Origin of the sequence: Streptomyces bungoensis (genome assembly GCF_001514215.1) — a bacterium.
Taxonomy (GTDB): domain Bacteria; phylum Actinomycetota; class Actinomycetes; order Streptomycetales; family Streptomycetaceae; genus Streptomyces; species Streptomyces bungoensis.
The window spans coordinates 171,433-253,163 of record NZ_KQ948862.1; the positions used below are offsets into that span (position 1 = coordinate 171,433).

At 72.6% G+C, this 81,731-nt stretch carries 74 protein-coding genes and 3 pseudogenes; 43 read left to right on the forward strand and 34 right to left on the reverse strand.

Annotated elements, in window-relative coordinates:
- Nucleotides 1–34 precede the first annotated feature (34 nt).
- From AQJ66_RS23420 to AQJ66_RS23435, 4 genes are all read left to right on the forward strand, one after another.
- A complete protein-coding gene (locus tag AQJ66_RS23420; RefSeq protein ID WP_061925739.1) occupies nt 35–316 on the forward strand; it encodes an acylphosphatase in 282 nt (93 codons plus the stop codon).
- Nucleotides 317–699: 383 nt separating this feature from the next.
- Entirely contained in the window at nt 700–903 is a 204-nt protein-coding gene (locus AQJ66_RS23425; protein WP_061925742.1) for a hypothetical protein, read from the forward strand.
- 260 nt (nt 904–1,163) lie between these two features.
- On the forward strand, nt 1,164–4,742 hold the full coding sequence (smc, locus tag AQJ66_RS23430) for a chromosome segregation protein SMC (protein WP_061925745.1): 3,579 nt from the start codon (nt 1,164–1,166) through the stop codon (nt 4,740–4,742).
- A 203-nt stretch (nt 4,743–4,945) separates the two neighbouring features.
- Nucleotides 4,946–6,364 carry a sugar porter family MFS transporter gene (locus AQJ66_RS23435; protein ID WP_061925747.1) on the forward strand — a complete coding sequence of 473 codons (1,419 nt, stop codon included), beginning with the start codon at nt 4,946–4,948 and terminating at the stop codon, nt 6,362–6,364.
- Nucleotides 6,365–6,850: 486 nt separating this feature from the next.
- Here the strand turns inward: AQJ66_RS23435 and AQJ66_RS23440 are convergent, their stop codons facing one another.
- On the reverse strand, nt 6,851–8,302 hold the full coding sequence (locus tag AQJ66_RS23440; RefSeq protein WP_061925750.1) for a cytosine permease: 1,452 nt from the start codon (nt 8,300–8,302) through the stop codon (nt 6,851–6,853).
- Nucleotides 8,303–8,474: 172 nt separating this feature from the next.
- Between AQJ66_RS23440 and ftsY the strand changes: the two genes are divergently transcribed.
- Complete coding sequence (gene ftsY / locus AQJ66_RS23445; RefSeq protein ID WP_061925753.1) at nt 8,475–9,677, forward strand: signal recognition particle-docking protein FtsY; 1,203 nt, start codon at nt 8,475–8,477, stop codon at nt 9,675–9,677.
- 165 nt (nt 9,678–9,842) lie between these two features.
- Here the strand turns inward: ftsY and AQJ66_RS23450 are convergent, their stop codons facing one another.
- Complete coding sequence (locus AQJ66_RS23450; RefSeq protein ID WP_061925756.1) at nt 9,843–10,502, reverse strand: bifunctional DNA primase/polymerase; 660 nt, start codon at nt 10,500–10,502, stop codon at nt 9,843–9,845.
- Between the two features lie 456 nt (nt 10,503–10,958).
- Here AQJ66_RS23450 and nsdA point away from each other — a divergent pair, with 456 nt between their 5' ends.
- From nsdA to ffh, 5 genes are all read left to right on the forward strand, one after another.
- The gene (nsdA, locus tag AQJ66_RS23455) at nt 10,959–12,437 is read left to right on the forward strand and encodes a transcriptional repressor NsdA (RefSeq protein ID WP_061925759.1); all 1,479 of its coding nucleotides are present in this window, start codon (nt 10,959–10,961) and stop codon (nt 12,435–12,437) included.
- A 343-nt stretch (nt 12,438–12,780) separates the two neighbouring features.
- The gene (locus AQJ66_RS23460) at nt 12,781–14,130 is read left to right on the forward strand and encodes an ammonium transporter (RefSeq protein WP_061925763.1); all 1,350 of its coding nucleotides are present in this window, start codon (nt 12,781–12,783) and stop codon (nt 14,128–14,130) included.
- The gene (locus AQJ66_RS23465) at nt 14,127–14,465 is read left to right on the forward strand and encodes a P-II family nitrogen regulator (protein WP_039656487.1); all 339 of its coding nucleotides are present in this window, start codon (nt 14,127–14,129) and stop codon (nt 14,463–14,465) included. The genes AQJ66_RS23460 and AQJ66_RS23465 overlap by 4 nt, the downstream gene beginning before the upstream one ends.
- Before the next feature lie 25 nt (nt 14,466–14,490).
- A complete protein-coding gene (locus tag AQJ66_RS23470) occupies nt 14,491–16,941 on the forward strand; it encodes a [protein-PII] uridylyltransferase (RefSeq protein WP_061925766.1) in 2,451 nt (816 codons plus the stop codon).
- Between the two features lie 121 nt (nt 16,942–17,062).
- The gene (gene ffh, locus AQJ66_RS23475) at nt 17,063–18,619 is read left to right on the forward strand and encodes a signal recognition particle protein (RefSeq protein WP_061925769.1); all 1,557 of its coding nucleotides are present in this window, start codon (nt 17,063–17,065) and stop codon (nt 18,617–18,619) included.
- Nucleotides 18,620–18,701: 82 nt separating this feature from the next.
- Here the strand turns inward: ffh and AQJ66_RS23480 are convergent, their stop codons facing one another.
- Nucleotides 18,702–19,589, reverse strand: coding sequence for an SAM-dependent methyltransferase (locus tag AQJ66_RS23480; protein ID WP_107119025.1), 888 nt, complete (start codon nt 19,587–19,589; stop codon nt 18,702–18,704).
- A 521-nt stretch (nt 19,590–20,110) separates the two neighbouring features.
- Between AQJ66_RS23480 and AQJ66_RS23485 the strand changes: the two genes are divergently transcribed.
- The 17 genes and pseudogenes from AQJ66_RS23485 (at nt 20,111) to AQJ66_RS23565 (ending at nt 33,116) form a co-directional block, all read left to right on the forward strand.
- Nucleotides 20,111–20,707 (forward strand): hypothetical protein, encoded by a 597-nt coding sequence (locus AQJ66_RS23485; RefSeq protein WP_061925775.1) that lies wholly within the window; start codon nt 20,111–20,113, stop codon nt 20,705–20,707.
- 303 nt (nt 20,708–21,010) lie between these two features.
- Nucleotides 21,011–21,430, forward strand: coding sequence for a 30S ribosomal protein S16 (gene rpsP, locus AQJ66_RS23490; protein ID WP_061925778.1), 420 nt, complete (start codon nt 21,011–21,013; stop codon nt 21,428–21,430).
- 5 nt (nt 21,431–21,435) lie between these two features.
- The gene (locus tag AQJ66_RS23495) at nt 21,436–21,675 is read left to right on the forward strand and encodes an RNA-binding protein (RefSeq protein WP_005479813.1); all 240 of its coding nucleotides are present in this window, start codon (nt 21,436–21,438) and stop codon (nt 21,673–21,675) included.
- Nucleotides 21,676–21,759: 84 nt separating this feature from the next.
- A complete protein-coding gene (gene rimM / locus AQJ66_RS23500) occupies nt 21,760–22,302 on the forward strand; it encodes a ribosome maturation factor RimM (RefSeq protein WP_061925780.1) in 543 nt (180 codons plus the stop codon).
- Complete coding sequence (gene trmD, locus AQJ66_RS23505; RefSeq protein WP_061925783.1) at nt 22,302–23,135, forward strand: tRNA (guanosine(37)-N1)-methyltransferase TrmD; 834 nt, start codon at nt 22,302–22,304, stop codon at nt 23,133–23,135. The genes rimM and trmD overlap by 1 nt, the downstream gene beginning before the upstream one ends.
- Nucleotides 23,136–23,270: 135 nt before the next feature.
- Nucleotides 23,271–23,621 (forward strand): 50S ribosomal protein L19, encoded by a 351-nt coding sequence (rplS, locus tag AQJ66_RS23510; RefSeq protein WP_061925786.1) that lies wholly within the window; start codon nt 23,271–23,273, stop codon nt 23,619–23,621.
- A gap of 45 nt (nt 23,622–23,666) precedes the next feature.
- A complete protein-coding gene (lepB, locus tag AQJ66_RS23515) occupies nt 23,667–24,362 on the forward strand; it encodes a signal peptidase I (RefSeq protein WP_061925789.1) in 696 nt (231 codons plus the stop codon).
- A pseudogene (gene lepB / locus AQJ66_RS37520) lies at nt 24,355–25,434 on the forward strand (signal peptidase I); the annotation flags it as partial. The gene lepB (AQJ66_RS23515) and the pseudogene lepB (AQJ66_RS37520), both read left to right, overlap by 8 nt.
- Complete coding sequence (gene lepB / locus AQJ66_RS23525) at nt 25,334–26,338, forward strand: signal peptidase I (RefSeq protein WP_061925795.1); 1,005 nt, start codon at nt 25,334–25,336, stop codon at nt 26,336–26,338. The pseudogene lepB (AQJ66_RS37520) and the gene lepB (AQJ66_RS23525), both read left to right, overlap by 101 nt.
- Before the next feature lie 69 nt (nt 26,339–26,407).
- Nucleotides 26,408–27,187 carry a signal peptidase I gene (gene lepB / locus AQJ66_RS23530; RefSeq protein WP_061925798.1) on the forward strand — a complete coding sequence of 260 codons (780 nt, stop codon included), beginning with the start codon at nt 26,408–26,410 and terminating at the stop codon, nt 27,185–27,187.
- A complete protein-coding gene (locus AQJ66_RS23535) occupies nt 27,177–27,698 on the forward strand; it encodes an NUDIX hydrolase (protein WP_061925801.1) in 522 nt (173 codons plus the stop codon). The genes lepB (AQJ66_RS23530) and AQJ66_RS23535 overlap by 11 nt, the downstream gene beginning before the upstream one ends.
- A 56-nt stretch (nt 27,699–27,754) precedes the next feature.
- Nucleotides 27,755–28,063 carry a DUF2469 domain-containing protein gene (locus AQJ66_RS23540; RefSeq protein WP_003965949.1) on the forward strand — a complete coding sequence of 103 codons (309 nt, stop codon included), beginning with the start codon at nt 27,755–27,757 and terminating at the stop codon, nt 28,061–28,063.
- 58 nt (nt 28,064–28,121) lie between these two features.
- Nucleotides 28,122–28,517 (forward strand): YraN family protein, encoded by a 396-nt coding sequence (locus AQJ66_RS23545; RefSeq protein WP_107119026.1) that lies wholly within the window; start codon nt 28,122–28,124, stop codon nt 28,515–28,517.
- Nucleotide 28,518: 1 nt separating this feature from the next.
- The gene (locus AQJ66_RS23550) at nt 28,519–30,144 is read left to right on the forward strand and encodes a YifB family Mg chelatase-like AAA ATPase (RefSeq protein ID WP_061925806.1); all 1,626 of its coding nucleotides are present in this window, start codon (nt 28,519–28,521) and stop codon (nt 30,142–30,144) included.
- On the forward strand, nt 30,141–31,289 hold the full coding sequence (gene dprA / locus AQJ66_RS23555; protein WP_061925809.1) for a DNA-processing protein DprA: 1,149 nt from the start codon (nt 30,141–30,143) through the stop codon (nt 31,287–31,289). Before AQJ66_RS23550 ends, dprA begins: the two co-directional genes overlap by 4 nt.
- Nucleotides 31,290–31,650: 361 nt before the next feature.
- The gene (gene whiG, locus AQJ66_RS23560; RefSeq protein ID WP_061925812.1) at nt 31,651–32,493 is read left to right on the forward strand and encodes an RNA polymerase sigma factor WhiG; all 843 of its coding nucleotides are present in this window, start codon (nt 31,651–31,653) and stop codon (nt 32,491–32,493) included.
- Nucleotides 32,494–32,558: 65 nt separating this feature from the next.
- Nucleotides 32,559–33,116, forward strand: a complete 558-nt coding sequence (locus tag AQJ66_RS23565; RefSeq protein ID WP_061925815.1) for a TetR/AcrR family transcriptional regulator — start codon at nt 32,559–32,561, stop codon at nt 33,114–33,116.
- A gap of 40 nt (nt 33,117–33,156) precedes the next feature.
- Here the strand turns inward: AQJ66_RS23565 and AQJ66_RS23570 are convergent, their stop codons facing one another.
- Complete coding sequence (locus AQJ66_RS23570; RefSeq protein ID WP_244162900.1) at nt 33,157–33,777, reverse strand: peptidoglycan DD-metalloendopeptidase family protein; 621 nt, start codon at nt 33,775–33,777, stop codon at nt 33,157–33,159.
- Nucleotides 33,778–34,051: 274 nt separating this feature from the next.
- Here AQJ66_RS23570 and rpsB point away from each other — a divergent pair, with 274 nt between their 5' ends.
- The 5 genes from rpsB (at nt 34,052) to AQJ66_RS23595 (ending at nt 38,824) form a co-directional block, all read left to right on the forward strand.
- Nucleotides 34,052–34,981 (forward strand): 30S ribosomal protein S2, encoded by a 930-nt coding sequence (gene rpsB, locus AQJ66_RS23575; RefSeq protein WP_061925817.1) that lies wholly within the window; start codon nt 34,052–34,054, stop codon nt 34,979–34,981.
- A gap of 174 nt (nt 34,982–35,155) precedes the next feature.
- The gene (gene tsf, locus AQJ66_RS23580) at nt 35,156–35,992 is read left to right on the forward strand and encodes a translation elongation factor Ts (RefSeq protein ID WP_061925820.1); all 837 of its coding nucleotides are present in this window, start codon (nt 35,156–35,158) and stop codon (nt 35,990–35,992) included.
- Between the two features lie 204 nt (nt 35,993–36,196).
- The gene (gene pyrH, locus AQJ66_RS23585) at nt 36,197–36,955 is read left to right on the forward strand and encodes a UMP kinase (protein WP_061925823.1); all 759 of its coding nucleotides are present in this window, start codon (nt 36,197–36,199) and stop codon (nt 36,953–36,955) included.
- A 175-nt stretch (nt 36,956–37,130) separates the two neighbouring features.
- On the forward strand, nt 37,131–37,688 hold the full coding sequence (frr, locus tag AQJ66_RS23590; RefSeq protein WP_014675285.1) for a ribosome recycling factor: 558 nt from the start codon (nt 37,131–37,133) through the stop codon (nt 37,686–37,688).
- Nucleotides 37,688–38,824 (forward strand): phosphatidate cytidylyltransferase, encoded by a 1,137-nt coding sequence (locus AQJ66_RS23595; protein ID WP_079060372.1) that lies wholly within the window; start codon nt 37,688–37,690, stop codon nt 38,822–38,824. Before frr ends, AQJ66_RS23595 begins: the two co-directional genes overlap by 1 nt.
- 82 nt (nt 38,825–38,906) lie before the next feature.
- Here AQJ66_RS23595 and AQJ66_RS23600 read toward each other — a convergent pair whose 3' ends face one another.
- Both AQJ66_RS23600 and AQJ66_RS38940 read right to left on the reverse strand, forming a co-directional pair.
- Nucleotides 38,907–40,100: a PP2C family protein-serine/threonine phosphatase gene (locus AQJ66_RS23600; protein ID WP_244162901.1), complete on the reverse strand. Its 1,194-nt coding sequence runs from the start codon at nt 40,098–40,100 to the stop codon at nt 38,907–38,909.
- Between the two features lie 233 nt (nt 40,101–40,333).
- Nucleotides 40,334–40,471 carry a hypothetical protein gene (locus AQJ66_RS38940; RefSeq protein WP_159052605.1) on the reverse strand — a complete coding sequence of 46 codons (138 nt, stop codon included), beginning with the start codon at nt 40,469–40,471 and terminating at the stop codon, nt 40,334–40,336.
- Between the two features lie 186 nt (nt 40,472–40,657).
- Between AQJ66_RS38940 and rlmN the strand changes: the two genes are divergently transcribed.
- From rlmN to AQJ66_RS23625, 5 genes are all read left to right on the forward strand, one after another.
- Nucleotides 40,658–41,764 carry a dual-specificity RNA methyltransferase RlmN gene (rlmN, locus tag AQJ66_RS23605; RefSeq protein ID WP_061925829.1) on the forward strand — a complete coding sequence of 369 codons (1,107 nt, stop codon included), beginning with the start codon at nt 40,658–40,660 and terminating at the stop codon, nt 41,762–41,764.
- Nucleotides 41,765–41,975: 211 nt separating this feature from the next.
- Complete coding sequence (locus tag AQJ66_RS23610) at nt 41,976–43,058, forward strand: thiamine ABC transporter substrate-binding protein (RefSeq protein ID WP_061925832.1); 1,083 nt, start codon at nt 41,976–41,978, stop codon at nt 43,056–43,058.
- 41 nt (nt 43,059–43,099) lie between these two features.
- Nucleotides 43,100–44,737, forward strand: a complete 1,638-nt coding sequence (locus AQJ66_RS23615; protein ID WP_061925835.1) for an ABC transporter permease — start codon at nt 43,100–43,102, stop codon at nt 44,735–44,737.
- The gene (locus AQJ66_RS23620) at nt 44,737–45,759 is read left to right on the forward strand and encodes an ABC transporter ATP-binding protein (RefSeq protein WP_061925838.1); all 1,023 of its coding nucleotides are present in this window, start codon (nt 44,737–44,739) and stop codon (nt 45,757–45,759) included. The genes AQJ66_RS23615 and AQJ66_RS23620 overlap by 1 nt, the downstream gene beginning before the upstream one ends.
- Nucleotides 45,760–45,782: 23 nt before the next feature.
- Complete coding sequence (locus AQJ66_RS23625) at nt 45,783–46,580, forward strand: maleylpyruvate isomerase family mycothiol-dependent enzyme (RefSeq protein ID WP_061925841.1); 798 nt, start codon at nt 45,783–45,785, stop codon at nt 46,578–46,580.
- 74 nt (nt 46,581–46,654) lie between these two features.
- On the opposite strand, the gene AQJ66_RS23630 is transcribed toward AQJ66_RS23625, so the two are convergent.
- The 8 genes and pseudogenes from AQJ66_RS23630 to AQJ66_RS23665 all read right to left on the reverse strand — a co-directional run bounded on the left by AQJ66_RS23630 (nt 46,655) and on the right by AQJ66_RS23665 (nt 54,013).
- Nucleotides 46,655–47,350, reverse strand: coding sequence for an LAETG motif-containing sortase-dependent surface protein (locus AQJ66_RS23630; protein ID WP_244162902.1), 696 nt, complete (start codon nt 47,348–47,350; stop codon nt 46,655–46,657).
- Nucleotides 47,351–47,510: 160 nt separating this feature from the next.
- Nucleotides 47,511–48,635 carry an LOG family protein gene (locus tag AQJ66_RS23635; RefSeq protein ID WP_061925847.1) on the reverse strand — a complete coding sequence of 375 codons (1,125 nt, stop codon included), beginning with the start codon at nt 48,633–48,635 and terminating at the stop codon, nt 47,511–47,513.
- Nucleotides 48,636–48,672: 37 nt separating this feature from the next.
- Nucleotides 48,673–49,080 carry a VOC family protein gene (locus AQJ66_RS23640; RefSeq protein ID WP_061925850.1) on the reverse strand — a complete coding sequence of 136 codons (408 nt, stop codon included), beginning with the start codon at nt 49,078–49,080 and terminating at the stop codon, nt 48,673–48,675.
- A gap of 118 nt (nt 49,081–49,198) precedes the next feature.
- A pseudogene (locus tag AQJ66_RS23645) lies at nt 49,199–49,900 on the reverse strand (hypothetical protein); the annotation flags it as partial.
- Nucleotides 49,901–50,668: 768 nt separating this feature from the next.
- Nucleotides 50,669–51,208 (reverse strand): annotated as a pseudogene (locus AQJ66_RS23650) (hypothetical protein); the annotation flags it as partial.
- Entirely contained in the window at nt 51,190–51,930 is a 741-nt protein-coding gene (locus AQJ66_RS23655; RefSeq protein WP_061925853.1) for an ABC transporter ATP-binding protein, read from the reverse strand. The gene AQJ66_RS23655 and the pseudogene AQJ66_RS23650, both read right to left, overlap by 19 nt.
- Before the next feature lie 194 nt (nt 51,931–52,124).
- Nucleotides 52,125–53,489, reverse strand: coding sequence for an aspartate aminotransferase family protein (locus tag AQJ66_RS23660; protein WP_061925856.1), 1,365 nt, complete (start codon nt 53,487–53,489; stop codon nt 52,125–52,127).
- 2 nt (nt 53,490–53,491) lie between these two features.
- Nucleotides 53,492–54,013, reverse strand: a complete 522-nt coding sequence (locus tag AQJ66_RS23665; protein WP_061925858.1) for an Lrp/AsnC family transcriptional regulator — start codon at nt 54,011–54,013, stop codon at nt 53,492–53,494.
- Between the two features lie 205 nt (nt 54,014–54,218).
- Between AQJ66_RS23665 and AQJ66_RS23670 the strand changes: the two genes are divergently transcribed.
- Nucleotides 54,219–55,655, forward strand: a complete 1,437-nt coding sequence (locus AQJ66_RS23670) for a gamma-aminobutyraldehyde dehydrogenase (protein ID WP_061925860.1) — start codon at nt 54,219–54,221, stop codon at nt 55,653–55,655.
- Nucleotides 55,656–55,721: 66 nt separating this feature from the next.
- Here AQJ66_RS23670 and AQJ66_RS38945 read toward each other — a convergent pair whose 3' ends face one another.
- The 5 genes from AQJ66_RS38945 to AQJ66_RS23695 all read right to left on the reverse strand — a co-directional run bounded on the left by AQJ66_RS38945 (nt 55,722) and on the right by AQJ66_RS23695 (nt 60,977).
- Nucleotides 55,722–56,729 carry a hypothetical protein gene (locus AQJ66_RS38945; protein ID WP_061925863.1) on the reverse strand — a complete coding sequence of 336 codons (1,008 nt, stop codon included), beginning with the start codon at nt 56,727–56,729 and terminating at the stop codon, nt 55,722–55,724.
- A 102-nt stretch (nt 56,730–56,831) separates the two neighbouring features.
- Nucleotides 56,832–57,701: a carbohydrate ABC transporter permease gene (locus AQJ66_RS23680; RefSeq protein ID WP_061925866.1), complete on the reverse strand. Its 870-nt coding sequence runs from the start codon at nt 57,699–57,701 to the stop codon at nt 56,832–56,834.
- Nucleotides 57,698–58,660, reverse strand: coding sequence for a carbohydrate ABC transporter permease (locus AQJ66_RS23685; protein WP_061925871.1), 963 nt, complete (start codon nt 58,658–58,660; stop codon nt 57,698–57,700). The genes AQJ66_RS23680 and AQJ66_RS23685 overlap by 4 nt, the downstream gene beginning before the upstream one ends.
- Nucleotides 58,654–59,991: an ABC transporter substrate-binding protein gene (locus tag AQJ66_RS23690; RefSeq protein ID WP_061925873.1), complete on the reverse strand. Its 1,338-nt coding sequence runs from the start codon at nt 59,989–59,991 to the stop codon at nt 58,654–58,656. The genes AQJ66_RS23685 and AQJ66_RS23690 overlap by 7 nt, the downstream gene beginning before the upstream one ends.
- On the reverse strand, nt 59,988–60,977 hold the full coding sequence (locus AQJ66_RS23695) for a GNAT family N-acetyltransferase (RefSeq protein ID WP_061925875.1): 990 nt from the start codon (nt 60,975–60,977) through the stop codon (nt 59,988–59,990). The genes AQJ66_RS23690 and AQJ66_RS23695 overlap by 4 nt, the downstream gene beginning before the upstream one ends.
- Before the next feature lie 156 nt (nt 60,978–61,133).
- Here AQJ66_RS23695 and AQJ66_RS23700 point away from each other — a divergent pair, with 156 nt between their 5' ends.
- Both AQJ66_RS23700 and AQJ66_RS23705 read left to right on the forward strand, forming a co-directional pair.
- Nucleotides 61,134–61,703 (forward strand): mycothiol transferase, encoded by a 570-nt coding sequence (locus AQJ66_RS23700; RefSeq protein ID WP_061925878.1) that lies wholly within the window; start codon nt 61,134–61,136, stop codon nt 61,701–61,703.
- 158 nt (nt 61,704–61,861) lie between these two features.
- Nucleotides 61,862–62,287: a DUF6003 family protein gene (locus AQJ66_RS23705; protein ID WP_061925880.1), complete on the forward strand. Its 426-nt coding sequence runs from the start codon at nt 61,862–61,864 to the stop codon at nt 62,285–62,287.
- Between the two features lie 24 nt (nt 62,288–62,311).
- Here AQJ66_RS23705 and AQJ66_RS23710 read toward each other — a convergent pair whose 3' ends face one another.
- Both AQJ66_RS23710 and AQJ66_RS23715 read right to left on the reverse strand, forming a co-directional pair.
- On the reverse strand, nt 62,312–62,704 hold the full coding sequence (locus AQJ66_RS23710) for a DUF2267 domain-containing protein (RefSeq protein WP_061925884.1): 393 nt from the start codon (nt 62,702–62,704) through the stop codon (nt 62,312–62,314).
- Nucleotides 62,705–62,736: 32 nt separating this feature from the next.
- Nucleotides 62,737–63,237: a hemerythrin domain-containing protein gene (locus tag AQJ66_RS23715; protein WP_061925887.1), complete on the reverse strand. Its 501-nt coding sequence runs from the start codon at nt 63,235–63,237 to the stop codon at nt 62,737–62,739.
- 181 nt (nt 63,238–63,418) lie between these two features.
- Between AQJ66_RS23715 and AQJ66_RS23720 the strand changes: the two genes are divergently transcribed.
- Nucleotides 63,419–63,931, forward strand: a complete 513-nt coding sequence (locus AQJ66_RS23720; protein WP_061925891.1) for a hypothetical protein — start codon at nt 63,419–63,421, stop codon at nt 63,929–63,931.
- Here AQJ66_RS23720 and AQJ66_RS23725 read toward each other — a convergent pair.
- The 9 genes from AQJ66_RS23725 to AQJ66_RS39730 all read right to left on the reverse strand — a co-directional run bounded on the left by AQJ66_RS23725 (nt 63,921) and on the right by AQJ66_RS39730 (nt 73,720).
- A complete protein-coding gene (locus tag AQJ66_RS23725; RefSeq protein WP_061925894.1) occupies nt 63,921–65,066 on the reverse strand; it encodes a serine hydrolase domain-containing protein in 1,146 nt (381 codons plus the stop codon). The genes AQJ66_RS23720 and AQJ66_RS23725 overlap by 11 nt on opposite strands.
- Nucleotides 65,067–65,264: 198 nt before the next feature.
- Nucleotides 65,265–66,833 carry an NADase-type glycan-binding domain-containing protein gene (locus tag AQJ66_RS23730; protein WP_061925897.1) on the reverse strand — a complete coding sequence of 523 codons (1,569 nt, stop codon included), beginning with the start codon at nt 66,831–66,833 and terminating at the stop codon, nt 65,265–65,267.
- A complete protein-coding gene (locus AQJ66_RS23735) occupies nt 66,830–67,405 on the reverse strand; it encodes a phage tail protein (protein ID WP_061925899.1) in 576 nt (191 codons plus the stop codon). The genes AQJ66_RS23730 and AQJ66_RS23735 overlap by 4 nt, the downstream gene beginning before the upstream one ends.
- Complete coding sequence (locus tag AQJ66_RS23740) at nt 67,405–69,366, reverse strand: putative baseplate assembly protein (protein WP_061925902.1); 1,962 nt, start codon at nt 69,364–69,366, stop codon at nt 67,405–67,407. Before AQJ66_RS23740 ends, AQJ66_RS23735 begins: the two co-directional genes overlap by 1 nt.
- Nucleotides 69,366–69,800: a GPW/gp25 family protein gene (locus AQJ66_RS23745; protein ID WP_061925905.1), complete on the reverse strand. Its 435-nt coding sequence runs from the start codon at nt 69,798–69,800 to the stop codon at nt 69,366–69,368. The genes AQJ66_RS23740 and AQJ66_RS23745 overlap by 1 nt, the downstream gene beginning before the upstream one ends.
- Nucleotides 69,801–69,831: 31 nt before the next feature.
- Complete coding sequence (locus AQJ66_RS23750; protein ID WP_061925907.1) at nt 69,832–71,739, reverse strand: VgrG-related protein; 1,908 nt, start codon at nt 71,737–71,739, stop codon at nt 69,832–69,834.
- Nucleotides 71,739–72,464: a CIS tube protein gene (locus tag AQJ66_RS23755; protein ID WP_061925910.1), complete on the reverse strand. Its 726-nt coding sequence runs from the start codon at nt 72,462–72,464 to the stop codon at nt 71,739–71,741. The genes AQJ66_RS23750 and AQJ66_RS23755 overlap by 1 nt, the downstream gene beginning before the upstream one ends.
- A 16-nt stretch (nt 72,465–72,480) precedes the next feature.
- Nucleotides 72,481–72,903, reverse strand: coding sequence for a phage tail protein (locus tag AQJ66_RS23760; protein WP_061925913.1), 423 nt, complete (start codon nt 72,901–72,903; stop codon nt 72,481–72,483).
- A gap of 88 nt (nt 72,904–72,991) precedes the next feature.
- The gene (locus AQJ66_RS39730; RefSeq protein WP_061925916.1) at nt 72,992–73,720 is read right to left on the reverse strand and encodes a hypothetical protein; all 729 of its coding nucleotides are present in this window, start codon (nt 73,718–73,720) and stop codon (nt 72,992–72,994) included.
- A 2,323-nt stretch (nt 73,721–76,043) separates the two neighbouring features.
- Here AQJ66_RS39730 and AQJ66_RS38955 point away from each other — a divergent pair.
- Complete coding sequence (locus AQJ66_RS38955; RefSeq protein ID WP_061925919.1) at nt 76,044–76,895, forward strand: hypothetical protein; 852 nt, start codon at nt 76,044–76,046, stop codon at nt 76,893–76,895.
- Here AQJ66_RS38955 and AQJ66_RS39465 read toward each other — a convergent pair.
- From AQJ66_RS39465 to AQJ66_RS23785, 4 genes are all read right to left on the reverse strand, one after another.
- The gene (locus AQJ66_RS39465; RefSeq protein ID WP_167359181.1) at nt 76,844–77,002 is read right to left on the reverse strand and encodes a DUF6760 family protein; all 159 of its coding nucleotides are present in this window, start codon (nt 77,000–77,002) and stop codon (nt 76,844–76,846) included. The genes AQJ66_RS38955 and AQJ66_RS39465 overlap by 52 nt on opposite strands.
- Nucleotides 76,999–77,508: a hypothetical protein gene (locus tag AQJ66_RS23775; protein WP_061925923.1), complete on the reverse strand. Its 510-nt coding sequence runs from the start codon at nt 77,506–77,508 to the stop codon at nt 76,999–77,001. The genes AQJ66_RS39465 and AQJ66_RS23775 overlap by 4 nt, the downstream gene beginning before the upstream one ends.
- Nucleotides 77,508–77,951, reverse strand: coding sequence for a phage tail protein (locus AQJ66_RS23780; RefSeq protein ID WP_061925927.1), 444 nt, complete (start codon nt 77,949–77,951; stop codon nt 77,508–77,510). The genes AQJ66_RS23775 and AQJ66_RS23780 overlap by 1 nt, the downstream gene beginning before the upstream one ends.
- Before the next feature lie 64 nt (nt 77,952–78,015).
- The gene (locus AQJ66_RS23785; protein WP_061925930.1) at nt 78,016–79,626 is read right to left on the reverse strand and encodes a phage tail sheath family protein; all 1,611 of its coding nucleotides are present in this window, start codon (nt 79,624–79,626) and stop codon (nt 78,016–78,018) included.
- A gap of 350 nt (nt 79,627–79,976) precedes the next feature.
- Between AQJ66_RS23785 and AQJ66_RS36720 the strand changes: the two genes are divergently transcribed.
- The gene (locus tag AQJ66_RS36720) at nt 79,977–81,599 is read left to right on the forward strand and encodes an eCIS core domain-containing protein (protein ID WP_063804072.1); all 1,623 of its coding nucleotides are present in this window, start codon (nt 79,977–79,979) and stop codon (nt 81,597–81,599) included.
- The last annotated feature ends 132 nt before the right edge of the window (nt 81,600–81,731 follow it).

Sequence of the window (81,731 nt, forward strand, 5' to 3'; positions counted from 1 at the left end):
GTTCTGAGCGACATCGGCCGGTTAGGTTGCACCCATGAACGAGGATGTGCGACTGCTCGCCTGGGTGCGGGGACGGGTCCAGGGCGTGGGTTTCCGCTGGTTCACGCGGGCCAAGGCGCTGGAGATCGGCGGTCTGAGTGGTTTTGCTCTCAATTTGGGCGACGGCCGGGTCCAGGTGGTCGCGGAGGGGGCGCGCGAGGGCTGCGAGGGACTGCTCGCCTGGCTGCAGGACGGCGACACGCCCGGACATGTAGCCGGAGTCACCGAGATCTGGGACACACCTCGCGGCGGCTACGACGGCTTCGCCATCCGCTGAGTCGTTTCTCCGGAAGGGCCGCCCGGCGTCGGGCGAAAGCCGCCCCCGAGGCCCGCCCCGGGCGGAAACCGGCAGGTGGTTGCCAAGAAGAGCCCGGCATGGCAGGCTCCGCTGGTACAGCTGATCGCCACGCCCTGAGGGCCCCGCAGGAGACGCAGCACCGCCGCCCGCCGGCCGTGCGCCCCGGGTTCGCCCCCCAATACAGGGCGTGATCGTGTTGACCGTCAAACTTTTTGGTGAGACGCTGAAAGCCCCGCGCACCTTGGCTGTTTGGCATGACGAGAACGGCAGAGCAACACTCGAGTGTGCCAAGCACCCCGGGTGCGAATCCCTCACGACCCACACCGCATCGGTCGGTCACTCATTGTGGAGGACCATCCATCATGGCAAAGGCGCTTCTCGGTTACGTCGGCGGCTCCGACCCTCGACTCCTCGCCGAGATGCGACGGTTGCAGCAGCGCGTTCAGGACCTGGAGTCCGAGCTCGTACGGATCCAGGCGGAGAACGAAGCGCTGGCGGCCGCCGCCTCTCAGGACAGGATCATGGAGAGCATCGACGCACACCAGGCGGAGCCTGCGCTCACCTGATCGCTGCACCGCTCCACGACAGCAGTCGCAGTGGTAGGGCTGCCCGTATCAACCGCTCACGTTGATCAAACGGCCGCGACCCGGCCGTCAGAGTTGCAAGGGACGCTCCGGCGTCCCTTCTTTCTTTCCCCCGCTTTTCTTCCCCCGCGCATCCTTTCAGACTCTTCAACGTTTGAGATGCCCTGGATGTTCATCGGTGAAACCGTGGGGTTGCGAGTGTTCGTGGAGTGAGATAGCGGCGAAAGGTAAAGTCCAGCGGCGTGCACCTCAAGGCCCTGACCCTTCGCGGGTTCAAGTCGTTCGCCTCGGCGACCACACTCCGGTTCGAACCCGGGATCACGTGTGTCGTCGGACCGAACGGCTCGGGCAAGTCCAACGTCGTGGACGCCCTCAGCTGGGTCATGGGCGAGCAGGGCGCCAAGTCGCTGCGCGGCGGCAAGATGGAGGACGTCATCTTCGCCGGCACCACCGGCCGCCCGCCGCTGGGCCGCGCCGAGGTGTCCCTCACCATCGACAACTCCGACGGTGCGCTGCCCATCGAGTACGCCGAGGTCACCATCACGCGGATCATGTTCCGCAACGGCGGCAGCGAGTACCAGATCAACGGCGACACGTGTCGCCTGCTGGACATCCAGGAACTGCTGTCCGACTCCGGCATCGGCCGAGAGATGCACGTCATCGTCGGCCAGGGGCAGCTCGACTCCGTCCTGCACGCCGACCCGACGGGCCGCCGCGCCTTCATCGAGGAGGCCGCGGGCGTCCTCAAGCACCGCAGGCGCAAGGAGAAGGCGCTCAGGAAGCTGGACGCGATGCAGGCCAATCTCGCGCGCGTGCAGGACCTGACGGACGAGCTGCGCCGCCAGCTGAAACCCCTGGGCCGCCAGGCGGCCGTAGCCCGCCGGGCCGCCGTCATCCAGGCGGACCTGAGGGACGCGCGGCTGAGGCTGCTCGCCGACGACCTCGTACGCCTGCGCGAGGCGCTGAAGTCCGAGATCGCCGACGAGGCGGCCCTGAAGGAGCGCAAGGAGGCCGCCGAGCAGGAGCTGAGGAAGGCGCTCCAGCGGGAGGCCCTGCTGGAGGACGAGGTGCGGCGGCTCGCGCCGCGCCTGCAGCGCGCCCAGCAGACCTGGTACGACCTGTCCCGGCTGGCCGAACGGGTGCGCGGCACCGTCTCGCTGGCCGACGCGCGCGTGAAGAGCGCCACCTCGGCGCCGATCGAGGAACGGCGCGGCCGTGACCCCGAGGACATGGAGCGCGAGGCCGCCCGGGTCCGCGAGCAGGAGGCCGAGCTGGAGGCGGCCCTGGAGGCCGCCCAGCGCGCCCTCGACGACACGGTCGCGCACCGGGCCGAACTGGAGCGCGAACTGGCCGTCGAGGAGCGCCGGCTGAAGGACGTCGCCCGCGCCATCGCCGACCGCCGTGAGGGCCTGGCCCGCCTGTCCGGGCAGGTCAACGCGGCCCGCTCGCGCGCCGCCTCCGCCCAGGCCGAGATCGACCGGCTGGCCGCCGCCCGCGACGAGGCCCGCCAGCGTGCCGTCCAGGCCCAGGAGGAGTACGAGGCGCTGAAGGCCGAGGTCGACGGCCTCGACGCGGACGACGCCGACCTCGCCGAACAGCACGAGGCGGCGAAACGGCGGCTCGCCGGCGCCGAGTCCGCGCTGGGCGCGGCCCGGGAGGCCCGGACCACCGCCGAACGCCGGCGCGCCGCCACCCAGGCCCGCCACGAGGCCCTGGCCCTGGGCCTGAGGCGCAAGGACGGCACCGGCGTCCTCCTCGACGCCCGCGACCGCCTCACCGGCATCCTCGGCCCGGCCGCGGAACTGCTCACCGTGGCCCCCGGCCACGAGACCGCCCTGGCCGCGGCCTTCGGCGCGGCGGCGGACGCCGTCGCCGTGACCACCCCGGCCGCGGCGGCCGAGGCGATCCGGCTGCTGCGCAAACAGGACGCTGGCCGCGCGGCCCTCCTCCTGACGGGAACGCGGGACGCCCCCGGCGCGTGCCCCGGGGACGACACCCCTGAGCTCACCGGCCCTGGCCTCGCCCGCCACGCCGCCGACCTGGTCACCGGCCCCGCCGAGCTCATGACCGCCGTGCGGCGGCTGCTCCGCGGGATCGTCGTCGTCGGGTCCCTGGAGGACGCCGAGGACGTCGTCCGCGACCATCCCCGACTGACCGCCGTGACCGCCGAGGGCGATCTGCTCGGGGCGCACTTCGCGCACGGCGGGTCGGCCGGGGCGCCGAGTCTTCTGGAGGTGCAGGCCTCCGTGGACGAGGCCGCCGCCGAGCTGGAGGAACTGGGCGTGCGGTGTGCGGAACTGGCCGAGGCCCAGCAGGAGGCGGACGAGCACCGGGTGCGGGCGGCCGCGCTGGTGGAGGAGCTGGGGGAGCGGCGCCGGGCCGCCGATCGGGAGAAGTCGGCCGTGGCCCAGCAGCTCGGGCGGCTGGCCGGGCAGGCGCGCGGCGCGGCGGGGGAGGCCGAGCGGTCCGACGCGGCGGCGGCACGCGCGCAGGAGGCGCTGGAGAAGGCCGTCCAGGAGGCCGAGGAGCTGGCCGAGCGGCTCGCGGTCGCCGAGGAGATGCCGGGGGAGGAGGAGCCGGACACCTCCGTGCGCGACCGGCTCGCCGCCGACGGCGCCAACGCCCGGCAGACCGAGATGGAGGCCCGGCTGCAGGTCCGTACGCACGAGGAGCGCGTCAAGGGACTCGCCGGCCGGGCCGACTCCCTCGACCGGGCAGCCCGCGCGGAGCGCGAGGCACGCGCGCGTGCCGAGCGGCGGCGGGCCCGGCTGCGCCACGAGGCCGCCGTCGCCGAGGCCGTCGCCTCCGGTGCCCGGCAGCTGCTCGCGCACGTCGAGGTGTCCCTCGGCCGGGCCGAGCGGGAGCGGGTCGCCGCCGAGGCCGGCAAGACCGCCCGGGAGCAGGAGCTGGCCGCCGCCCGCACCGCCGGACGCGAACTCAAGGCCGAGCTGGACAAGCTGACTGATTACGTTCACCGAGGCGAGGTACTAGGAGCAGAGAAACGGCTGCGTATCGAGCAGCTGGAGGCGAAGGCCCTGGAGGAACTGGGTGTCGAACCGGCAGGACTGGTGGCGGAGTACGGGCCGCACCAGCCCGTGCCTCCCTCGCCCCCCGCCGAGGGCGAGGTGCTGCCCGAGGATCCGGAGCACCCGCGCAACCAGCCACGGCCCTTCGCGCGGGCCGAGCAGGAAAAGCGGCTCAAGGCCGCCGAGCGGGCGTACCAGCAGCTGGGCAAGGTCAACCCGCTGGCCCTGGAGGAGTTCGCGGCGCTGGAGGAGCGGCACAAGTTCCTCAGCGAGCAGCTGGAGGACCTGAAGAAGACCCGAGCCGACCTGCTTCAGGTGGTGAAGGAGGTGGACGAGCGGGTCGAGCAGGTCTTCACGGAGGCCTACCGCGACACGGCCCGCGAGTTCGAGGGGGTCTTCAGCCGCCTCTTCCCGGGCGGCGAGGGGCGCCTGGTGCTGACCGACCCCGACAACATGCTCACCACGGGCGTGGACGTCGAGGCGCGGCCGCCGGGCAAGAAGGTCAAGCGGCTCTCCCTGCTCTCCGGCGGCGAGCGGTCGCTGACCGCCGTGGCCCTGCTGGTGTCGATCTTCAAGGCCCGGCCGAGTCCGTTCTACGTGATGGACGAGGTCGAGGCGGCGCTGGACGACACCAACCTCCAGCGGCTGATCCGGATCATGCAGGAGCTGCAGGAGAGCTCGCAGCTGATCGTGATCACGCACCAGAAGCGCACGATGGAGGTCGCCGACGCGCTGTACGGCGTCTCCATGCAGGGTGACGGTGTGTCCAAGGTCATCTCCCAGCGGCTTCGTTAGCCCGCGTCAAGATCACCTGACTCCGTGTTCACAACTTGAACACGAGTGGCTTGGGCCTATCTCAAAACTCACAGCAGTCGAGGTATTGACTTCGATACTTGAAGGCATAGTCTCTGCAACGTTGCTTTTACCTTCAGGTCTCACCTGGAAGGGTTCATCCCCCCCCCACCCCGGCAGCGTTGCCGTGGCCCGAGGAGTTTCTCGTGACCAGCACTACGCAGGCACCTCAGTCAGGAGCCAGGACGGCTCACCCCGAGCATCTCGGGCACGTCATCTTCATCGCGGCCGCGGCCGCCATGGGCGGCTTCCTCTTCGGCTACGACAGCTCCGTCATCAACGGCGCCGTCGAGGCCATCCGCGGTCGCTACGACGTAGGCTCCGCCGCCCTGGCCCAGGTCATCGCCATCGCCCTGATCGGCTGCGCCATCGGCGCCGCGACGGCCGGCCGCATAGCCGACCGCATCGGCCGCATCCGGTGCATGCAGATCGCCGCGGTCCTCTTCACGGTGAGCGCCGTGGGCTCCGCGCTGCCCTTCGCGCTGTGGGACCTCGCCCTCTGGCGCGTCGTCGGCGGCTTCGCCATCGGCATGGCCTCGGTCATCGGCCCGGCCTACATCGCCGAGGTCGCCCCGCCGGCCTACCGCGGCCGCCTCGGCTCCTTCCAGCAGGCCGCGATCGTCGTCGGCATCGCCATCTCCCAGCTGGTCAACTGGGGCCTGCTCAACGCCGCCGGCGGCGACCAGCGCGGCAAGCTGATGGGCCTGGAGGCCTGGCAGGTCATGCTCGGTGTGATGGTCGTCCCGGCCGTCCTGTACGGCCTGCTCTCCTTCGCGATCCCCGAGTCCCCGCGCTTCCTGATCTCCGTCGGCAAGCACGACCGCGCCCGCCAGATCCTCGCCGAGGTCGAAGGCGACCACGCCGGCCTGGACGGCCGCGTCCGCGAGATCGAGACCGCGATGAAGCGCGAGGAGAAGTCCAGCTTCCGCGACCTGCTCGGCGGCGGCTTCTTCTTCAAGCCGATCGTCTGGATCGGCATCGGCCTGTCGGTGTTCCAGCAGTTCGTCGGCATCAACGTCGCGTTCTACTACTCCTCGACGCTGTGGCAGTCGGTCGGCGTCGACCCGACGGACTCGTTCTTCTACTCCTTCACGACGTCGATCATCAACATCGTCGGCACCGTCATCGCGATGATCTTCGTGGACCGCGTCGGCCGCAAGCCGCTCGCGCTCATCGGCTCCGTCGGCATGGCCGTCGGCCTCGCGCTGGAGGCCTGGGCGTTCTCCTACGACCTCGTCGGCGGCAAGCTCCCCGCCACGCAGGGCTGGGTCGCCCTGATCGCCGCCCACGTGTTCGTCCTCTTCTTCGCCCTGTCGTGGGGTGTGGTCGTCTGGGTCATGCTCGGCGAGATGTTCCCGAACAAGATCCGTGCCGCCGCCCTGGGCGTCGCCGCGGCCGCGCAGTGGATCGCCAACTGGGCCATCACCGCGAGCTTCCCGTCGCTGGCCGACTGGAACCTCTCCGCCACGTACATCATCTACACGGTCTTCGCCGCGCTCTCGATCCCGTTCGTCCTGAAGTTCGTCAAGGAGACGAAGGGCAAGTCGCTGGAGGAGATGGGCTGACCCCACCGGTCGCCGCCCCCGGTCCCGAGGAGACGGGCCAAGTCCCCGCTGCCCCTCTCCTCGTACCCGCCGCCGCCCCCGCCCGGCCACTGCCCGGGCCGGGGGCGGCGGTCTGTCTTCTGCCCCCCTTTGAGTCCCCGAGGGCCGGCAGCACTCGCTGTGCGAGCAGCCTGAAGCTTCGCCACCCTTACTCCACCGGCATGCGGATGCGGGACGGGGCTGCCCGGGCGCGTCCCCGGCGCCGTGCACCGCTCCGGCGTGAGGAGGCGGTACCCGGATGCCGCGCTCGCCGGCGTACCCGGCCCTCTACAGGGCGGCCCGGTGGCGGGCGGAGAGCCCGGCGGGTCCGGCGCCGGGCGTGAGGAGGCTGACGCCGTACGTCCCTGACGGACAGCCGACGTCCCCCTCCGACGCGCACGCGAGGCGACGCGACGGAGAGGGACGTCGGCTGAGGGGGAGCCGGATGGTCATGGGCACGAGCGCGGTTCAGACGCCCACGACGGCGGGTTCCTCGACGCGCTCACGGGCCGGCCGCTCACGGACCACCGCCGGCTTGGGCAGCACCGCGTACAGCGCGCCCGAGATCAGAACCGTCGCCACCCAGCCGAGGCCGTACTCCCCGACCACGTTGTTCTTCGCCAGCGGCCCCGTGAACCAGTCCGACGTGGTGAACATCAGCCCCGAGACCAGGCCCGCGGCCCACGCGGCGACGGCGGCGGGGGAGAAGCCGCCCCGGTACCAGTAGGCGCTGGTGCGGGTGGTGTCGGTCATCGCCTCGCCGTCGTACTCCGTCCTGCGCAGCATGTCCGCGCCGAACACGCCGACCCAGGCGGAGAAGGCGACCGCCAGCAGGGAGAGGAAGGCGATGAAGGAGCCCATGAAGCTCGTCGCCACCAGCATCAGCACCCCGCCGAGCGCCAGCGAGATCACGGCGTTCACCGAGACCGCCCAGTGCCGCGGCACCCGGAAGCCGAGGGTCTGCGCGGTGAAGCCCGCCGAGTACATGGACATCGCGTTGATCAGCAGCATGCCGATCAGTGCGATGAACAGGTACGGCACCGCGATCCACGTCGGCAGGATCTCGCCCAGGAAGGACACCGGGTCGGTCGCCGAGGCCAGGTCCGGCGTGGAGACCGCCATCACCGCGCCCATCAGGACCATCGGCAGGACGACGACACCGGCGCCGCCCACCGCCGTGCCCACGATCGCCCTGGAGGACGCCGTGCGGGGCAGGTAGCGGGTGAAGTCCGGCGCGGACGGGATCCAGCTGACGCCGCCCGCCGCGATCATGCCGATCCCGGTGATCACCGAGGCCGTCGAGCCGGCGCCGTGGTGCGCCACCCGCGACCAGTCGGTGTTCGCCACCAGGTAGCCCAGGACCAGCACCGAGAACAGACCGAAGAGACAGGTCGCGTACGTGTTGCACCGCTGCACGGCGTTGATGCCGAGCCCGGAGATCGCGAAGGTCGCCACGACGAACACCAGCAGCGTCGCCAGGTCCAGCACGCCGCCGGCCTTCAGGCCGAACACGATGTCCAGGATGGTGAGCATCGCGTAGGCGCCGGTCACCGCGTTGATCGTCTCCCAGCCCCAGCGCGCGACCCAGATCAGCGAACCGGGCAGCAGGTTGCCGCGCTGGCCGAACACCGCCCGCGACAGCGCCATGCCGGGCGCCCCGCCGCGCTTGCCCGCGATGCCGACCAGCCCGACCAGGCCGTACGACACGGCCGGCGCGGCCACCGCGACGACGAGCGCCTGCCAGATGTTCAGGTGGTACGCCACGACCAGGCTCGCGCCCATGGTCAGCAGCAGCACGCTGATGTTGGCGCCGACCCAGGTCGGGAACAGCTGCCGGGTCCTCGCGGTCCGCTCGTGTTCCGGGACCTGCTCGATGCCGCGGGTCTCGAGGGCGCCTTCGGTCTCGACGGTTTCGCTCATGAATAAGGGAGGCCAGACGTGGGGGGAGGGGAACGTTCGGGACTCTACGCGCGTGGATGGAGCCCCCCACCATCGTACTTTGGTCCGAGTCCTGATGATAAGTGGCCTTTGTCTCTCAGAGGAAGCCACAAACCGGCTCACGCGCTGCCCCATGGCCGATACTGGTCGGGTTATGGAAACCGTCATCCTTGCTGTAGTCATCGCCGTGGTCGTGCTCGCGGCGCTCGGCGGGCTGCTGGTGGGCACCACACGGCGCAGGAAGCCGCTGCCCCCGCCGCCCCCCAAGGCGCCCGACATCACCGCGCCCCCGGCCGAGCCGCACGTCGGCGAAGAGGCCGAGACGCCGCGCGACGAACCGCGCCGGACGATCGAGGAGGTGGATCTCCCGGGCGGCCCCGCGGTCGTCATCGAGGAGCCCCCCGTGGTCGAGGCTCCCGCGATCGAGATCCCGGAGCCCACCGCAGGCCGGCTGGTCCGGCTGCGCGCCCGCCTGTCCCGTTCCCAGAACGCCCTCGGCCAGGGCCTGCTCACGCTGCTGTCGCGCGAGCACCTGGACGAGGAGACGTGGGAGGAGGTCGAGGACACCCTGCTCACCGCCGACGTCGGTGTGCTGCCCACCCAGGAGCTGGTCGAGCGGCTGCGGGAGCGGGTGAAGGTGCTCGGCACCCGCACGCCCCAGGAGCTGCGCGGCCTGCTGCGCGAGGAACTGCTCAAGCTCATCGGCACCGACGTCGACCGCACGGTGAAAACCGAGCCCGCGGACCGCAAGCCGGGCATCGTGATGGTCGTCGGCGTCAACGGCACCGGCAAGACCACCACCACCGGCAAGCTCGCCCGGGTGCTGGTCGCCGACGGCCGCACCGTCGTCCTCGGCGCCGCCGACACCTTCCGTGCCGCCGCCGCCGACCAGCTGCAGACCTGGGGCGAGCGGGTCGGCGCCTACACCGTGCGCGGTCCGGAGGCCGGCGACCCCGCCTCCGTTGCCTTCGACGCGGTCAAGGAAGGCAAGGAGATGGGGGTCGACGTCGTCCTCATCGACACCGCCGGCCGGCTGCACACCAAGACCGGCCTCATGGACGAGCTCGGCAAGGTCAAGCGCGTGGTGGAGAAGCACGCGCCGCTGGACGAGGTGCTGCTCGTCCTCGACGCCACCACCGGCCAGAACGGCCTGGTGCAGGCGCGGGTCTTCGCCGAGGTCGTGGACATCAGCGGTATCGTGCTGACCAAGCTGGACGGCACGGCCAAGGGCGGCATCGTGATCGCGGTCCAGCGCGAGCTGGGCGTGCCGGTCAAGCTGGTCGGGCTCGGCGAGGGCGCGGACGACCTGGCGCCGTTCGAGCCGGAGGCGTTCGTGGACGCCCTGATCGGCGAGTGACGAACGGCCGCCGGCCCTGGTACGAGGTGAGAAGCGCCCGCTCCGGACACACCGGGGCCGGGCGCCTCGCTTTGTCCGGACGGCGTCACACTCCCCCGCGCGAGCGCGGGGGAGTGTGGGCGAGGCGCCGCGGAGCAGACGGGAAGGGCCGGACGGGGCAGGTCCTTAAGCCCGTGCCCCCGACCGGTGCGCCACGAACGCCAGCGTGCCCAGCAGCAGCCGGGCCGCCGGCGGCCTCGCCGAGTCCAGGGCCGGCGGGCGCAGCCAGCGCACCGGGCCGAGGCCGCCCCGGTCGGAGGGCGGGGCGGTGATGAACGTGCCCGAGCCGAGACCGCGCAGGTCCAGCGCGGACGGGTCGTCCCAGCCCGTCCGGTACAGCAGCCGGGGCAGGTCGGCGGCGGCGCCCGGGGCGACGAAGAACTGCGCGCGGCCGTCCGGGGTCGCGGCGACCGGGCCGAGGGGCAGGCCCATGCGCTCCAGCCGGACCAGGGCCCGGCGCCCGGCGGCCTCGGCGACCTCGATCACGTCGAACGCCCGGCCCACGGGCAGCATCACGGACGCGCCCGGGAACCGGGCCCAGGCCCGGGTCACCTCGTCGAGCGTGGCCCCGGCCGGCACCCGCGGCGCGAAACCGAGCGGGTGCGCGCCCGGCGCCGGGCAGTCGGCGCGCCCGCAGGAGCACGCTCCCGCGGCGGCCCGGGCACCCGGCACCACGTCCCAGCCCCACAGCCCGGTGAACTCGGCGACGGTGGTGCAGTCGGACGACCGGCCGCGCCGACGCGTGCCGGAGCGGATCTCGCGAATGCCGCCGATCGTGAAGCCCATGCCCCCTCCAACGGGTCCTGCGCGCCGGTGGTTACGCCGCGGAACGAAGCGGAAGCGGAACGTGACGCTACGACTCCGGTTCCCCGTCTCCCGTGGGATCAGGGCGGCGCCTTGCAGCGCCACGGGTGGTACACGGGCTGTCGTGCGCCCCTTCGCGCCTCACTCCGCCTACTTCCGGCTGTCCTATGTCAAGTGAATCGCGTAGGTGCCACCGGGAGTTCATTCGAAGGGGTGGCGAATGGTGGCGTTTACGGGATAGCCGTGGCTGGACGGGTGATCGTAGGACTACTGTGAGTGTGCGAGCACTGAGGGCACATGCAGCTGTGAGTATGCCGGGGGCAAGTCGTCAGCTCGTTCGAAGGGTGAGAACCGGCGGACGGGAAGCCCTATTTACCGGCATTCTGATAGGGCTTGGCGCACTCGGCGACAAGTGGTCTCAGGGATGGGGGCGTTCCAGTGGGCGGCAACGGCGGTAGTGGGACGAACGCTGACAAGCGCCCCAACGAGCTGCTCGGATCGTGGTTCGTGCGCAGCGGCTGGTCGAAGGGCGAGCTGGCCCGCCAGGTCAACCGCAGAGCACGCCAGCTGGGCGCCAACCACATCTCCACCGACACCTCCCGTGTCCGCCGCTGGCTGGACGGGGAGAACCCGCGCGAGCCGATCCCGCGGATCCTCTCCGAGCTGTTCTCCGAGCGCTTCGGCTGCGTCGTGTCCGTCGAGGACCTCGGACTGCGCGCCGCCCGCCAGTCACCCTCCGCGTCCGGTGTCGACCTGCCCTGGACGGGCCCGCAGACGGTGGCTCTGCTCAGCGAGTTCTCGCGCAGCGACCTGATGCTGGCGCGGCGCGGCTTCCTCGGAACCTCGCTGGCCCTGTCCGCGGGCCCGTCCCTCATCGAGCCCATGCAGCGCTGGCTCGTGCCCACCCCGGCCTCCCCGGTCCCCGCCGAGCCCGGGCCCGTCCTCGACGCGCGCAGGCCCGGCCGGCTCTCCAAGCCCGAGATGGACCTCCTGGAGTCCACCACCCGGATGTTCCGCCAGTGGGACGCCCAGTGCGGCGGCGGCCTGCGCCGCAAGGCGGTCGTCGGCCAGCTGCACGAGGTCACCGACCTGCTCCAGGAACCCCAGCCCGAGGCCACCACCCGGAAGCTCTTCAAGGTCGCCGCCGAGCTCGCCGAGCTCGCCGGCTGGATGTCGTACGACGTCGGACTCCAGCCCACCGCGCAGAAGTACTTCGTCCTCGCCCTGCACGCGGCCAAGGAGGCCGGCGACAAGCCGCTCGGCTCCTATGTCCTGTCCAGCATGAGCCGCCAGATGATCCACCTCGGCCGGCCCGACGACGCGCTGGAGCTGATCCACCTCGCGCAGTACGGCAGCCGGGACTGCGCCGGCCCCCGTGTCCAGTCCATGCTGTATGCGATGGAGGCCCGCGCCTACGCCAACATGGGCCAGCCCGGCCGGTGCAAGCGGGCGGTGCGGATGGCCGAGGACACCTTCGCCGAGGCCGACGAGTGGGACGAGCCGGATCCCGACTGGATCCGCTTCTTCTCCGAGGCCGAGCTGTTCGCGGAGAACTCCCACTCCTACCGCGACCTGGCCTACGTGGCCGGCCGCAGCCCCACCTACGCCTCCCTGGCCCAGCCGCTGATGGAGCGGGCCGTGGACCTGTTCGCGGACGACCACGAGCACCAGCGGTCGTACGCGCTGAACCTCGTCGGCATGGCCACCGTGCACCTGCTGCGGCGCGAGCCCGAGTGCAGCGCGGACTACGCCTTCCAGGCCATGGGCATCGCCAAGAAGGTGCGCTCCGAGCGGGTGAACACCCGCATCCGCAAGACGGTCGCCACGGCCGTCCGCGACTTCGGCGAGCTGTCCGCCGTCGTCGACCTCTCCGAGCAGCTCGCCGTCGACCTGCCCGAGACCGCCGAGGCGGTCTGACCACCGAGGCGCCCCACACCCCGGCCGCGGCCGGCCCTCCAGAACAGCCCGACTCGGCTCCCCCGTGCCAGGTCACCGGAGAGGCCCGCCGCGGCCGGTTTCCGTTCCCGCGCCGATCCCTCCGAGAAGGTTGCGCCACGATAACGATCGGCGTGCCCGGTATCAGGCAGTTCATGGACGCGTAACACGCCAGTCGCCTTCGTCACCCCGGCGAAACAACGAGGGGCTTCCACCGAAACCGCGCTGCGCCAGTCTCATGGCGCATAACCGGCCCACCCCTCACCCGACCGGACCGCACAGGCACCGCCCGCACGGGGCCGTACCAACCGACGAGGAGACGCCGATGGCACCAGCCATCATGCTTGCCGCGGAGGCACCCAAGCTGTCCTCCGCGAACACAGGCTTCATGCTCATCTGTTCCGCCCTGGTGCTGCTCATGACCCCGGGTCTCGCCTTCTTCTACGGGGGCATGGTCCGGGTCAAGAGCACCCTCAACATGCTGATGATGAGCTTCATCAGCATGGGGATCATCACCATCCTCTGGGTCCTCTACGGCTTCTCCCTCGCCTTCGGCACCGGCTCCGGCCTGCTGGGCTGGAACAAGGACTGGCTCGGCCTCAGCAACATCGGCCTGACGGAGCTCTGGGACGGCTACAACATCCCGATCTTCGTCTTCATGGTCTTCCAGATGATGTTCGCGATCATCACCCCGGCCCTGATAAGCGGCGCCCTCGCGGACCGCGTCAAGTTCTCGGCCTGGTCGCTGTTCGTCGTCCTGTGGGCCACGATCGTCTACGTCCCGGTCGCCCACTGGGTCTGGGGCGCCGACGGCTGGGCCTACAAGCTCGGCGTGATCGACTTCGCCGGCGGCACGGCGGTCCACATCAACGCCGGTGCCGGCGCCCTCGGCGTCATCCTGGTCATCGGCAAGCGCGTCGGCTTCAAGAAGGACCCGATGCGCCCGCACAGCCTCCCGCTGGTCATGCTCGGTGCCGGTCTGCTGTGGTTCGGCTGGTTCGGCTTCAACGCCGGCTCCTGGCTCGGCAACGACGACGGCGTCGGCGCGCTGATGTTCGTCAACACCCAGGTCGCCACCGCCGCCGCCATGCTGGCCTGGCTCGCCTACGAGAAGATCCGCCACGGCGCGTTCACCACGCTGGGCGCCGCCTCCGGCGCGGTCGCCGGTCTCGTCGCCATCACCCCCTCCGGCGGCGCGGTCTCCCCGCTCGGCGCGATCGCCGTGGGCGCCATCGCCGGTGTCGCCTGCGCCGCGGCCGTCGGCCTGAAGTTCCGGTTCGGCTACGACGACTCGCTCGACGTCGTCGGCGTCCACATGGTCGGCGGCATCATCGGCTCCCTGCTGATCGGCTTCTTCGCCACCGGCAAGGGCCAGTCCGCCGCCACCGGCGTCTTCTACGGCGACCACACGTGGACCCAGCTGTGGAAGCAGTGCGCCGGTGTCGGCGCCGTCCTCGCCTACTCCCTGGTCGTCTCCGCGGTCCTCGCCTTCCTGCTGGACAAGACCATGGGCATGCGGGTCACCGAGGACGAGGAGGTCTCCGGCATCGACCAGGCCGAGCACGCCGAGAGCGCCTACGACTTCAGCGGTACCGGTGGCGGTGTCATCGGCTCCGCCGCTCCCGCCCCCGGCCCGGCCCTGGCCGCCACGCACTCCAAGAAGGTGGACGCATGAAGCTCATCACCGCCGTCGTGAAGCCGCACCGGCTGGACGAGATCAAGGAGGCCCTGCAGGCCTTCGGCGTCCACGGGCTGACGGTCACCGAGGCGAGCGGATACGGTCGTCAGCGGGGCCACACCGAGGTCTACCGCGGTGCCGAGTACACCGTCGACCTGGTCCCCAAGATCCGTATCGAGGTGCTCGCCGAGGACGACGACGCCGAGCAGCTGATCGAGGTCGTCGTCAAGGCGGCACGCACCGGCAAGATCGGCGACGGCAAGGTCTGGTCCCTGCCCGTCGAGACGGCCGTACGGGTCCGCACCGGCGAGCGCGGCCCCGACGCGCTCTGACCGGACCGAGGACAGGAGTCGCCGGGTGACGGGAACGAACGTGCAGAACGAAGCGGAACACTCGGGACCCAGCGGCTACGCGGCGGCCCGGCTGCGCCTCCTCACCGAGGGGGCGCGGTCCGGGCCGCCGCGCCGTGCCGCCCTCGCCGAGCTGACCGACGACTGGCTCGCCGGACTGTTCACGGCCGCGGCCGGCGAGGTGAAGGGCGCCTCGCTCGTCGCCGTCGGCGGCTACGGCCGCCGGGAGCTGTCCCCCCGCAGCGACCTCGACCTCCTGCTGCTGCACGACGGCGGCGACCCCGGAGCGGTCGCCGCCCTCGCCGACCGCATCTGGTACCCCGTGTGGGACCTCGGCCTGGCCCTCGACCACTCCGTGCGCACCCCGGCCGAGGCCCGCAAGACGGCCGGGGAGGACGTGAAGGTCCAGCTCGGCCTGCTCGACGCCCGCCACCTCGCCGGCGACCAGAGCCTGACCGCCGCCCTGCGCACGACCGTCCTGACCGACTGGCGCAACCAGGCACCCAGGCGCCTTCCCGAACTCCAGGAGCTGTGCGCCGAACGCGCCGCGCGCCAGGGCGAGCTGCAGTACCTGCTGGAACCCGACCTGAAGGAGGCCCGCGGCGGCCTCCGGGACGCCACCGCCCTGCGCGCCGTCGCCGCGTCCTGGCTGGCCGACGCCCCGCGCGAGGGCCTCGAGGACGCGCGCCGCCGCCTGCTCGACGTCCGGGACGCCCTCCACCTGGCCACCGGCCGGGCCACCGACCGGCTCGCCCTGCAGGAGCAGGACCAGGTGGCCGCCGAGCTGGGGCTGCTGGACGCCGACACCCTGCTGCGCCAAGTGTACGAAGCGGCCCGGGTCATCTCCTACGCCAGCGACGTCACCTGGCGCGAAGTGGGCCGCGTGCTGCGCTCGCGCGCCGTCCGTCCCCGTCTGCGCGCCATGCTGGGCGGCGGCAAACCCGGCGCCGAGCGCTCCCCGCTGGCCGAGGGCGTCGTGGAGCAGGACGGCGAGGTGGTGCTCGCCCGCGCCGCACGCCCCGAACGCGACCCCGTGCTCCCGCTCCGCGCGGCGGCCGCCGCCGCCCAGGCCGGCCTCCCGCTCTCCCTGCACGCCGTGCGCCGCATGGCGGCCACCGCCCGCCCGCTGTCCGTGCCCTGGCCCGCCGAGGCGCGCGAGCAACTGGTCACCCTCCTCGGCTCCGGCCGACCCACCGTCGACGTCTGGGAGGCCCTGGAGGCGGAAGGCCTGATCAGCCGCTTCCTGCCGGACTGGGAGCGGGTCCGCTGCCGCCCGCAGCGCAACGCCGTCCACCTCTGGACGGTCGACCGGCACCTGATCGAGACGGTGGTCCGCGCCTCCGAGTACACCCGCCGCGTCAGCCGCCCCGACCTGCTCCTCGTCGCCGCGCTGCTGCACGACATCGGCAAGGGATGGCCCGGCGACCACTCGGTGGCCGGCGAGATCATCGCCCGGGACGTGGCCACCCGCATCGGCTTCGACCGCGCCGACGTGACCGTGGTGTCCACCCTCGTACGGCACCACCTGCTGCTCATCGAGACGGCCACCCGGCGCGACCTGGAGGATCCCGCCACGGTCCGCTCGGTCGCCGAGGCGGTCGGCACCCCGGGCACCCTGGAACTGCTGCACGCCCTGACCGAGGCCGACGCGCTGGCCACCGGCCCGGCGGCCTGGTCCTCCTGGCGCGGCTCCCTCGTCGCCGACCTGGTACGGCGCGTGGCCGCCGTCCTCGCCGGCGACGCCCCCGCGGAACCCGAACCGGACGCGCCCACCGCCGCACAGGAACGCCTCGCCATCGAGGCCTTCCGCACCGGCAGCCCGGTCCTCGCGCTGCGCGCCCAGACCGAACCGGCCGCCGACGAGGACCCCGCCCGGGAGCCCGAGCCGCTCGGCGTCGAACTGCTCATCGCCGTACCCGACCAGCCGGGCGTGCTGCCCGCCGTCGCCGGCGTCCTCGCCGTGCACCGGCTGACCGTCCGCACCGCCGGACTGCGGGCCCTGCGCCTGCCCGACGACGTCGACGAGGGCTCGGTGCTCCTGCTGAACTGGCGCGTCGCCGCCGAGTACGGCGCCCTGCCCCAGGCCACCCGGCTGCGCGCCGACCTCGTCCGCGCCCTGGACGGCTCCCTGGACATCGCCGGCCGGCTCGCCGAACGCGACGCGGCCTACCCCCGCCGCCGCGGCCGCGTCGCCCCGCCGGCCCGGGTGACGGTGGCATCGGCGGCCTCCCGCCACGCCACGGTGATCGAGGTGCGCGCCCAGGACGCGCCCGGACTGCTGTACCGGATCGGGATGGCCCTGGAGAAGGCGGGCGTACGGGTGCGGAGCATGCACGTCAGCACGCTGGGCTCGAACGCGGTCGACGCCTTCTACGTCACCACGGGCACGGGGGCGCCGCTGCCGGAACCGGACGCGGCGTCGGTGGCACGGACGCTGGAGGAGACGCTGCGGGCGTGACGCCGCGGTCGCGCGTGCGCCCCCGTCCACCGCGTCCAGTGGGCGGGGGCGAATTGCTCGCCGGGCCGGATACCCTGGAGGGCAGCCCAAAACGACTCCGACTCCGAGGACCGACGCCACCGTGTTCGATACCCTCTCCGACCGCCTCAGCGCGACGTTCAAAAATCTCCGCGGCAAGGGCAGGTTGTCCGAGGCGGACATCGACGCCACGGCACGCGAGATCCGCATCGCGCTCCTCGAAGCCGACGTGGCCCTTCCTGTCGTCCGCACGTTCATCAAGAACGTCAAGGAGCGCGCGCTGGGGGCCGAGGTCTCCAAGGCCCTCAACCCCGCCCAGCAGGTCCTCAAGATCGTCAACGACGAGCTGGTGACCATCCTCGGCGGCGAGACCCGGCGCCTCAGGTTCGCCAAGCAGCCGCCGACCGTCATCATGCTGGCGGGTCTCCAGGGTGCCGGTAAGACCACCCTCGCGGGCAAGCTCGGCAAGTGGCTCAAGGACCAGGGCCACTCGCCGCTGCTCGTCGCCTGCGACCTGCAGCGCCCGAACGCCGTCAACCAGCTGAGCGTCGTCGCCGAGCGCGCCGGCGTCGCCGTGTACGCGCCGGAGCCCGGCAACGGCGTCGGCGACCCGGTGAAGGTCGCCCAGGACTCCATCGAGCACGCGCGGACCAAGGTCCACGACATCGTGATCGTGGACACCGCCGGCCGCCTCGGCATCGACGCCGAGATGATGCAGCAGGCCGCGGACATCCGGGACGCGGTCTCCCCGGACGAGATCCTGTTCGTCGTCGACGCGATGATCGGCCAGGACGCGGTCAACACCGCGGAGGCCTTCCGCGACGGCGTCGGCTTCGACGGCGTGGTGCTCTCCAAGCTCGACGGCGACGCCCGCGGTGGTGCGGCCCTGTCGATCCGGCAGATCACCGGCAAGCCGATCATGTTCGCCTCGAACGGCGAGAAGCTCGACGACTTCGACGCCTTCCACCCGGACCGGATGGCCTCCCGCATCCTCGACATGGGTGACCTGCTCACCCTGATCGAGCAGGCGGAGAAGACCTTCAGCCAGGAAGAGGCCGCCAAGATGGCCTCGAAGCTGGCGTCCAAGAAGGGCCAGGACTTCACCCTGGACGACTTCCTGGCCCAGATGGAGCAGGTCAGGAAGATGGGCTCCATCTCCAAGCTGCTCGGCATGCTTCCGGGCATGGGCCAGATCAAGGACCAGATCCAGAACATCGACGAGCGCGACGTCGACCGCACCGCGGCGATCATCAAGTCGATGACCCCGGGCGAGCGCCAGGACCCGACGATCATCAACGGCTCCCGCCGCGCCCGTATCGCCAAGGGCTCCGGCGTCGACGTCAGCGCGGTGAAGAACCTGGTCGAGCGGTTCTTCGAGGCCCGCAAGATGATGTCCCGGATGGCCCAGGGCGGCGGCATGCCGGGCATGCCGGGGATCCCGGGCATGGGCGGCGGCCCCGGCCGGCAGAAGAAGCAGCAGAAGAAGGCCAAGGGCAAGCAGCGCTCCGGCAACCCGATGAAGCGCAGGCAGCAGGAGCTGGAGGAGGCCCAGCGGCGCGAGGCGGCGGCTCAGGGCCAGGGCGCGGCCGCCTTCGGGCTGCCCCAGCAGGGCGGCCAGGAGTTCGAACTGCCCGACGAGTTCAAGAAGTTCATGGGCTGAGTCCCCGCGGATCCCCCTCGTGCGCGTGCCGGGGGCCGGTCGTCCTCGCGACCGGCCCCCGGCACACGCATGTCGGCCGCCCCTAGGGGACGCGGGCGATCAGGTAGCGGAAGACGTTCGGCATCCAGACGGTCCCGTCCGGGCGCCGGTAGGGGTGCAGGGCCTCCGTCAGCTCCTTGGCCACCTGCTTGCCGTCGGTGGCCGCGACGGCCCCGTCGAACAGGCCCGTCGACAGCAGGCCCCGCACGGCGCTGTCCAGGTCGGCGTAGCCGAACGGGCACGACACCCGGCCGGAGCCGTCGGGTTTCAGCCCCGCCCGCTGGGTGACCTCCTCCAGGTCGTCGCGCGCGGCCTGCCGGCAGCCGCCCGCGCCGCGTAAGGGATCGGCCAGTTTCGTCGCCACCCGCAGCACGGAGGAGGTGGCGCAGCGCTCCGGCGGCCCCCAGCCGGCCAGCACCACGGCCGTTCCCCGCGCGGTCAGCGGCAGCGCCTGGGCCAGCAGGTCGCCGAGTCCCTCGGAGTCGCCCGCCAGGCAGCCGATCGGCTCGAACACGGTCACCAGGGTGTACGCGGGTGTCCGCGCTCCCGCCGCCTCCGCGGGCGAGCCGTCCACGAGTTCCGCGCCCGCACGCAGGCCGGTGCCCGCACGCGCGCGCGTGCCGCGTGCCCCGGGCGGTGTGTCCGGCAGCAGGCGCTCGCGCGCGAGGTCGAGCCGTTCGCTGCAGGAGTCGACACCGGTGACCGCGGCCCCTCTGGAGGCCGCCATGAGCAGGGCGAGCCCGGAACCGCACCGCAGGCCCAGCAGCCGCGTGCCGGGGCCCACTTCCAATCGCTCGTAGACGGTCTCGTAGAGCGGTACCAGCATCCGCTCCTGGATCTCGGACCAGTCACGCGCGCGTGCGCACAGGTTCACACGGGGTGGTACGGACGCCGCGTGAGACAGGTGTTCCCGCACGAGCGTTGGTGTCATAGGTAAGCGCCCCAATCCGCCGGCCGTTCGCCAGTGCCCATCGCGTGGTCCCCGTGGCGTGCGTGCGCACGCTCCACGTATGCCAGGTAACTCCCGGCTCGCGATGCCGTCCAGGGGTCCAGGGGCCCGGCTTGGGGCCGGGGGGCGAGTGTGGCGAGATTTCACACCCCGGCAATCCGCCCGACCGTACGGTGGCCGCTCCCGGTCGGCCGGGGCGGTGACGGGCGGCGGAGCAGCGCGCGGTAACGTCACGACCGTCACGGACGCTGAACACGACGGAGCCTCCGTCCCAGAGCGACCGAAACGCGTCTTGCGCATCCGCCGGCCACCGCGGCCGCGGGTCCCGCGCGACGGGACGTACGTCAGACTACGCACCGGCTTGGTATGAGCTGCGAGGCTTCTCCGCAGATCAGCGCACCCGCCCTCGTCAGGACGCATCAGTGGCAACTGACGGGTACGTGCAAATTATTTGGGATGCCCCGGAATAGGAACACAGCGGCACCCACGCTCGTTGTCATTACGTGAGCACGACACAGACACCACCTGTTCTCGCCGCAGAGCTGGCGCAGGCGTGGGCCGACATCCAGCGGTACCACCCCGAGCTGCCCGACCTTGCCGCGCCGGAATCACTGATCGGGGAGTCGTCGTCCGCGTGCGGGCACGAACTCTCCTTCGAGCGGCTGCTCCACGAGGCAGTCCACGGCATCGCCGCCGCCCGCGGCGTCCGCGACACCTCCCGCGCCGGCCGCTACCACAACCGCCGCTTCCTCGCCATCGCCGAGGAGCTGGGCCTGGACCACCCCGAGGAGCCGCATCCCAGCAGCGGCTTCTCGCTGGTCACGCTCAACCCCGAGGCGAAGCGGCGCTACCGCCCGACCATCGAACGGCTGCAGCGCGCGCTGAAGGCGCACACGGCGGCCACCTCGTCCGACACCTCCCGCACCTTCCGCGGCCCGGCCGCCCGGCACGGCTCGTCCGGCGGCGGGGTCCGGGTGAAGGCGGTCTGCGACTGCGGCCGCAACGTCCGGGTGGTCCCCTCCGTCCTGGCCCAGGCACCGATCGTCTGCGGCGGCTGCGGCAAGCCGTTCCGCATCCCGGAGGTCGCGGGAGCGGCGTAGGCGCGAGGCGCGGAACACCGGCATCTCGTGGGTGCCGGTCCGCGGGCGCGGACGGCAACTTCACACAGCGCACCCGACGTGCGGTCACCTCCACGCCGGGTGCCGCTGCCCCCTGCCCGGCGCCGGAGCCGTACCGGCGGCCGAGAGCGACCCGCCCGTGTGGCACAATGGCTAGCTGTACTCGACAGCCGCACAGGACCCCTCTCTCCTCCGGCTGACGCGTCCGTCGGGCACTCGGGTACCGCAACCCCACGCGGCAGCTCGCCGTGCCCAACCACGTCAATTCCAGGAGAACCAACTCCCGTGGCAGTCAAGATCAAGCTGAAGCGTCTGGGCAAGATCCGTTCGCCTCACTACCGCATCGTCGTCGCCGACTCCCGTACCCGCCGTGACGGCCGGGCCATCGAGGAGATCGGCAAGTACCACCCGACGTACAACCCGTCGGTCATCGAGGTGGACGCCGAGCGTGTGGCGTACTGGCTGGGTGTCGGCGCGCAGCCGACCGAGCCCGTCCTCGCCATCCTGAAGAAGACCGGCGACTGGCAGAAGTTCAAGGGCGAGCCCGCCCCGGCTCCGCTGCTCGTCGCCGAGCCGAAGGCCACGCGTCCGTCGTTCGAGGCTCTCGGCGGTGACGACGAGGGCAAGGGTGAGGCGATCACCCAGAAGAAGAAGGCTGAGAAGAAGGACGAGGCCGCTGCCGAGTCCGAGTCGACCGAGGCCTGAGCAGCATGCTCGAAGAGGCGCTTGAGCACCTCGTGAAGGGCATCGTCGACAACCCTGACGATGTGCAGGTCGCCTCGCGCGACCTGCGCCGCGGGCGCGTGCTCGAGGTCCGGGTCCACCCCGACGACCTCGGCAAGGTGATCGGCCGCAACGGCCGCACCGCGCGCGCTCTGCGTACCGTCGTGGGCGCCATCGGCGGCCGCGGTGTCCGCGTCGACCTCGTCGACGTGGACCACGTCCGCTGACGCTTCATCGCAACCGGCTCGGGCCGGGGAGGGCCCTCACGGGCCGTCCCCGGCCCGCAGTCGTCTGACAGGAGACCAAGCACAGTGCAGCTCGTAGTCGCACGGATCGGCCGCGCCCACGGCATTAAGGGCGAGGTCACCGTGGAGGTACGCACCGACGAACCGGAGCTCAGGCTCGGGCCCGGCGCCGTACTCGCCACCGATCCCGCCGGCGTGGGACCGCTCACCATCGAGACGGGCCGCGTGCACAGCGGCCGCCTGCTCCTGCGCTTCGAGGGCGTCAAGGACCGCAACGCCGCCGAGGCCCTCCGCAACACCCTCCTGATCGCCGAGATCGACCCGGAGGAACTTCCCGAGGGTGAGGACGAGTACTACGACCACCAGCTCATGGACCTCGACGTGGTCACCGAGGACGGCACCGAGGTCGGCCGCATCACCGAGATCTCGCACCTGCCCTCCCAGGACCTGTTCATCGTCGAGCGCCCGGACGGCAGCGAGGTGATGGTCCCGTTCGTCGAGGAGATCGTCGTCGAGATCGACCTGGAGGAGCAGAAGGCCGTCATCGCGCCCCCGCCCGGCCTGATCGACGACCGCGCCGAGATCGCCTCCTCGCGGGACGAGTCGTGATGCGCCTCGACGTCGTCACGATCTTCCCCGAGTACCTGGAACCGCTGAACGTCTCGCTCGTCGGCAAGGCACGCGCGCGAGGACAGCTCGACGTGCGGGTGCACGATCTGCGGGCGTGGACCTACGACCGTCACCACACGGTCGACGACACCCCGTACGGCGGCGGCCCCGGCATGGTCATGAAGACCGAGCCCTGGGGCGACGCGCTGGACACGGTCCTCGCCGACGGCTACGAGAACGGCGCCCAGGCTCCCGCGCTCGTCGTCCCCACGCCCAGCGGCCGCCCCTTCACCCAGGAGCTGGCCGTCGAGCTGTCCGAGCGGCCCTGGCTGGTCTTCACGCCGGCCCGCTACGAGGGCATCGACCGGCGCGTCATGGACGAGTACGCCACCCGGATGCCGGTGTACGAGGTGTCCATCGGCGACTACGTGCTCGCCGGCGGCGAGGCGGCCGTCCTGGTGATCACGGAGGCCGTGGCCCGGCTGCTGCCCGGCGTCCTCGGCAACGCCGAGTCCCACCGGGACGACTCCTTCGCGCCCGGCGCCATGGCCAACCTCCTGGAGGGCCCCGTCTACACCAAGCCGCCCCTGTGGCGCGGCCGGGACATCCCGGACGTGCTGCTCAGCGGCCACCACGGCAGGATCGCCCGCTGGCGGCGCGACGAGGCGCTCAGGCGGACCACGGCCAACCGGCCCGACCTCGTCGAGCGCTGCGACCCCAAGGCCTTCGACAAGAAGGACCGCGAGATGCTCTCCATCCTGGGCTGGGAGCCGGACCCGGCGGGGGAGCCGTACGGCCGATTTTGGCGGCGGGCCGACGGCATGGAAGAATAGGCCGCTGCTGTGCGCCCGTCCGGCGTGCGCCCCTGCCACAGGGGGACACGACGCCCGCCGGGACACGCACGGCCGACCTCCCGTACACCTAGTTGCCGTTGATGACCTGTGGCATCAGCGAGGAAAGCAGACGAAATGTCTCACCTGCTCGACACCGTCGACTCCGCGTCGCTGCGCAGCGACATCCCGGCCTTCCGTCCGGGTGACACCGTCAACGTCCACGTGCGCGTCATCGAGGGCAACCGCTCCCGTGTGCAGCAGTTCAAGGGCGTCGTGATCCGCCGCCAGGGCTCCGGTGTCCGCGAGACCTTCACGGTCCGCAAGGTCTCGTTCTCCGTCGGCGTCGAGCGCACCTTCCCGGTGCACACCCCGATCGTCGAGAAGATCGAGCTGGTCACCCGTGGTGACGTGCGCCGCGCCAAGCTGTACTACCTCCGTGAGCTGCGCGGCAAGGCCGCCAAGATCAAGGAGAAGCGCGAGAGCTGAGCGCTTTCCCGGGTTCATGGGAGGGCCGGATAGCATCTGGCTCCGATGGACACCGAAGCACAGCCGACGGAACGCGACCGCTCCTCCCTCCCCGGTTCCCCGGGGACGGAGGGCCGGTCGCGTTTCGCGTTGGTGTCACGGCTCACCCCGTGGCTGCCCGGCGGCCGGATCACCCTCACCGTCCTCGTCTGCCTGGTGTTTTTGCTGCTCCTCAACGCTTTCGTGGTGCAACCGTTCCAGATTCCGAGCGGATCCATGGAGCAGGGATTGAGGATCGGCGACCGCGTCCTCGTAAATAAGTTGGCGTACCGTTTCGGAGCCCGGCCGCGCCGCGGCGACGTGGTTGTCTTCGACGGCACCGGGTATTTCGGCAACGGCGACTACGTCAAGCGCGTGGTGGGGGTGGGCGGCGACCACGTGGTCTGCTGCGGCAAGGAGGGGAGGCTCGAGGTGAACGGCCGGCCGGTCGACGAGACGGCGTTCCTCCGTCCCGGGGACGCCCCGTCCAGCGTCCCGTTCGACGTCGTCGTGCCCGCGGGCCGCCTGTTCCTCCTCGGTGACCACCGCAGCCGCTCCAGCGACTCCCGCGACCACCTCGGCTCGCCCGGCGGCGGCATGGTCCCCGTCGCCGACGTCATCGGCCGCGCCGACTGGATCGCCTGGCCGTACGCCCACTGGCGGCACCTGACCCGGCCGTCCGCCTACGCGCGCGTGCCCGCCGCGGGAGGCGCGCATGGGTAACCGGGGCAAGCCGCGTGGGGTCACCGGCACGGCCGCCGACGACCTCCTGCCCACCGGCACTCGCCGCACCTCCACGCCGGGTGGCGGCCGCTCGCGCGCGGAGCGGCGCAAACTCCAGCGCAAGGTGAAGCGCAAGCGCAGGCGTTCAGCCGTTCGGGAGATCCCCCTTCTGGTCGGTGTCGCCGTCCTCATAGCGCTGGTCCTGAAGACGTTCCTCGTCCAGGCCTTCGTCATCCCGTCCGGCTCCATGGAGCAGACGATCCGGATCGGCGACCGCGTCCTGGTCGACAAGTTCACCCCGTGGTTCGGCTCCGAGCCGCACCGCGGCGACGTCGTCGTCTTCCACGATCCCGGCGGCTGGCTGGCCGACGAACAGACCCCCAAGGCGAACGACCCCGTCGTCGTCAAACAGGTCAAGGAAGGCCTCACCTTCATCGGCCTGCTGCCCTCGGCCAACGAGAAGGACCTGATCAAGCGGGTCATCGGGGTCGGCGGCGACCACGTCAAGTGCTGCGACGCGCAGGGCCGCGTCACCGTCAACGGCGTCCCGCTGACCGAGGGCGACTACCTGTACCCGGGGAACGAGCCGTCGACCACCCCGTTCGACATCACCGTGCCCAAGGGCCGGCTGTGGGTGATGGGCGACCACCGGGGCAACTCCGCGGACTCCCGCGCCCACCAGAACACCCCGTACGGCGGAACGGTCTCCGTGGATTCGGTGGTCGGCCGGGCCATGGCCATCGGCTGGCCCGTCGGTCACTGGACCAGCCTCGACGAACCTAAAACCTTCGCAAGCGTTGCCGACTCCGTGTCGGGGTCGACCGCGTCCCCCCGGCTGTCGCATAGGGTTGCCTCCGACGATCCGAACGGAATGACTCAGCTCCCGACCCCTGCGGAACTCCCGCTCGTTATGGGAGTGGTGGGCCTGCACCGTGTAAGGGGCAGGCGGCGGCAGAGAGTAAGGAGTTGGCGTGGGGGATGTGGCGGTTGGCGCACGGTCGGGACACGACGGCGAGGAGCACCGCGGGCACCCCGTGGAGGCGAACGCCGCCGCTCAGGACGGCGCCATGAACCCGGAGAACCCGGACTTCCCCGCGGCCGGCGACGGTACGCCGGGACAGCGGCCGGGGATCGGCGAGGACGCGGACGGGGCCGGGCGCCCGCCGAAGAAGCCGCGCTCCTTCTGGAAGGAGCTGCCGATCCTGGTCGTCATCGCGCTGGTCCTGGCGCTGCTGATCAAGACGTTCCTGGTCCAGGCGTTCTCGATCCCGTCGGACTCGATGCAGAACACCCTCCAGCGGGGTGACCGCGTCCTGGTCGACAAGCTCACCCCGTGGTTCGGCTCCGAGCCCGAGCGCGGTGAGGTCGTGGTCTTCCACGACCCGGACAACTGGCTGGCGGGTGAGCCGACGCCCACCCCGAACCCGGTGCAGAAGGTCCTCAGCTGGATCGGCCTGATGCCGTCCGCCGAGGAGAAGGACCTGATCAAGCGGGTGATCGGGGTCGGCGGCGACACGATCCAGTGCAGGGGCACCGGCCCGCTGACGGTCAACGGCAAGGCGCTCGACGAGCCGTACGTCTACCCCGGCAACACCCCGTGCAGCCAGGACGACCAGGGCGGCACGTTCAAGGTGAAGGTGCCCAAGGGCTTCATCTGGGTGATGGGCGACCACCGCCAGAACTCCCGCGACTCGCGCTACAACCAGTCCGACCGGAACCACGGCATGGTGCCCGTCGACAAGGTCGTCGGCCGCGCCATCGTCAAGGCCTGGCCGGTCAACCGCTGGGGCACGCTGCCCATCCCGGACACCTTCGGCCAGGGCCTGGACCAGCAGTCCTCCGCTGCCTCGTCCCTGCCGGTGGCACCGCAGGGCGTCGCGGTGGCGGCCGTCCTCCCGGTCGCCCTCTGGCGGCGCCGGCGGGCCGCGAAGACCGAGCGGCCCGGCACCCGGACCGGATCCACGGCCACTTCTTGACCAACCCTGACCAACCCGGTCCGGCCACGGGCTGGGCCGGACCCGTACCGCCGGGTAGGGTGCGGGTCCATGGGCGAGAGCACGACGCGTACGGCCCCGCAGCGCGCGGGCACGGGCACGGCAGCGGCAGGCGGCAGCCGGGCAGGTCAGCGGTTGTCCGGGCTGGCCGTGGCGCTGGGTCTGGTGCTGTTCCTCGGAGGGTTCGTCTGGGGAGCGGTGCTCTACATGCCGTACACCGTGCCCACCAGTTCGATGTCCCCGACGATCGGCGTCGGTGACCGGGTGCTGGCCGAGCGCGTGCACGGCGCCGACATCCGCCGCGGTGACGTCGTCGTCTTCCGGGACAAGAGCTGGGTCACCAACGCCAACGTGGTCAAGCGGGTCGTCGCGGTCGGCGGCGACACCGTCTCCTGCTGCACCGACGGCAAGCTGACCGTCAACGGCAAGCGGATCGACGAGCCGTACCTGCCCAAGGGCTCCCCGGCCGAGATCACGAAGATCCCGACGGTGACCGTCCCCAAGGGCAGGCTGTTCCTCCTCGGTGACGAACGGCAGGGCTCGCTGGACTCCACCGCGCACCTGACCGACGCCGCCCGGGGCACCGTCTCCCGGGACGCCGTCTCCGCCCGCGTCGACGCCGTGGTCTGGCCCATGAAGGGGGCGCTCGAGCGGCCCACCGGGTTCGAGGCCCTCGGCCCGCTGTCCCAGCCGGGCCCGCTGCGGATCATCGAGCCGGCGATCGCCGCCGGCGCCGTCCTGGTCCTCGCGGGCGGCGCCTACGGACCTGTCGCGGGCCTCCTGGGCCGTTCCCGCCGCCGCGCCCGGCCGGAGACCGCCGGTGCCCGCTGAGGCCGCGACGGGCGGGGACCCCGGCGCGGACGGCCTGCGCAAGGTGGCCCGGGTCGTCCTGCTCGACCCGAGGGACCGCATCCTCCTGCTGCACGGCCACGAGCCGGACGACCCGTCCGACGACTGGTGGTTCACCCCCGGGGGCGGTGTGGAGGGCGCCGAGACGCGCGAGGAGGCCGCGCTCAGGGAACTCGCCGAGGAGACCGGCATCATCGAGGTCGACCTCGGCCCGGTGCTGTGGCGCCGCCGGTGCTCCTTCCCCTTCGCGGGCCGCCGCTGGGACCAGGACGAGTGGTACTACCTGGCCCGTACGACCCGGACGGCGACCGCCGCGCTGGGCCTGACCGAGCTGGAGCGGCGCAGTGTCGCCGGAGCGCGCTGGTGGACGTGTCAGGAACTGACCCGGTCACATGAGACGGTGTATCCGACCAGGCTCGCCGGGCTGCTGCGCACGCTGCTCGACGAGGGTCCCCCGGCCAGGCCCGTGACCCTCGACACCGAAATCGTCTGAGGGACCGTCGGACTGGCGCACAATGGGGGGATCGCACGGCTGAAGGGGAACATGCCATGAGCGCCGAGGACCTCGAGAAGTACGAGACCGAGATGGAGCTGAAGCTCTACCGGGAGTACCGAGACGTCGTCGGTCTGTTCAAATACGTGATCGAGACCGAGCGGCGTTTCTACCTCACCAACGACTACGAGATGCAGGTGCACTCGGTCCAGGGAGAGGTGTTCTTCGAGGTGTCGATGGCAGACGCCTGGGTGTGGGACATGTACCGGCCGGCCCGCTTCGTGAAGCAGGTCCGCGTGCTCACGTTCAAGGACGTGAACATCGAGGAGCTGAACAAGAGCGATCTGGAGCTCCCGGGCGGGTGACGGGGTTTTCCACAACCGCTGAGTCGTCCACCAAGATCAACAACTGTCGGGTGGATGCGTGACCGTTGGCGCCGGAGGTGGTGCCGACATGAGCAGGGCACGCAACGGACTCGGCAGGTACGGCGAGGACCTGGCCGCGCGGCGGCTGACCGACGCCGGGATGACCGTCCTGGAGCGCAACTGGCGCTGGGGGCGGTCCGGCGAGATCGACATCGTGGCCCGGGACGGGAGCACGCTGGTCGTCTGCGAGGTCAAGACCCGCAGGGACGGCGCCTACCAGCACCCGATGGCCGCGCTCACCCCGAGGAAGACCCGGCGTCTGCTGGACCTCGCCGAACGCTGGATCCAGACCCACGGGGGAGCACCGCCCGGAGGCGTCCGCATCGACCTGGTCGGCGTCCTGCTGCCCCGCCGGGGCGGCCCCCGCGTCGAGCACGCGCGGGGGGTGGCCTGACATGGGATTCGCCCGTACGTGCTCCGTCGCCCTGGTCGGCGTCGAGGGCGTCGTCGTCGAGGTCCAGGCCGACCTGGAACCCGGAGTGGCGGCCTTCACCCTGGTGGGCCTGCCCGACAAGAGCCTGACCGAGAGCCGCGACCGGGTCAGGGCCGCGGTGGTCAACTCGGGTGCCGAGTGGCCGCAGAAGAAGCTCACCGTGGGGCTCAGCCCCGCGTCCGTGCCCAAGGCCGGCTCGGGGTTCGACCTGGCCGTCGCCTGCGCCGTCCTCGGCGCCGCGGAGCGCATCGACCCCAGGGTCCTGGCCGACATCGTGATGATCGGGGAACTCGGCCTGGACGGCAGGGTGCGGCCGGTGCGGGGCATCCTCCCCGCGGTGCTGGCCGCCGCCGACGCCGGCTACGAACAGGTCGTCGTGCCGGAGTGCGCCGCCGCCGAGGCCACCCTGGTCCCCGGCGTGTCCGTGCTCGGCGTGCGCAGCCTGCGCCAGCTGATCGCCGTCCTGGCCGACGAGCCCGTCCCCGACGAGGAGCCGGACGACCGGGGACGCCCCGACCCCCTCCTGGCCGGCCTGCGGGTGCCCGGCGCGGGCGCGGCCACCGGCATGCACAGCGTCGGCGCCGCGCAGCACGACCACGGCCACGACCTGGCCGACGTCGTGGGCCAGATCCCGGCGCGCACGGCCGTGCAGGTGGCCGCCGCCGGAGGGCACCACCTGTTCCTCGAGGGCCCGCCCGGCGCGGGCAAGACCATGCTGGCGGAGCGGCTGCCCGCCGTGCTGCCCCGGCTGACCCGGCAGGAGTCGCTGGAGGTCACCGCGGTCCACTCGGTGGCCGGGCTGCTGCCCCCGGGCAAGCCGCTCATCGACGCCGCGCCCTACTGCGCCCCGCACCACTCGGCCACCATGCAGTCGCTCGTCGGCGGCGGCCCCGGCGTGGCGAGGCCCGGCGCCGTCTCCCTCGCCCACCGGGGCGTGCTCTTCCTGGACGAGGCCCCCGAGTTCCACGGCCAGACCCTGGACGCCCTGCGGCAGCCCCTGGAGTCCGGGCACGTGGTGATCGCGCGCAGCGCCGGAGTGGTCCGGTTCCCGGCCAGGTTCCTCATGGTCCTGGCGGCCAACCCCTGCCCCTGCGGACGCTTCTCCCAGCGCGACGCCCTGTGCGACTGCCCGCCCTCGGCGATCCGCCGCTACCAGGCCCGGCTGTCCGGCCCCCTGCTGGACCGGGTCGACCTGCGGGTCGAGGTCGAGCCCGTCACTCGGGCCCAGCTGACCGAACCCGGTGCCCGCGGCGAGTCCACCGCGGCCGTCGCCGACCGGGTCCGGGCGGCCCGGGAGCGGTCGGCGGCCCGGCTCGCCGGCACACCCTGGCGCACCAACAGCGAGGTGCCGGGCCGGGAGCTGCGCAGCCGCTTCCACGCGGCCGCCGGCGCGATGGACGAGGCCGAGCGCAGCCTGGAGCGGGGCGTGCTGACGGCCCGGGGAATCGACCGGGTGCTGCGGGTGGCGTGGACGGTCGCGGACCTCGTCGGCCACGACCGGCCGGGCGCCGCCGACGTCGCGCTCGCGCTGCACCTGCGCACCGGTGTCCCGCGCGGGGTGCCCCTGGCGCTCGGGACCCCGGCGTGAGCGCGGGCGGTGAGCTGACGGCCCGGGTGTTCCTCGCCCGGGTCGTCGAACCCGGGGACGAGACAGCGGGGCGGTGGCTGCGGGAGTTCGGGGTGGCGGAGGTGGTGCGGCGGCTGCGGGACGGCGGGGCGCCGCTGCCCGGGGTGAGCGGGACGCGCTGGGGCGGGCTGGTGGCCCGGGCGCGGCAGGCGGAGCCCGAGCGGGATCTCGAGGCCGCTCGGGCCGCGGGGATGCGGTTCGTCTGCCCCGGGGACGCGGAGTGGCCCGCGCAGCTCGACGACCTCGGCGACGCCCGGCCCACGGGGCTGTGGGTGCGCGGGCGGGCCGGCCTGCGCCTGTGGGCGCTCAGGTCCGTCGCCGTGGTGGGGGCCCGCGCCTGCACCGAGTACGGCACCCATGTGGCGGCCGCGCTCGCCTCGGGGCTGGCCGAGCGGGGCTGGGTCGTCGTCTCCGGCGGCGCCTACGGCATCGACGGGGCCGCCCACCGAGGCGCCCTCGCCGCCGGCGGAGCCACCGTCGCCGTCCTGGCCTGCGGTGTCGACCGGCCCTACCCCCGCGGCCACACCGCGCTGATCAACCGCATCGCCGAACAGGGACTGGTGATCGGCGAGCTGCCACCCGGCGACCACCCGACCCCGAGCCGGTTCATCCTGCGCAACCGGGTGATCGCGGCGCTCACCCGGGGCACCGTCGTCGTGGAGGCCGCCTGCCGCAGCGGCTCGCTGGTCACCGCGCGGGCGGCCCAGCGGCTCGGCAGGTTCACGATGGGCGTGCCCGGCCCCGTCACCAGCGGGCTCTCCGCAGGCGTCCACGAACTGCTGCGCGAGGAGGCCGTCCTCGTCACCGATGCCGCCGACGTCGTCGAACTCGTGGGCGACATGGGTGAACTCGCCCCGCCCCGGCGTGGCCCCGTTCTGCCGCGCGACCTGCTGGAACCCGCCGCGCGGGCCGTCCTCGCCGCCCTGCCCGGCGACCGCGCGGCCCCCGCCGCGGAGATCGCCCGCGGGGCGCGCACCACGCCGGACGACGCGATCGCGAGGCTGTACGAACTGCGGGCACTTGGTTACGTCGAACGACACGGCGATGGCTGGAAGTTGACACGCCATGCCGTGATCTCGGCCCGGCGCGGTCGGAGTCCATGCTGACCGAGCGTGTTCGCCCGTCCGGGGGAACCCCTACGCCCTTTGGGTTTCCCGGAGTTGAGGTCGGCGGCCGGTCACTCTGAGCGAACGGCCGAGGGTGGTGGCACGGCCGGTGGGACGGCTCCGCGCACGAGTGGAGCCTCGCTGTTCGCACACCGCGACTCCTCAGTCACGCTACGCTCACGAAAGTCCGGCGCAGACCGCGCGAACTCGACATCAGACCGACTACTCGCCCGGGTACCCCACTTCCCCCACGAAACCCGCCCACCCCACCCCGCCCCGTCCCACCCTCGTCCACGTCCCCGCTCCACGGCACATCACGGCACATCACGGCACTTCACAGCAGAACGGCACAAGGCGACGAATGCCCCAGCACACCTCCGGGTCCGACCGGGCGGCGCTCCCCCCAGCCGCCCGCGACGGTGGCAGCGCGCGGCCGCCCGCTCCCTCGACGCTCGACGAGCTGTGGCGGTCGTACAAGGCGACGGGGGACGAGCGGCTGCGGGAACAGCTGATCCTGCACTACTCGCCGCTCGTCAAGTACGTGGCGGGCCGGGTGAGCGTCGGCCTGCCGCCCAACGTGGAGCAGGCGGACTTCGTCTCCTCGGGCGTCTTCGGGCTGATCGACGCGATCGAGAAGTTCGACATCGACCGGGAGATCAAGTTCGAGACGTACGCGATCACCCGGATCCGCGGCGCGATGATCGACGAGTTGCGGGCGCTGGACTGGATCCCCCGGTCCGTGCGGCAGAAGGCGCGCAACGTGGAACGGGCCTACGCCACCCTGGAGGCGCGGCTGCGGCGGACCCCGTCGGAAGGGGAGGTCGCCGCCGAGATGGGCATCGCGGTCGACGAACTGCACGCCGTCTTCAGCCAGTTGTCCCTGGCCAACGTCGTGGCGCTGGAGGAGCTGCTGCACGTCGGCGGCGAGGACGGCGACGGGCTCAGCTTCATGGACACCATCGAGGACACCGCCGCCGACAACCCGGTGGAGGTGGCCGAGGACCGCGAGCTGAGGCGGTTCCTGGCGCGGGCGATCAACACGCTGCCCGAGCGGGAGAAGACCGTGGTCACGCTGTACTACTACGAGGGGCTCACCCTCGCCGAGATCGGCCACGTGCTCGGGGTCACCGAGAGCCGGGTCAGCCAGATCCACACCAAGTCGGTGCTGCAGCTGCGGGCGAAGCTGGCGAGCTTCGGACGCTGAGTCGCTCCCGTTCACGGGGGCCCCTCCGTAGAGTGGTCGACGTGCCAAGGATTCGAGCGGCCTCCGTGGCCGAGCACCGGTCGATGCAGCGAGCCGCCCTGCTGGACGCGGCGCGGTCCCTGCTGTCCGAGGGTGGGACGGAGGCGCTGACCTTCCCCGCGCTGGCCGAGCGCACGGGACTCGCGCGGTCCTCCGTCTACGAGTACTTCCGGTCGCGGGCCGCGGTGGTCGAGGAGCTGTGCGAGGTCGACTTCCCCGTGTGGGCGGCGGAGGTCGCCGCGGCGATGGAGCGGGCGCCGTCGGCCGAGGGAAAGGTCGAGGCGTACGTGCGGCAGCAGCTCTCGCTGGCCGGGGACCGGCGGCACCGGGCCGTGGTGGCGATCTCGGCGAGCGAGCTGGACGCCGGGGCGCGGGAGAAGATCCGGGCCGCGCACGGCGGACTGGTCACGCTGGTCGTCGAGGCGCTGGGGGAGCTGGGGCACGGGCAGCCCCGGCTGGCGGCCATGCTGCTGCAGGGAGTCGTGGACGCGGCGGTACGGCGGATCGAGCTGGGCGCGGCCGAGGACCCCGCGGTGGTCACCGACGCGGCCGTCGCCATGGCGCTGCGCGGCGTCCGGGGCTGAGCCGGGGCGCGGCGCTGAGCCGGGGCATTGGCCGCCCCGGTTACCCGGGCAGCGGGACACCCAGGACCGGCAGCAGCCGCGAGGGGCCCCTGCGCAGGAGCCACGGCGGCAGCAGGGACAGCGGGTCGAGATAGGTCTCGCCCCGCAGCAGGCCCCAGTGCACGCACGCCGCCGCCGGCCCGCAGTGCGAGCCCCTCGGCTCCACCACCCCCACCACCGCACCCGCGGCGACCGCGTCCCCCTTCCGTACCGACGGGCTCACCGGCTCGTACGTGGTCCGCAGATCCGTCCCCGCCAGTGCCACCGACACCACGCCGCGCCCCGCGACCCGGCCGGCGAAGACCACGCGGCCGGCCGCGACCGCGCGGACCGGGGAGCCGGGCGGAGCGGCCAGGTCGACCCCCCGGTGCCCGGGCCCGTACACCGTCGCCGGGGGCTCCCAGCCGCGCAGGACCGGAGGCCGGACGCCCACCGGCCAGGTGCGGCCGACGGCCGGAACCGGCGCCTCGCGGGGCACCGGGGGACCGGGCGCCGGCGTGCCCGCCCGGGCCGGCGGTCCCGGCACCGGCGCGCCCGCCCGGGCCGCAGGAGCCGGCGCGGCCAGGCCCAGTGCCGGCAGACACGCCGCCCACACCGCCGTACATCGCATCGCTCGTCGCATGCGCAGCAGGCTCCCGGATTCTCGCGATCATGGCCGGGACCTGTGGACGACCGGCCGGTTGTGGACAGCGGCGTCACCCGCTGCCCCGTCGGTCCCGTACACTTCTTCTGGCGATCCGGGTCACCGGGTCGACTTCGCACGCCCAGGCACGGCACCCGGAACGGGTTCGTGCCAAGCGCCTCTCGGTCCTTCGTGGCACGGCGCACCACGGGCGTCAGGCGCGGCCGCCGTCCGGCGGGCGCGGCACAACCGAGAAACTCAAGGAGATACGGCCATGGCCGTCGTCACGATGCGGGAGCTGCTGGAGAGCGGCGTCCACTTCGGTCACCAGACCCGTCGCTGGAACCCGAAGATGAAGCGCTTCATCTTCACCGAGCGCAACGGCATCTACATCATCGACCTGCTCCAGTCGCTGTCGTACATCGACCGCGCCTACGAGTTCGTCAAGGAGACCGTCGCCCACGGCGGCACGGTCATGTTCGTCGGCACCAAGAAGCAGGCGCAGGAGGCCATCGCCGAGCAGGCCACCCGCGTCGGCATGCCCTACGTCAACCAGCGCTGGCTGGGCGGCATGCTCACCAACTTCTCGACCGTCTACAAGCGCCTGCAGCGCCTGAAGGAGCTCGAGCAGATCGACTTCGAGGACGTGGCCGCCTCCGGCCTCACCAAGAAGGAGCTGCTGGTCCTCTCCCGCGAGAAGGCCAAGCTGGAGAAGACCCTCGGCGGTATCCGCGAGATGCAGAAGGTGCCCAGCGCCGTCTGGATCGTGGACACCAAGAAGGAGCACATCGCGGTCGGCGAGGCCCGGAAGCTCAACATCCCGGTCGTCGCGATCCTCGACACCAACTGCGACCCCGACGAGGTCGACTACAAGATCCCGGGCAACGACGACGCGATCCGCTCCGTCACCCTGCTCACCCGCGTGATCGCCGACGCCGTCGCCGAGGGCCTCATCTCCCGCTCCCGTGTCGCCACGGGTGACAAGGGCGAGAAGGCCGCGGGCGAGCCGCTCGCCGAGTGGGAGCGCGACCTGCTCGAGGGCGAGAAGAAGGCGGACGAGGCCGCTCCGGCCGCCGAGGCCGCTCCGGCCGCCGAGGCTGCTCCGGCCGCCGAGGCCGAGAAGCCGGCCGAGGCCCCCGCCGCCGAGGCCGCCGAGGCTCCCGCCGCCGAGGCCGCCCCGGCCGCCGAGGGCGAGCAGGCCTGACGTCAGCGTTGACGGTGGGGGCGGCACGGAATCCACAGCGCCTCCGGCGAGGGTGAGTCCGCCCCCACCGTTCACCCGTCGGTCGGCACGCCGTCCGCGATCCACGGCCGCACGTGGACCCGGACCGTGCTGATCTCCGATCTTTCGAAGACTTCGAGAAAGACTCACAGACTCATGGCGAACTACACCGCCGCCGACGTCAAGAAGCTCCGTGAGCTCACGGGCGCCGGCATGATGGACTGCAAGAAGGCCCTGGACGAGGCCGAGGGCAACGTCGACAAGGCCGTCGAGGCGCTGCGCATCAAGGGCCAGAAGGGCGTCGCCAAGCGTGAGGGCCGCTCCGCCGAGAACGGCGCCGTGGTCTCCATCATCGCCGACGACAACTCCTCCGGCGTCCTCGTCGAGCTGAAGTGCGAGACGGACTTCGTCGCCAAGGGCGACAAGTTCCAGGCCGTGGCCAAGGCCATCGCCGAGCACGTCGCCAAGTCCTCCCCGGCCGACATCGAGGCCCTGCTCGCCTCCGAGATCGAGGCCGGCAAGACCGTCCAGGCGTTCGTGGACGAGGCCAACGCCAACCTCGGTGAGAAGATCGTCCTGGACCGCTTCGCGCAGTTCTCCGACGGCTACGTCACCGCCTACATGCACCGCACGATGCCCGACCTGCCCCCGCAGATCGGTGTCCTCGTCGAGCTCGACAAGCCGAACGCCGAGGTCGCCAAGGGCATCGCCCAGCACATCGCCGCGTTCGCGCCGAAGTACCTCGCCAAGGAGGACGTGCCGGCCGACGTCGTCGAGTCCGAGCGCCGCATCGCCGAGGAGACCACCCGCGCCGAGGGCAAGCCCGAGGCCGCGATCGCCAAGATCGTCGAGGGCCGCCTGAACGGCTTCTTCAAGGACGCGACGCTGCTCGGCCAGCCGTACGCGCTCGACAACAAGAAGTCGGTCCAGAAGGTGCTGGACGAGGCCGGTGTCACCCTGAAGCGCTTCTCGCGCATCAAGGTCGGCATCTGAGTCCGTACCGCGATCGACGCGCGACCCGCGGAGAAATCCCGATAGGGTCGACAGCAGTCGTCCGCGCACACCGCCACACCCGGGTGTGGGGCGGACGGCAGCAGATCTGACGAGGAGGCCATTGCCGCGCATGGGAGCGAAAAGCGACCCCAACCGGCAGTGGCCTTCTTCGCATGTGCACCACGTAACAGAGGCGGGATCCCGATGACCACCAAAGCCCAGAAGAGCGACGACGGCAAAGTACGCGGCCGGTTTCTGCTGAAGCTGTCCGGAGAGGCGTTCTCCGGTGGCGGGGGCCTGGGCGTGGACCCGGACGTGGTGCACAAGATCGCCCGCGAGATCGCCGCCGTCGTCCGCGACGGCGCGGAGATCGCGGTCGTGATCGGCGGCGGCAACTTCTTCCGCGGCGCCGAACTGCAGCAGCGCGGCATGGACCGCGCCCGCTCCGACTACATGGGCATGCTCGGCACCGTGATGAACTGCCTCGCCCTCCAGGACTTCCTGGAGAAGGAGGGCATCGACAGCCGGGTGCAGACCGCCATCACCATGGGCCAGGTCGCCGAGCCGTACATCCCGCTGCGGGCCGTGCGCCACCTGGAGAAGGGCCGCGTGGTCATCTTCGGCGCCGGTATGGGCATGCCGTACTTCTCCACCGACACCACCGCCGCCCAGCGCGCCCTGGAGATCGACGCCGAGGCGCTGCTCATGGGCAAGAACGGCGTGGACGGGGTCTACGACTCCGACCCCAAGACCAACCCCGACGCCGTCAAGTTCGACGCTCTCGGCTACGGCGAGGTCATCACCCGCGACCTGAAGGTCGCCGACGCCACCGCGATCACGCTGTGCCGCGACAACAAGCTGCCGATCCTCGTGTTCGAGCTGCTGGCGGAAGGCAATATCGCGCGGGCCGTCAAGGGTGAGAAGATCGGCACGCTGGTGGGTGACCAGGCCGGCCGGGGCTGACCCGGCACCGACCCGGCCGGTGGTGCGCGGCCCCGTGAGGGCGCCGGACCACGGCCGGGGGATGGACAATGTCCTGCCGGTCGGGAACCGTGCAGGAAGAAGACGCGACGCAGCCGGCCGCCGCCCCGACGAGGAACCGCAGCCGGGCCTTACTCAAGACACGCAGGAGCAAGTGGTGATCGAAGAGACCCTCCTCGAGGCCGAGGAGAAGATGGAGAAGGCCGTCGTGGTCGCCAAGGAGGACTTCGCCGCGATCCGCACCGGCCGTGCGCACCCGGCGATGTTCAACAAGATCGTGGCCGACTACTACGGCGCGCCGACGCCGATCAACCAGCTGGCCTCGTTCTCCGTGCCGGAACCGCGCATGGCGGTCGTGACCCCGTTCGACAAGAGCGCGCTGCGCAACATCGAGCAGGCGATCCGCGACTCCGACCTGGGCGTCAACCCCAGCAACGACGGCAACATCATCCGGGTGGTGTTCCCCGAGCTCACCGAGGAGCGCCGCCGCGAGTACATCAAGGTCGCCAAGGGCAAGGGCGAGGACGCCAAGGTGTCCATCCGCTCGGTGCGCCGCAAGGCCAAGGACGCCATCGACAAGCTGATCAAGGACGGCGAGGTCGGCGAGGACGAGGGCCGCCGTGCGGAGAAGGAGCTCGACGACACCACCGCGAAGTACGTCGCGCAGGTGGACGAGCTCCTGAAGCACAAGGAAGCGGAGCTGCTCGAGGTCTGATGAACGACTCTTCCTGGGGAGCGCCGCCGCACGCCGGACCACAGACCGGGTACTGGGGGCCGTCCGACCAGGGGCCTGCGCAGGGCGTAGCCCCGGCGGGTCCCGTCTACGATGCGCCACCGGCGCAGCAGACTCGCCCCATGCCCATCGTGCCCGACGGACCCGCGTACGGCGGGAACCAGGACGACGAACGGAGGGCCGCTCGGCTGAACGGCCCTCCGTTGCGAGACGAGATGCAGCAGGTGCCGCCCCCCGGGGCGGTGCGGCGGAATCCGGAGCCCATGCCCGACGCCCCCCAGCCGGCGCCCGCGCCGCCGAAGAAGAGCGCGGGCCGCGACCTGAGCGCGGCCATAGGCGTCGGGGTGGGGCTCGGTGTGGTGATCCTCGCCTCCCTGTTCGTGGTCAAGGCCGTGTTCGTCGGGGTGATCGCCGTCGCCGTGGTCGTGGGCCTGTGGGAACTGACCAGCAGGCTGCGGGAGCGCAAGGAGATCAAGGCGCCGCTGGTGCCGCTGGCGCTGGGCGGTGCGGCGATGGTGATCGCCGGGTACGTCCGGGGCGCCGAGGGCGCCTGGGTCGCCATGGCGCTCACGGCACTGGCGGTCCTGGTCTGGCGGATGACGGAACCGCCGGAGGGCTACCTCAAGGACGTCACGGCGGGCGTCTTCGCGGCGTTCTACGTGCCCTTCCTGGCCACGTTCGTCGCGCTCATGCTCACCGCCGACGACGGTCCCTGGCGGGTCCTGACCTTCCTGCTGCTGACGGTCGTCAGCGACACGGGCGCGTACGCCGTCGGCTGGCGCTTCGGCACGCACAAGCTCGCCCCGCGCATCAGCCCCGGCAAGACCCGGGAGGGACTGCTGGGCGCGGTGTCGTTCGCCATGGTCGCGGGCGCGCTGTGCATGCAGTTCCTGATCGACGGCGGCGCCTGGTGGCAGGGTCTGCTGCTCGGCCTCGCGGTCGCGGTCAGCGCCACCCTCGGCGACCTCGGCGAGTCGATGATCAAGCGTGACCTGGGCATCAAGGACATGGGCACCCTGCTGCCGGGCCACGGAGGCATCATGGACCGCCTCGACTCACTGCTGCCGACGGCACCGGTGGTGTGGCTGCTGATGGTGGCCTTCGTGGGAAGCAGCTGAACAACGGCTGGGACACGTACGACGAGGGGCCCGCTGCACGGAGGTGCGGCGGGCCCTCTCGTCTGCCGGCGCGCCCTCCCGCTCAGGCGGCCCTCCTGCGCGCCTCCGTCAGCTCGCCCGAGTGCACCCCGGCGGAGCGCACGGCGGCGGGAGCCCGCCGGACCGCCACCATGGCCACGTCGTCGGTGAGCCGGGAGCCCGCGTACTGGCGCAGGTCGCGCTGGACGGCGTCCACGAGTTGCTCCGGCGTCAGGCCGGCCCAGCGCCGGAGCCGCTCGGCGAGCGGGTAGAAGGCGCCGGACGCGTCCCGGGCCTCGGTCACCCCGTCGGTGTAGAGCAGGAGCGTGGCTCCGGGCGGGAAGTCGGCCCGGTCCACGATCACCTCCCCGCCGTTCAGCTCCTCCAGACCCAGCGGCGGCACCGGCACGGTGGGCTCCAGCGCGGTGACGGTGCCGTCCTGGAGGAGCAGCGGCGGCGGATGCCCCAGGTTCGCCAGGCGCACGGGGCCCTCCTCGGGGAGTTCCAGGACGACCGCGGTGACGAACGACTCCTCCCCGAACTGGCTGCCCGAGCCGGACCCCGTCTCCGCGGCCGCGCACAGGTCCTGGACCTCCTCGTGGAACGCCGCGCCCAGTTCCCGCACCACGTCCGGCAGCGGGCTGCCGTGCCGGGCCGACTGCCGGAAGCTGTTCAGCACGCAGCTGACCATCTCCAGGGACGCCAGGCCCTTGCCCTGCACGTCACCGAGGAGGACCTGCGTGCGCGCACCGTGGTGGGCGACCGCGTAGAGGTCACCGCCGATGGCGGCCTCCTCGTCCGCCGCCTGGTACAGCGACGCGACCTCGAACGGGCCGACCTGGCGCGGCAGCGGGTGCAGCAGCACCCGCTGGGTGACCTCGGCGACCCACCGGGACTTGGCCAGCTCCCGCTCCCTGCGCACCCGCACGGCGCTGGCGGCCAAGGCGGCCGCACTGATGAGCCCGATGGTGACGACCTGCACCGGGAAGTTCACGGTGTCGAGCTGCTGGTTCACCAAGGAGGCCGCCACCACGCAGGGAAGCGTCACGGCGATCACCGCCAGCACGCCGGCGGGGCTGCAGAAGATGGCGGCGAGGGCCGGGGCCGCCACCATCATGGGCCCGAAGCGGACGACGGGGGGCGTCAGCAGGTCCGCCACGAGCAACAGGACCGGGAGGAGCGACAGCGCCGCCACCAGGACCATGGGACGACGGCACATCTCGCCGGCGCGCGCCAGCCCGCCGCTGAAGTCTCGCACTCCGGTCACCTCCAGCCTGCGCGGCCCCGAGCCCCGGTCCTTCGTCCCCTCCAGGGAAGCGGGGCCACCCCCCGTACCGCAATGGGCCGATTGGTCCACCAAAGAGGTGATTATCTGCATACCCCCCTTTCGTCGGCCATCAGATGCCCGGATGCACGCCGACGCACGACGGAGCGGGCCGGTTCCCATGAACTCCGGCCCGCTCCGCTCCGTGTCACTGGTGGTGGGGCATATCAGTAACCGTGACCGTGGTGGCCCCCGGAGAAGTGGTCCCGGAAGTCGCCGTGGTCGCCGTGGTCCCCGTGGTCCCCGTGACCGTGATCCCCGTGATCACGTCCCAGGGCGGGGAACAGAGTGTTGAAGATCGCCATGGCATTCCTCCTGACATATGCCGTCGGCGTGTGCGAAACCTTCACAGGTGGTACGTCGCAGCGGCGGGACGGGATGACGTCCGGAGTTAAGAAGAAGGCAAGGGTCTCTCACCGCGCAGGGAGCGCCGGTGCCCCGGTAGGCGGCTCGACGGGTCATCCGATTGGATCTGCGACACTGGTACCACCATGCCCAAGCCCGGAGAACTCACTTTCGTCGCGCCGCGCGGAGCGCAGAAGCCGCCGCGGCATCTTGCCGATCTCACGCCCGCCGAGCGCAAGGAGGCGGTCGCCGAGGCCGGGGAGAAGCCGTTTCGCGCCAAGCAGCTCTCGCAGCACTACTTCGCGCGGTACGCCCACGACCCCGAGCAGTGGACCGACATCCCGGCCGGTGCGCGGGAGAAGCTGCGCGAGGCGCTGTTCCCGGAGCTGATGACCGTCGTCCGGCATCTGTCCACGGACGAGGGGACGACCCGCAAGACGCTGTGGCGGCTGTTCGACGGCACCCTGGTGGAGTCGGTGCTGATGCGGTACCCGGACCGGGTCACCATGTGCATCAGCTCGCAGGCGGGGTGCGGGATGAACTGCCCGTTCTGTGCGACCGGGCAGGCGGGACTGGACCGCAACCTGTCCACCGCCGAGATCGTCCACCAGATCGTGGACGGCATGCGGGCCCTCAGGGACGGCGAGGTGCCCGGCGGCCCCGCGCGGCTGTCCAACATCGTCTTCATGGGCATGGGGGAGCCGCTCGCCAACTACAAGCGGGTCGTGGGCGCCATCCGCGCGCTCACCGATCCCGCGCCGGACGGACTCGGGCTGTCGCAGCGCGGGATCACCGTGTCGACGGTCGGGCTGGTGCCCGCCATCCACCGGTTCGCCGACGAGGGATTCAAGTGCCGGCTGGCCATCTCCCTGCACGCGCCGGACGACGAGCTGCGCGACACCCTCGTCCCCGTGAACACGCGGTGGAAGGTGCGCGAGGTGCTGGACGCCGGGTTCGAGTACACCGAGCGGTCCGGGCGCCGGCTGTCCGTCGAGTACGCGCTGATCCGTGACATCAACGACCAGGCCTGGCGCGGCGACCGGCTCGGCCGGCTGCTCAAGGGCAGGCCCGTGCACGTCAACCTCATCCCGCTGAACCCGACTCCGGGGTCGAAGTGGACCGCCTCGCGGCCGGAGGACGAGAAGGCGTTCGTCGAGGCGATCGCGGCCCATGGTGTACCCGTCACGATCCGGGACACCCGTGGACAGGAGATCGACGGGGCCTGTGGTCAGCTGGCGGCCACCGAGCGATAATCTGGCCACGTCATCACATCTTCATATTCCGACAGGGGAGCGCCACAGCGCTGAGAGTGCGGCAACCGGCCGCAGACCCTCTGAACCTCGCCCAGGTCATTCTGGGTAGGAAGTTCGGTCACCACTCAAGCTGTTGCGCCCTGCCCGGGTCCCTTTCACGGGGCCCGGGCAGGGCCGCGTCTCTTCCTGGCCAACCCCAGGAGGACATCCAGTGCACACCAAGACCTTCGTGGCCGTGGCGGCCGGTCTCGGCCTGGTCGGCATGACCGCGCTGACCGGGTGCGGGTCCGGCGACGCCAAGGGCTCGGCGGACTCCAGGACCGTGACCCTGGTCAGCCACGACTCGTGGGCCGTGTCCAAGAACGTGCTCAAGGACTTCGAGAAGAAGTCCGGGTACAAGGTCCGGGTCCTCAAGGACGGCGACGCCGGGCAGGCCGTCAACAAGGCGATCCTGACCAAGGACAACCCCCAGGGCGACGTCCTCTTCGGCGTCGACAACACCCTGCTGTCCCGGGCCCTCGACAACGGCCTGTTCCAGCCGTACCAGGCGAAGGGCCTCGCCACCGTCGGCGCCGCCTACCAGCTCGACCAGGACAAGCACCGCGTCACGCCGGTCGACTACGGCGACATCTGCGTCAACTACGACAAGGCGTACTTCAGCAAGCACAAGCTGACCCCGCCGCAGTCGTACGCCGACCTCGCCAAGCCCACGTACAAGAACCTCCTCGTCACCGAGAACGCCGCCACCTCCTCGCCCGGCCTCGGCTTCCTGCTCGGCAGCGCCGCGCGGTTCGGCGACCAGGGCTGGCCGGACTACTGGAAGAAGCTCAAGGCCAACGGCGTCAAGGTCGTCGACGGCTGGGAACAGGCCTACTACCAGGACTTCTCGGGCTCCTCCGAGGGGAAGAAGGCGGGCGGCGACCGGCCGCTGGTGGTGTCGTACGCCTCCTCCCCGCCCGCCGAGGTGATCTACGCCAAGAAGCGGCCCAGCACCGCCCCGACGGGCGTGGCGACCGGCACCTGCTTCCGGCAGATCGAGTTCGCCGGCCTGCTGAGCAACGCGAAGAACACCAAGGGCGGCAAGGCGTTCATCGACTTCCTGCTCTCCAAGGAGTTCCAGCAGGACATGCCGCTGAACATGTTCGTCTACCCGGTCGTGCAAGGCGCCTCCGTGCCCGCCGACTTCACCGAGTACGGGCCCGCCGCCGCGCACCCCGCCACCCTGGCGCCCGGGAAGATAGCCGCCAACCGCGACCAGTGGGTCAAGTCGTGGACGTCGCTCGTACTGAAGTAGCGCGCCGCCGCACGCGCGGGAGCGCGGCGCGGCTGGGCCTGATGGCCCTGCCCGTCGCGTTCTTCGCCGTGTTCTTCGCCTGGCCCGTCGCCGCCATCGTGGCGCGCGGCCTGAAGACGGACGGCGGCTGGCGGTTCGGGCGGATCGCGGACGTCGTCACCGAGCCGGACATCGGGCACGTGCTGTGGTTCACCACCTGGCAGGCGCTCGCCTCCACCGCGCTCACCCTGCTCGCCGCGCTGCCCGCCGCCTACGTCTTCGCCCGCCTCGACTTCCCGGGCAAGCAGGTGCTGCGCGCCGTCGTCACGGTGCCGTTCGTGCTGCCGACGGTCGTGGCCGGTTCGGCGTTCCTGGCGCTCCTCGGCCGCGGCGGGCTGCTGGACCAGCTGTGGGGCGTACGGCTGGACACCACCGTGTGGGCGATCCTGCTGGCGCACGTCTTCTTCAACTACGCGGTGGTCGTCCGGACCGTCGGCGGGCTGTGGGCCCAGCTCGACCCGCAGCAGGAGCAGGCCGCCCGGATGCTGGGCGCCTCGCCGCTCACCGCCTGGCGCAGGGTCACCCTGCCCGCGCTCGCGCCGGCCGTGGCCGCCGCCGCGCTGATGGTGTTCCTGTTCACCTTCACCTCCTTCGGTGTCGTCCAGATCCTCGGCGGGCCCACCTTCTCCACCGTCGAAGTGGAGATCTACCGGCAGACCTCCGAGGTCTTCGACCTGTCCACGGCCGCCGTCCTCACCCTCGTCCAGTTCGCCGCGGTGGGGCTGATCCTCGCCGTGCACGCCTGGACGGTACGGCGGCGGGAGACCGCCCTGCGGCTCGTCGACCCCGCGGTCACCGCCCGCCGACCGTGCGGCGCCGGGCAGTGGGCGCTGCTCGCCGGGGTCCTCGCCACGATCGGCCTGCTGCTGGTGCTGCCGCTCGGCGTGCTCGTGCGGCGCTCCCTCGACGCGCCCGGCCTCGGCTACTACCGGGCGCTCGCGCACACCGACGGCGGCACCTTCCTGGTGGCCCCGGTGCACGCCGTGTGGACCTCGCTGCAGTACGCCGCCGCCGCCACCGCGATCGCCGTGCTGATCGGAGGTCTGGCCGCCGCGGCGCTGGCCCGCCGGGACGCGGGGCGGCTGGTGCGGGGCTTCGACGCGCTGCTGATGCTGCCGCTCGGCGTCTCCGCCGTCACCGTCGGCTTCGGCTTCCTGATCGCGCTGGACCGGCCGCCGCTGGACCTGCGCCAGTCCTGGATCCTCGTCCCGCTCGCCCAGGCGCTGGTGGGCGCCCCCTTCGTCGTACGGACCATGCTGCCGGTGCTGCGCGCGGTGGACGGGCGGCTGCGGGAGGCGGCGGCCGTGCTCGGCGCCTCGCCGTGGCGCGTGTGGCGGGAGGTCGACCTGCCGCTGGTACGCCGGGCGCTGCTCGTCGCGGCCGGGTTCGCGTTCGCCGTGTCGCTCGGGGAGTTCGGCGCGACCGTGTTCATCGCCCGCCCCGACAACCCGACGCTCCCGGTCGCCGTGGCCCGGCTGCTGAGCCGGCCGGGCGACCTCAACTACGGGCAGGCGATGGCCCTGTCCACGATTCTGATGGTGGTGTGCGCAGTGGCCCTGCTGGTCCTGGAGCGGCTACTCCCCCAGTCTCGAACAAGCTCGACCGGGGGGACCCCCATGGACCGGACGGGGGAGTTCTGATGCTGCTGAGCCTCGAGGAGGCGACCGTGCGCCTCGGTGGGCGGCCCGTGCTCGACGGGGTCGGTCTCGACGTCGCCGAGCACGAGGTGGTGTGCGTCCTCGGGCCCAGCGGCAGCGGCAAGTCGACGCTGCTCAGGGCGGTGGCCGGGCTGCAGCCGCTGGCCTCCGGGCGGGTGCTGCTGGACGGCCGGGACCAGGCGGGGGTGCCCGCGCACCGGCGCGGTGTCGGGCTGATGTTCCAGGACCACCAGCTCTTCCCGCAGCGGGACGTGGGTGGCAACGTGGCCTTCGGGCTGCGGATGCACGGGGTGGCCCGGGGCGAACGGGACGCGGCGGTCGCGCAGTTGCTGGAGCTCGTGGGGCTGCCCGGGGCGGCCCGGCGGGCCGTGGCCGGGCTGTCCGGCGGGGAGCAGCAGCGGGTGGCGCTCGCCCGGGCGCTCGCGCCCCGCCCCCGGCTGCTGATGCTGGACGAGCCGCTCGGCCAGCTCGACCGCTCGCTGCGGGAGCGGCTGGTGGTCGAACTGCGGGAGCTGTTCGGCCGGTTGGGTACGACCGTGCTCGCCGTGACGCACGACCAGGGCGAGGCGTTCGCGCTGGCCGACCGGGTGGTGGTGATGCGGGACGGGCGGATCGCCCAGTCCGGGACGCCGCTGGAGGTCTGGCAGCGGCCCGCGGACGAGTTCGTGGCCCGGTTCCTCGGCTTCGACAACGTGGTGCCGGCGACCGTGGGCGACACGGCGGCGGACACGCCGTGGGGCAAGCTGCCGGTACCGGACGGCTCCCCGCGGGGCAGCCGTCCGCTGCTGGTGCGGCCCGCCGGGGTGCGGCTCGTGGCGGCCGACGAGGGACTGCCGTGCACGGTGACCGCCCGCACCTTCCGGGGCACCCACGTGGCCGTCCACCTCCGGCCACGCGACGGCGGCCCGCGCCTGGAGGCGGCCTGCGCGCTGCGCGACGCGCCGGAGGCCGGAGCCGAGGTGGGGACGGCGTTCGACGCGGCCGAAATCGTCGTGCTCGGCTGATCGTCCCGCCCTAGGGTGAGGCCATGACCTTACTCGCACATGACCGGTACTGCGACGAGATCACCCACCAGGTGGACCAGTTGAGAACCCTGGTCAGCTCCGGGACCGACCTGGGCGCCACCGTGCCCACCTGCCCGGACTGGTCGCTGGGGCAGCTCGTGCGGCACATGGGCGGCGCCCTGCGCTGGACGGAGGCCCTGGTGCGCACCCGCGCACAGGAGAGCATCCCCTACGACCAGGTGCCGCTCGGCGGCGGCCCGGAGCGCCGGGACGACCCGGCCGCCCTGGAGGCGTGGCTGGCGGAGAGCGGAGAGCTGGCCGTCGCCGGCCTGCGCGAGGCGGGGCCGGACGCCAGGGTGTGGTCCTGGACGGGCATGAGCACCAGCGGCTTCTGGGCCCGCCGGATGACCCACGAGATCACCGTCCACCGCGCCGACGCGGAGCTGACCGCCGGGGTGCCGTACGAGGTGGCACCCGAGATCGCCGTCGACGCGCTCGACGAGTGGCTGGACATCGCCGTGTTCGTCCAGCAGGTCAGGGGCCACGAGGAGGCGCTCCGGCTGGAGGGCCCGACCCGTTCCGTGCACCTCCACGCCACGGACGCCGGCGCGGCCCTGAACGCCGAGTGGCTGGTGGAGTTCGGCGCGGAGGGCGTGCGATGGCGCCGCGGCCACGAGAAGGCCACGGTCGCCCTGCGCGGCCCGCTCACCTCGGTGCTGCTCGCCTTCTACCGGCGCCTGCCGCTGGACGCGCCGGGCCTCGAGGTGCTGGGCGAGCGTGAGGTGCTGGAGTTCTGGCTCGGCCGCACCGTCTTCGGCTGAGCACGACCGCGGTCCGCCCCCCGGGGATACGGGGGCGGGCCGCGGCGCGTACGAGCGGGGTACGAAGTGAGGCGTCAGCGACCGCTGTTGGCCCCACGGCGGCGCATGCCGAAGAAGACGGCGCCACCGCCGACGACCACGAGGGCCCCGGCGACACCGGCGATCAGGCCGGTGTTGGAGTTCGCACCGGTCTCGGCGAGGTTGGAGTCACCGGTCGCCGGGGACGGCGCGTTGTCCGACGGCTTGCCGGCCGGGGCGCTGCTGCTCTCGGAGGCCGACGGGGTCGGGCTGGCCGACTCGGCCGGGGTGGACTTCGACGGCGACGGAGACGGCTTCTCCGACGGCGACGCGGAGGGGGACTCCTCCGTCTTGCAGGCGGTGGACGGGGTCGTCAGGTCGGGCTTGATGTCCTCGTCCACGTTGAACCGGTCGGTCTTGACGTGGATGCGGTAGGTCGCGCTGGGCTTCCAGTCCTCGTCGAAGCTGACCGTGGCGCCCTCGCGGGTGCCCTCGACCACCTGCGGCTTGCCGACCGGGGTCTCACCGGCGTCGGTCTTCAGGAAGACGGTGATGGTGGCCGGGGTGCCGGAGGCGTCCTTGTCGGTGACGACGATGGAGCCCTGGCTGCCGGTGCACGTGGCCTCGGCGGAGAACTCACGGATGTTGCACGCGAGGGCGGTGCTGGACAGAGCCAGGCTCAGCGCGGCGGACGCGGAGGCGACACCCAGAATGCGCACGGAACGCCGTGCGGTGCGGCGAGTTATGGACACGTTTGTCCTTTTCAGAGTGCATAACTGCGGGGGGTTGAGAGGGAGTTGGGACACCGAGACGGTGAAGTCCCAGATCCCCCACGAGACTCAAAGGTTTATAAGCGCTTCATAAGAAGTGTCAACGCAGATGCCCCTCAACGTCCCTTGCTTTACCTGCCTTTTAATCACAGAGACGTTTCAACGCCTCCGCCGCCGACTCGATTTGGTCAACCAGAGTGATACGGGACTCCATCCGCCGCCCCCGCGCCAGCGACCGCAGCAGCGGCCAGGCCGGCAGCTCACGCGTCCAGTGCTCCTCGTCGACCAGCACCATGGGCGTGGAGTCGCCGCGCGACTCGTAGTAGTTCGGCGTCGCGTTGTCGAAGATCTCCTGCACGGTCCCGGCGGCGCCCGGCAGGAACACCACGCCCGCGTTCGACCGGCCCAGCAGGCCGTCCTCGCGGATGGCGTTGGCGAAGTACTTGGCGATGTGCGCGGCGAACGCGTTCGGCGGCTCGTGGCCGTAGAACCAGGTGGGGATGCCCACCGACTCACCGCCGCCGGGCCAGCGTTCGCGCACCTCGAACGCGGCCCGCGCCCAGTCGGTCACCGACGGCCGGAACGAGGGTGTCTTCGCCAGGAGTTCCAGCGCCTGGTCGAGCATCGCGTCGTCGAAGGGGGCCGCGTACGCGCCGAGGTTCGCCGCCTCCATCGCACCCGGTCCGCCGCCGGTGGCGACCGTGAACCCGGCCCGCGCCAGCTCCCGGCCGAGCCGGGCGGCACCGGCGTACGCGGCGCTGCCGCGGGCCAGCGCGTGGCCGCCCATCACGCCCACCACCCGTGCGCCGGCGAGGAGTTCGTCCAGGGCGTCGGAGACGGTGTCGTCGTGGATCGCGCGCAGCATCGAGGCGAAGACGTCACCGTCGGCCTTGGTGCGCTGGAACCAGGAGTAGGCGCGCGCGTCCGGCGTCGCCCCGTAGTCCCGGTCGAGCGACTCGTACAACTCGTCGGGTGTGTAGACGAACCCCCGGTACGGGTCGAACGGGAGCCCCGGGACCGGCGGGAACACCAGGGCGCCGGAGGAGCGGACGCGGGCCGCGGCCTCGGGCTCCATCGTGCAGCCGAGGAAGACGGAACCGGTGGTGTCCAGTTCGAGCAGGGCGGGCGTACGGCCCGTCAGATCGACGGCCTGGACCCGGAAGCGGGCGAGTGTGCCGTGTTCGGCGACCACCTCGTCGAACTCGGCGAGGGACTCTATCTCGCGGTCGTGGGAGGCCTGGTGCGGCTGGGCGGGTGTCGGATGCACCCGCCCATGCTAGGCACGCGCGTTCGGCCCGGCCGGGTCAGCCCTGCACCGCGGCCGGGTCCATCCACATGACCTCCCAGGTGTGGCCGTCGAGGTCGTCGAAGGCCCGCCCGTACATGAAGCCGTGGTCCTGGGTCGGCCCGCTCGCGCTGCCGCCGGCCGCGATCGCCTTGTCCACCAGCTCGTCGACCTTCTCGCGGCTCTCGGCGCTCAGGCAGATCAGCGTCTCGCTGGTCGTCCGCGAGTCGGCGATCTCCTTCTTGGTGAAGGTCGCGTAGTGCTGCCGGCTGAGCAGCATCGCGACGATGGTGTCGCTGATCACGACACAGGCGCAGTCGTCGGTGCTGAACTGGGGGTTGATCGCGTAGCCGAGCTCGGTGAAGAACTTCTTCGACGCCTCGACGTCGTCGGTGGCCAGGTTCACGAAGATCATCTGCTGGTACATGTCCGGGTCTCTCCCTGGGTCGGTGCGCTCGCTGCCGTTCGTCTGGATGGACGCCGGGCCGCCGCGGAACTCATCGGCGGCCGGCGAACTTCTTTCCGCGCGTCCCCCCGGGGGTGTGTCACCGCGCCGACGGCAGCGCCGCCAAGTTGGCGATCAGGAGGGTGAGCGGGCCGAAGACGGCGAGCAGGGCGGCCGCGCGGAGGGCGGCGGCGCCGCGCAGCACCGCGGCGCGGGCGCCGAGCCGCAGCAGCGCGGCGGTGGTGTCAGCCCGGCACTGCCGGGCCTCGACGGCCGCGGTCAGCAGGGTGGCCACCGTGCAGCCGGCCACCACTAGGGCGGCGAGCGTGGTGAGCGGGCCGAAGGAGGGGGCGGGGCCGCCGTACAGGGCGGTCATGGCGTACGCGGCGGACGCGACCGCGCAGACCACGCCGAGCGGCCGGCCGATCCGGGTCGCCTCGGCCATCAGCCCTCGTCCGGCCAGCAGCCGGAGTGCTCCCGGGCGGGTGGACTGCAGCAGCCGTCCGCACAGGTGGGCGAGGCCGGGGGAGGCGAGGACCAGACCGGCGGCGGTCAGGACCCAGCCGGCCGGCACGGCGGCGGCCTCGACGGGCAGCGCGGTCACTGCGGTGGCGGGCCCGGGCCGCCCGGCGTAGGCCTGCACGGCGAGACCGGCGGCGAGCAGGGCGACCCCCCAGGGCAGCCCGGCGGGCGCCTCGCGGGGCGCGGGGGGACTCGGCAGGGCATCGGCCCAGTCGGCGTCCGCGTCGTCGGCGTCCGCCGCGGACAGGGCGCCGTCGGTCTCGGGGGCGGGGGCGGGGGCGCATGCGGTGCCGCCTGACGAGGGAAGCCCACCGGACTCCTCGGGGACGGACGCCGTGACGGTACGGCGGCTCCCGGACCGGCTGAGGGGCAGGGCCCCGGGCCTGGTGCCGTCGGGAGCGTGGCCGATCGGTGCGGTGCCGCCCGCCTGCCGGAGGGTGCGGCTCTCTCGATCACCGGCCGCCGATCGCGGGCTGCCGTCGTTCCCGTCGCTGTCCGCCGATCGGGGGCTGCCGTCGTTCCGGTCGCCGCCCGCCGGTCGGGTGGCGTCGTCGTCTCGTGCGCCGCCTGCGTGCGGGAGGGTGCGGTTCTCCTGGTCGCCACCCGCCGATCGGAGGCTGCCGTCGTTCCGGTCGCCGCCCGCCGGTCGGGTGGCGTCGTCGTCTCGTGCGCCGCCTGCGTGCGGGAGGGTGCGGTTCTCGTGGTCGCCACCCGCCGATCGGGGGCTGCCGTCGTTCCGGTCACCGCCGGCCGGTCGGGTGGCGTCGTCGTCTCGTGCGCCGGCCGCCGGGGGGCTGCCGGCGTCTCGTGCGCCGTCCGCGTGCCGGAGGGTGCGGTTCTCCCGGTCGCCGCCCGGCGGCCGGAGGCCGCCGCCGTGCCGGTCGCCGCCCCCTGGTCGGGAGCTGTCGTCGTCCCCTGCGCCGCCCGTCTGCCGGGACGTGCGGTGTTCCCGGTGGCCACCCGCCGGGCCGAGGTGCGACCCGAATCTGCCGTACGCGCCGAACGTCTCGCGGGTCGCCGAGCGGCCGTACGCGCCGAACCGGCCGTAGCCCCGCGGGCCCTTGGCGGTGGGGCGGGGGTCGCGCGGGCGGAGGGCGAGGGCCACCGTGGCCGACGTGAGGGCGGGGACGAGGGCCAGCAGGGTCAGGGTCGCCGGGAGGGGGAGGGGCTGGCCGGCGGCGGCGAACGGGGGCACCGCGCCGTCGAAGGGCAGGCCCGTGAGGTCGCCGCGCAGGTGCAGGAAGACCAGCAGCGCCAGCAGCGAGCCCAGGGTCGAGGAAAGGGCCGTGGTCAGGGCGGAGATCGCCATCATGCGGGCGGGGCCCAGGCCGACGGCGGACAGGCCGGAGCGGGGCCGGGTGCCGGGGTCCGTGCGGGCGACGGCGAGGGCGAAGTACGCCGTGGCGGCGAGCGGGAGCACGCACCAGGCCAGGCGCAGCGCCGCCGCGTCCGGTCTGCCGGGGTGGGCCAGCGCCCAGCCGAGGGCGGCCAGGAGGAGGAAACCGGTGCCGGCCGAGGCCGCGCCCACCAGCAGGCGGCGCAGCTGGACGGCGGGCCGGGCCGCGTGGGTCAGGCGGAGAGCGAGCACGCGGCCCGGCCCTCCGTCTCCGGGGCCTCCGGCAGGTGCACCGTCCGTACGCGCCGCCCGTCCAGCAGGGACACCGTACGGTCGGCGAGTGCCGCGGTCTCGGCGTCGTGCGTGGCCAGGACGACGGTGATGCCGTGCGAGCGGGCCGCCGTGGTGAGGGTGCGCAGGACGTGCGCGCGGTCGGCGCGGTGCAGCGGCGCCGTCGGCTCGTCCGCGAAGAGGATCGTCGGGCCGTGGGCGAGCGCGCGGGCGATCGCGACCCGCTGGCGCTCGGCCTGCCGCAGCTGGTGCGGGCGCCTGCGGGCGTGTTCGCCCACGTCCAGCCGCTCCAGCCACTCCAGCGCGGCCACCTTGGCCCGGCGGCGGCCGGTGCCGCGCAGCATCATGGGGAGCGCGGCGTTCTCCCACACGTTCAGTTCCGGTACGAGCGCGGGCGCCGGGTCGATCCAGCCGAACCGTTCGCGCCGCAGCCGCTCCCGGGCCATCGGGCCCAGGGTGTGCACGGGGGCGCTGTTGAACCAGATCTCGCCCTGCTGCACCCGTAGCAGCCCCGACAGGCACCGCAGCAGCGTGGTCTTGCCGCTGCCGCGCGGGCCGGCGACGGCGAGGATCTCGCCGACCCGCACGCCGAGCGAGACCCCGGCCAGCCCGGGCGAGCCGTCCCGGTGCGTGAAGTGCAGGGAGCGTGCCCAGAGCACGTCGTTGTCCGGCGGGGCCTCCATGGGCGTCACCTCGGTTCTGATCCGTGATTCCCGGTGCCTGATCCCTCTTCCGGGGGAACGAAGGGTGGGCCGATCGGTCACTGGGGAACGCTAGGCAGCCGTCGCCGGGGAGTCCGGACAGCACACGGCCCCGGGCCGCCGTTCTCACTCGAACGGAGGGCACCGGGGCCGTCACCGATCATCCGGTCGGATGATCAGAGCTTCGTCCACGCCTCCGTGAGGGTGGCGCGCAGGATCTGCTCGATCTCGTCGAAGGTCCCCTGGTCGGAGATCAGCGGCGGGGCGAGCTGGACGACCGGGTCGCCGCGGTCGTCGGCACGGCAGTACAGGCCGTTGTCGAACAGCGCCTTGGAGAGGAAGCCGTACAGGACGCGCTCGGTCTCCTCCTCGTTGAAGGACTCCTTGGTGTGCTTGTCCTTCACCAGCTCGATGCCGTAGAAGAAGCCGTTGCCGCGGACGTCGCCGACGATCGGCAGGTCGTGCAGCTTCTGCAGGGTCTTCAGGAAGGCGCCCTCGTTGTCCAGCACGTGCTGGTTGAGGCCCTCGCGCTCGAACAGGTCGAGGTTGGCGAGGCCCACGGCCGCGGAGACCGGGTGGCCGCCGAAGGTATAGCCGTGCAGGAAGGTGTTGTCGCCCTTGTAGAACGGCTCGGCCAGGCGGTCGGAGACGATGCAGGCGCCGATCGGGGAGTAGCCCGAGGTCATGCCCTTGGCGCAGGTGATCATGTCCGGGACGTAGCCGAACTTGTCGCAGGCGAACGTCGTGCCGAGGCGCCCGAAGGCGCAGATGACCTCGTCCGACACGAGCAGCACGTCGTACTGGTCGCATATCTCGCGCACGCGCTGGAAGTAGCCGGGGGGCGGCGGGAAGCAGCCGCCGGCGTTCTGCACCGGCTCCAGGAAGACCGCGGCGACGGTGTCGGGGCCCTCGAAGAGGATCTGCTGTTCGATCTGGTCGGCGGCCCAGCGGCCGAAGGCCTCGGGGTCGTCGCCGAAGATCGGGGCGCGGTAGATGTTGGTGTTCGGCACCTTGTGCGCGCCCGGGACGAGCGGCTCGAAGGGGGCCTTCAGGCCGGGCAGGCCCGTGATGGACAGGGCGCCCTGCGGGGTGCCGTGGTAGGCGACCGCGCGGGAGATGACCTTGTACTTGGTGGGCTTGCCGACCAGCTTGAAGTACTGCTTGGCGAGCTTCCAGGCGGTCTCGACCGCCTCGCCGCCGCCGGTGGTGAAGAAGACCTTGTTCAGGTCGCCGGGGGCCTCGTGGGCCAGGCGCTCGGCCAGTTCGACGGCCTTGGGGTGGGCGTAGGACCACACCGGGAAGAAGGCGAGCTCCTGGGCCTGCTTGGCGGCGGTCTCGGCGAGCTCGGTGCGGCCGTGACCGGCCTGGACCACGAACAGCCCCGCGAGACCGTCCAGGTAGCGCTTGCCCTTGTCGTCGTAGATGTAGGTGCCCTCGCCCCGGACGATCGTCGGGACGGGGGAGTTCTCGTACGAGGACATGCGGGTGAAGTGCATCCACAGGTGGTCGTACGCGGTGCGGCTGAGGTCCTTCTCGGTCACGGTTATCGGGTTCCCCACATGTAGGTCTGCTTCTTGAGCTTGAGGTAGACGAAGCTCTCGGTGGAGCGCACGCCGGGGAGGGCCCGGATGCGTTTGTTGATGACGTCCAGCAGGTGGTCGTCGTCCTCGCAGACGATCTCGGCGAGGATGTCGAACGAGCCCGCGGCCATCACCACGTACTCGACTTCCGACATGCCGGTCAGCGCGTCAGCGATCGACTCGACATCGCCCTCGACGTTGATGCCGACCATCGCCTGCCGGCGGAAGCCCACGGTGAGCGGGTCCGTGACGGCGACGATCTGCATCACGCCCTGGTCCAGCAGCTTCTGCACGCGCTGGCGCACGGCCGCCTCGGACAGGCCCACGGCCTTGCCGATCGCGGCGTACGGCCGGCGGCCGTCCTCCTGCAGCTGCTGGATGATGGCGAGGGAGACGGCGTCCAGCTGGGGACTGTTGCCGCTCCTGGACTCGCGGGACGAGTCCCTCTGGTCTGCGCTTCGACTGGCCACGAGCTCACTGTGCACGACGTCTCGACAGTTTCGCAAGGCCGTATCGATGAATTTCGTTGTCTGCGGGTTCCAGTCTTGCGGATTTCGCAGAACGGGTGGCGGCGGGGGTGTTGAAAACGTCGGTGTGCCGATTAGGGTGGGGTGTCTCAGTCACTGGACAGCCCACCGGGCCGTCCCGGCTGGACAGCTCGAACCCTCGAACCAGATCAGGAGGCCGGCAGTGAGCACCGAGCTGCGTCGTCTGCGCAACTACATCGACGGTGAGTTCCGGGACGCCGCCGACGGACGGACCACCGAGGTGGTCAACCCGGCGACGGGCGAGGCGTACGCCACCGCTCCGCTGTCCGGACAGGCGGACGTGGACGCCGCCATGGCGGCCGCCGCCGCCGCGTTCCCGGCCTGGCGCGACAGCACCCCCGCCGAGCGCCAGAAGCACCTCCTGAAGATCGCGGACGCGTTCGAGGAGCGCGCCGAGGAGCTGATCGCGGCCGAGGTGGAGAACACCGGCAAGCCGGTCGGGCTCACGCGGGACGAGGAGATCCCGCCGATGATCGACCAGATCCGCTTCTTCGCGGGCGCGGCCCGCATGCTGGAGGGGCGCAGCGCCGGCGAGTACATGGACGGGCTGACCTCGATCATCCGCCGCGAGCCGGTCGGCGTCTGCGCGCAGGTCGCCCCGTGGAACTACCCGATGATGATGGCCGTGTGGAAGTTCGCCCCGGCGATCGCGGCGGGCAACACGGTCGTCCTGAAGCCGTCGGACACCACCCCCGCCTCCACCGTCCTGATCGCCGACATCCTCGGCTCGATCCTGCCCAAGGGCGTCTTCAACGTCATCTGCGGCGACCGCGAGACCGGCCGCCTGATGGTCGAGCACCCGACCCCGGCGATGGCCTCCATCACCGGCTCGGTCCGGGCCGGCATGTCGGTCGCCGAGTCCGCCGCCAAGGACGTCAAGCGGGTCCACCTGGAGCTGGGCGGCAAGGCGCCGGTCGTCGTCTTCGAGGACACCGACATCGCCAAGGCCGTCGAGGACATCTCCGTGGCGGGCTTCTTCAACGCCGGCCAGGACTGCACGGCCGCGACCCGCGTGCTGGTCCAGGAGTCCATCCACGACGAGTTCGTGGCCGCGCTCGCCAAGGCCGCGTCCGAGACGAAGACCGGGCAGCCGGACGACGAGGACGTCCTGTTCGGCCCGCTGAACAACCCCAACCAGCTCAAGCAGGTCGCCGGCTTCATCGAGCGCCTGCCCGCCCACGCCAAGGTGGAGACGGGCGGCCGGCAGGTCGGCGACAAGGGCTACTTCTACGCCCCGACCGTCGTCTCCGGCCTCAAGCAGGACGACGAGATCATCCAGAACGAGGTCTTCGGCCCGGTCATCACCGTCCAGTCCTTCACGGACGAGGACCAGGCCGTCGAGTGGGCCAACGGCGTCGAGTACGCCCTCGCCTCCTCGGTGTGGACCAAGGACCACGGCCGAGCGATGCGCATGTCCAAGAAGCTCGACTTCGGCTGCGTGTGGATCAACACGCACATCCCGCTGGTCGCGGAGATGCCGCACGGCGGCTTCAAGAAGTCCGGCTACGGCAAGGACCTGTCGGCGTACGGGTTCGAGGACTACACGCGCATCAAGCACGTGATGACGTCGCTGGACTGACGTCCCCGCCCCGGGGGCACGACCGGCGCGGCCCCGGACGGGTTCACCTCCCCGTCCGGGGCCGGCTCACCACCGGTGGCCGGTCAGCGCTCCCACCAGCGCGCCGGGACAGGCGGTCAGGGTGAGCGCGAGTCCGCCGAGCAGCAACGGGGCGCCGAGGAGGAGCAGCAGCGGGGAGAGGAAGAACTCCGCGGAGCTGATCAGCCGGGGGCTCCTGCCCGTCACCCGCCACAGTCGCCGGCTCGGCAGCGGGGCGAGTGAACCGCTGGGCACCCCGCGCCGGTAGGTCAGCTCGCGGCCGTCCGCGTCCACGTGGACGTAGTGCTGCTCCCATGGCGTCGCGGTGGAGAAGGTCTTCTCGGTGTGCGAGTAGCGAGCGCGGACCCGCCCCCCTCGCAGGGCACCCCAGCTCTCCCGGAGCGGCATGCAGAGCGCGAACCCGCAAGCGGCCATCCCCAGGCCGAGGTTCGCGCCGACGAGGCAGAGCAACGCCTGCGGCCAGCCGGCCAGGAAGCCGACGAGCAGGCAGTAGACGGCCAGCACGGTCAGGCTCGCCCGCACCAGCAGTTGCTCCGGAGCGTAACGGTCCCTCAGCCGCGGCTTCGCCGGACCGGCGGCCGGGACGGCGAGCGCCCGGCGTTCGCCCCTCTCCTCGTCCGGTCCCGCCTTGCTCGGCAGTGCCTTGTCCGGCCCCGCCTTGCTCGGCCCCGCCTTGTCCGGCCCCGCCTTGTCCGGCCGTGCCCGGGCCTGCCTCATCCGGTCGCGCGGCTCGGCCGCGGGCGTGCCGTCGGCCGCCTGGGTCGCCCCGACGAGAAGGGTGTTGAGCCGGTTCAGCGCCGCCAGGCCCTCGTCCAGCTCCTGCCTGGCCAGGGCCGGGTTCCGTACGGCTTCCCTGGCGGCCTTCTCGTAGGCGTCCAGGGCACGGGCGTACTCGACGGCCATCACGTGCGTGGCGCCCGGACGGTCGGTGGCGAAGGGATGCCCGGCCAGCATCTCGCCGAACGCCGTCAACTGCCCGTCGAAGCGGGCTGCTTCCTCCCGCGCCCTGCGGCGCCGTTCACCCCGTGGTCCCATCCGGCCATCGTCCTGCGGCGCGACCACCGGCACACTGTCCGGCCCCGGACGACTTCCCGGCCGTACGCTGCCGTGGCCCGGCAGAGGCGACGGGACGACGGCTCACTTCAGGCCGCTGAGCATGACCCCGCGGACGTAGTACTTCTGCAGCAGCAGGAAGAGCACCAGGACCGGCAGGACGCTCAGGACCAGGCCGGCCATGACGACGGGCGTCGTGCGGGCCGGGTCGACGTGGTCCTGCAGCAGCTGGATGCCGACGGGCAGGGTCATCACGTCCGGGTCGGCGGTGGAGACGAGCAGTGCCCAGATGTACTCGTTCCAGGCGTCGACGAAGGTCAGCAGTCCGAGCGTGACCAGGACCGGTGCGGTCTGCGGCATGACGATCCGCCACCAGACGGCGAACTCCCCGGCCCCGTCGACGCGCGCCGCCTCCAGGACCTCGTCCGGGATCGAGACCATGAACTGGCGCATCAGGAAGATCCCGAAGCCGTTGACCAGGAACGGCACCGCGAGCGCCAGGATGCTCGCGGTCAGGCCCGAACCCCCGCGTCCGAGCAGGTCGTTGCCGCCCGCCAGCGGCCAGTGCGCCAGGATCAGGAACCGGGGGACGAAGAACAGGAACGGCGGGAACATCATCGTCGACAGGACGAAGCGGAAGACGAAGTCCCGGCCGCGGAAGCGCAGTTTGGCGAGCGCGTAGCCGGCGAGCGACGACGTCAGCAGCACCGAGCCGGTGATCACGGCGGTGGCGACGACGCTGTTGCGGAACAGCACCGGCAGGTTCAACTGGTGCAGTGCCGCCCGGTAGTTGGACAGGTCGAACGCCTCGGGCAGGAACCGGTACGGCAGCGTGCCGGCCTCGCCCGGCCCCTTGAACGACGTCATCACCATGTCGAGGAACGGCACCACCGTGAGCACGGCGCCGGTCACGACCACCAGGTACGACAGCCACGGGAAACGGCGGCGCCTCACGCGTCCTCCCCCTTGCGGCCGAAGAGCCACACCTGCGCCAGGGTGACCGCGAGGACCACCGCGAACAGCACGAAGGCGGCGGCGCTCGCCGCACCCCAGTCGCCGTGGGCGAAGGCCTGCCGGTACATCTCCAGCGCGGCCACGTCGGTCGCGCCGCCCGGCCCGCCCCGGGTCATCACGATGATCAGCCCGAACGACTGCAGCCCGGTGAGGAACTGGGTGACGCACACCAGCATCAGCGACGGCCGCAGCAACGGCAGGGTGATCCGCCGGAAGACGGTGACCGGCCCCGCGCCGTCGAGCGCGGCCGCCTCGTAGTACGACCCCGGGATGGACTTCAGCCCGGCGGTCAGGACGAGGATCGCCGTACCGACCGACGCCCAGGCCTGGACGACGACCAGGGAGGGCAGGGCGGTGTCCGGGTCCTCCAGGAAGGCCACCGAGCCGGCCCCGAGCGCGTTGAGGACGCCGTTGACCAGGCCGCCCGGCTCGTACATGTACTTCCACACGTTGCCGACGGCGACGACGGTCGTGACGATCGGCAGGAAGTACAGCGTGCGCCACAGCCCCTGGAGGTGGAGGTGGTCGATGCAGGTGGCGACGACCACCGAGCCGGCGAGCGCGAGCGCCACGGAGCCCAGGGCGAACAGCAGCGTGTTGGTGAGGACCGGCACCAGGAACGTCGATCCGCTCGCGAAGAGACCGGTGTAGTTGGCCGGGCCGACCGGCTGGATGTCGCCGAGCGCGAACCCGGTCCAGCGGGACATCGACAGCAGCAGGGCGAAGCCGAGCGGCAGGATCAGGAAGACCGCGAAGAACAGCAGGGCGGGCGCCAGGAAGAGCCAGGCGACGACGGCCTGGCGGCGCCGGGCCCGGGTGCGGCCGCCGACGGCGGGCCCGGCGGAGGGCCGGCCGCGCACCGCCCCCTCGGCAGCCTCCGGCGCCAGGGTGTTCACCACGCGCGCGACACCTCCCGGTCGACCTGGCGGCGGGTGCTGCGCAGGGCCTCGTCGACGGAACTCTGACCGGTCCACAAGGCTTCGACGTTCTTGCGCAGCAGCGACTTGGCCGCCTGCGCGCCCGGCCCGTTCGGCTCCGGCACCGCGTACGCCAGCGCGTCCAGGAACGCGTGCCGGTTGGGGTCGCCGCCCTCGCCCAGCAGCGTCCGCATGTCGTCGGCGCGGCCGGTCAGGGAGCCGACCGACACCTGCAGCCTGCTCATCCGGGTCACCCCCGCACCCTTCCCGGCAGGCCCGGCGGCCACCTTCTCGGTGTTGAGCCAGCGCAGGAACTCCCAGGCCTCGCGCGGGTGCCGGCCGGCCGTGTTGACGCCCAGCATGAAGCCGGTGGAGAGCGTGGCCCGCCTGCCGCCCGGCCGGGGCACGGGCACGGGCGCGACCCCGACGTCCCCGTACGCCCTGCCCATCAGCGCCTTCAGACTGTCGGTCCACCAGCCCGCGCCGATCACCATGGCCACCCGCCCGGACGGGAACGCCTGGTAGACGTTGACGCCGGGCGCGCCGGCGCCGCCCACGACGAGGCGGTGCTCCAGCTCGAACACGGCCCGGCCGGCCGGGGAGTCGATCGCGGTGCTCCTGCCGTCGGCGGAGACGAACGTGCCGCCGGCGGCGTTGAGCAGCGCGAGGGTCTGGCCGACGGTGGTGGCGTCGTCGTACGTCGACAGCCCGAACCCCTGCACCAGGGTGTTGCCGTACCGGTCCCGCCTGCTGGTGCGGTAGGCGGTCTCCTCCAGTTCCCGCCAGGTGCGCGGCGGGCCGCCGACGCCGGCCTCGCGCAGCAGCCGCCGGTTGTAGTAGAGGGCGTACGTCTGCACCTCGGTCGGGTAGCCGTAGACCCGGCCGTCCACCGACGCCGAGCCGACCGCGGCCGCGCTGTAGCCCCGCCTGATCTCCTCGGCGTGCCCGGGCGGGGCGGGCCTGAGGACGCCCGCCCGGACGAGCTGGCCGTTCCACAGGCAGTACGGGTGGAGGATGTCGGCGCCCCGGCCCGCGGCCTGCCGCACCATGAACGTGGTCAGCAGGTCCGTGAACTCCACGGCCAGCGTCCGCACCTTGACCCGGTCGTGCGTGGCGTTCCACTCGTCGACCGGGCCCTGCAGCGCCTCCCTGAGCGCCCCGCTCGCGTAGTGCGAGAGCAGGGTCAGGACGATCGGGTCCCCGGGCCGCCCGGTGCCCCGGTGCGGCGCGGCGCATCCGGCGGCGAGGAGCGCCGGCGGGAGCGCGCACACGAGGCGGCGGCTCGGCCCGCCGGTCCCGGGTACCGGCGTCACCGGGCGGCCTCCCGCCGCAGCACCCGGAACACCCGGGTCGTGGTGAACCCGGCCGCGCGGTACAGGTGACCCGCCGGGGACCGCTCGCCCGTCCACAGGAACCAGGCGGAGTGCAGACCGCGCGCCCGCATCCGCTCCAGCACCAGGTGGAGCAGCACCTTGCCGAGGCCGGACCCGCGCATCTCCGCCAGCACCCCGAACGGGCCGAACCGCTCGTCCACCGACTCGTACGCCCCGTGCATCGCCCAGCCGGCCAGGCGGCCGGACGGCTCCCGTACGACGACGATCCGGTCGAGCGGCGTCCCCGCGGCCAGGCACTCCCGGATCGCGCGCGCCCAGTCCGGGCTGAAGTGCTCCCCGGCCAGGGCGACCAGCTCCACCAGGTCGTCGTCGGCCGGGGTGGCGAACCGGTAGCCCCGGCCCGTCAGTTCGTCCCGGCGGCGCACGACCTCGGCCGGGAGACGATGGCCGACCAGGGAGCGGTCCATCGCCGCCGCCTCGTACAGCGTGCGGAATCCGAGGGACTCGAGCAGCGCGGCCGCCTCCGGGTACGCCGCGGCGTCCAGTCCCGGCAGGACGTAGTTCGGGGTGTACGACGCGAAGTCCACCCGGGTGCGGCCGTGGCCGTGCAGCCAGTCGAGGGCGTCGGTCAGCAGCCGGCGGCCGAGCCCGCGCCCCCGGGCGGCCGGGTCGACGAAGAAGAACGGGATCCACCCCTGCTCCGGCTCCAGGTCGGTGCCGGTGACCGGCGTCAGCCGCCGCACCGCGTAGGCGGCGCCGACGACCCGGCCGCCGTCCACGGCGACCCGGAGCCCCTCGGGGTCGAAGTTGGCGTCGAGCAGCACCAGGCGGCGGAAGCGGTCGGGGCTGACGGGGTCGGCCGGCGCGCTCCGGCACCACGCCTCCACCAGCCGCGGGCCGTCGCCCGCCCGAAAGCCACGGGACGCCCGCACCCCGGCCCGGGATGTGGTCGTCCGATCGGTCATCGACACGGAGGCATCCTTCGTCGGCGCAGCGGTTCGCGGAGTGTTCCTCAGAGAACAGTGGGCGGAAATGTACTGGCATGTCCGTCATCCGGCCAACCACCGGCCCACGGTGGCGCGGCATTAACCGGATGCGGGCCCCTGCCCCGGCCGACGAGCATGGAACGCATGAGCGACCAACCCGCCCGATGGACCCAGGCGACCGTCCACCCCGACATGTGGGCGGACCCCGACACCGACCCCCGCAACAGCGAAGGAACCGCCCCGGACGGCGAACTCGCCACGCTGCGGGACTACCTGACGAACTACCGCCTGACCCTGCGGATGAAGTGCGAGGGCCTGGACGCGGAGCAACTGGCCCGCCGGTCCGTCCCGCCGTCGACCATGTCGCTGCTCGGCCTGATCCGCCACCTCGCCGAGGTGGAGCGGGACTGGCGCAACTGGATCACCGACGGCGACCCGCTGCCGAAGCTGTACGGCGCCCGCGACGCGGACTTCGACGGCGCAGTGGCCGAACAGGCCCTCGTCGACGCGGCGTACGCCGACCTCGCGCGCGAACAGGCGGCCACCGACGCCGCCCTGGCCGCGCACCCGGACCTCGGCGAGCGCCTGGGCGAGGACCGGATCGCGGTGCGGGAGCTGCTGGTCCACCGGATCGAGGAGTACGCCCGCCACTGCGGGCACGCCGATCTGTTGCGGGAGTGCGTCGACGGGAGGGTGGGGCAGTGACCGGCGCCGTTCCGGACCGTGAGCGCCGTATGCGTACAGGCGATCGGCACGCCCCTCCTCCCGGGTGAGTGGGTGATGCCGCTGCGAGGCGGGCGCGGTGGTGCGGGGGATAGTGGGCGGGTTCCCTGGCCGGCTGATCCGAGAGGGGTGTCACGGCTATGGCCGACGATGCCTTGCTGTTCGTTCTCCCCGAGCGTCACCCCCGACTCGGCGCCGCCCTGTCCTCGGTCGGCGAGCTGGAGTGTGCCGGGAGTCCCGCGGTGCTGGGCTGGCTCCACGCCCACGGGATCCCCGGCTCCTCCGAACGCGTCAGGATCGTCCCCGCGGCAGCCGAGGTGCTCGTCCCCGAGGAGGCGGAGCGGCTGCCGGTACCGCTCAGCGAGGAGGAGACGCTGCGCGTGGAGCACGCGTGCGCGCCGAAGTCACTGACGGACATGGAGGCCGAGCTGCTCAGTTTCCGGGACACCACCCAGGACTGGCAGTCGCTGGTCCACCGCGCCCTCACCGCCGGGATCCCGGCGCCCCGCATCGCGCAGCTCACCGGCCTGAACCCGCAGGACATCGTCCAGGCCGTCGGCGGCTGACCCGCCAGCCGGGATCAGCCGGGATCAGCCGGGGTCGGTGCAACCGAACAGGCCGGCGTGGCCCGGTGGCAGCTGGGTGAGGAGGCGGCGCAGCAGTGCGTCGTCCGCCACCGCGGCGAGGGCGGGCAGTACGGCGTCGATCTCCCGCCGGGCCTCCGCGAGGTCCTCGTCGCTGCGGTCGGCCACGGCTTCGACGAACGACGCCGGCGTCAGGGGTTCGCTGGCCGGCTCGCTCGCCGTCAGCAACTGACCGCATCCTTCGGGCAGTACGGCCGCCAAATCCGTGCGGTCGTCACCCACCAGGTGGGCGCCGAGGACCTCCAGCACGTTCCGGACGGCTCTGGCCCCCTGCTGCGGCCTGTCGTAGCCCGCGCGTTCGGTGACCTCGGTGAGGAAGGTGTCCAGGCTGACGTCCATGACAGCTCCTGTCGTTGGGCTCTTGGGGCTCTTCAGCAGACGGGTGCGGCGGCGTGGACGATGCGGTGCACGTTGGCGACGCTGCCGCAGCGCGCCGTCAGCAGGTCGGCCTCCGTCCTGGCGTAGCCGACGCCCAGCTCCTCCCGGCAGGGCCGGCTGAGGCTCTCCCGCACCCGGTTGACGAGGGTGCGCTCCTCCTCGTCGGTGTGGCGGGCGGTGACCGAGGCCAGCTGCTGCAGCCTCCAGTCCCATTCGGCGGAGCCGATCTCCTCCACCTGCAGAAGGGCCAGCAGCACCTTCACGGCCTCCTGGTGCGCGTTCTCGATGTGCTCGACGGTGTCGACGTCCTCGAACGAGATGAGGACGGGGTGCACCGAGGCTCTCTCCGCCTCACCGTGCGCGATCATCAGGTGGGCGAAGTCGTGCAGCGCGCTCTGGCGGTCGGCCTCGGTGCTGCGCATCAGGCGGAGCAGATCTTCCATCGTCCGGTGATCCTCGAGGATCATCTCGACGACATCCTGAGTCGGTGACATGGGATGCGCCTCCTTCCTGAGTGGCTTTCACCTCCCGTTACCCGGACCGTTGTCGGGAATGCTCCGGTTTTATGCTTTTACCCCGTTTGCCTGATCGGCCGAGGTCAGCCGGAGTCCCGCGTCCGGCCGCCGCCTCCCGACATGCTTTTGAACATGTTCAATTCAGGCGTAGGCTTCCCTCATGAGCGACAGAGCCGCCCTGCTCAAGGGCATCCGCGTCTGGCTGGCCCTCTTCGTCGTGTGCCTCGTGCTCAGCGGGGCCACCGCCTTCCCCCTGGTCCACGAACTGCGGTGGACGGAGGGCGCGTTGCGGGCACTGTCCGTGCCCCGGTACCTGCCGGGGCTCATGGAGTGGATCTCGCGGGTGCGGGACGGACTCGACACCGTCGACGCCAAGTACCCGTTCGTGCTGTACGGGACGGACTGGCTGGCCTTCGCGCACCTCGTCATCGCGGTCGCCTTCTACGGTCCGTACCGCGACCCGGTCCGCAACATCTGGGTCGTGGAGTTCGGGATGATCGCCTGCGCCGGCATCATCCCGCTCGCCCTCGTGTGCGGGCCGGTCCGCGGGATCCCCTTCTGGTGGAGCCTGATCGACATGTCCTTCGGGGTGTTCGGCGTCCTGCCGCTCTACGTCGTACGGCAGAAGATCAGGCGGCTGGAGCGGATGAGCCCGGCCGGCGTCAGCGGTTGAACGCCGGGAAGCCGAAGCGCTCGGCGGTGCCCTGGCCGTCGCCCTTGGCGTCGGTCGACTCGACCGAGTACACCAGGGTGCGGGACAGGTCGCGGGTGGCGGCGATCACCGTGGCGTAGCCCGGGCGCGAGCCCGTCTTGCCCCAGATCACCTTGCCGTTCAGCTCGAACCGCTCCAGGGCCGCACCGTAGCGCGCACCGGGTACGTCGGGCAGCGTGAACATCTCCTTCAGTTGCGGCTCCGGCACCACCCGGCCGCTGAACAGCCCCACCAGCAGGCGCTGCAGATCGGCGGTCGTGGAGATCAGGTCGCCGGCCGCCCAGCGGTCGGACATGTTCCAGTCGGTCACGTCCACCAGCTTGCCGTCGATCCAGTCGTACCCCCGGTTGTGCGGCCCGTGGATCCGCGGGTCGGCGCCGCACGGGAAGGAGCTGTCCCGCATGCCGAGCGGGCGGAAGACCCGCACCGCCGCCTGGTGGGCGTACGAGTCGCCGGTCACCTTCTCGATGAGCATGCCGAGCACGGTGTAGTGGATGTTGTCGTAGTCCTGGCGGGTGCCCGGCGCGTACGCCGGGCCCTGCGCCACGGAGGCCGCCACGACCTGCCGGGGCGTCAGCGTCTCGAAGCGGTGCGGGTATCCCTCCTCGACCGTGTCGCCGAGGGGGGCCCCCGAGTGCAGGCCGCTGGTGTAGTTCAAAAGCTCCCGTACGGTGATGGGGGCGAAGTCGCCGGTGAGCAGGCCCGGCAGGTACTGCTGCACGGTGCCGTCGAGGGAGATGCGGCCCTCCGACGCCAGTTGCAGCACGATCGCCGCGGTGACCACCTTCGTCACCGAACCGGCCCGGAACCGCCCGTCGGCCAGGACCGGCGCCCCGGACCGGACGTCGCGCACCCCGGCCGCGCCGCGCCATGTGCCGTCGCCGCCGACGCGGATCACCGCCGCGGTGGCGTCGTGGTCGGGGAGCCCGGCGATCGCCGCGGCGAGCGCTTCGGCGTCCGGGCCGGCCGTCGTACCGGCCGCTGTGCCGTGCGCCGTGCGTTCCGGTGCGGCGAGGGCGGGGGCGGCCAGCGGGCCGCCGGCCAGCGCGAGGACGAGACCGGCGGCCAGGAGGGCGGAACGGGTGGTGCGTCGCATGCGGGCTCCTCGAGGAGATCACGGAACGTGGTGCTGGGGCGGTTCGTGATCATCCTCGGGGAGTGCCGGCGCCGGGCGGATCGTCGGCGAGGAGGGGAGCGACCCTGACAAGTCCCCCGTCAACTGGTGCGGAACTGGGGGGACTTGTCAGGGGCAGACCCCAGGGTGGGCAAGCCGCCGGGCGTACGGTCCCGGGCGTCAGTTGGCGTTCGACGGGCCGAAGAACTCGATCTCGGCGATCGCCACCTGCTTGGTCGCGGAGGGCTGGTAGGCGGACTCCAGGGTGAAGCGGACCGCGCTGACCTCGCCCACGCGGAACGCGCGGCGCTGGGCGCCCGCACCCTGGTCGAGGGTGAGGTCCAGGGTCTTGGTCTTGCCGTCGGCCAGCGTGACACGGGCCTCGACGCGGTGCGGGAGGGCCGACTTGGAGAGCTGGTCGGCGTGGGTGGACATGCCCGGCGTGATGATCAGGTCGAGCAGCCGGGTGGGCTGGTCGAAGCGGGCCTCGATCCACTGGCCCTGCCCGGACTGGGAGACCCCGGGGCCCCACCAGGTGTTGTTGAGCTTGTCGAAGGCGAGGTCGGGCTTGTGGCCCGGGTAGGAGCGGGACGCGGTGACCCGGTCCGGGGCCACCGGGGCGCGCTTGGCGAAGTGGTCGCGGGTCGCCTGGACACCCTGGGGGATGTTGACGGCCAGCACGATCAGCAGGGTCAGCACGATCGCCGCGCCGAGCCAGGTCAGGACGCGGTCGAAGGCGCGGCGCAGCCGCGGGCGGTCACCGGCCCACGGGGTCTCCCGGCTGCCGAAGCCCCACAGCCGGCGCCACCACGGCAGGCGGCCGGGGGAGTGGCCCTCCCCGGCCATGGGCATCGCGCACCGGGTGCAGTAGTGCCGGTCGGGCCGGTTCCGCGTGGCGCACCAGGGGCAGGGGACCCCGCCGTCCGCGCCGAGCTCCTCACCCGGGGCCCGGACGACCTGCGGGCGCTGGGGGGCCGGACGGCCGGGCAGCACCGGGGCGACGGACGGGGTCGCGGCCGGGCGCGGGTCCGGGTCGGAGACGGGCACGAGGAGCCGGCGGGCGCGGTCGGTCAGGCCGTCGGGGGAGTCCGGGTCGCCGGGGGCCGTCGCCGGGTGCGCGGCGGGGACGGGCTCCGTGGGGGCGGTCTCGTCCACGGGGGCCGAGGTCGCGGGACGTGCGACGGCGGGCGACGGGACCGTGTCGGGGACCTCGGGCGAGGCGGCGGCAGCGGCGGCGCTCCCCCCGCCGTCCTCCGCTCCGGCGGACGCGGACGGGGCCCGGTCCGGGGCGGTGCCGGAGGCGGCCGGGGCCCCGGGCTCCTCGGCCGGGCCGCCCGGAGCCGGCAGGTCCCGCGAGGGCCCGGGCAGGCCGGTACTGCCGTCCCGGCGGGTGAACCCGTCCCAGCCGGAGCCCTCGCCGGCCGGGGCGCCGGCGGAGGTGCCGGTGGCCGCGGAGCCGGAGGGCGAGCCGCCGGTGGAGGCGGCCGGGGCGGGCGCGGACGCGGTGGCCGGGGCGGACGGGGTCGCCGAACCGCCGGCGGAGGCTCCGCCGGGCCGGGCCGCCGCGGTGTTGACCGAGTCGCCCGCCGGTCGCTCGCCGGCGCCGTCGGCCGCTGCCGCCGGGGCTCCGGCCGTCGCCCGGGCGGTCGCCCGGTCCGTCCAGTCGAGCACCGCCCCGCAGGCGTCGCAGAACGACTGCCCCGGTTCCGCGCGGGTGCCGCATTCGGCGCAGCTCTGGGTGGTCGTCATCTCTCCGGGGTCCTTTCGGCGGGACGGGCGGGCTCCGCGGCGGTCACCTCGACCGTGTACGGCATGTGGGCGGGACGGGCGGCGGCCACCAGGGTGTCCAGGCGGTGCCGGTCGGCGGGGGTCGGGTCGGGCAGCCGCAGGTGGACGTGCAGCCGGGGGCGCGGTTCGCCGGGGACCGGGCCGAGCGGGCGGGCGCTCCAGTCGGCGCCCCCGCTCTCGCTGATCTCCGGTTCCACGCCGAACGCCAGCCGCACCGCCTCGGCCAGCCCGCGCCGGGTGCCGCGGATGCGGTGCAGGTGCGCGGCGGCGGCCACGGCGGCCCGCAGCAGCGGCTCGGGTTCGGTGCCGTCGGTCTCCGCGCCGACCCAGCCGCCCAGCCACTGGGCGAAGTCCAGCGGGGCGAGGGACGGCCGGAAGTAGGTGTCGAGGCAGTCCAGCACGCTGTGGATCGGCGCGATCACCTCGTCGAGACCGGCGACGAACCGCTGGGCCAGGTCGTCGTCGGCGAACACGGCGGGCAGCATCATGCCGATCGGCGCGGAGGAGCCGAGACCGTCGATGGAACCTCTCATCAGGCGCCGTCCCCGATCACCCGGACGCGGTGGTCGAAGGAGAACACCAGCGAGGGCGGGGACAGGTCGATGCGGTCGGTCGCCTCACCGCGCTTCCCGGTCAGCGGGTCGGCCGGGTGCAGCACCACCTGGTCGACCAGCTCCACCCCCGGGACGCGCTGCAGCACCGCGAACACCTCACCGGCCTGCACGGGCCGCCCGAACGGCCAGCCCCTGCCGTCCGCGCCGCCGGTCAGCGGGTCGAGGTGCCGGTAGAGCGCGTCGTGCGCCTGCCGCCGCACCCGGTCGGTGTCGGCGCCCCGGAAGGCGTGCACCGTGGCCACCACCGTCACTCCCTGGTAGTACGGCGGCCCCACCGCCAGCCGGGTGCCGATCAGCCGCCGTTCGTCCAGGTGCCGGGTGATGCGGTCCAGCAGGGCGTCGCCGGGCACCAGCTGCTCGAACCGCAGCCGCCCGCCCGGGTCCGCGACCGCCTGCGGGACGACCAGCACCCGCACCGCGTACGCCCCGTGCTCGCCCTCCTCGCCCTCCAGGCAGGTGATGCGCGCGGTCTCGGGGGCGGCGCGGCGGGCCAGCTCCTCGTAGTCGCGCAGGGTCACCGCCCGCTCCTGGGCGCGCAGGGTGATCGGCGCGCGGACCTTCGCCTCCTCCACCGTCTCCCCGTCGACCCCGCCGCGCGCGGCCTCCCGGTTGACGACCTCGGAGACGTACGGGATGGAGGTGCGCAGGATCTGCACCGCGCCCCGGGCGACGTTGCCCGCCCGGCCGCCGCCGGTGCGGTAGCGGCGGGCGCGGATCGGGGCGCCCTTGGGGGCGACCGTGCCGTACTGGCGCAGGGAACCGTCCGGCTCGCGCACGGCCGGGCCGAAGGCGATCACGCCGGTCGTGGCGTCCAGCGTGACGTGCCGGTCGTCCGGACCCGAGGCCGCGAAGTGCGGCACGACCCGCCAGTCCACCCAGCCGTCGTGCTCGGCGGTCTGCAGCAGCACCGGCGGGTCGTCCCCGACCACGGGCGCGTGCGCGAGCCGCAGCCGCTGCCCGGGCAGCCCGCTGGACTCGCCGAGCGCCTCGTCGTACACCGTCTCCGCGTGGACGGCGGACGTGGTGCCGCCGACGGTGAACGCCTCGGCGGCCCGGACGGTGGGGGAGGTGGTGTAGAAGGGCTGGCCGGGGGCCGGTTCGGTGACCCGGCAGCGGACCCAGCCCGCCTCCTGCCCGGCGTTGCGGGACAGCACGTGCCCGCCGGGGACGTGCAGGACCACCTCACCCGGGCGGTTCAGGCCGCCGGTGCCGTCCCGGTCGACCTCGCAGGGCTGCCAGCCGTCCGCCGTCCACGCCTCCCACACCAGGGGCGGCTGGCGCGGGTCCACGCCGACGCCGTCCACCCGGCTGTCGAGGTTCAGGGCGAGCGCGCAGTGCGGCACGGCGGCGGTGAGGCCGAGCAGCATGCAGTCGCCGGGATCCGGGGACTCCGAGAAGCACAGCAGGTCCTTCTCCTCCTCGGCGAGGTCGTGCGTCCGCTCCACCGCCGCCTCGCCCCGGTGCTGCACCAGCAGGTGCCGCAACTCGCAGGGCACGACGCTCAGTTCCCGCTCGGTGGCGAAGACGACCGCCTCCTCGCTCTCGGTGCGCATGGTGGCGACCTCGGTGCCGACCGGCACGGCGATCGGCTCCTCCTGCGGCGCCGACAGCCAGAACGTGACGTCCGTGCGGGCGGCGGACGGCGGGAACAGCGTGATCCCCACCAGGTCCAGGAAGGCCAGGTGGTTCTTCTCCGGCACCCGGTTGAGCCGGTAGACGATCTGGTCGGCCATGTGGGCGACCGTCTCGACCAGGGTCACGCCGGGGTCGGAGACGTTGTGGTCGGTCCACTCCGGGGCGCGCTGCTGGATGTAGCGCTTGGCGTCGTCGACGAACTGCTGGAAGCGGCGGTCGTCGAGGTTGGGGGAGGGCAGGGCCATCAGCGGTCGCTTTCCGGAGCCGGCGAGGTGCCGTCCGGCTCGTCGTGGGACGGAATGACGTAGAACGGGAAGACCAGGCTGCGCGGGTTGTTGGTGCCGCGGATCGAGTAGCGGACGTCGATGTAGAGCACGCTGCGGTCCGAGCCGGCCGTGACCTCGACGTCCTCGACCTCGATGCGCGGCTCCCAGCGGTCCAGGCTGACGTACACCTCGTGCTGGATGCGGCCCGCGGTCTGCTCGTTGACCGGCGCGAACACCAGGTCGTGGATCGCGCAGCCGAAGTCCGGCCGCATCGGGCGCTCGCCCGGCGCGGTGGACAGCACCAGCCGGATCGCCTCCTCGATCTCCCGCTCGCCGCTGACCAGGGCGATGCCGCCGGTCGGCCCGATGCGCAGCGGGAACGACCAGCCGGAACCGACGAACTGCTCGGCCATCAGGGACGCACCCCGCCTTCCACGGAAACGGTCACGGGATCACCATCGGCACGGGGATGGTGGTGACGCCGAACACGGGGGACGCGACCAGGGTGGTCGGCGCCTTGACGGTCGTGTTGACGGCCGACGAGATCTGCACGGTGGCCCCGCCGGTGAGGCTCGCCTCGCCCACGGCGCTCATGTTCAGGGCGCCCGTCGCCGCCAGCCCGATCTCGGCGCCGGCCTTCACGTTGACCATGGCGGCGCTGTCGATGCTGAGCGCGCCGCCGCTCTTGATGGTCAGGTTGCGCCGGGCGGTGAGCGTGAGATCGGCTCCCGCGGACACCGACACCGACCGGCTGCCCTTGATGGTGACGTCGCCCTTGCTGTCCACGACGATCTCGGTGTTCGTCCGGTCCAGGTTGATGACCAGCCGCTTGTCGCCGGACGTCAGCCGGACGCCCTGCTTGCGGCCGCCGGTCTTCTGGCTGAGCAGGTCCATGCGGTTGCCGTCCCGGTCGGAGACGGTGTGCCGGCTCGCCTTCTTGCGCACGGTGTCGTGCAGCGGCACGTCACCGACCACGGTCGGCTTGTCCTTGCCGTTGTAGAGCCCGCCGATCACGAACGGGTGGTCGAGGGCTCCCCGGTCGAACGCGACCAGCACCTCGTCGTTGACGTCCATCGGGAAGATGCCGCCGCCGCCGAGGCCGCCCATCTGCACCGTGCGCGTCCAGTCGCTGACGTAGGTGTCGTCCAGCCACGGGAACTGCAGCCGCACCCGCCCCTGCTTCAGCGGATCGTTCACGTCGGTGACCAGGGCGTTGGCCACGCTGGGCAGCCGGGGCGCGGTGTCCGCGCCGCCGGAGCTGAGCCCGTACAGCGAACGCCACTGCCGGCCGCTGACCGTCACCCACACCTCGTAGTGCTTGCCGTCGCCGAAGACGTGCCGGACGGAGGTGACGGTGTACTTGCCCTCGAACGGCTCGCCCACGTCCGCCAGCGCCACCGGGACTCCCGGCCGCAGTCTGGGGTTTCCGCGCGCGACGACCTCCAGTTCGGCGAACGAGCCGGTGACGTCGTCGGCGAGGGCGTCGGCGGCGAACTTCACCTCGCTCTGCTTGTCGTACGGCGTGGCCGTGTCGACCAGCTTCGCCGTCTTGAACTTCCCCGCGGCCGTGCCCGGGGTGGCGCCGATCGTGATGCCCGGGTTGGCCGTGGCGGGCGAGGTGGCGGTGAGCTTCTTCTTCGTCGTCACGTCCCACCCGCGCGACTCCACCTTGCCGACCTGGTCGGCGGCGGTCACGGCGGCCCGCAGCCGCAGGATGTCGTGCCCGGCCTGGAGGACGAACGGGCTCTTGTCGCCGTCGGTGTTCGGCGAGGGCGCCCCGGACGCCGACTTGGGCCTGACGAACTGGAACTTGCCGTCCGCGTCGACCGACATCACCATCTCGTTCTCGTCGGCGAGCCGCGCGAGGAAGTCCCAGTCGGTGACGTTGGACTGGCTGATGAACTCGTACACCGTCTTCGTCGACTCGATCCGCCCGACGGGCACCCCGTCCTGCGCGGCCAGCTTCCGGGCGATGTCGGAGGCGCTCTGGTTGCGGTAGGCGGCCACCCGGCGCTGGCGCAGCAGGCGGTGCCCGAGGTCGTAGCCGCGGATCACGGTGAAGGTGCCGGTGCCGTCGTAGTCGGCCTCCAGGGCGGTGACCTCCCCGGTCAGCAGCGGATCGGCGGCCCCCTGCCCGTCGGCCACGGGGGCCAGCACCACCGGCGTGCCGAAGGTGACGCCCAGCTTGCCGAGGAGCAGCCGGTACGGGTCCCGGAAGGTGAGCCGGAACGCGGCCGGCACGCCGACGCCCTGGTCGACGTGACTGTCGACGAGGGCCCGGGCGAACTCGGTGGGCAGCTTGGCACCCCCGATCCGCACGTCGACGACGTTCGAGAACGCGGACCGCACCATCAGGCACGCACCTCCTCGGCGGCGGGCAGCACCAGTTCGGCACCGGCCGGCAGGTGCGCGGGGTCGTCGATGCCGTTGGCCTCGGCGATGGCCCGCCACGCGGCGGCGTTGCCGTACTCCCGCCAGGCCAGCGACTGCAGCGAGTCGCCCGCCACGACGCGGTGCACGCGCCGCGCGGTGAGCGCGCCCGAGGTCGGGTTCTGCCCCTTGGTCTTGCTCGGTATCTCGTGCAGTTGCAGCCGGCAGGTGGCGCGGATGGGCACGCCGGTCGTCCCGAAGAGGGTGTACGTGGCCTCCACGGAACTGACGTAGGCCGTGAACCGGGCGGTGGAGAAGGAACCCCACTGGAGCACCACCCAGGGCGGGGAGGGCTGCTTGGCGGCGATGCTCTTGGTCGTCACCTCGCAGCAGTCGAGCAGCGACTCGACCTTCTTCAGCACGGTGTTGCTGGACGGCTCGTCGGAGGAGTCCAGGAAGATCTCCACGCTCATCTCCCGCGGCCGGGACCCCATGAACTCCGGCAGGGAGCCGTCCCGTTCGATCTGCGCGGGCGTGGTCTTCCACTCGGCGTGCCGGGTCAGCGACAGCTGCGCCGGGTTGAAGTCGAAGCCGAACGTCCGGATGATCCCGCCGGGTGTCGTGCTGCCGCCGACGGGCGGTTCGTGGATCGCGAGCGTGGCGCGCACCAGGCTCTTGCCCGCGCCGCCCTTGCTGCCCTTGGCCATGGTCGTCCGTCCCCCTTCAGTCCGTGAACCCGTGGTGGGCGATCTCCAGCACCTCGGTCGCCACGGCCGGGCTCGCGGGGTCGAGGGTGGGCCCGGTCCAGCTCACCGGCAGCACGTCGATCAGCCCCCAGCGGGCCACCTCCGAGCCGTCCGCGCGCAGGGCCGCGATCTGGGCGGTGGGCCGCTTGATGCCCGTCTGCACGGACGAGATCCACTTCGCGACCTTCGCCGTGTCCGGCGTGATCGGGCGGGTCAGCCGGATGGTGGAGAAGGTCACGCGGGTCGGCAGCACCCAGACGAAGCCGTTGTTGCCGCCCTCCTGGCGGTGCTCGACCTCCACCTGGGACGACAGCCCCTCGCATCCGTTGAAGTAGCCGAGGCTCTCGCCGTCGATGCTGAGGGTGAACCAGATGGTGGAGCCCGGGTCCTGGCGGGACATCGCAGGTGGGCCTTTCTGTCGTTCGCGGTCGTTCTCGGTCGGTGTCGGACGGTGTCGGACGGTGTCGGACGTGGGGTTGCCGGTGCGGTCAGCGGCGGGGGTCGCGGAGCCTGCCGATCCGTTCGCGGTCCAGGCGGAGTTCGGTGCGGATCAGGCGGGTGATCCGGCCGATGATCCGGTGCACGAGTTCGTCAAGCTGGAAGTCGGTCAGCTCCCGCGGGTCGAACGCCCCCGGGGGGACGGCCTGGTAGCCCGGCGGGGGTGGATCGCCGGGACGGGGCGCGGAGGGGGGCGGGGCCTCGCCGCCGTGGGGCTGGTACGGCGGGGGCGGGGCGTCGGCCCGGCGGGTGACGGGCGGCTGGGCGAGGCTGCCTGCGACGGTGGCCGCGGCGGCGGCCGCGAGGGCGCCTGTCGCCGACTTGGCGGCCGGCTTGCCGTCCGGCTTCTTGCGGCCCCAGCCGAGGCGCTGGACCACGGGGAGCGCGGCGGCGGCCGGGCCGGAGGGGTCCGCGGCGCCCGGGGGCGGGGTGAGCGGGACGACCGGCAGGGGAGTGCGGCTGTGGTCCTGGTGGGGTGGGGTGGCGGTCGCCTTGCGCTGGACGGGGGCGGGCGGGGGCGCCGTGCGCTGGGCAGCGGGATTGGCGTTCGCCGGCGGTGACTGGGGTACGACGGTCGGGTTCTCCGTGGGGGAGCCGGCCTGCGGTGCCGGGACCGGGGCTTGAGCCTGCTGCTGCCCGGCCGGTGCGTGGCGGACGGCGAGGGGCGCGGTGCCGGCGGGCGCGGTGGCCAGGGGTGCGCCGAGGGGGGAGCGGCGCATGGGCCGGCTGTGCGCCGTGCCTGTGGTGGACGGGATGCGCTGAACGCTGGTGGCGCGGGGGCCGGTGGTGGCGGCGGACGGCTTCGCCAGGGGGAGCGCGGGTGAGCTGGGGACGGGGGAGGGACTGTCGGGGGCGCTGGGCCGGACGGGGGTGTGGGTGGAACCCGGCTGGTTCGGTGCCGTGGCAGGCGGGCGCTGGACCGGGGAGCTGGATGGGGCCGGCGTGATGCGCTGGATCGGCGTGCCCGGTTCGACGTGTGCGCCGGGGAGGGGTGCCGGGACCGGTCCAGTGGGCGCATCGGCCGGAGTCGGGGCCGGGGCTGGTTGAGGTAGGTGGGCCGGTGCGCCCGGTGCGGTGGCGGCCGTGCGCTGCACCGGTGGGTTGGTCGGTGGGTTGGACGGAGTGGTGGCGGTGGGCTGGACGGGGCGGGCCGTGGAAGCCGGTTCGACCGGTGTGCCCGCCTGTGCCCGAGGGCCGGGTGAGGCCGCCGGCGCCGTTGAGGCGGACGGCTGTGGCGAGATCGGGGCGCCGAGGCCCGGACGGGGCGTGCGGCGGGCGAGGCTTCGCTGGACGGGCGGGGTGGCGCCGACGGCAGACGGGCGCGGGGCGTCGGGCGCGGGGGGCGCCGGCGGACGTCCGGGGCCGGCGGGCGGACGCGCGGAGGCTGCGCCCGGCGCGGCGGTTCGATGCGCGGGGTCGACGGCGAGGCGTGCGGTGTCCGACTCGCTTGGGGCGGGCAGGGGCGTGGACCCGGCCGCGTTCGCCACGGGCGGGCCGACGAGGTCGGCCCCGGGTGCCGCGGCCGGGCTCGCGGAGCCGGCGATGCGCTGAACCGGCTGGGCGGCCGGGGCCGCCGGGTCGTCCGCCGCTCGCTGCGCGGGCGGCGGCACCTCGCCGGGGCGACCCGTCGTCCGCTGTACGGGGGCGGGGCTCGGGGCCGGTGCCGGGGAGCCGGTGCCGTTCCTGTCCCCGGCGTCCCCGGCTCGCACCGCGTTGGCCGGCGGGGGTGTCGTCGCCGAGGGCGGCTGTGCAGTGGCCGGGGCGGCCGTGGGACGCCCGAGGCCACCCGTCGCACGGGCGGGCTCGGACGACGCGGGGCGGGGGCGGCCGGAGCCGGTGGCCGACTGGCGCCGCACGAGGGGTGGCGTCCCACCGGGGCGGGGCGTCGCCGGGCGTGGGGGCGTGGGCGGCACGGGAGTGCTCGGCGTGCCGCCCCGTCGGGCTGCCGTGGCCGGCGCGGTGTCACCAGGCACGCCTCCCTGGGCGGACGCAGGCCGGGGCGCTCCGCCGGGGTGGGGAGCGGCCGGGCGCGGGATTTCGGAAGGCGTGCTGTCGGCAGCCGCGCTGCCCTGCGCGGACGCGGGTCGGGGGCGGTGGGAGTCGCCGGCCGGCTGGCGTTGCACGGAAGGCGGCGTTCCGCCGGGGCCGGGTGTGGCCGGGCGGGTGGTCGAGGCCGGCGTAATGCCTGCGGCCCCGCTGCTCGGTACGGAGGCGGGCCCGGGCGCAGGCTGTGACGTTCCGCCGGCGCCGGGTGTCGCCGGGCGTGGGGCCGAGGGCCGCAGGCGGTGGGAGTCGGCCGGTTGGCGTTGCACGGAAGGCGGCGTTCCGCCGGGGCCGGGTGTGGCCGGGCGGGTGGTCGAGGCCGGCGTAGTGCCGGCAGCCGTACTCTCCTGGGCGGACACGGGCCGCGGCGTTCCGCCGGGGCGGGGAGCCGCCGGGCTCGGGGCTTCGGAGCGCGCGGTGTCTCCAGCCGTGCCGCTCTGCGCGGACGCGGGTCGGGGGCGGTGGGAGTCGCCGGCCGGCTGGCGCTGCACGGAAGGCGGCGTTCCGCCGGGGCCGGGTGTGGCCGAACGGGCGGTCGACGCCGACGTGATGGCGGCACCGGGACTTTCCTGTGCGGACGCGGACGCGGATGCGGATGCGGGCCGGGAGCGGTCGGAGTCGCCGTCCGGCCGGCGTTGCACGGAAGACGGCGTCCCGGCCGGGCCGGATGTGGCCGGACGTGGGGCCGACGGCCGCACGGGACCGCTGGGCGTGCCGTCACGTCCGGGTGCGGTGGTCGGCACGGTGTCGGCGGTGGCCGGGCCGCCTTGCGCCGCCCTGGGCCGGACGCGATCGGCCGGCGTGGCGGAGCCCTCGCTCAGCGAGCGCTGAACGACGGCCGGACCGCTCACGCCGGCAGGCGGGACGGCCGGCCGGTCGGCGCCGGGCTCCGCTTCGGCCCGGTGGGCTCCCGCGTCCCGGCCGCCGTCCGCCCCCTGTACGGGCGTACCGCCTGCGGCCGCCGGTGACGCGCCACCCGTGGGACCGGGGAGCCGCCGCGTGACCGGCAGCGCTCGTCGCTGGACCGTCGCCTCGGACCGCGCCCGGGTGAGGGACGCCGGCCGGGACGAAGGGGAAGGGCGCGACGGTACCGGCGTCACCCGCACCCCGGGAGCCGGGGACGGCGTCGTGACGGCCGGGAGGGAGGGCGGCTGCGGCGACACCACCGGGACGGTCGGCGCCGCGCCCACCGGACCACCGGCGTCCGACCTGCCCGTACGAGCGGCCGCGGAACCGGAGGAACTCACCGGGCTCACCGGCGCCGTGGAGCCCGCCGCCCCCGGCACCCGCGGCGGAATCAGCCGCAGCGGTACCGCCGGGGTCCGCTGCACCCTCGGTCCGCCGGGCGGCCCGGCCAACGGCAAGGCGCCCGCAGCGCGTTCGAGTCCCGGCACCGGTCGTGCGGAGTCCGGACGGAAGGGCGTGCCGCCGAGCGTCGCGCTCGACCGGCCGTCCAGCACCGAGTGGGACGCCGTGCCCATGAGCATGGGGTTCTGCCACGTCGGCAGCCGCCCGCCGAATCCCGCGTCGGCGACCCCGGCCGGGCCCGGGGCCATGGCCCGCTGGATCGGCGGCAGTCCCGGCCACGAGGCCGCCACCACGGGCCGTCCGCCCGCCCGGACGTCACCGCTCACGGCCTCCGGCGCGGGCGCGGAGTCCGGGGTGCCCGCGGCAACGCCGTCGCCTGCGGAGACGCCGTTGCCGGGGGAGACGCCGCTGCCTGCGGAGACGCCGCTGCCGACGGACGCCCCCTCGCCGGCGGTGCCCCGCCCGCGGAACCGGTCCAGGAAACCCACCGCTCAGCCCTCCGCGCCGGCCCGCGTCACCAGCGACGCGATCTGGTCCGTGTAGCGGCGGCGGTCCTGGTGTTCCAGGTCCAGGATCTCCTCCAGGCTCCAGTGGAAGTGGTAGGCGACGTACGCGATCTCCTCGTGCAGCCGGTCGGTCGCGTACGTCACGATTCCCCCAGGCGGCTCCCGCCGAGTTCCACCTCGAACGCCTCCGAGCAGTGCGGGCAGTTGACCGCCGCCCGGGTGTGGCCCTCCGCGTTGATCTGGCGGTAGAAGTCCTGCAGGAACGCCAGGTCGGAGGCGAACATGTTCTCCACGATCCCGTCGTGCACCAGGGGCAGCGTGCCGAGCCGGGTGATCACCCGGCCCAGCAGCACCACCGACAGGAACGCCGGGTTCTCCTGCACCCGCACGTCGCGCAGCGGGACGAGTTCGTCCCGCGCCGTCGACAGGCGCATCACACCGTCCCGGTGGACGGTGCCCGACTCGTCGACGTACCCGCGCGGCAACTGGAACGGGAACTCGGTGCGCAGCACGTCCTGTTGCCGCGCGGGGGCGGGCGCCGGGGCCGGCATCGGCTCCGGCACCGGCAGGTCCGCGCCCGTCTCCTCCGCCGGCGCCTCCGCGCCGACGTGGGAGACGGCGCCGCCGGCCCTGGCAGCCGTACGCCGCATTACTCGATGACCAGTTCTTCGAACGTGATGGTCACGGTCTCGGTGAGGGCGGAGGCCTCGCCCGCCTTCACCGTGCTCGCGTCGATCTTGCTGCACCAGGCGTTGCGCAGGTGGTAGCGCTTCACCGGGTTGTTCTGGAAGTCCATCATGATGATCGAGGCGTTCTTGCGGGCCGTGGTCATCTGGCCGGTGATGGACTCGTTGATCCACTGGGTGAACGAGGCCGACTGGGTCATACCGCGGACGACCGTGCAGGTGCCGTTCTTCTTCACACCCGGCAGGTTCTTGACCACGTTCTGGCCGTTGGGGGTGTTCTGCTGGTAGGTGATGACGTCCTGCTCGATGCTGAGGCCGCTGACCTCGGCCAGGTACTCGACCATCACGCCGTCGATCTGCAGGCCGAAATTGTGTGAGGTGAGGGCGTCACCCGGCTGGAGACTCATGTGTTCGCTGTCCTTCTAGGTCCTGCTGAGCATGGGGAAAGGGCGTACGGAGGCGAGGCCGGGCCTACTCCTCCAACTCCCCGCTTCCGCTGGAGAACTGGGCCAGCCGGAAGATGACGAACTCGGCGGGCTTGACCGGCGCGATGCCGATCTCGCACACGACCCGGCCGACGTCGACCGACTCCGGCGGGTTGGTCTCCTCGTCGCACTTGACGTAGTACGCCTCCTCGGGCCGCTGGCCGAACAGCGCACCGCTGCGCCACTCGTTGACCAGGAACGCCGAGATGTTGCGCCGGATCCGGGCCCACAGGGCGTGGTCGTTCGGCTCGAACACCACCCACTGGGTGCCGATGAGGATCGACTCCTCCAGGTAGTTGAAGTACCGGCGGATGTTGAGGTAGCGCCAGGCCGGGTCGGAGGACAGCGTGCGGGCGCCCCACACCCGGATACCCCGGCCCGGGAACGCGCGGATGCAGTTCACGCCGATCGGGTTGAGCAGGTCCTGCTCGCCGCGGGTGATCTGGATCTCCAGGTCGACCGCGCCGCGGACGACCTCGTTCGCGGGCGCCTTGTGCACCCCGCGCTCGGAGTCGTTGCGGGCCCAGACGCCGGCGATGTGGCCGCTCGGCGGGACCAGCCGGGACTGGCCGCTGGCCGGGTCGAACGTCTTGATCCACGGGTAGTACAGGGCCGCGTACTTGGAGTCGTAGCCGGCCGTCTCCTGCCGCCAGACACGGATCTGACGGGCGTTCATGCCCGGCGGCGGGTCGATGACCGCGACCCGGTCACCCATCAGCTCGCAGTGCGCGATCAGCCCGAGCTGGACCGCCTTGACGGCCTCCAGGTCGATCGCGCCGCGCTGGTAGGCGGCCATCAGGTCGGGCACCGCGACCATCGAGATCTCGTCGATGGCCTCCAGACCGCCGAAACCGGTGCGGTCGGCGGAGTCGCCGAGGTAGTGGGCCGGCCCCGGGTGCGAGGCGTCCGGCGCGGCGGACGACGGTGCGGCGGGGGAGGCCGGAGCGGCGGACGGGGTCGCGAGGGCCACCGTCTGGTTGTCCGGCCGGGCCAGCTGCGCGGCCGGCGCGGCCTCGGTGACGGTTATGAGCTTGGAGCGCTCCTTCACCTGCGTGACGACGTAGTTCCGGCCGCCCTTCTTGGCGGTCACGTCGAAGTTCTCGACGGGCTTGTCCCCGTCCTTGACGATCAGCCGGAACCGCTCGGCCGGGCCCTCGCCCTCCGGGTCGGCGACCTCGACGCTCAGCGAGCCGGTGCTGCCCGGGGCGATGGCCGCCACCGAGAACGTGCCGAGCTGCTGAGGCTCGGCCGGCGGCAGCGCGGCCGGGGCGGCGGAACCGGTCACGGCGGCGGGGGCGGTGCCGGCCGAACCGTCGGCGGCCGCGCCCTCGGCGGAGCCGCCGACACGGACCACGTAGGCCGCGGTGCCGCCGTTGTTGAAGAAGCCGTAGACGGAGTGCGCGAGGTAGTACCCCTCGGTGAACTCGCCGAAGGAGGCGACGTACTGGCTCCAGTTGGTCACCAGGGTCGGCTCGTTCAGCGGACCGGTCGGCGCGAGCCCCACGAAGGCCGCGACCGACGTGCCCACCCCCTCGATGGGGCGCGAGCCGCTGGCCACCTCCTCGACGTAGACGCCGGGCGACAGGTAGGACGGCATGCTCTGCTCTCCTCGGGGTACGAGACAGGAACGCCCCCCAGCCTCACGCGCGCGCGGCGGCCTGGAAACGTCCGCCGGTCCCCTTCCGGGGGCATTCCCGTTGCCCCCGGGCATGCCCGTTGGGGCAGCCGCCGCCGACGCACCGCCGAACCCCGGGCCGACTCACACGCGGGCGGCTGCTCCTCGTACGCCGGTGCCCCGGGACCGCCGGGCGGAAGTGCCCCCGAGTCTGCCCCCGCGGCCCTTGCCCGCCCGGCCCGGGGCCCGTACCCGTAGGGAGAGCCGATACGCGAAGCCAGTGGGACGCGGGCAGCGGAAACGCCGCCGCAGCAGGGCCGGAAAGGTAGTTCATGCACGCACCGGAGGACCGCAAGCAGACCACCCCGAGCGCGGGTTCCCGCCTCCCGGCCGCCCCGGTCACCTCGCGTGCTCCCCTGAACGGCACCGCCGCCGGGCTGATCGCCCTCCAGCGCACCGCGGGCAACGCTGCGGTGGCGCGCGCGGTGGAGCAGGAGCGGCACGAGCACGGCGCGGGCTGCGGGCACGAGCCGTCGGTGCAGCGCCAGGCCCTGGTCCACAAGGTGCTCGCGTCCCCCGGGCAGCGGATGGACCCGACGATCCAGCGGGAGATGGAAGCCCGCTTCGGCGGCGCCGACTTCAGCCACGTGCGCGTGCACACCGGCACCCTGGCGCGTGAGTCGGCGGCGGAGCTGCGGGCGAAGGCCTACACCTCGGGAAACAACGTGGTGGCCCCCAACGCCATGACCAAGGAGGACTGGGCGCACGAACTGACCCATGTCGAGGACCAGATGGCGGGCCCCGTGCCCGGCACGGACACCGGCTTCGGCGTGCGCATGTCCAGCGAGGACGACTCGGGCGAACGGCACGCGGTCGACAAGGCCCGGCAGGTGATGAGCGGCCCGGTGCCCGTCCAGCCCATCCGTGCCGAGGGGACGGCCGCCGCACCCGCGACCGCGGGCGGGCACGGCACGCCCATGATCCAGCGCACCACCTGGGAGTTCGTACCCGGCTCCAGTTTCCAGCACCCCATCGGCGGCCAGCAGGTCCACTGGCAGAACACGACCAACCCCGCCGACGTTCGCACCTCCGGGCAACTGGGCATCGCCGCCGGGGTCACCCCGCGGCCGGGCGACCGGTACGACGACGTGACCCAGGAGCACCACAGCAGCGCGAACGTCGCGTTCTCCAAGAAGGGCAGCATCCCGGACCGTGACTACCCGGGCATCGAGACCCGGACCCGCCGGGCGGTCGTCGAGGCCAAGGAGAAGATCGCGGCGGTGCTGGCCATGCTGAGGGCGGCGGGCGGCAACCCCGCCGGCGCGCTGCTGGCCGGGCTCCACTCGGGCTTCCCCGCGTTCCGTACCGCGACGCCCCAGCAGATCGCGGTCTTCCTGCCCCGGGTCACCGAGGTCGTGGGCCGCATCCAGGCCGGCCTGAACTCGGCGGGCGCGGAGATCGCCCTGGTCGGCGAGGGAACCGGCACCCCGGCGGACGTCGCCGGCTGGGTGGCCCCCAGCACCAGTGACCTCGCCAACCGCATCTTCAAGCCGAACCAGCAGAAGAGCGAAGAGCTCCCCACCACGGACGCGGGGCGCTCCGGCCCGATCCACCTGACGGGGATAGGCCAGAACGCCTGGTACATCATCCATGAGGCCACCCACCGGTTCGCCGGCACCCTGGACTACCAGTACAGCCCGTATCCCCAGGAGCTGGAGGAGGAGAACTACGAGGCCGGACTCGCCGCGATCATGCCGGGCGAGGCGGCGGCGCGTGACGCCGCGATGCTCGGCAAGCGCGCCGTCCGCGATCCCGGCGAGTACACCGGCAAGGACGAGCCCACTCCGAGGAAGCAGCCGAACTGGTACGCCATGGGGCAGCGTGCCCTGATGAACGCCGACTCCTACGCCCAGTTCATCCTGACGGCGACCGGAACCCGGGCGCCGCGCACCTGAGCCGGCCGTCCGGGTGTCCGCAAGGGCAACGCCCCCGCCCTTCGCGCGGCCCGACTCTGCCCGTCCGTCCGCTCCGCCAGGCTCACGCCCCGCCTAGCGTCGCGGCGTGAGCCTGTGGACTTCTCTGGAACC

Excerpts from the sequence above, each read along its gene's own strand:
- AQJ66_RS23420 (WP_061925739.1), top strand. The coding sequence starts at position 35 with ATGAACGAGGATGTGCGACTGCTCGCCTGGGTGCGGGGACGGGTCCAG.
- AQJ66_RS23425 (WP_061925742.1), top strand. The coding sequence starts at position 700 with ATGGCAAAGGCGCTTCTCGGTTACGTCGGCGGCTCCGACCCTCGACTC.
- AQJ66_RS23440 (WP_061925750.1), bottom strand. The coding sequence starts at position 8,302 with ATGAGCGAAACCGTCGAGACCGAAGGCGCCCTCGAGACCCGCGGCATC.
- ftsY (WP_061925753.1), top strand. The coding sequence starts at position 8,475 with ATGGAAACCGTCATCCTTGCTGTAGTCATCGCCGTGGTCGTGCTCGCG.
- AQJ66_RS23450 (WP_061925756.1), bottom strand. The coding sequence starts at position 10,502 with ATGGGCTTCACGATCGGCGGCATTCGCGAGATCCGCTCCGGCACGCGT.
- AQJ66_RS23460 (WP_061925763.1), top strand. The coding sequence starts at position 12,781 with ATGGCACCAGCCATCATGCTTGCCGCGGAGGCACCCAAGCTGTCCTCC.
- AQJ66_RS23465 (WP_039656487.1), top strand. The coding sequence starts at position 14,127 with ATGAAGCTCATCACCGCCGTCGTGAAGCCGCACCGGCTGGACGAGATC.
- AQJ66_RS23480 (WP_107119025.1), bottom strand. The coding sequence starts at position 19,589 with ATGACACCAACGCTCGTGCGGGAACACCTGTCTCACGCGGCGTCCGTA.
- AQJ66_RS23495 (WP_005479813.1), top strand. The coding sequence starts at position 21,436 with ATGCTCGAAGAGGCGCTTGAGCACCTCGTGAAGGGCATCGTCGACAAC.
- trmD (WP_061925783.1), top strand. The coding sequence starts at position 22,302 with ATGCGCCTCGACGTCGTCACGATCTTCCCCGAGTACCTGGAACCGCTG.
- rplS (WP_061925786.1), top strand. The coding sequence starts at position 23,271 with ATGTCTCACCTGCTCGACACCGTCGACTCCGCGTCGCTGCGCAGCGAC.
- lepB (WP_061925789.1), top strand. The coding sequence starts at position 23,667 with ATGGACACCGAAGCACAGCCGACGGAACGCGACCGCTCCTCCCTCCCC.
- lepB (WP_061925798.1), top strand. The coding sequence starts at position 26,408 with ATGGGCGAGAGCACGACGCGTACGGCCCCGCAGCGCGCGGGCACGGGC.
- AQJ66_RS23540 (WP_003965949.1), top strand. The coding sequence starts at position 27,755 with ATGAGCGCCGAGGACCTCGAGAAGTACGAGACCGAGATGGAGCTGAAG.
- AQJ66_RS23550 (WP_061925806.1), top strand. The coding sequence starts at position 28,519 with ATGGGATTCGCCCGTACGTGCTCCGTCGCCCTGGTCGGCGTCGAGGGC.
- whiG (WP_061925812.1), top strand. The coding sequence starts at position 31,651 with ATGCCCCAGCACACCTCCGGGTCCGACCGGGCGGCGCTCCCCCCAGCC.
- AQJ66_RS23570 (WP_244162900.1), bottom strand. The coding sequence starts at position 33,777 with ATGCGACGAGCGATGCGATGTACGGCGGTGTGGGCGGCGTGTCTGCCG.
- rpsB (WP_061925817.1), top strand. The coding sequence starts at position 34,052 with ATGGCCGTCGTCACGATGCGGGAGCTGCTGGAGAGCGGCGTCCACTTC.
- tsf (WP_061925820.1), top strand. The coding sequence starts at position 35,156 with ATGGCGAACTACACCGCCGCCGACGTCAAGAAGCTCCGTGAGCTCACG.
- pyrH (WP_061925823.1), top strand. The coding sequence starts at position 36,197 with ATGACCACCAAAGCCCAGAAGAGCGACGACGGCAAAGTACGCGGCCGG.
- AQJ66_RS23595 (WP_079060372.1), top strand. The coding sequence starts at position 37,688 with ATGAACGACTCTTCCTGGGGAGCGCCGCCGCACGCCGGACCACAGACC.
- AQJ66_RS38940 (WP_159052605.1), bottom strand. The coding sequence starts at position 40,471 with ATGGCGATCTTCAACACTCTGTTCCCCGCCCTGGGACGTGATCACGGG.
- rlmN (WP_061925829.1), top strand. The coding sequence starts at position 40,658 with ATGCCCAAGCCCGGAGAACTCACTTTCGTCGCGCCGCGCGGAGCGCAG.
- AQJ66_RS23615 (WP_061925835.1), top strand. The coding sequence starts at position 43,100 with ATGGCCCTGCCCGTCGCGTTCTTCGCCGTGTTCTTCGCCTGGCCCGTC.
- AQJ66_RS23620 (WP_061925838.1), top strand. The coding sequence starts at position 44,737 with ATGCTGCTGAGCCTCGAGGAGGCGACCGTGCGCCTCGGTGGGCGGCCC.
- AQJ66_RS23625 (WP_061925841.1), top strand. The coding sequence starts at position 45,783 with ATGACCTTACTCGCACATGACCGGTACTGCGACGAGATCACCCACCAG.
- AQJ66_RS23640 (WP_061925850.1), bottom strand. The coding sequence starts at position 49,080 with ATGTACCAGCAGATGATCTTCGTGAACCTGGCCACCGACGACGTCGAG.
- AQJ66_RS23655 (WP_061925853.1), bottom strand. The coding sequence starts at position 51,930 with ATGGAGGCCCCGCCGGACAACGACGTGCTCTGGGCACGCTCCCTGCAC.
- AQJ66_RS38945 (WP_061925863.1), bottom strand. The coding sequence starts at position 56,729 with ATGGGACCACGGGGTGAACGGCGCCGCAGGGCGCGGGAGGAAGCAGCC.
- AQJ66_RS23695 (WP_061925875.1), bottom strand. The coding sequence starts at position 60,977 with ATGACCGATCGGACGACCACATCCCGGGCCGGGGTGCGGGCGTCCCGT.
- AQJ66_RS23700 (WP_061925878.1), top strand. The coding sequence starts at position 61,134 with ATGGAACGCATGAGCGACCAACCCGCCCGATGGACCCAGGCGACCGTC.
- AQJ66_RS23705 (WP_061925880.1), top strand. The coding sequence starts at position 61,862 with ATGGCCGACGATGCCTTGCTGTTCGTTCTCCCCGAGCGTCACCCCCGA.
- AQJ66_RS23710 (WP_061925884.1), bottom strand. The coding sequence starts at position 62,704 with ATGGACGTCAGCCTGGACACCTTCCTCACCGAGGTCACCGAACGCGCG.
- AQJ66_RS23715 (WP_061925887.1), bottom strand. The coding sequence starts at position 63,237 with ATGTCACCGACTCAGGATGTCGTCGAGATGATCCTCGAGGATCACCGG.
- AQJ66_RS23720 (WP_061925891.1), top strand. The coding sequence starts at position 63,419 with ATGAGCGACAGAGCCGCCCTGCTCAAGGGCATCCGCGTCTGGCTGGCC.
- AQJ66_RS23725 (WP_061925894.1), bottom strand. The coding sequence starts at position 65,066 with ATGCGACGCACCACCCGTTCCGCCCTCCTGGCCGCCGGTCTCGTCCTC.
- AQJ66_RS23730 (WP_061925897.1), bottom strand. The coding sequence starts at position 66,833 with ATGACGACCACCCAGAGCTGCGCCGAATGCGGCACCCGCGCGGAACCG.
- AQJ66_RS23735 (WP_061925899.1), bottom strand. The coding sequence starts at position 67,405 with ATGAGAGGTTCCATCGACGGTCTCGGCTCCTCCGCGCCGATCGGCATG.
- AQJ66_RS23740 (WP_061925902.1), bottom strand. The coding sequence starts at position 69,366 with ATGGCCCTGCCCTCCCCCAACCTCGACGACCGCCGCTTCCAGCAGTTC.
- AQJ66_RS23745 (WP_061925905.1), bottom strand. The coding sequence starts at position 69,800 with ATGGCCGAGCAGTTCGTCGGTTCCGGCTGGTCGTTCCCGCTGCGCATC.
- AQJ66_RS23750 (WP_061925907.1), bottom strand. The coding sequence starts at position 71,739 with ATGGTGCGGTCCGCGTTCTCGAACGTCGTCGACGTGCGGATCGGGGGT.
- AQJ66_RS23755 (WP_061925910.1), bottom strand. The coding sequence starts at position 72,464 with ATGGCCAAGGGCAGCAAGGGCGGCGCGGGCAAGAGCCTGGTGCGCGCC.
- AQJ66_RS23760 (WP_061925913.1), bottom strand. The coding sequence starts at position 72,903 with ATGTCCCGCCAGGACCCGGGCTCCACCATCTGGTTCACCCTCAGCATC.
- AQJ66_RS39730 (WP_061925916.1), bottom strand. The coding sequence starts at position 73,720 with ATGCGCCGCTCCCCCCTCGGCGCACCCCTGGCCACCGCGCCCGCCGGC.
- AQJ66_RS23775 (WP_061925923.1), bottom strand. The coding sequence starts at position 77,508 with ATGCGGCGTACGGCTGCCAGGGCCGGCGGCGCCGTCTCCCACGTCGGC.
- AQJ66_RS23780 (WP_061925927.1), bottom strand. The coding sequence starts at position 77,951 with ATGAGTCTCCAGCCGGGTGACGCCCTCACCTCACACAATTTCGGCCTG.
- AQJ66_RS23785 (WP_061925930.1), bottom strand. The coding sequence starts at position 79,626 with ATGCCGTCCTACCTGTCGCCCGGCGTCTACGTCGAGGAGGTGGCCAGC.
- AQJ66_RS36720 (WP_063804072.1), top strand. The coding sequence starts at position 79,977 with ATGCACGCACCGGAGGACCGCAAGCAGACCACCCCGAGCGCGGGTTCC.